Source organism: Bartonella sp. AP1QHHD, from assembly GCF_042196265.1.
Lineage (GTDB): Bacteria > Pseudomonadota > Alphaproteobacteria > Rhizobiales > Rhizobiaceae > Bartonella.
Window position 1 is genome coordinate 173,014 of record NZ_JBHIPW010000089.1, and the last position, 110,913, is coordinate 283,926.

Below are 110,913 nucleotides of genomic sequence, written 5' to 3' on the forward strand. Positions count from 1 at the left end.
TTTCAGAATTAGTTATGCATTTTTGTGTTACACTAATAAAGGTCTCACTTGTTTTATCCATAAATCAATTTTTCAATCCTAATTCTACCATATATTTAAAACAAAGGTTGCGAGCTCTCTAAGCAGTTCAAACTTTTGTATGTTAGATTGAGGCGAAAATATTATGTATATTGGTTTGTGTCATCTTTAAAATGTGAAAAAAGCTTCATTTGAGGAAAATATAAATGCGTAAATGTAAAAACATGTTTCCACGCTCATCTTTATATTCAACTTTACAATTTAAAAAAACGTCTTACGGTGATGTTTTTGAATAATGAGGGTAATGACGCATTATCTTACGCTTTTGTTTCTTGCATTCTCGTGAGGTTGCATCGCTCATTCAAAACAAAACGCCATTGTACTGTTTATTCACGCGCTTTTTTAAGGAGCATCTCTCAATGTTCCCAAACTCATTTTACAACGATGTTTGAATAGTATAACGCAAAATACCCTGTGAATACTACAAGATTTATGTCCCCCATCTTTCCCATCGTGACAATAAAGTGCAAATCAGAATCATCATTTTATTTTTCAGCTCTTAAATGTTGGTGCAACCTTAATGTTGAGAAAACCCTCGGCATTTGAGGGGTGTTTTTACTCTTTTCTTCAATAGTATCTATATACTTTCCAGGTTGTGATACGCAAGGAAATGGTCTTAATATTTTAAGGTACGCGGGATATTTTGATAAAATAAAGTGTACCACTAAAGTATATACAGCTTATTTCTTATATTAAAAAATTAAATCGCTTTTCTCTAAAATTACTTTTTATATATTCATTTTGGAAAATTAACATCAGAAATCTAAGCATTTTCAATGGTTTCAAAAATAGCAAGAATTTTATTTATTAAACGCCAGATATTTTGGTGAAGTGCGTTAGATAATAGTTAAGAAGTGTTGCATCTTAGTTTTGAAAAATGGGGGAGAGATTTTGAAAATAAAAAAATCTATATATGTGAAACATCTTCAATTGCGTTTACAGTACTTTTTATTCAATAATCCATACAATATTTTTATTCGTATTTTATTTGTAGCAGGGGGGGTTCTATTTTCCTCTTACGCAGAAGCTGAAAGGCTGCCTTCTTTTTTTGATTCGCATGAACATTTGGTACAACCTGATACAACGGATATCTTTCGTTTGCGTTTTGTAACAAGTTTTGATTTTCCTCCTTTTAATTTTATTGATCAATCGGGGTATCTTGCAGGTTATAATATCGATTTATTGCGCGCTATTTGCTCAAAATTAAAATTAGAGAAGCTTTGTGAAATAGAAGTGATTCCTTGGAAAGAGCTTGTAGAACATGTTAAAAATGGTGGTGCAGAAGTCATTATTGCGGGTTTAAAAGAAGCAAGTAAAACCCAGCAAGATCTTGTTTTTACAAAGTCATATTTGCGCTTTCCAGCGCGATTTGTTGCTTCTCGACGTTTAAATCTCGATGAGCCAATAAGCGATCAATTGATACATTTAACCAGTGGTGTTTTGTCTAAAAGTGTTCACGAAAAACTCTTTCAACATTATTTTCCTAAAGCCAAATGGCAAGGGTTTAAAAAGAGAGAAGAGCTCTATAAAGCATTACAAGAGCGTAAAATTGACCTTATTTTTGATGATGGATTTGCTTTATCATTATGGTTCAAAAAACAAAAATCTGTTGATTGCTGCCATTTTGTTGGGGGGGCATATATGGCGCCACAGTTATTGGGGCAAGGAATGCAGCTTGCTATTGCAAAAAAGAATGAAAAATTGGTTGATATACTCAATTATGCGCTGAAATCTCTAGAAGAGGATGGTAAACTTACAGAACTTTATTTGCGTTATTTTCCAATAAGTTTTTATTGATGAGTAGTTTTTTAATTAAGGGCTGTTAACCTTTCTGCGCCTAGTCGATAGGAAATAGCTTCTGCGAGATGATAGCGTGAAAGATTATCTGATTCGTCAAGATCAGCAATTGTGCGTGCAACTTTGAGAATGCGATGATAAGCGCGTGCAGAGAGGTGCATTTTTTCACTCACATCTCGTAAGAGTATGGTCGCACTTTTATCAGGAATGGCAATCTGTTCTATAATTTTGGCAGGGCAATCGCCATTGGTACGAATATGATCAAACCCCATTGTTGAAAAACGTTTAGCTTGAATGGTACGGCACCGTGCGACGCGTTTGGCAACGTCGCAGCTTTTTTCTGATTGTTCTGGTTGCATAAGGTCTATAGCCGTCAAAGCAGGGACATCAATCCGTAAATCAATTCGGTCAAGCAGAGGACCAGAAATACGGGACTGATAATCGATTTGACAGCGTATCCCTTTAGGGCAAACATGGTCTTTTTCGCCTGCCATACCACAACGGCAAGGATTCATTGCGGCAATAAGTTGGAAGCGAGCAGGATAGCTAATATGGTGATTAGCGCGGGCGATAACTGACACCCCACTTTCTAAAGGTTGACGAAGAGAATCAAGAACCTGTGGAGAAAATTCAGGCAATTCATCAAGGAATAACACACCATTATGAGCAAGGGAGATCTCTCCTGGTCGTCCTTTAAGCCCTCCACCAATCATTGCGGCCATGGAAGCAGAATGATGTGGGGAACGAAAGGGGCAATGAAGTGAAATGGTATTATGAACCGTTTCTCCTGTAATAGAAGCAATCAGAGAGACATCTAAAAGCTCACGGCTATCAAGAGGTGGCAAAATGGAAGGTAAGCGTTGCGCTAGCATAGATTTTCCAGCACCAGGGGGACCTACAAACAAAAGGTTATGGCGTCCAGCAGCACAAACTTCTAAGGCACGTTTGGCTGTTTTTTGTCCTTTGATTTCGCAAAGATCTGGAAGTCCAGTTTCGATAGTATATTGGCGCGGTTGTGGACGTTTTTGAATTTGGGTTCCTTTGAAATGGTTGACTATAGTGAGCAGAGTCTCTGGGGCAAGAATATTTATTTCTGCATTTGCCCATGCTGCTTCAGGTCCACATTGGAAGGGACAAATCAGTCCTTTATCGAGTGATAAAGCTGTCATGGCAGCTGGTAAAACACCATTAACAGCGGTAAGTGAACCATCCAGTGATAATTCTCCTAAAATGATATAGTCTTGAGCTACTTCGGGAGGGAGGATTCCCATAGCAAGCATTAAGCCTACAGCGATTGGCAAATCGTAATGCGATCCCTCTTTAGGCAAATCAGCTGGTGCAAGATTAATCGTAATTCGTTTAGTAGGCATAGAAAGTCCACAAGCGTGGAGGGCTGCTTGTACACGTTCACGGCTTTCTGCAACTGCCTTATCAGCTAATCCAACAATAGCCATTCCTATTTTACCAGACGAAATCATAACCTGTACATCGACAGGTACTGCTTCTAGACCGCGAAAAGCAACAGTTGTAATACGTGCGATCATTTATTTATTTTCCCCCTTTAGACTTGGTAGAGACAATCATATCTATTTATAAAAATCAAGAAGCATCTCTATAGCTTTTTTTATAGAGAGAACTATATACGTGGGCAGTTTTTTAGCATTCCCATGGAAAGTCATTTGTACAAATTTAACCATGATAGTATGGGACGCAATAAAACATTTATAATAAGCTAAATAAATATGTTAAGAAAAAAAGAATGAGGCTGTTCGTGTTATACAACAGTGCAGAATTTTATGAAAATATAAGGGGAGGATAACGTTATGTATCGCAGAGTGTTATTTGATGTGATAAAACGTGTAAAATGTGCAAAGTAATTATATTTACCTTTCTTATTTTTATATTATTTAAAGCGTAGTAGATGCAAAGTGTATTATAAGGTATCTGATTTTATGGTATACCAGACAAGAATTTTGTTAAAATCAGGGACTGTGCGCTGTGTATTTATAGGCTTGTGTTTTGCTTTTTCTTTTCCACAGCCACTTGCTGCATTTGATTTTTTCGGCATCCCTCTTTTTGGTCAAAAGAAAACAAATTCTTCTTCACATTATGCCAAAAGTACAGAGAAATTTTATAAAGTTGATGTTGTTGCACCGCCAGGTGCACCATTAGAAGGTATAAAAATAGTTAAATCTGTTTCTTCTCTTGTTGCTGATAAAGAGAAAGCATCCGCCAGTTCTTCTGGTTTGCTCGCCAAGGCGCGTTCAGATTATCGAGCAATTCTTTCTGCTCTTTATGCTGATGGACGCTATGGTGGTGTTATTAGTATTAAAATTAATGGCTTAGAAGTCGCTGATTTAAGTCCGGTAACTCAACTTCCAGCACGGTCCAATATTGTTATTACAATTAATGCTGGTCCACAATATGTTTTTAGTATTGCAAATATTGATAAAGTAGCTCCGTTTGAAAAACGTAAAGCGCATAAAATGCCCACAATTGAAGAATTGGGCTATAAAGTTGGGGCTATTGCTAAATCTGAAACCATTTTGAAAGCAGAAAAATGGGCGATAGAAGGATGGCGGCAACAAGGTTATGCTAAAGCTAAAATTATGAAGAGTGAGGTCGTGGCTGACCATGCTGCGTTGCGTGTTGAAGGACGGATTGTTGTTGCTCCTGGACAAAAGGCTTATTATGGTCCTTTAAGTGTGCGTAATATAAGTAAGAAACCACGTGTAGATTCAGCTTATATCGCGTGGATGACCGGATTGAAACCAGGGCAGATATACGATTCTGATGCGTTAGCTAAGGCAAATGAACGTCTTGCGCGCCTTGGTGTTTTTCGTGCTATCAATATACGTGAGGCTGATACTATTAATCTAGATGGTAGTTTACCGCTTGCACTTGTTGTACAAGAACGTAAACCGCGTCGTTTTGGTGTAGGCGGTAGCTATTCAACTTTAGACGGTGCTGGTTTTGAGACTTATTGGATGCATAACAATCTTTTTGGTCATGCAGAGACTCTTAAAATTGAAACAAAAATAAGTGGTGTTGGTAGCAATAAAAAGCAATCATATAATTTTAAAAATTTTGATTATCTTTTCGGTGGCACATTTGTAAAGCCCGGTGTACTCACGCCAGATACAGATTTCAGGTCAGAATTAAAAATACAACAAGATGTTTTAGAAAATTATACGACAAAAGCCATCAAAGGAAAATTAGGTATTACGCATATTTTTAATGGTAATCTATCGGGACAGGCTGCTGTAGAAGTTTCAAATGGTTATTCACGTGATATCTATTTTGGGAGCCGTAATTTTACAACAATCGGTTTCCCTAGCGGTTTGATTTACGATAGTCGTAATAATAAGTTTAATGCAACAAAAGGTTTATATGGTGAAGTTTTCATTGAGCCTTTTTATGAGATGCGTTTTAGCAACTTTGTTGCAAAAGTAACAGCAGAAGGTCGTTCTTATTGGGCGTTGGATGAAGGGGATCGTTTTGTTGTTGCTGCGCGGGCAAAGCTTGGTACAATTCTTGGGAATGATACAGCACAAGTACCCGCAAATACGCTTTTTTTTGCTGGTGGTGGGGGCTCTGTTCGTGGTTATGCTTACCGTAATATTGGTATCAAAACAGAAAATGATGGGGTTGTTGGTGGACGGGCGCTTATTGAGGGGTCAGCAGAATTGCGTGTTTCTTTAAATGATAAAATAGGGTTTGTCAGTTTTCTTGATGGAGGTTTAGTAGGGGAAAAGGCGAATTTTGATTTTTCTCAAAAAATTAAATGGGGAGCCGGTATAGGAGGTCGTTATATGACGGGTCTTGGTCCTTTACGCGTTGATTTAGCCTTTCCTTTAAAGAGAGAGAAGGGTGACCCTCGCATTGGTTTTTATGTAGGTATAGGGCAAGCATTTTAATGAAAAAAGGTGTACGTTTATCAGCTTTCTTCTTTGTATTTTTGTTTTTTTGGATGGGTGGTTTTGTTTTTGCGCAAAGAGGAGACATTCTTCCCTCTAGCGAAATGAAAACAGATGATCGCTCATGGTTTGTTTCTTTAATTGAACGAAAGCTTTCAGCACCTAATCGTCAAGTTCGTTTACACAATATGCAAGGGACACTGTCTTCTCAAACATCAATTGATACTATTACTGTCAGTGATAAAAAAGGGGTTTGGCTTAAAATTACCAATGCTAAAATGGATTGGAATCGTCTAGCGTTGCTGAGAGGGCGGATGGATATTAACCAGCTTTCGGCAGAACAGGTTACATTTTTACGCAAACCGCAAGGCAATTCTTCTTTTGTTTCTTCCCTTGAGACGGGTAAGTTCTCTTTACCAAAATTGCCGCTTGCTCTTTCTATCAATACGCTTACAGCTCAACATGTGACATTTGAACAGAATCTTTTTGGTTTTTCTGCTGATATGTCCTTAAAAGGCAATTTCACCTTGGCTGGTGGTAATTTTGATGTCGATATAGCGGCGCATCGTTTAGATGCACCGGGTTCTTTTTCTGTTCTCACCAAGATATCTGATAGTAATCGTACAGCTCAAATTGATATTTCTGCTAACGAACCACAAAATGGTATTTTGGCGAATATTTTTAACATTGAACAACGTCCAGCATTAAGTCTCGTCGTGAAAGGTGATGGTACTTTTGATGATTTGGTTATCAAACTTTCTTTAGAGTCCGATCATCATTCTATTTTAGATGGTAATGTTATTCTTGCAAGTGTTCCAGAAGGACAGAGTTTTTCTACGAAATTAGAGGGAACACTGAGCCCTTTAATACCTGTTCAATATCGTAGTCTCTTCGAATCTGATATAACATTAAAAGCAAAGGCAAGAAGAACAAAAGAAGGTGTGACACACCTTGATCAGATGGTTATTCAGAACAAAGCAATGAATGTTATAGCCAATGCTGAAATAACCGCCGATGGATTCTTGCGACGGCTTTTTGTTGATGGCAAAATGGCTCTTGATAACGAAAAGGAGTCTGTTCATTTACCTATATCAGAAGTGCCAAAACCTGCGAATACTCTTGCTTTGAACATTGACTATGGTCGCGAAGGTCAACAATCTTGGAATGGGCGGTTGGTTGTAAATCATTTAAGCAATAAAAATATTTATATTCGCGATGCAATTTTTGATATGGGAGGAGTAAGCGAAAATCTTGATAATGCAGCTTCTCGTCATGTTGGTGTTCAGGTTAAAGGGACGCTTCAAGGGGTTAAAAAGATTAAGGGAGCGTTAGTAGAAAATTTAAGCCAAGCGGTTCATGTGCATTTAGATACGGATATTGTTTCGAACAAACCAATTTTGATTCATGATCTGAGTGTTACGGCTCAGAGTTTTTCTTCTTGGTTAAAAGGGACAATGGAGAATTTTGTTTTTAAAGGCGATCTCGGTTTAAAAGCTCAAACATTAACTCCTTTGGAAGTGTTCAGTAAACAATCACTTTCTGGTAGTGCAGATATTAAAGCCAAAGGAACGATCAATTTATTGAGTGGCATTTTTGATCTCCAATTATCAGGAATGGCTGACGATATGAAAATAGGCGTGCAGTCTTTTGATCGTTTATTCAAAGGAAACATCACTCTTTCAGGTGGTGCTACTCGAAATACGAAGGGTTTCATTTTTCGTCATTTTAATTTGAAAAATCAATATACAAACATAAAGGCTAATGGTTATTTTTCAGATGAAAGCGCTAAAATGGATCTATCTGCTGAAATATCTGATTTGTCCAAATTAGATCCAAAGATAAGCGGTGCGCTTACGATTGAAAGTACGGCGAGAGGGCGCAATAGCCATATAAAACTAAATACACGTGCCCATATTGCTGAAGCATTAATCGTAGGGAAGAAACTTCAAAACACAACATTTAACATAGATGTACTTGTAGATAATACAGCACCAGTTACTGCTTTAACGGGGGGGGTAAAAGGTGAAGGAATTTTTGCTAAGAAACCTTTGCATTTATCGGCCTCTTTTAAAGATTCTCATAAAATTCGAAAACTTGAAAATATCGATATTAGAGGGGGAAGTGCAAAAATAACGGGTGATCTTTCTCAACAACTTGGCGGTTTTTTGAAAGGAGCGCTGCATATTGATGCCGATGATATTTCCGTACTTTCAGCGTTATTTTTGCAGGATGGTAGTGGAAAAGTAAAAGGAGATTTTATTTTTGATGAACAAAATGGCAGACAAAAAACCAATGTGAAGGCGCATGTTAACCATTTGAATTTTTCCAAGAATAAAATAAAAAAATTGGCAATAGATGCTGACATATTCGACCCTTTTGGCATGACTCAGTTTGAAGGAGTTATCAATGCAGAACATATTCAAACACCTTTGGTAATGGTCAATCGTTTAAATGCTCACGCCGATAGGAATAATGGACAAACGGTTTTTACTGTCCAAGCGATGTTGCATGATACTCTCAATGCACGGCTTTCTGGTCGTTTAATGGTTGAGGAACTTCCAGAAAGTATAAAACGAGAAGTGCAAATTGAAGCTGTGGACTTAAAACAACACACTTTTCATGCAACATTGCCGAAGCCATCTATAATTTCTTTTGATAAAGATGGAATGACAATCAATGAATTAGGAATTGCAATAAATGGGGGCAACATCATCTTAGCAGGAAATATTCAAGATACCCTGAATTTACAACTTACAATGAATGCCCTTCCTGCTATTTTAGTCAATTTGTGGAAATCCGATCTTGGAGCAGCAGGGAGTGTAACAGGGCAGGTTATGATTCGTGGTCATTTAAAAAAACCTGATATAACTTACGATATAAAAGGTGAGGGACTGACAACCGTTGCTTTTCAAGATAAAAAAATTATGCCTTTTTCTTTTTCTGCTACGGGAAACACTGTAGATCAAAATCTTACTTTGAATGCAAATTTAACAGGAGAAGGAATACAAGCACAAGCTCAGGGGCGTGTATCTCTAGAGAAAAATGCGCTTGATCTTCATATTAATTTGCAAAATTTATCTGCACGTTTGGCGAATGGTTTTATTGCAGGACAAGCGCTTGATGGGACAGTAATAGGTAAAGTTGATATTGATGGAACAATGAAGGATCCATCTGCTCATTTTGAGCTTTCTAGTCAAAATTTAACCGCTATGACGCATAAAGGACCGATGTCAATCAATATAAATGCTCGTGGTTCTTATAAAAAATCGACATTTCATATTGAAAATATGATAGCTACTGGAGATAAAGGATTAGATCTTTCCATCCATGGGCCTGTATCTCTTAATGGTTCAGAGGCAAAATTAAACGTTAAAGGGATAATGCCTCTTGATTTTGTTAATCTCTTATTAGCTAAGCGTGGTGCACATATAACGGGTACAGCAAGAATTGATACAGCTCTTAATGGGTCATTATCAAAGCCACAATTGATAGGAAATATTTCTATAGGCGACGGTAGCTTTTTTGATTCACAAACAAATGTAGGATTGAATAATATAACGATTGAAGGCAAATTGAAAGGTGATCATATCCTTATAGAAAAAGCTTCAGCTTCTTCGTTTGAGGGGGGAGGAATTTCTGCTTCAGGTCGTATCTCTAATGGTCTAGAGACAGATTTGATATTTCATCTTGATAATGCCAATTATAATGATGGTTCTATGATTCTGGCAACATTATCAGGTGAGATGACAATGACAGGTCATTTTTTAAATAGTCTTGTTCTTGGTGGTGATATCATCGTTGAAAAAGCTGAAGTTTTTGTTCCTGATCATTTTAAAAGTGCCAAGTTTCTTGATGTTAGAAATAAGAATTTAACTAAATCGATTCAAACAACACTTGAACGTGCTGATGTTAAGAACACGAACAAAAGCAAAAGCCGTATAGTTACACAAGAATCTTCATCTGTCGTGCTATCAAATATGCGTATTACAGCACGCAATCAATTTTTTGTACGCGGAAAAGGCTTAGATGCTGAACTGGGAGGACGCATTAATCTAGCAGGTCCATTGAATGATGTGCATCCAGTTGGTGAATTTAGAATGATTCGTGGACGTTTTGATATCCTGTCGCAACGTCTTAATTTTGATCAAGGACAAGCGAGTTTTAGTGGTAATCTTAATCCTACGGTTTATTTTGTAACCAACAATAACAGTGGTGATATTCGCGTCACTGTAACTGTAAGTGGGACGGTTGATAATCTTGATATTAATTTTTCATCACAACCAAATTTGCCTCAGGATGAGATTTTGGCGCGTTTGATTTTTAATCGCTCTCTTAATGAATTATCACCATTTCAGATTGCTCAACTTGCAGCAGCAGCGGCTGATCTTGCAGGTAGTTCTAATACATCTTTGTTGAATACTTTACGAACTAAAATTGGACTTGATGATCTTGATGTTATCGTTAATGAGAAGGGGAATACAGGCTTACGTATTGGACGCTACATACACAATAATATTTATTTGGGCTTTGAAGCAGGGTCTGATGGAACGACGAAAGGGACAATTAATTTAGATATTTCGCGTCATCTCAAAGCTAAAGGTGCCATAGGAAATGAACAAAATTCTAGTATAGGTCTCTTTTATGAAAGAGATTATTAAAGATTGAATTTAAAAAAACAATTTCTTCGTTTTTTGTCTCTCATTTCTAAATCTGAGGAAGAAGAGATAGACTAGAAATCCTATAAAAGAAGAAGCTTTTTGTTGAGGCGTGAAGAGATATATCTGAAATATTCGATTTTTTGTTTATGCTATTCTCTAAAGGGAAAAAATCTTCACGAAAGATAGTATGTTATTTTGCTGCTATATATTTATTTTAGAGAAATACCTTACCTTGTTTTCAAGCCCATATCGTGCTGTTGCCTAAAGAATGGAGTGTGTGCAATATATTGATTTATAAAGATAATTTATTGTTATTCAACTTGAATTAGAACTTTGAATATTATATGATTCTCTCATTACTAATCTCTTTCGTATTGAATCAATCAAAACCATTCGGCTTGCATGCTACAAGCGGAGAATCCTGTGTGGATAAAACTATTAAGAAATGACTAAAAATGCCTCTTATGAATCATCTCGAGAACTAAGAGCTGTCGCAACATTAGGGACTGGCAGAATAGTGTGAATGGTGCCGGCTTGTTACTCCATAAGCGTAAAGATAGGGCAGCTTAATGGATTTATCATTATACAATTCACGGACGTTATCGCGAAATGGGCTTGGGGAAGACTTTGAGAGAGGTTTCTTTAAAACAAGCACGTGAATTTGCAACACAATGGCATTCTGTTTTTATGTGAAGGACATGATTCCATTAAAGAACGTGATAAACAAAAGCGTTAAGCGGAGAATTCATAAGATATCGATTTTATTGTCAAACGCATTTAAAGTAATATTTTTTAATAATAAAAATTACCTATTATTTTAGATTTTTGTTTATTGTGTCTTGAATGAGATCACTTTTCTTATAACGAATAGCTCCGCGAACAGAATACTCCAAAATATAACATTATTGTATTGCAAGTTTATGTACTTGTTTTAAAGCAACATTTCTCAGTGTGCGCTTGAGTCTATTTCATAAGATTGCTTGTGAAATGGTATAAAGTACCTCTTATGAATGGTATAAAATCCACACTACCGTTATTAATAAAGGTATAAGTATTTACTAAAGCTATAAGCCGGCATTATCATTCTATTTTTCAGCTTCTCATGTTGCTGACAATCTTTTCACTTGAAAGTGTAGAGGTATTTTTATTGCTTATCTTAAGAGTTTTTATGCATATACCAATATCTCTTATGACGTACAACAAGCGCTTTTGATTGATTCATCATAAATATAAAGAAAATTTGCAATAAGCAAATTACATCTTATCTTTTGTTTAAGATGTAAAATAACAAATTATGATTATAAATCAAAGTATTAAAATGTATATTAAAAGATATTTTTGTAAAAATATTTATCAGAGTTATATGTCGTATTTTTCTATTTTAGCGGTTAAAAGAAAGAGGAATGTCATTTTGCTTTTCATCTGTTTTTTTGCATATTGAAATTATAGCCTTATATAAGCACTAACGTTGTGCATTTATAAACTCTTCAAGCAGTTAAAGTATTGGAGGAATATCATTTTAGTTTCTAAATGTAGAAAAAACAGCAAAGCTTGCTTTAAAGCAAGCTACAACAGTAAAAAAGTTTTATAATAAAACCTCTCTTATTTTTTCAATGTTTTTCTTTTAAACGGAGTGTATCTATAATTTGCAACACAATTTATAATTGTTAGCTTATTCTGTTGTACCATAAAAGACCGACATTTGAGGTGTGGTGATATAAGGTATGTAAGCCTTTTTGACACAGTATTCTGAAAGCACGTGGTGAATATTTAGGGTAAGCCTTGTATAAGTGAATCACATAAGTTGTTATCAAGTGGAATGAGCTCAATAAAAATCTAGATTGTTTACAGATCAGATTGGGTAGAGTCTTTGTCCTTTAAAAGTTGTGTGGAGAAAAGAATTATCAGTGCAGGGATAAACACGGATAAAGGTTGTATTGATCCAGATTCATTATCATCCGCGATAATTTTTTCAAACCTTGATGCTCTCTCTTTCAGGATTCACAACACTTATGAATGTTTCAACACTTATTTGAGGAAGGGAAGGGGTTTTTGAAATTTCATGGTTAAAGTCAATTGCATTCAACAAAATAGCGAGTAAAGTTTTCATTTAAATCCAAGAAGTTTATTTTCAATAAACCATAAATTCTTCGCAAACTTTGATTAAAGTAATGCTTTTTCTTGGTAACAAGTCTTTTTTATAAATGGAGCATTACCTTCTATCCATTTTTTATTTCAAATTTTATTTAAGGATCTAGAAATTAGGAGGTATGTTTTTTGAACTGGATATTATGAAGTTTTTTATAAAACCCATGTTCTTTTGCTAGCAATTCTTTTTGAGTACCTTGTTCAATTAGTTGTCCATTTTGTATGACCACAATTTTATGAGCACGAGCAATCGTTGAAAGGCGATGAGCAATAATGATCGTTGTGCGTCCTTTAGTAAGGTGATGAATAGCTTCATTAATTTGTGCTTCGGTGTGTGAATCGAGCGCACTCGTTGCTTCATCAAGAATCAGAATTTCACTATCGTGAATCATTGCTCTAGCGATAGCGAGTCGTTGTTTTTGCCCCCCTGAAAGATTACAGCCATTATCACCTATCTGTGTATCATAACCATTTGGCAAACTCATAATAAAGTCATGAGCATTTGCTGCTTTTGCTGCTTCGATAATTTCGTCATCACTAGCTCCTTCTTTTCCAAGTCCGATATTATATTTAACAGTTCCTTGAAAGAGAAAAGTATCCTGTCCTACATAGGCCATCAGGTTTCTCAGAGAGCGAAATGTTGTGTAGCGAATGTCTTGATCATTAATCAATATGCGTCCTTTTGTGGGGTCATAGAGGCGCATAATAAGGTTGATAAGGGTTGATTTTCCCGAACCGGATGGTCCCACCAATGCTGTCATTTTTCCGGCTTCTATTTCTAGGTTGATGTCTTTCAATATCATTTTGTTATTAGTGTATGCAAAAGAAACATGTTCGAAACGAATAGTTCCTTGCGTTTTATTCAGATCTTTAGCTTCTTTATGTTCTACAACTGTAAGGGGACAATCGAGTATTTCAAACATCGTACGGATATTGACCAAGCCAGATTCAATTTTAACACGTACATTTGCTAGTCTTTTTGCGGGTTCATAAGCTAAAAGTAAAGCAACAATAAAGGACATAAATTCACCTTGAACACCTGCGCGTTGGGTTGCAAGATAACCGGAAAAACAAATAATACCTGCAATGGCAACACCCGTGAGTGTTTCCATAATTGGATTGGTAATAGCTTCGAGTGTTGCAATACTGTTTGTTTGTTTTTCAACATCACAAATGGCTTTGTCCATCCGTTTTTTCATGACTTCTTCTAGTGAAAAGGCCTTGATGATTCGAATACCAACAGCCGTTTCCTGTACGATTTTGATAATTTCACCAAGTGAAAGGAGCTCTTTTTCCATCAAGCTGCGAACGCGTTTTAAAGCCATTCGAACGCCTAAAAAAGCTAGTGGTCCTACGATTAAAGTAATGGAGATTAACACAAAGTTTTGAATGAACATGACAAGCAACAGACCACTAACGGAAAGCAAATCACGTACAAAAGTTGTGATAATAGTATCAATTATATTACGTACGGCTGTCGCATTATGAGTTACACGAACAAGAAGATCAGATGAAGTGTTATTATGATAAAAAGAGACTCCTTGTTCCATAAGTCGTGCAAAAATTTTACGCTGTTGTTCAGCAATGATACTATTGCCTGCTTTGTTTAGAAAGTAAGTTTGAAAAAAAGTTGCAACTCCTTTGAGAATAAAGATAAAAGCAATGAAGCTAGAAATCAAAACAATCATAGGAAAATTTTGTGCATCAATAATCTGATTAACAACATCCCGCATAATCCATGCACTGGTTGCTGTGGTACAAGAAATGATGATCATTGAGAAGATAGCCGCACTATACCAACGCATATGTTTACGAAAATTTTCTCGCAAAAGGCGGATAATAAGATGTTTGTCAAAAGAGGAAATTTGTTTTTTAGCCATGAAGAGCTTCTATATTCTCTCATTATTTTATGCAAGATTGAAACACTCTTAATTAAGAAGCCCCTTAATCTTTTTTACAAAAATAGCTTTTTCTTTCAAGGTTCATCACATCAATTTCACGACGGTGAGAGTGAAGAATGTAGTGCAAAGTTTCTGTGAAAGGTATAACGAAAATTCGTTGTTCATCATTATTTTTAGTTTTCAATAAAAGGTACCGGCGAGTTTCATTATTGTATTTACCAATTTCCATATTGTGATAGTCTTTGGCACTTGAAATAGTTCACAAAAAACATTTCTGCTTTTTTGATAATTTTTATGTATCATCTCCATTTGTGATGTGTAAGCAAACAATTTTGCCGCATTGCATGATACAGAGAGCTTGAAATAAGAAGACCTTACGATGTTTGAGTTTTCTCATTTAATATGCAAAATAATGAATTCTTCTTATAAATCGATCAAGCATTATTAAACTCTTAAAAGGATTTATACACATTTATAAAACCTTAAAAGCACCACAAAAACTCTATGTGGTGCTTCTAAATAATACTATACACATCATTTTGATGAATTGCATGCGAATATTATTCCAATGCAAAACTATTTAGGTGCTATCACCATCATCATTTGCCGGCCTTCAAGCTTTGGCTCCAATTCGATTTTGGCAATTTCACTTGTATCTTCTTTCACACGCTGAAGAAGCTTTAATCCAAGATCTTGGTGAGCCATCTCACGACCACGAAAACGCAAAGTAATCTTTACTTTATCACCATGATCAATAAAGCGATGAACAGCCTTGAGTTTGACTCCATAATCATGGACATCAACATTTGGGCGCATCTTAATCTCTTTGATTTCGATGACTTTTTGCTTCTTACGTGTTTCAGCAGCTTTTTTTTGGGTTTGATATTTTAATTTTCCCAAATCGATGATTTTACATACAGGTGGCTCCGCATTTGGTACAATTTCAACCAAATCAAGTCCCGCATCTGCAGCCATAGCAAGAGCTTCTTGTATCGAAACAACTCCCTGATGTTGTCCCTCATCATTGATAAGCTGAACATGAGGTACCCGAATATCCTGATTTGAACGTGGTCCGTCTTTTTGGGTAGGTGTCATTTTAAACGGTTTACGAATGGTTTATGCTCCTTAAATTTTGATTCAACTACAGTTAATTTAATATACAATTATGTACCTAAAAACAACTATAATTCGTGTTATTTTCATTATTTGATTTATTACTTTTTGGAATGATTTAGATTATAAAAGTTTTTCTCTTAATTTAAAGAAATTATTTTATGGAGGATAAAGAATCATGGATCAAAATATTCCTTGTCAGTTTTTTTCATTTGAGAACACCGCACTTGCAGTACGCTATCGCAAGGGGCGCCAATCTCCAGGTTTGGTTTGGCTTCCTGGCTATCAATCCGATATGTTAGGAAGTAAGGCAACGTTAGTTGATCAGTTTGCTCAGAAGAATGATTTGTCTTGTTTACGTTTTGATTATTCTGGACATGGAGAATCTGAAGGTGATTTTTTTCAAGGAACAATTTCGCGTTGGGTTAAGGAAAGTTTAGCGACTTTTGAAACCTATTGTGAGGGTCCACAAATTTTGATTGGTTCCTCTATGGGTGGGTGGATTGCGCTAAGGCTTGCTATGATGCTAGCACAGAAAAATAAGAAGCTTGCTGGCATGGTATTGATTGCTCCAGCACCTGATTTTACACAAACATTGGTGGAACCAAAATTAGGCCCAGAAGAATGGAAGATTTTGGAGGAGAAAGGCTATATTGAACGACCTGCTGTTGATGATACAGAGCCAATGCCCTTTACAAAAACATTGATTGAAGATGGACGTGAAAATTGTGTTATGAAAGGATGCATTGATATTGGGTGTCCAGTCCATATTCTACAAGGGATGGAAGATGAAGATATTCCCTATCAGCATACATTGACTTTACTTGATCATTTACCTCTCCATGATGTAACATTAACGCTTGTTCGTGATGCAGATCATCGCTTTTCTCGTCCACAAGATTTAGATTGCCTTGAAACAGTATTGGGATCTTTGATTAATCAGATTAATGCAAAATAAGGGGTGCATTTATTTATTAATGATGAAGATAAAAATATGAGCATTTCTAAACAGCATTTTATTTTTTCTGAGCGCTCTGTACCTGTACGGGTGCGGGAAAATAAGTATGCGCGCCGTCTTACCTTACGTATTGATGCCAGAAGTCAGGAGATTTGTGTAACAACACCACCAGCAATAAATCTCTATGCGGTTGAAAATTTTATTGAAAAGCATCGATCTTGGATTGAGGCACGTCTTGCTCATGTACAAATCTCTCATAAAAATGCTTATCTCAAAGAGGGGGCGACAATTCCCTTATTGGGTGTTTCTCATACCATAAAACATAGAGAGGGACGTGGAGTAACAGAAATCATTACAGCAGATGCGGAGCAAGGGCCTGAAATTATTGTTTATGGTCAATTAGAATATCTTCCAAGACGCATTGCTGACGTTTTAAAAAAACAAGCGGCGCTTATTATAACGCCTTTGGTGGCACATTATGCTCATCAGGTAGAGCGTAAAGTCAAATCCATTTGTTATAAAGATACGAGAAGTCGTTGGGGCTCTTGTTCAATCGATAAGCGTCTTTCTTTTTCTTGGCGCCTTATTATGGCACCAAAAGAAGTTGTGGAATATGTTGTTGCTCATGAGGTTTCTCATCTTGTTGAAATGAATCACGGTCCAAGATTTTGGGCTCTTTGTGAAGAACTATGTCCTGATAGTAAAACGTATCGTGCTTGGTTGAAGGAAAATGCTCATAGATTGCAAGCAATTAATTTTGATTCATATAATTTAGAGGCGTCAAAAACTTTCAAATGAAGGCAATATTTAACGGAACTTTTTCTTGAGTGTTTTGTTGTGTGTGTGCTTGCTCATGCATAATGAGGAAGCCATTGAAGCTCTCAGCACGATTGTTCTCCCCTGCTTGGTTTGCTGAGTGTCTTCAATGTTTTTACTTTATCTTTTTTGTAATTCAGCGTAATAATCCTAAGTTCCGATGACTTATAAAAAAATGGGAAGGTTTTTTATGTCTGTTCTTACAGATCCACTTCAGCTATTACAGGCACTTATTCGTTGTCCTTCTGTTACACCTCATGAAGCAGGGGCGTTATCAACTTTGGAACAATTTTTGAAAAAAATGGGATTTCATGTCGAGCGCCCTATTTTTACGGATAAAAATACAGACAATGTTGAAAATCTTTATGCAAAAATAGGAAGTGAAGGACCCCATCTTATGTTTGCGGGTCATACGGATGTCGTACCGCCAGGTGCATTGGAAGATTGGACTTATCCACCTTTTGAAGCTGTCATAGATCAAGGAAAATTATATGGGCGGGGTGCTGTTGATATGAAGGGTGGAATCGCTTGTTTTATTGCGGCTCTAGCGCGAGTTCTTGAGAAACGACCCATTAAAGGAAGGGTAAGCCTTTTAATTACTGGTGATGAAGAGGGGACTGCTGTTAATGGTACGGTAAAACTTCTCAAATGGGCAGAAAAAAAAGGTGAAAAATGGACAGCGGCTCTTGTGGGGGAACCAACAAGCGTAAAGACTGTTGGTGATATTATCAAAATTGGTCGCCGCGGATCGATTTCTGGTATTATTACCGTGAAGGGTCGCCAAGGTCATGTTGCTTTTCCAGAGCGGGCTGCTAATCCCTTGCCTTTGGCAAGTAAGCTTATTCAAGCATTGACACAAACTGCTTTAGATAAAGGGACAGAGAATTTTCAACCTAGTAATCTAGAGCTAACAAGCATCGATACCGGTAATTTAACAGTCAATATTATCCCAGCGCAGACAACAGTTCGTTTTAATATACGCTACAATGATCTTTGGACAAAAGAAACACTGGTGGAGGAAATTGAAAAGCGTCTTGCTTTGGTGCAATCAAAAAACAATGGTGACCAATATCCCTCTTATCAGCTTGAATGGATTCCAAGTTTAGGGGATGTTTTTTTAACCAAAAATGATAAACTTATTCAAACTTTATCCAATGCTATTAAAAGTGTAACAGGGAATATACCAGAATGTTCCACTTCAGGTGGTAGTTCGGATGCGCGATTTATTAAGGATTATTGCCCAGTGGTTGAATTCGGCTTACCAGGGCAAACGATGCATATGGTAGATGAGTGTGTGGCCCTTGATGCAGTGGAAACTCTTACTACTATTTATGAGCGTTTTATTATTGATTTTTTTTCATAAAGAAAAGATTGCTGGTTCAAAAATACTTTTATCTTGTTGTGCCATAAGATATTACCATTTAAGGTATGGTGATACGAGTTCCGTAAAACTTAATATATTAAGTGGTTTTAGAGTAAGTGATGAATATTCTTAAGTTGGGATTCTTGTCTGTAGAATCTTTAGTTAAGTGAATTACATAATTGGAAAGCCAAAAGAGGACTGCTTGAAGAAGCAGAACTATTTAGACCGTATTGGATTGAAAATATTCGTTCTTTAAGGTGTAGAAAGGCAGTGCAATCATATATGGAAAACAATGAATATTATATCATCATTGTGTAGTGACAGGTTGAAGTCATGAAGACACACAAAAACATGCTGCTATTGTAAAAAGTTCGTACAACATAAATGCGCTCATTCACAGCTCATGTTTTAATATGGTTTCTGAGCTCTCACAAAAGGTACCTCTTATTTCAATTAGACTCTCTTAGAATAAAGACTATAGGAAAAGCGCTTTAAGTTTATTTTATTTCATATATTTTGCTCTGCTTTTTTTGTCCCCAAGAACTTCCGTTGCAATATCATTACGAGATAGAAGGTGAGCTTATTTAATCAGCTTTAATATTGGTTATGATAAAGGTACACAGAAATTCTTTTGTAGCATCACGTTGACTTCTTTAGCCAAGGATTGTCCTAGTATTATTCTCAATTTTTTAATAAAATAACCTTAAAGGACGCGTATAGATACTCATAAGCATGTACGCATACAAGTGAAATTATATGGGATTAATGTCATTTCGCTCGCTAACAAAGCAATCTCGATTCATATTTGGTATATTTGCCATTTGAGTGCATTATTTGTGTAATAAAGCTCATGATGTTGCTGTTATCTATAAATCAACACCAATCATACAGCCGCGTATCTCAAATAAATATTGGTTCAGTATTTTTTGCGACAACAGCTTTTATATGCCAGAATAGGATAAAAGTATTGTGTATATCTATTTTTTATAATCTCTGAAACAGACATACAACCTCATTGAGGGAAAATATAAAAGGTATAAAGGTGAAAATCAGCGTGCTTTTTTACTCTCCTTTTTTTATTCGGTTTTACGGTTTTCAAAAGTAACTAGAGTAATATCTTTTTAAATAATTAGAGATTGATACATGGTTTCATGCTTATTTCTCTGGTTCTTTAAATGGTGCCACGATTTCATAAAGAACAATACATTATCGTATTATGCATTCACGTAATTGTTTTAAAGAAATTTTCTCAATGTTTATCACATTTATGCCACTACGGTGCTTATGAATAGTGTAGTATAAAATTTTCCGTGAAGCGTATAAAGTCTACAGTGCCTCACCATCTTTGCGTTTAATGAAAAAGAAAGTTAGACCACCATACACTTTCTAGCTCAAAATATTGCAATAGCTTTTAGCATTTAAGAGTGTTCATCAGAGGCCTTTTTACTCCTTTTTTATAGTTTTTATCCACATGCTTCTCCCTTTTTAAGGTGTAAGCAAATGGCGGTAACTAACTTGCTATAAATAGTTTTGAAATGAGAGAATCTCATGATATTCTAATCTCACCTTTGCTGTGAAAAATGATAATTATGATTAAAATAAGTATGTTGTTATAAAAACTTTAGTTTGCGAGTTGGCTGATGATGTGATCAAGAACAATACGTCCTTTGGTTGTTGCTTTTAAGCGTTGGTTATCCACCATTTCTATCAATTCTTGGTGTTGTAAATCGATCAGTTTTTCCATTGGAATGCGTTTAGGGCTTAAGGTTTCATAGCGTATAAGTTCTAAGCCTTCGCAAAGGCGTAATCCCATAAGGAGCATTTCATTTGCCTGTTGTTCAGTGGTTAAATGTTCCGTTTCAATACAGCCATGTCCTGTTGTTTCTACCAAATTAAGCCACTGTTCGGGATGCTTTTCATTTATTGTGACATAACGTTCGCGGTTTTCAAGGTGTGATGACAATGTTTTTGAACAGAAAGAGGAATGATTCGGTGTGTGCTCAATGAAACGTCCATGTGCTCCTGGACCAAAGCCTGCATATTGGTGATAACGCCAATAAAGAAGATTGTGTGCTGATTCGGCACCGGGCATTGCATGGTTTGAGATTTCATAGGCAGGAAGTCCATTTAGTGCCGTTATTTCTTGAGTAAGATGATACAGATCTGCTGCTAGCTCTGATGGGGGAAGGATAAGTCTTCCTGCATCATGAAGCCGTTTAAAGGCAGTTCCTTCTTCGATTGTCAATTGATAAAGAGAAAGATGGTCCGCTGCTAAATCAATTGCTTGTACAAGTTCAGATTTCCATTGTTCAAGGGTTTGTTCGGGACGGGCATAAATGAGATCAAAGGATAAACGTGGAAAAATTTTCCGTGCTAAAGTAATGGCGCAAAGAGCTTGTTCCACATTATGGAGTCGGCCAAGTTTGCGCAATGCTTTATCATTGAGCGCTTGTATTCCTAGAGATAAGCGATTAACACCTGCCGCACGGTATCCACGAAAGCGCTCTGCTTCCACACTGGATGGATTGGCTTCTAATGTAATTTCAACTTTATCATCGACTACCCATTTTTTTGCAAGTGCTTGCAATAGGGCATCGACAGTCTGTGGCTCCATAAGAGAAGGGGTTCCTCCACCAATAAAAATACTTGTAATATGGCGTGGGCCTATTTTGTGGTATTGCGTTTCTATTTCGCGCTTAAAGGCGGTGACAAAACGTGGTTGATCAACACCATGGATGCGAACATGCGAATTAAAGTCACAATAAGGACATTTAGCTGCACAAAAGGGCCAATGAATGTAAATGCCGAAAGGTTCATTCATGAGAATGCTAAAAGGTTTTCTGCCAAAAGTTTGAAAGCACGTGCGCGATGCGAAAGAGGGGGAAGATCATTACGTTTCCAGTTGTGTTTTTGCTCTGTTGACATTTCTCCAAAGGTATTTTCATATCCATCGGGTAAAAAAATAGGATCAAAACCAAAGCCTTTGTCTCCCCGTGGAGGCCAAATGAACGTTCCTTCAACGCATCCGCGGAAGTAATCTGCATGAGCATCAGGCCATGCAATGCAAATGATGGATATAAAACGGCATTTCCGTTGACTTTTTTCTCGTGCTCCGACTTTTTGGAGTTCATTTTCTATTTTTTTCATAGCTTTTGGAAAATTACGTGTACCATCGGCTTGAATTGCCCAATCAGCGGTATAAACGCCTGGCGCACCCTCCAATGCATCTACCTCTAAGCCTGAATCATCAGAGAGTGCAGGAAGTCCTGTTTTTTTTGCTGCTGAAAAAGCTTTAATATAAGCATTTTCTTCAAATGTTTTTCCCGTTTCTTTTGGTTCTGGCAAGCCCAGTTCTTTTGCCGATTGTATTATTAAACCGAAAGGCGTAATTAAAGTAGTGATTTCATGCAATTTTCCGGTGTTATGTGTAGCAATGACAAGTTTTTTATCTGCTATGCTTCTCATATAGATTTCTCCAAAAATGAAAGGGGAATTATTTTTGTGCTAAAAACCGGTTTAAATGCTCATACACACACATTCTGCTTGATTTTACATGATATGATTATTTTACACGTTTTATGATATTTTATTCCAATAAAAATTTTTATCTTGCACGAAGATAATCTTGCAAAGATAAGAAAGACATGTCTTTTTTATGATAGCATTTTATGGTAAATTTCCAATTTTCTGCTTGCTCTAAAGGGTAAAATTTTCTATTTACAGCGGTTTTTAATCAATCTAGATTCTCTTGACAAGTCCCTACAGCAGACCACTTTACAGATCAACTCTTAATCTTAAATATTTCTCACACACTCTAACAAAAAATATTTCCCGCGTAATTTATCAAGCATCACTCTGAAAGGTAGCATTTTACAGCTCAATAGGATAATATGTTTTTATACTACTTTAGACTATTTGACCAAACCTTGGCAAAACTTATATAAGAGATGAGGATTTTAAAAGTAGTGAAACAATTGTGATGAAGCACAAAACTATTGATAATGAACTAAAATATCTTGATGAACGTTCGCGTGATATTTTTCGCCATATTGTTGAAGCTTATCTTAATGATGGTGAACCTGTAGGATCACGTAATCTTTCGCGGCTTTTACAACAGACATTATCGCCTGCGACGATTCGCAATGTGATGAGTGATCTTGAACATCTCGGTTTGATTTATGCACCACATGTTTCTGCGGGTCGAATGCCAACACAATCAGGTTTACGCTTTTTTGTTGATGCATTTATGGAAGCGGGTGATTTGCCAAACGAAGAGCGAGAAAATATTGAAATGCAAGTCAAAGAGGCTGGTCATGCACAATCGGTTGAACATTTTCTTGTTCAAGCAAGCCGAGTTCTTTCAGATCTTTCACGTGGGGCAGGGCTTGTTTTAGCAACAAAACAAGAAGGAACATTGAAACATATTGAATTTGTGCGCCTTGATAGGGAGCACGCTCTTGCCGTTTTGGTGACTCAACAAGGTGAAGTTGAAAATCGTATTGTTCATTTACCAGAAGGGGTTACTCATGCACAATTGACGGAAGCAATGAATTTTCTCAATGCCCATATCCAAGGGCGTACATTGAGTGAAGCTAAAGGTGAAATTGCCCGCTTATGCGCAGAAACACGGGCTGCACTTGATGATTTATCGCATCATCTTGTTGAAACGGGATTAGCTCTTTGGGGAGGAGAAGGTGCTGATCATAAAATACACCTCATTGTTCGCGGGCGTAGCAATTTACTTGAAGATGTGAAAGCAGAAGAAGATTTAGAACGATTACGCCATTTGTTTGATGATCTTGAAACGCGTGAGAGTATGGCACAGCTTCTCGATTTAACGGATGAAGGTTCTGGGGTTAGAATTTTTATTGGTTCAGAAAATAAGTTATTTTCACTTTCTGGTTCTTCTTTAGTTGTAGCACCTTATCGTGATTCACAACAAAGAGTCATTGGTGCTTTAGGTGTTATTGGTCCTACACGGCTTAATTATGCAAGGATCGTGCCCATGGTTGATTATACAGCTCAACTTGTGTCACAGTTATTGCGTTAAAACGATGCAAGTAAGTATTTGTACTATAAAAGCTCATTGTATTATATACATCGATACCCCTTGATTTTTGTCTGTAGAATTTCGATATCGAGAATAACGAATCTTATGAAGGAATAAAATTTTTATGTCTGATGAAAAAAACAAATTTACTGACGCTTCATTTGAAAATTGTGATTTAAAAAATCCAGCTGATCGTAATACACTTAAACAGGCAGCCGATGAATTTTTAAAAACACATAAAACAGAGGAACACGAAGTCGTTGAAACAGAAAGCAATGAGATTAGTGATCTTTTAGCGTCTTTGCAGGATGAAAATAAAGAATTGAAAGATCAACTTTTACGTCTTGTTGCAGATATGGAAAATCTTCGACGCCGTACTATGCGAGATGTGGCGGATGCAAAGGCTTATTCCATTGCTAATTTTGCACGGGATATGTTATCGGTTTCTGACAATCTCAATCGTGCTTTGGAAGCTATTCCAGAAGGTGCACGGGAGAGTGATGCTGGTTTGAAATCATTGGCAGAAGGCGTTGAAATGACTGAACGTGCCATGATGGCAGCATTAGAACGTCATGGGGTGCAAAAAATTCATCCAGAGGGGCAAAAATTTGATCCTCACTTTCATCAAGCGATGTTTGAAATTCCCAATGCTGATGTTCCAGATAATACTGTTCAACAAGTGGTTCAGGCAGGTTATATTATCGGGGAAAGGGTGCTGCGTCCAGCTATAGTGGGTGTAGCTAAAGGAGGAGCAAAAGAAGCTTCTGTTGAAGCTGATTCGGCTTAAAACACATCAATAATAAATCTCTAACATAAAATGCAGTATTCCCTGCAATCACACATATATGAAGTCTTTTCTTAAAGGGTTTTTAAAGGGTGTTATAAACACCCTTTTATCTTTGAAGCGCCCAACTTCCTTTTACAATATAGGGAGCCTTATTTAAGGGAGAGGCCGATAACAATAAAACAAAATGATCAACCTCAAAAGGAGGAACAAAAAAATCATCTTGAAAAGATAGATAATAAGAAAGATCTTTAAGATTAATATCAAATATTCGTGCAAGAGTGATATGCGGAATAAATAGTCTTTTATCAGGCTTTAACTCTAATTTATTCCGGATATATTGCGTCTTTTCATGTAAAAGAATAAGCTTTTCACAAGGTTCAATGCGAACCACAAGAGAATGAGGAGCATTTTCTGAACCAAAAACTTCAAAACCTTTTATCTGTAGCGTAAAAGAAGGAAGTTCTATAGTGTTAAAGGTATGCATAATTTCATCTGCTAAGGAGCTTTCAACTTTGCCAAAAAAAGATAAGGTGACATGAAAATTTTGCGGGTTGATCCATTGCGCTTTTGGTAAGCCATTTTGCAATGATACGAGGGCTTTTGTTGTTTGTTGAGGAATCTGAAGAGCACTAAATAGACGACCCATGATATTATCTCCTTATAATGAAAGATGCTATCTCAAGCGCAATATAGATAATAAGGGCGGGGCACGTATCACAGAAAACAAGGCAATAGTATAGAAAAAGAATGTCTAAAAAATGCTTACTATAATTATGAGCGTACAAAGCTTATTCGTTTTAAGAAAATGGTTATGACATTGATAAGAATTGCGTTTTCAGGATCTGTATCACAATGATGTGCAATGGAAGATTACTTGTGTATTATAAAGGCTACAAAGTTAGCAGAAAATAAGAAAAGTTGATAGATTTTTGATGTGCGAAATTATTTTGACGTTTATCTTTAGTCTAAAATAAAGCATACTTTAATACAAGGTGAAGAGTTCTCTTTTCTGTAAAAATTTAATTATATGATTAAGTCGGGGAATAGCCATAATACGCAAAACTATTCAAATTGGTCAAATAATGTTAGGAAAGGAAGAAAAAAACGAGCATAACAAAATTACTATAAGCTTTTACATTTATGATAATTATGCCAATCTATAATGGATATGAATATTGGTATAAAAGCGGGAAGAGAAATTAAAATTCAAAATAATGATGGAAAGTTCCTATTTTCTAAGAATCATCATCCTTGTTTATGATGAAAAAGCACTAGTTTTCCTCTCCAAAGTTGTTATTGATGAGCTTTTCAAGAGCATTAAGAGCATCTGTTGCTTCTGGTCCTGAAACACGAATGGTGAGGTTGCAACCGGATGAAGCCGCTAGCATCATAAGTCCCATAATTGATGATCCGCCAACAATTTTTCCGTCCTTTTCAACTTCAACAGTAACATTAAAATTGTCAACAGTTTGTACAAATTTTGCAGAAGCACGTGCATGCAACCCACGTTTATTACAGATATTGAAATGACGACTTATACATGGGAGGGTATCTTTGGAAAACATTGGTATTTTATTATCCGCTATAAAATTATACTTGGTACATTAATGTATTTACGCCCTGCTTCTTGTGCTATTCTTAACGCGTCTGATAATGAAATATCAGGACATTTGCGAATAGAAATCAGTTTAATAAGCATGGGCAAATTAACACCCGCAATCATTTCAACGCGTCCTTTTTCAATAGCAGGGATAGCTATATTTGATGGTGTTCCACCGAACACATCTGTTAATATGATGACGCCATGATCCGTATCTGTATCGGTTACTGCGGCTATAATATCACCTCGGCGCTGATCTATATCGTCATCGGGATAAACGCATATTGTTGCGAACTTTTCTTGTACTCCAACAACATGTTCCACAGCATGTAAAAATTCGACAGCCAGCTCACCGTGCGTTACAAGCACGAGTCCAATCATTTACGCAAACTCCTGTTAACTAATAAGACCCGACCATAGTTGGTGGGAAAGACATTGTACAAGGCTTTATCTTGCTGCCAAGAAAAATTTGCAAAAAAAAGGCAAAAATTGTGATTTTTTTATCTTTAGAAAAAAATTAGACAGATTTTTGCCATATTTTTCTAAACAAAAATGCTTCAATAGCTTGACAAATGGCTGTACAATCGGCTTCACGAAGAGAGGGAAGTTTTAAAAGAGGAATGTGCAAATTTTCAAATTGAAAAGTTTTATTTGTGGAAAAACGTTCATATTCCGGACCGAGAAAAATAACGCAATCGATAGTTGTGTGCTTTTTAAATTCTATCATATAAAGACCAACGCCACGAATCTCGATGCCGCCCTCTAAATTATCGGGAGTGTATCCGTGAAGCTTTCCATTTTCCGCACGCAACATTGTATAATCATCACTGATAAGCTTCGCTTCACGTTTTGACCACTCAGCGCGGTCAAGCAAAGAAAGGGTGATGGTTGATTTTCCTGATCCCGATGGACCTATAATTAACAGCCCCTTGCCGCCCAGTTGAAGGCAATTTGCGTGGAGTATTTCACATTTTGTTTTCATGCCTTTTACTTTGGATAAAAGATTTATTTAGCAAGCGGAAGCATAATAGTAAAACGTGCACCAGTTTTACACTTCCCAAGTGTAGGATCGATAATATTTTCGGCTGTAATTGTCCCATTATGAGCCTCGATGATTTGCCGACTAATAGAAAGGCCAAGTCCAGAGTTTTGTCCAAAAGCATCTTCATTTGGTCGATCTGTGTAAAAACGTTCAAAAATGCGTTCAATATTTTCTGAACGAATACCTGGGCCATTATCTTCAATGGTTAAAATAAGGGTTGAAGCATGACTTTTCATAGTAATGCAAATTTTGCCACGATTCCGAGGAATAAAAGAACGCGCATTTTCAAGAAGATTTGAAATCACTTGTCCTAAACGAAGTTCATGTCCCAATACAAGATAAGCTTTTCCATGAGGACGTGGGACAATATTAAGGCTTATATCAATAGTTTGCGTATTACGATACACTTCCTGAACAGCATGAACAAGACTTTCCAAAAGCGGCGTCATATCAACAATCTCTGCGGTTTCTCGTGCAAGCTCTGCATCGAGTCGCGATGCATCAGAAATATCTGTAATCAACCGATCAAGGCGGCGCACATCATGTTGAATAATTTCCAGCAATTTCTCTTGTGCTTCTTCATTTTTAGCCAGAGGGAGCGTTTCAACAGCACTGCGTAGAGAGGTGAGAGGATTTTTTAATTCGTGGCTTACATCAGCAGCAAAGCGTTCAATGGCTTCAATACGCATATAAAGGGCATTAGTCATATCACGAATAGAAGTTGAAAGGTGACCAATTTCATCTTCACGCATTGAAAAATCAGGAATTTCTACACGCTGATTATTGCCATTACGCACTCGATTAGCCGAGGCAGATAATTTACTTAATGGATGGGCAATCGTATGGGCCAAAAAGAGAGAAAGAACCAAAAGTACGCTACCTACAACGGCAAAAACTTTAAAGATAACCAGTCTTTCGCCTTTTACAATGTTATCAATATCGGAACCAGTGGTTGAAAGAAGAAGAGCTCCAACCACTGCGCGATAGCGTTGAACAGGAACGGCAACAGAAACAATTAATTGCCCTTGTCTGTTGCGTCTTTTAGCCGTAGCAAGAGATCCGTTTAATGCGCGGTACACTTCTGGATAAGCAATACCACTGGTTTTTGTTTGTTCTCTGTTAAGAGCAATACCTTTGCCATAAAATGCGCTTGAATACCATGAAGTAAGGCGATCCCACATGTTTTGTTCTGTTTTAAGTGGGGGTAAATCATAACTAAAAACTTCTCCACTAGAATAAAGAACGCGCGAATCAAGAAGGAGAGTAGCATCACGATCATAGATACGTGCTCTTGTCGTTTTAGGTGTAATAAGACGCCGTAAAAGAGGGGCAACTTGCTCAGGGTTAATAGGAAAATCCCAAGAATCGGTTGATTGAGGAGCGGGTGTAACGCTTTCACCAGTCTGTAACTCTAAGAGTTTTTGAGGGTCAATGAGGATAGAATTTGTATCTACTGTTGCAGAAGCAGCAATAGCCCCAGCAATAATTTTTCCTTGGGTACATAAACTTTTGATTTTTGCTTCAATTAAACCATCGCGAAATTGGTTAAGGTATAAAATGCCTGTAACTAAAACGGCAAGAGCAGCAATGTTTAATATAACAATGCGACGTGTGAGGCTGGAAAAAAGCAATTGTCTAAAGAGACGTTGTGTTCGAAGATGCAAACGAGCGAACATAAGAAATGGCGTTGAGGATGTACCATTAACGGTTGTTTTTTGTAAAGTTTCCAGTTGAGAATTGTCTGTCATCGATTTGATTGCCATTCAAATTTTTGCGACAAAGTAGTTTTATACCTCGTGGAAACGATAACCTACACCATAAAGTGTTTCAATCATTGCAAAATCATCATCCACTTGTTTAAACTTTTTACGCAGACGTTTAATGTGACTATCAATGGTGCGATCATCTACGTAGACTTGATCACTATAAGCAGCATCCATTAAAGCATCACGACTTTTTACAACTCCTGGTCTTTGTGCTAAGGTTTGCAGAATCAAAAATTCCGTAACGGTTAAAATAACAGGTTTATCTTTCCATGTACAGGTGTGGCGTTCTTGATCCATCACAAGATCTCCGCGTTTGAGAGAAGAGGTGGAAGAAGTTCCTGTAGAAAGCGGTTGGTTACGTGCATTAGAACGGCGTAAAATAGCTTTCACGCGTTCAATAAGAAGACGTTGGGAGAAAGGTTTAGTAATAAAATCATCAGCTCCCATTTTGAGACCAAATAATTCATCAATTTCATCATCTTTAGAGGTAAGAAAAATAACTGGAAGATCAGATTTTTGACGCAAACGACGCAAAAGTTCCATCCCATCCATTCGGGGCATTTTAATATCAAAAATAGCTAAGTGTGGAGGGTGAAGTGTGAGACCCTTGAGTGCAGATGCTCCATCTGTATAGCTTTCAACCCGATATCCTTCTGTCTCAAGCGCAAAAGATAAAGATGTCAAAATATTGCGATCATCATCAACAAGTACAATCGTTTGCGTGATTGTTGGTGTATCTTTCATGGTTTCTTAGACCTTTCTATTGCTGTGGTAGCAAATTACCCACACTTATTTATATGGGAGTTCATATTTTTTTTGCAAAACAAATATGATACAAATTGTAGCAAAGTAAAAAACCTTCTGTCATTACTGTAAAATCTTGTTTTGCTTTCATAATTTATAATGTTTCTACGTCTATTAAGATCCCTTCATTTGAGAGAAAATTTTCATAAAGGCTTTTTTTATCAAGGTTTATTACAAAGTTTATTATTGTATTTGTCTCATAATTGAACAGATGTAGTTTTGATTGTTGAAGTTTAGAAAATCTGCCTATGTGTTTTAAGAGCAAAGAAAAGAATGTGGCAATATATGCACAAAAATTTGTTTCTGCTACACGAAAGGAGGTCGTAATGGGATTTTTTAATTTTATTAAAACTGTAGGGGAAAAATTAGGTATTGGGGACCATGAACCAAAAGAAAAGGATTTTAAGAGAGCATTTGATCATTTTCAACTCGGTACAGAAAAAGTCAATATTCAAGTTGAAGACGGTAAAGCTATTTTAAGCGGTGAAGTTCCAGATAGGGAAACACTTGAAAAAGCACTGCTGGTTGTTGGCAATTCACAAGGTATCTCTTCTGTAGATGTTGATCAATTAAAGGTTATAGATACAACGCCTAGAAAAACTTCTCGCTTTTATGAGGTTAAATCTGGTGATAATCTTTGGAAAATTGCTGAAGAGGTTTATGGAAAAAGGCAAGGTAATAAAAACACATTTATTTTTGAAGCCAATAAGCCAATGCTAAAATCTCCCGATAAAATTTATCCTGGACAAGTTTTACGTATTCCTGAAATTGACCATAGTTAATTCATCAAAGGGGATAATTTTTTACTGATGGCATTAAACAAAAAATAAAGAAGCGTAAAAAATTTCACGCTTCTTCATTTTATAAAGTGTGTATTTATAATAAAAGGAGCTTAATGAACAGGAGAGGATTTAGAAGGTGATGGTACTTTCATAGCGTTTACAGAGAAATCAACATCAATGGTTCCTGCTTTCTCAAATGTTAATTTTGCGCTAATTTTATCACCTAACTTAAATGGTTGTGAAAGCCCCATGAACATAATATGATCACCGCCAGGCTTAAGCGTGATTTCGCCATTTCCCGGAATTTCAATGCCATTGTGCATTTTTTCCATTTTCATAATATCATTAACGACAGCCATAGAGTGTATCTCTGTTGTTTTTACTCCGTTTGTGGAAATAGAAACCAAACGGTCTGGGGTATTACTGTGATTAATAATGTAGAGATAACCGCTACCAACTCTTATACCTCTAAGTGTTTCGCGTGTCCAAGGATTGAGAATTTCTATGTCGCCAAGTTTATATTGCTGAGCACCTGCTGGCAGGGTTATACCAGCAAAGAGAAGAGCACACACGATATTTATGATAACCTTTTTGTATGGATATTGTGTATGTATTATATTCTTAAAGATGAGATTTGTTATTTTCTTAATAATAGATGTCATCATTGATTTACCCTCCTTCATAAGATTCATACTTTGAATATTTTTTATTTTAGCAGAGCTTTTATTTAAAATAAAAGAAAGAAATGCTAAAATAAAATTGATTTGAATATAAAAATCATAGAATTCTTGAAATTTAAAAGAAGACAGTAAGATTTACAATGACAACACACCTCTTAACGCTTCCGTGTTCATCTCATAAATAGTATTTGCAAATGGTATAAAATCTATGATGCACTACTATTTTACTTAATGAAGATATAATACAGAACAATCATCAACCACTTTACCAATTTTTAATATTATGACAGCTCTTGGCATTTTAAAGCGTTTATACAGAGGTATTTTTATATATTTTCAAAGTTCAAAATTATACAGTTAAGAAAAAACGCTTTAGGTGAATTTAAAGCACAGATTTCAAAAGCCGCAAACAATGAGACCGTTAGAAGGAGAATTTTTGAAAGGAGATCGATAGATAATACCTTTACTGATATGAGCATTAGATATGATGACTATTTTAGTCCAAGGAAAATTTATAATATTTGTGATATAAATTATTCGCCTTTTAAAAAGCTTTTACGTGAGTATGATTTTATCAATGACGAGAAGATCAAGAGCGAAAGTGCAATCATTCTTTTATTTTTTAATTTTTATAGAAAGATATATTTTTTAAGAATCGCAAGAAAAATATGTTATACTCTCAAGTCTCTCATAAATATGGTATTTATGGGTCATTAGCGTGCCTATTTTAAAATAAATTTTTTATTTTGGAGATGTTTCTCTCATTATTCTCTTGTAGCAATAAAAGCCTGTTCTTATATACGAGGCAGCAAGGCTTGTTGCGACTTGCAGTTTATTATTATTTATGTTGCTTGAAGCAATATACGGGCTTTAGGTGTTATGAGGAGCTATCTTAAAAAGATGCTTTATGAAGGTTGAGGTAGCTTGCTGAATGGAGATTATAATATGGCAAAAGTAATTGGTATTGATTTGGGGACAACGAACTCTTGTGTGGCTGTTATGGATGGCAAAAACGCAAAAGTTATTGAAAACTCAGAAGGAGCGCGAACAACACCTTCCGTTGTTGCCTTTACTGATGGGGGGGAGCGGCTTGTTGGGCAACCTGCTAAACGGCAGGCGGTGACAAATCCTGAAGGGACAGTTTTTGCAGTTAAACGTTTGATAGGGCGCCGTTTTGATGACCCTATGGTTGAAAAAGATAAAGCGCTTGTTCCTTATAAAATTGTTAAAGGTGACAATGGTGATGCATGGGTTGAAGAGGCGGGAAAGAAATATTCTCCGTCACAAATTTCAGCTATGATTTTGCAAAAGATGAAGGAAACAGCAGAATCTTATCTTGGTGAAAAAGTTGAACAAGCCGTTATTACGGTTCCTGCTTATTTTAATGATGCGCAACGTCAAGCCACGAAAGACGCAGGTAAAATTGCTGGACTTGAAGTTTTACGGATTATTAATGAGCCAACTGCTGCTGCTTTAGCTTATGGTTTGGACAAAAAGGACGGAAAAACAATTGCTGTTTACGACCTTGGTGGTGGTACATTTGATATTTCAGTCCTTGAAATTGGAGATGGGGTTTTTGAGGTTAAGTCAACCAATGGAGATACGTTTTTAGGGGGTGAAGACTTTGACATGCGCTTGGTTGGTTATTTTGCCGATGAATTCAAAAAAGAGCAAGGAATTGATCTGAAGAATGATAAACTCGCTTTACAGCGCTTAAAAGAAGCGGCAGAAAAAGCAAAAATTGAGCTTTCTTCGTCACAGCAAACAGAAATCAATTTACCATTTATCACGGCAGATCAATCAGGTCCCAAGCACTTAACAATGAAATTGACTCGGGCAAAATTTGAATCTCTCGTTGACGATTTAGTGCAGCGTACCATTGAACCTTGTAAAGCTGCGTTGAAAGATGCTGGATTAAAGGCCGGTGAGATTGACGAAGTTGTTTTAGTGGGTGGAATGACACGTATGCCCAAGATTCAGCAAGTTGTGCAGAGCTTCTTTGGTAAAGATCCCCACAAAGGCGTTAATCCTGATGAAGTGGTCGCAATGGGTGCTGCCATCCAAGGAGGTGTATTGCAAGGCGATGTCAAAGATGTGTTGTTGCTAGATGTAACACCTTTATCTTTGGGTATTGAAACCTTGGGTGGGGTTTTCACACGCCTTATTGAGCGCAATACCACTATCCCCACGAAAAAATCGCAAGTTTTTTCGACAGCTGATGATAACCAGAGTGCTGTAACGATTCGTGTTTTCCAAGGTGAACGGGAAATGGCAAGTGATAATAAGTTATTGGCTCAATTTGATCTTGTTGGTATTCCTCCAGCACCACGTGGTATACCTCAAATTGAAGTTACTTTTGATATCGATGCGAATGGTATTGTTAATGTTTCGGCCAAAGATAAGGGAACAGGTAAAGAGCATCAAATTCGTATTCAGGCATCAGGTGGTTTAAGTGATGCTGATATTGAAAAAATGGTAAAGGATGCAGAAGAGCACGCGGCTGAGGATAAAAAACGCCGTGAAGGTGTTGAAGCTAGAAATCAAGCGGAGGCTCTTATTCATTCAACTGAAAAGTCGCTCAATGAATATGGCGATAAAGTATCAGCTGAAGAAAAGGGACAGATTGAAACAGCAATATCTGATTTGAAATCTGCGCTTGAAGGCAGTGATACGGAAGAAGTAACAACAAAGATGCAAAAATTAGCAGAAGTCAGTATGAAACTTGGACAGGCTATGTACGAAGCCTCACAAGCAGCGAGCGCTGACACTGAAACAGAGGCAAAGAATGATGATGTTGTTGATGCTGATTTTGAAGAAGTTAATGATAAGAAGAAATAGTGTCAGCATATGTGTTGATTAATTGATAAACCCGGCCTTTGAAATATAAGGCTGGGCTTTATTATTTGAGATAAGTTGCAACTTTGTTGCTAAAAATATAAATTAAAAGCAATATTATCCATAAAGATGGATGACAGAAAAATTATCAGGAATACATGATGAAGGTTGACTATTATGAAATTCTTGGCGTGACTCGCGAATGTGATGATAAAAAGTTGAAATCTGCTTTTCGTAAGTTGGCAATGCAATATCATCCTGATCGCAACGCGGGGGATAAAGAGGCAGAGCGAAAATTCAAAGAAATTGGCGAAGCCTATGAAGTTCTTAAAGATCCCCAGAAGCGTGCTGCTTATGATCGATTTGGCCATGCGGCCTTTGAAAATAGCGGTGGTCAAGGGGGGGGAGCAAATCCCTTTGGTGGTTTTGCTGCTGGTGGTGGATTTGCGGATATTTTCGAAGACTTTTTTGGTGAGATTATGGGAGGGACACACCGTAAGCGTGGTGATAGTCGCGAACGTGGCGCAGATTTGAGTTATAATATGGAAGTGACTTTAGAAGAGGCATTTTCAGGAAAAACTGCAGAAATTAATATTCCCAGTTCCGTTACGTGTGATGTTTGTGAAGGATCAGGAGCGAGAAAAGGCTCTAAGCCGCAAGTTTGTGGAACATGTCATGGATCTGGTCGTGTGCGTGCTGCACAGGGTTTCTTTTCTATTGAGCGGACATGTCCTACATGTCATGGACGTGGTGAAACTATTACGGATCCATGCCCCAAATGTCAGGGGACACGGCGTATAGAGAAAAAACGTTCATTAAGCGTAAATGTTCCAGCTGGTATTGAAGATGGAACGCGTATTCGCCTTTCTGGTGAGGGTGATGCTGGTATTCGTGGTGGCCCCAATGGTGATCTTTATATTTTCCTTTCCATTAAACCGCATGAGTTTTTTCAGCGAGAAGGAGCAGATCTTCACTGTCGCGTTCCTATTTCAATGGTAACAGCTGCTTTAGGAGGAGAGTTTGAAGTTTCCGACCTTGATGGTGTTAAAGCACGCGTTAAGATTCCAGAAGGGACACAAAATGGACGTCAATTCCGCCTTAGAGGCAAAGGTATGCCCATGTTGCGCCGTCAGCAAGCAAGGGGTGATCTTTACATCCATATCACGATTGAGACACCGCAGAAATTAACGCAAGAACAACGTGAATTGTTGCAAAAATTTGAGAAACTCTCAAATCATGAAAATTCACCGCAATCACATGGTTTTTTTTCACGTATGAAAGAATTTTTTGAAAATATTTCTGGTTAAAATATGTGAATGTTCTCAGAATAATTAGAGAGAACTGTGGGAAAGTTATTTTCATTAAGCTTTCTATTGTCTCATTATCTTTGAAAAGCATTTTTTCTTGAAAAGAAAAGAGAGAGACAGCTAATTTAGGATAAACTCCTGCTGCTGATAGTTTTTATATTTCATGAGTTTTATGGATAAGTCTTATTTTTGAGTGTCTATGACATTTTAAAAAGGGCTTATCCATATAAGAACGCAATTGAGTGATTGATAATAAATATTGCCAGTGTCATGATAACTGCCTTTATGCATTCAGTATTTTTTGTGTTTATTTTTTCACTCAAAATTTCTTTTTAAAGGCTCTATAATAAAACTATAAAATAGGTAGCGGCTTGCCAAGAAACGCTAAATAAGCTGTTAGGCAATCCATCTTTTTCAAATAAAGTATCAACTTCTTATAACCGATTTTATTTTTGGCATTTCTCATAGTTTTAATCACTTCTTCCTTTAAAATAAGGGTTATTTTATTCGGAATAGCTTTTACATGCCTCATCGTAGCTTTTAGCAGTAATCATGTCTTTTTAGATGCGGATTTAGTTTTGTATTTCTGATGTCATAAATAGTTCTTCCAGATAATAAAAAACGCTATAATCAAGTTTATTTTGTTCCAAAGAAATTGTGGGATGAGATAATGTGTGTTGAATGCTAAAGAAGACATAACAAAACACGTTTTGAGGTATTCGATGTATCTCTCTTGTGGGGAAACAGATTCGATGGAATTCACTTAATTGAATTTATTGGCATAATAAAAAGTTGGTGGGAAGATAGAGGAAGTTACCTTTAAAAAGAAAAAATAATACAATAAAAAATAGCACAATATGCTTAGAAAACAGCACGATATATTGTTGAAATTGATTAGTGATATGGAAAGGGAAATTTACGAAATGAATCTTTTTTCATAAAATAACATAATTAAAAGAATTAAAAATTCTAAAAAACATTGAATAATTCAAGCATGTATCGCTATGCAGAAAGAAAAACTTAATGACAGATCATGAAAAATGAGAAGTTTTATAAAATCTTACGAAGAGAGTAATCTAAACAATTAAATGCTTTTACGAAGATGCTTCTGAAGAGTTATCGAAATAAAGTCACAATATATGATAATTTTGCAAAGCCTTTTTTCGATTTTACGATATAAAAAGATAAATTATTATTATAAATCAACTTATTATAATTCTCCACGAGGAGCGTTCAGTTGACATTTCCTCATGTTTAATGATTGAGAAAAAGTCAAATTTTTAAAACAAAAGTTATAGTTTATTGAGATAAGCTATAAAGCGGTTGAGTGATTTCTTATCTTGGGAATATGTTAATTTTATTATGATAAGAAGCTTTATTTTTATCTTACAAAATCAATGGTTGTATATATTCCTATTCATTGTTAAGTATCCATAGTGATAAACTAATGAGTTGAATGTACGGCTTAGCTTCAAAATTTTGCTTTTCAATTTTATATATAAGATCATAAAATAATGACATTTTTTTACGTCTATTTTGTTTAATTTTTCGCTGTCAATTTTTAAAGGAAGTTTTTTGTATTTCATTTCGCTATTCCTTTTTCGTAATTTAGAGGAAAATTGACGATTTTCAGGGGAGGGGGTGGATAGAGTAAAGTTTGGTTTTATTGTTTTCACTTTTCCTAAATTTCATTAAGAGATGGTAAAAAGTGATGAGGAGGCTCTATTGATGGATGATGCTAAAAACGGTGATGTAGATGTTTTGGAAAAACAAGCAGCATTTTTATCGTCTGCTTTACCTTATATGCAAAAATATGAAAATGAAACGGTCGTGGTAAAATATGGCGGCCATGCTATGGGTGATCCTGCTTTGGGGCGAGCATTTGCGCGTGATATTGCTCTATTAAAGCAATCGGGAATTAATCCTGTTGTTGTTCATGGTGGTGGTCCTCAAATTGCTGAAATTTTAATGAAAATGGGGATTGAATCGCGATTTGAAAACGGACTACGGGTAACCGATGAGCGGATCGTTGAAGTGGTTGAAATGGTTTTAGCGGGTTCCATAAATAAAGAAATTGTTGCTCTCATCAATGCTGAGGGTGAATGGGCAATAGGATTATGCGGCAAGGATGGCAATATGGTTTTTGCCGAAAAGGCTTATAAAACTGTCATTGATCCTGATTCGCATATTGAACGTGTTTTAGATTTGGGGTTTGTTGGTGAGCCCGTTGAAGTTGATCGCACATTGCTAGATCTTTTAGCATCTTCTGAAATGATACCAGTTCTTGCTCCTGTAGCTCCAGGACGCGATGGTAAAACTTATAATATCAATGCTGATATTTTTGCTGGAGCTATTGCTGGTGCATTAGAGGCTAAACGCCTTTTATTTCTCACTGATGTTCCTGGTGTTTTGGATAAACAGGGTAAACTTTTAAAAGAATTGACAGTTTCTGAAGCTGAGAAATTTATTAAAAATGGGACAATTTCAGGAGGCATGATTCCAAAAGTAGAGACTTGTATAAAAGCCCTTCAAAATGGTGTGGAAGGTGTTGTCATTTTAAATGGTAAAACTCCTCATTCTGTTTTACTAGAGCTGTTTACCGAACAGGGAGTTGGAACGCTTATTGTTTCATAAATTGTGGGGAAAATTGGAAGAGAAAGTTTTTCATGGTGAATCTAAAACAGTTTAAATATCCTTTATTAAGTAAGCCAGAATTGGCAATATTTACTGCGACAATATTGTGGGGCATTACATTTTTAGTCATTCACATTGCGGTACGCTATAGTGGTCCTCTGTTTTTTGTTGGATTTCGTTTTATTGTTGCATCTCTTATATGTGGGGTAATTTTTTGGCGCTCTATAAAAGGTATAACTGTTTATGAAGTTTTCGCTGGGATGGCGATAGGTTTAGCCATGTTTTTTGGTTATGCTTTTCAAGCAGCTGGACTTCAAACAATTATTAGTAGTCAGTCAGCTTTTATCACAGCGCTTTATGTACCGATGGTTCCAATCTTGCAATGGATTGTTTTTAAAAAACCTCCCCGTTTAGCTTGTTGGATTGGTATTATTTTCGCTTTTATTGGGCTTGTATTTATTTCAGGACAAAAGCCGGGAAATTTTGATTTTTCAAAAGGCGAAATTTTAACTTTGTTAGGCGCTTTAGCGATTGCTGGAGAAGTCATACTCATCGGAATTTTTGCGAACAAGGTTGATAGTCGGCGTGTAACCATTATTCAGTTATTTTTTAGTGGTTTTTTTTCATTTGCTTGTATGCCTTTGATGGGTGAAAGCATTCCTGAATTTTCGTGGGTGTGGTTTAATATTGGTATAGGATTGGCATTAATGAGTGCCATCATTCAATTAGCTATGAATTGGGCACAAAAGTCTATTTCCCCTACGCGTGCGACACTCATTTACGCAGGTGAACCGGTATGGGCTGGTATTGTTGGGCGTTTGGCTGGAGAACATTTATCTCCCTTAGCTTTATTGGGCGGTTTGCTTATTCTGATTGGGATCATTGTGGCTGAATTACAACCTTCACAATGGCGTAAAAAAAATAAAGCAATTAAAAAAATTGATTAGCTATACATTTTTTTATTATGATTTTATTGCATGAGATTTTTTCTTGTAGAGTTTTCATTTTTAAAGCTTTTTTAATATTAAGATGATTAAGAAGTTCTATAAGTTATTCCAGCTTTTGCATGCCAAATTGGAGAAATAGTATGCTTCTATCTGTTTGCCTAACTTCTGAAACGGGCAGACAACCTTTATTAAGCCAAAGCATGAGGTGATATAAAGGTAAAAATTAACGCCCATCTTTAAATTCGGCTTTACAACTTTCAAAAACATCTACGGTAATGTTTTTGAATAATGAAAACTATGCACTGTCGCACGTTATTTCTTTTGTCCTTTAATAGAGTTACGCTTCTCACGCAAAATAGAACGTCCAAAGTACCCCATAACGTTGTACATTAAATCGTTTTTTAAAAGATAATTTTCTCAATATACATCATATTCATTGACGGTCCACATGAAGTATAGAAAAACCACAGAGCATCATTATAAATCAATGCGTTATCCAATGAATCAAAGAGGATTGGTGTGTTTTATCTTTAATAGAGGAAAGAAGGAGTTATATAAAAAGTATATAAAAACATCACTCAATAGAGCATATTTCTAAAGTTTTAAAAATTGAGAAGAAACTCCCTCGATATTCATGTTATCTTATATAAGATTGCTAAAAAAGAAGATTATTGCATACAAATAAAAAAGCATTTCTTGCGAATTTATTGCAAGCCTAAATGATATACACGCCCATCATATAAATATGATAATACATTGATTTATAATTATAATATATCATTATTCACATTGAGTTAGAACCCTGAATACTGTAAAACTTTCTCACTTCAAATCATTTTCATGTTAAATCAATCCAAATCACTTGCTTACACATCACAAGTGGGTGGGGGGCATGTGGGTAAAGACTGTACAAGAAAGGCATATCTCTTATAAACTTTTTCAAGTGTAAAGGATCGTCGTAATATTGGAGGTTGGCAAAGTGTGTGATGGTGCCAGCTTACTACAGCATATGAGTTATCAAATAAGATGTGAAAGGATCATTTTAGCACCCTTGGATTTAATTTAGCAAACAAAAGCCTCATTTTTTAGGCTATAAAAAGTTGTGTTTTGAGAAGCTTTTTAGGTTTATATTCTTTTGATAGAAGCCGGAGCATAATTGGTCTTTGCGTTTTGTATTATTCTTTGCTAAATCGCATTATATGACAATAGATCGTAATTATATTCGTAATTTTTCCATCGTGGCGCATATTGATCACGGCAAATCCACTTTAGCTGATCGTTTGATTCAAATAACAGGTGGGCTTGATACACGTGAGATGAAAGAACAAGTACTCGATTCCATGGATATTGAGCGTGAACGTGGAATTACTATTAAAGCACAGACGGTACGTTTACACTATAAAGCAAAGAATGGTGAAACCTATATTTTAAATCTTATGGATACACCTGGTCATGTGGATTTTGCTTATGAGGTTTCGCGTTCATTGGCAGCTTGTGAAGGTTCTCTGTTGGTGGTGGATGCAAGCCAAGGCGTAGAGGCGCAGACGTTAGCAAATGTTTATCAAGCCATTGATAATTCCCATGAGTTGGTTGTTGTTCTCAATAAAGTTGATCTTCCAGCAGCAGAACCTGAGCGTGTTAAAGAACAAATTGAAGATGTGATAGGCATTGATACATCTCAAGCAGTAGAAATATCAGCAAAAACAGGTTTGGGAGTTCCTGATGTTCTGGAGGCAATTGTTGCACAATTACCACCTCCACATACAGGCGATGTTGCAAATCCCTTGAAAGCAATGTTGGTTGATAGCTGGTATGACGCATATCTTGGTGTCATTGTTTTGGTACGGGTGATAGATGGTATTTTAAAAAAAGGCCAAACCATTCGTATGATGGGTACAGGAGCAAAATATCCAGTTGAGCGCGTTGGGGTTTTTACACCTAAAATGGTACAGGTTGATGAGTTAGGACCGGGCGAGATTGGTTTTATCACTGCTTCTATCAAAGAGGTAGCAGATACACGGGTTGGGGATACGATTACTGAAGAGCGTCGTCCTTGTGAAAATGCTTTGCCTGGTTTTAAGCCGGCGCAACCTGTTGTCTTTTGTGGACTTTTTCCAATTGATGCTGCCGATTTTGATGATTTGCGTGCAGCCATGGGCAAATTACGCTTAAATGATGCGAGTTTTTCTTTTGAAATGGAAACGTCTGCGGCTTTGGGGTTTGGTTTTCGCTGTGGTTTTTTGGGACTTCTGCATCTTGAAATTATTCAAGAGCGATTAGAGCGTGAGTTTAATTTGGATTTAATTGCGACAGCACCTTCAGTTGTTTATCGCATGAATATGAATGATGGTTCTGTTAAAGAGTTGCACAATCCAGCGGATATGCCTGATGTGGTTAAAATTTCTTCCATAGAAGAACCATGGATTCGAGCGACAATCATGACTCCTGATAATTATCTTGGGTCAATTTTAGAGCTATGCCAAGAGCGGCGTGGGGTACAGGTTGGTTTGTCCTATGTTGGAACCCGTGCTATGGTAACGTATGATTTACCACTGAATGAAGTTGTTTTTGATTTTTATGATCGGCTAAAATCGATTTCAAAGGGTTATGCTTCTTTTGATTATCAAATGACAGATTATGCAGAAGGTGATTTAGTTAAAATGTCTATTTTGGTGAATGGAGAGCCTATTGATGCATTATCGATGCTTGTTCACCGCACGATTGCAGAAAAGCGCGGGCGTTCAATGTGTGAAAAACTGAAAGATCTTATTCCTCAGCATATGTTTCAGATTCCAGTTCAAGCGGCTATTGGTGGTAAAGTTATAGCGCGCGAAACGATTCGTGCTTTGCGTAAAGATGTAACAGCGAAATGTTACGGGGGTGATGTTACACGTAAGCGCAAACTTTTGGAAAAGCAAAAAGAAGGCAAAAAGCGGATGCGCCAATTTGGAAAAGTAGAAATTCCACAATCGGCATTTATTCAAGCGCTCAAAATGAACAAATAATGAAAAAAGGGGTATTTTCTCTCATTGATTGCGCTTTTGCTTTTGTCGATTGGTTCAGGTGTTTAAAGGATACTTTAAATAGAATTGCGCCGTGCTTCATGTTTTTGTGTATTGCGTAATGGTGTCACTTTCTCACGTAAAACAGAATGCTTTAAACAAAATACATTTATGTTGCATATTGGCGTGCTCGTTTTCGTAAATCATCACTCAATACATCAAACTCCATTTCACAACGGGGGCTATGAAAAATATAACGTAAAATACACTGTGAATGATATAAAATCCATTTGGCATTACCGCTTTTACGCGTCAGAAAGGTGCAAAGCGCACCCATCATACTCTTTTTCAGCTCAAAATATTATGACAGCCCTTATCACTTGAGAGAATTCATTAAAAGTATTTCACTCTTTTCTTAAAGTGTTTCTTACCCACACACCAACTGCGTTTGTAACGTGTAAGGAAATGATAGTGATTGATTCACTATGAAAGGATTTGAAATGAGAGAATCCTTGTATTCGAGGTTATTATTCAAGTTAAAAAACGATGAAATATTATTATGCATTAATCTTGTGTCTAAGAACGTAAAAGATCATTAATGGATGTTTTTTCTCGTGTTTTTTGATCAACGCGTTTTACAATAACAGCACAATAAAGGCTAGGTCCTGCTTCACCATTTGGTAAAGGTTTTCCAGGGAGAGAACCTGGTACAACCACTGAATAGGCTGGTACTTCACCAATAAAAATTTCACCTGTTGTACGATCAATAATCTTTGTTGATTTTCCAATAAAGACTCCCATTCCCAAAACAGCACCTTCACGGATAATACAGCCTTCAACAATTTCAGAGCGAGCACCGATAAAGCAATGATCTTCAATGATTGTTGGATTTGCTTGCAGTGGTTCTAAAACACCTCCAATACCAACACCGCCAGAAAGATGGACATGTTTACCAATTTGTGCACAAGAACCAACGGTGGTCCATGTATCAACCATTGTGCCCTCATCGATAAAAGCACCAAGATTGACAAAGGATGGCATCAATATAACATTGGGTGCAATGTAAGCAGAATGACGTACAATGGCTCCAGGAACGGAACGGAAATCAGCACTTTTAAAATCTGCCTCTTGCCAACCAGAGAATTTTGAAGGAACTTTATCCCACCAATGTGTCCCATTGATTCCACCAGTAATAATTTGCATAGGATTAAGCCGAAAAGAGAGCAAAACCGCTTTTTTCAACCATTGATGAACATGCCATTGTCCATTTTTTTGTCGTTCTGCAACACGGATTTCACCTTTATCAAGAAGGTTCAATGCATGTTCAACACTCTCACGTATTTCGCCTTTTGTGGTAGTATCGATGGAATCGCGATCGTCAAAAGCTTGTTCGATAATAATTTCAAGTTGTGTGATATGGGTCATGACGAGAGTTCCGTTAAACAAGTTGAAAGCTTCAAGATTTATTCTCTATGAACTACGCGAAGAAATGTGTTCAGTCAATAAAACGATGAGGAAGTAGGACAGGTGCATGAAAAAAGGCTGTAAAGAAAAAAGAAAAAGGGAGCAAGAAAACTGGACACCACTTCTCCATACGAAGGATGCTCTACAACAGATCCATAAAGTCTCTAATTCAGCACAGGTGCGTTCGTCTACTTATCGTTTAGCCTATATCGATCAAGATTTTATGATGCGTCCAGAGCTGCGCTCACAACGTATTAGTCTTGAATTTTTAAAGCCGGAAATAACCCTTAAAGAATATGATATTCAATCAACAGTTGTTTTGTTTGGTGGTGCGCGTATTCCTGAACCTGGGCAAGCAGCGTGGGCTGCAAAGAATGAAATACAAAAGAAAAATTTGCATGCTATGTCACATTATTACGATGAAGCAAGAGAGTTTGCACGTTTGTGCTCACTTTATTCTGCTACGACACAATATCGTGAATTTGTGGTTGTTACGGGGGGCGGACCAGGAATCATGGAGGCGGGAAATCGTGGTGCTTGTGATGTTGGTGCTCCAACGATTGGCTTGAATATTATTTTACCACATGAGCAAGAGCCTAATTCGTATGTGTCGCCGCATTTATGTTTCAATTTTCATTATTTGGGGATGCGCAAAATGCATTTTTTAGTACGAGCGAAAGCCCTAGCCATTTTCCCTGGAGGATTTGGGACTCTGGATGAACTGTTTGAGACATTAACTTTAGTACAGACGGGGCGTATGAAACAGGTACCAATTTTATTGTTTGGCAAAGAATTTTGGAGCAATACTGTCAATTTTGAGTATCTGTCTGCACAAGGTACAATTTCTCCTACTGATATTAATTTTGTAAAATTTGTTAATACAGCAGCAGAAGCTTTTGAAGAAATTCGTTCTTTTTATAAACTGCTTTAACGACTTTTGAGATGTTCACTCTTGAAGGATCATTAATACTCTACTTTGGTTAAATAAAGTCCTGAGGGGGGGGCAACAACACCACAACGTTTACGATCTTTAGCATGAAGAGCTGTTTCGAGATCTTGAGCTGTCCAACGTCCAATACCCACTTCCATGAGGCTTCCTGCGAATGAACGGATTTGATGATGAAGAAAAGAACGAGCTTGTGCATAAAGGAAAATTTCTTCACCTTCTCTTTGAATATCGAGGCGTTCAAGGGTGCGAATAGGGCTTTTGGCTTGGCAGTGTGCTGAACGGAAAGTTGTAAAATCATGTTGTCCTACAAGCTTTTGCGCTGCTTCATGCATGGCGTCAGCATTAAGAGGCTTTGGCAACCACCACACGCGTTTGGCATTTAAGGCTGGTGGAGAGCGACGATTAAGTATTTTAAAAAGATAATGGCGTTTTATAGCGGAAAATCGTGCATCAAAGTCATCAGGGACATTTTCTACGTTTAGGATTGAAATTACTTCTCCCTGTTTTCGTAAAAGAGCATTGAGCGCATCACGTACAGTATGGGGATGCCAGTTTTTTTCAAAATCAACATGCGCAACTTGTCCCGTAGCATGTACTCCTGCATCCGTTCGTCCTGCTGTTGTTATGGTCAATTGTTGTCCACTAAAGGAAAAGAGTGCTTGTTCAAGAGCTCCTTGTATAGTGTGAAGTTTTGCTTGACGCTGCCAACCAGCATAATTTGAACCATCATATTCAAGAGTGAGTTTAAAACGTGGCATCTTAAAAAACAGCAGAAATATGAGCACCTCGCAAAAATGTTGCGCACTCAAGAATTTTACCGCCAGATCTTTGGAGAGAGGTTATTTCTATCCGTCCTTGCCCACAATGGATAATCAAAGAATCTGGTTCTATCCGTCCAATTTCAAGAGAAGGACCTGTTGTTAAGCGACTATCAAGAATTTTTACACGTTCTTCTCGTCCACCGATATTCATGTTGCACCAGCAACTAGGAGAGGGAGAGAGCGCGCGAATATGCCTATGAATAAACTCTGCAGGTTTTGTCCAATCAATGCGGGTCTCTTCTTTTCTAATTTTGGCCGCATAGGTAATGCCTTCCTCTGATTGTGGGGTCAGTTTAAGTTGTCCTTTTTCAAGAGTTGATAAAGTCTCTACCATAAGTTCTGCGCCAATATGTGAAAGTCTGTTTGAAAGCTCAGCAGTGGTGGTGTTATCAGTAATGGGGATGGAGCGAGAAAGAGCGATAGGCCCCGTATCAAGCCCTTCATCCATTTTCATGATCATGATACCTGTTTCTTTATCACCAGCCATAATTGCTCGTTGAATAGGCGCAGCACCACGCCAACGTGGTAAGAGTGAAGCGTGGGCATTAAAACAACCAAAACGCGGCGTTTCGAGAATAGCTTTAGGTAAAAGGAGTCCATAAGCCACGACAATAGCAGCATCAACAGAAAGTGCTGCAAATTGCTCCTGTTGTTCGGCTGTTTTAAGTGTTTGAGGCGTGAAGACAGGAATGGATTTCTTTTTTGCTACATTGTGAACAGGTGAGGGGATTAATTTAAGCCCTCGACGTCCTGCTGGGCGAGGGGGTTGACTATAAACAGCAACAACATCATGACCTGCATCCAGTAAAGCATGTAAAATAGGAACAGAAAAATCTGGTGTTCCCATAAAACTTAATCGTAAAGCCATTACAAAACTGCTTCCTGCATGTTTTTTTCTTTTGCGCGTTTTTTAAATTTTCGTATCACCATATCGCGTTTGATCTTTGAAATGTAATCAATAAAAAGGCGCCCATCTAAATGATCAATTTCATGCTGCAAGCAAGTTGCTAAGAGATCGTCTGCTTCAATTTCTGTTTGTTTTCCTTCACGGTTCTGATAGCGAACACGAAGGCGTTTAGGACGTTCAACCTCTGCAAAATAATCAGGAATAGAAAGACAACCTTCTTTGTAAATATTACGCTCATCTGAAAGCCATAAAATTTCAGGGTTGATAATAACAAGTGGTTTTTTCTGCTCATCTTCAGAATTTCCAGAGACATCTATAACCAACATACGTAGCGGTATACCAATTTGAATAGCAGCAAGACCAACGCCCTTAGCATTATACATGGTTTCCAACATGTCATCCGCAAGTTTTTGGAGAGCTGAATCGACCTGCTCAACAGGTTTGGACACTTCCCGTAAAATCGGATCAGGTAAAGTAACTAAAGATCTCATTGGCATAAGTAGAGATTAATCAATGGTTTGTTATTGGTCAATATTGAATAACGGATTCTTGCGTTTTTTTACAATAAGAGCGTTATATTACAATTTATGTTTGATTCGTTTTTTTCCATACTCGCTGGTGATTTTTTTTCTAAACTAATGCTTTTGCTTTTATTTATACTTGTCTGTTTGGCATTTTTTATGTTGATACATTCTCATCGAAAAAAAGCATTTTTGGAAAATGAAATTGCTGAACGCGCACGTGAGGCACAAATGCAGATGGCTACTTTGCTGAAAACACAAGCTGAAATGCAAGGACGAATGCAAACGATGGCGGAAATTTTTGGTCAACGGCAAGCTGAATTGAATAAATCACTCAGTGAGCAACTCAATGGGATGACAACAAGCTTAGGCCAAACACTTCAGGTACAGACCAAATCCACTTATGAAAATTTGAATCGTTTGCAAGAACGTTTAGCAGTGATTGATGCAGCACAAAATAATATTCAATCGCTTACGGGACAAGTTGTTCAGTTGCAGTCCATTTTAAGCAATAAGCAGACGCGTGGTACTTTCGGTCAAGGGCGGATGGAAGCAATTATTGCCGATGCCTTACCAACAAACGCTTATGCTTTTCAGGCTGTTCTTTCCAATGGAAAGCGCCCAGATTGTCTCATTCATATGCCCAATAAAGCTCCTTCTCTTGTTGTTGATGCTAAATTTCCTCTGGAAGCTTGGAATGCTATGCGTAAGGCAGAATCAGCGCAAGAGCGTCAAGAGGCAGAACGCCAATTTCGTACCGATATGGAAGTTCATATTCGTGATATTGCACAAAAATATTTGATTCCTGGAGAAACCCATGACACTGCTTTCCTTTTTGTGCCATCTGAATCGATTTTCGCAACAATTTATGAGGACTTTGAGGCATTGGTACAAAAATCCAATAGAGCCCATGTGATTATTGTTTCACCATCTTTGTTGATGCTCTCTGTCCAAGTGGTACAAACCATTATGAAAGATGCGCGGATGCGTGAACAAGCGCATTTAATTCAATCAGAAGTAGCAAAATTGATGGAAGATTTTGGACGAATGGATACGCGTGTTCGCGCACTACAGAAGCACTTTCATAAAGCAGGTGAAGATATAGAGGGAATTTTGATATCGTCCTCCAAAATCATGAAACGGGCAAATCGCATTGAAACTGTCGAATTAAAAGAAAATTACTCTGAACCAACAAAAATGACAACATTGGCTCAGTCGCAAACATTGCGTTTTGCTGATGAGGAATAAAGCAAAGCAAGCTTCTTAAATATTACAAGTTAGATCATGTTCTTTATTGATTGGTAATCATTTTTTAGTATCTCTATCTTGTTTTATTTCTTAAACGAGAGGAATAGGAATATGCGACACCTTTTGTTTTTAGGGGCACTGGTGTTTTTGCTAGAGGGATGTACAACAACCACTCCCATCCACACAAATAATGCTTGTGCTATTTTAGCACAAAAAAATGGTTTTTTTGACAATTGGGGTAAGGTGTCTCAAAGAGCGGAAATGCGCTATGGAATTCCTATGCCTATTATTCTTGCAACCATTAAGATGGAATCGAGCTTTCGTCACAATGCACGTCCTCCACGCAAAAAACTACTTGGTTTTATTCCATGGAAGCGTCGGTCGACAGCTTATGGTTATGCTCAAGCGCTTGATAGTACATGGGCAATGTATCTTCGCTCTACAGGAAAGTCTTTTGCATGGCGTACGAATTTCGCAGATGCTGCTGATTTTGTTGCTTGGTATCATAGCCAAAGTGTTCAACGCAATGGGGTGAGGTTTGATGATGCATATAGCCTTTATTTAAATTATCATATGGGGCATGGTGCTTATGCACGTAGTGGTGGGCATGTCAGTGCTGCGCTTTCACAGACAGCACAGCGCATGGCAAGGATATCGAGGCTCTATGAACAGCAATTAAAAAGATGTGGATGGCATTAGGGAAGATTTTTGAAAATCTCAGTCAGGGAATTGATGGGATAAAATTATTCAAAAGCAAAATTCCGCATAATATGATAAAATAGTGTCGTTTTTCCGATCGTTCAATGAAATAAATTGTTATTTTTTAGAATAAACTCAAGCGACAGAAAGCTTTTGCAATACACAATATATTTGAAGATACTCTCGACATTTTTACTTCCTTTGTTAAAAAAATTTATAATAGAAACCATCTTCTATTTAGTGTTGGCATTTCGCATTGGGCTAAGTACTAGAGGTTATTGAAGAAAAATTTTAAAATATAATATCATTTTTTATTTTCATTATGCGTATTACTGGCTGATTATTATATGAATATTTTCTTTGTTAAGCGTATAAAATAGCAATTAAAACAAATGCAATTCGGGCATCATAAAAAGGGTAAAATATTCAATATAAAAAAACGAGAAATGCATTAAACGAAAAAACGTTGTTTTGTATAAAGAGGGCGCTACAGTCTTCAAAAAAACTAAGTGTATTTAGTATTGTATGAAATAAAACATACTCGTCCATCCAGTTCATCTTAATTGAAAGAAGTTATCTTATTGTATTGTAAAAACACTTCCGTTTATAGGATGATAAGGTATATGCAACTTTACACACAATGAATATTCAGGGTAGGGCATATTCAGAGAAAGATTTGTAACGCCTATGAAGTAACAAGTCAGTCTCCAATGTTGTGATAGCTTTTGCATTTGAGAATATTTATGAGAAGCATTTTTATTCTTTTTCTTAAATGGTTTAAGATGTTGATTTATAAAGATAATATATCGTTATTCATATTAAAGTAAGAATCTCGAATGGCGTAGGGTTTTATCGTTTCAGATTTCTTGAGGCTGAATCAATAAAACCATTGGCTTGCACATAACAAGCACAATGGGTATGTGGATAAAAACTGTGAAAGAAAAGACTAAAAATGTTTTTTTATGAACATACATTCTCAAATGTAAGAATTATCCGTAACATTGGGAATTAGCACATATAATGATGGCACCACTTTGCTCTTACACCTCGACCTTGTTTATGACGTGCAAGGAAAAAATTAATTGATTCAATATATTATTTAAGTGTTAATATACCTTAGTATTGAGCAGGTATACGCTACTCAAGGTGGATAATTTTTAATTGGCAGAACATCTGATCAGGCTAAAAATACTCGAAAAAAGTTCTGATTCGCAATAATTGAGAAGTATATTTTAATATTTTATTCTCTACTCTTTGTTTAAGTACTTCATATCTTTTAAAAATATACCGGTAACCAACATATTATGATATTTGTGGAAATATTGTGGTAAAGGAAATTCAAATTTTGTCCTTTAAGACAAGGCGTAAGTTAAACAGCTCATTTTCTATTTCTGTGCAAAGCATAAAAAAATTATCTACTTTCACGGTTGCGACAGTAAATTTTATAATCCAACAAATGATTAAAAATGTATTATAATATCATTAAAATGCAAGGAACAGGCGCTATTGGAATGATAATTAAATAGCACATAAACCTTTTAAATTGATGCACACATCTTTTATTATAATTGATTCCCTTGATAGAACAGTTGGTCTTTTTGGTGGAGCTAAGCGGGATCGAACCGCTGACCTCTTGCATGCCATGCAAGCGCTCTCCCAGCTGAGCTATAGCCCCTATAAAAACAAATTGTCCCAAAAAGACAGTATACAATTCCAGCTTTTCTAGAACGATCAAAATTGAAGATCAAGAAGAATTTACATTCAATGGAAAAGATGTCCTCTTTTACTTCTTTTAAGCATCGTCATCATTAGAAACACCGCCTCCGAGAATATCAGTAACGTCATCATCTTCATCGTCACCATCATGAGACAAAAATGTATCATCATCATCACCAAGATCTACATCACTATCTTCTAAATCAGGAAGATCGTCATCTTTAGAATCCACATCATCATCTTCAAGAAGCATAAAAGCAGATTTTTCAAGTGCTGTATCAAGCTCTTCAGTATCAACTTCTTCTTCATTATTTGCTTCAGCTGCTGCAACTTCAAAGTAAGAACGCGGATAAGAAATTCCTGTATAGGGCGACACAATAGGATCGCGATTTAGATCGTAAAATTTTTTTCCTGTTTCTGGATCAACACGTTTAGTTCCAAGTTCTTGTTTTGCCATAAACCGTGCCTCTTTGATTAACTATTATTCCATTAAAAGATAAATTTTATGGTGCTTAATCGAAAAATAATACCTTTGTCAAAGATAAATACACTGTTCCACAGTGATTTTTTCATGACGTCTTTTAAAGCATGTGCTAAAGGATGCACAATTTCATAAAAGTTAGATAGAATTAAATAGAATTTCCATGCAAAAAGCAATCCCTATAACCACCTATAAATCGAGTAGTCTCTCTGGAAAAATTCAAATACCAGGAGATAAATCAATCTCTCATCGCTCTCTTATATTGGGAGGATTAGCAAGTGGTGAGACATATATTCATGGATTACTTGAAAGCGCTGATGTACTCAATACAGCTGCTGCTATGCAAGCTATGGGTGCCTGTATTATTAAAAAAGAAGACTTCTGGATCATACGAGGAACAGGGAATGGTTGCCTTTTAGCTGCACAAAAACCTTTAGACTTTGGAAACGCTGGAACAGGTGCTCGTTTGGTTATGGGAATGGTTGGTCCGTATCATATGAAAACAACCTTTATTGGTGATGCTTCTCTCTCTAAACGTCCAATGGGACGTATCCTTGATCCACTGCGTCTCATGGGGGTTGAAATTGAGGCAACGCGCGACGATCACCTTCCTTTAACGCTTTATGGTCCGAAAATGGCTAATCCGATTCGTTATCGTGTTCCAATAGCTTCCTCCCAAATTAAATCAGCAATCCTGCTTGCTGGACTCAATACCGCCGGCACTACAACTGTTATTGAACCAGTTCTGACACGAGATCATACGGAAAAAATGTTAAAAGCATTCGGTGCGCAACTTGAAATAGAAAAAGATAACGAAGGTGCGCGTTTGATTCATCTTAATGGTCAACCCCATCTTACTGGACAAACGATTCATATTCCGGGTGATCCTTCTTCTGCTGCTTTTCCAATTATCGCAGCCCTTCTTATAGAAGACTCTGATATCACCATTGAAAATGTTTTGATAAATAACTCTCGAATAGGACTTATCGAAACATTGTGGGAAATGGGTGCTCAAATTGAATTTTTGAACCGACGTCAAACAGGTGGAGAGGATGTTGCTGATCTACGGATAAAATCATCGGTCCTTAGAGGCGTTACGGTGCCCAAAGAACGTGCTTCATCGATGATAGATGAATATCCTGCTTTGGCAGTAGCAGCAGCCTTTGCAGAAGGCAAAACAGTTATGCTAGGAATTGAAGAATTGCGTGTAAAAGAATCAGATCGATTGTCTGCTGTTGCTCAAGGATTAAAAATTAATTGTGTAGACTGTGAAGAAGGTCAAGATTTTCTTATTGTTTATGGAAAAGGTTCTGCCAAAGGTTTGGGGGGTGGGTATGTTGCCACACATCTTGATCATCGAATTGCTATGTGTTTTCTCATTTTTGGGCTTGTATCAGAAAAACCTGTTACCATTGATGATAAACGAATGATCGCTACGAGCTTTCCAGAATTTATTCCTTTTATAAAACAACTTGGGGGAAAAATCGCGTGAAGCCTTTTGTTATCGCCATTGATGGACCTGCTGCCTCAGGCAAAGGAACCTTAGCACGCAAAATTGCTGCACATTATCGCCTTCGTCATCTCGATACTGGTCTTACTTATCGTAGTGTTGCTCATACGCTTTTACAGCAAAATTTAGCTCTTAATGATGAAAAAAATGCTATTATTTATGCTAAAGGACTTGATTTTAACACCTTAAATCCTGCTCTTCTTTCTTCTCATGAACTTGGTGAAGCGGCTTCAAAAATAGCAATTAACCCTGCTGTACGCAAAATTCTTGTCGAAAAACAACGCAACTTTGCTAAAGTTTTGCCCGGCTGTGTGCTTGATGGGCGTGATATCGGAACGATTGTTTGTCCTGATGCCGATATCAAGTTTTATATTCTAGCCAATGTTCAAACACGCGCCAAACGCCGCTACCAAGAGATTTTAAAAAAAGGTGTTCAAGCAAATTATCATGAAATCCTAGCTCAACTTGAACAGCGCGACAGTCGCGATATAACGCGCAAACAAAGTCCACTAAAACCAGCAAAAAACGCCCACTTGCTTGATACGTCAGAATTGAGTATAGAAGCAACATTTGAAATTGCATGCAGCTTTATTGATCCAATCATAAAAATGCATATAATTGGATAAATTCGTTAAGGTAACTTCCAGCCTAGCGCTAACTTTTTTTCCTTTATTCAAGGAAAAAGGCTAGGGAGTTATTTATGTTAACACTAACCTAGCGCTCATACCTTATAATACAAGGTATATATTAGGAGTTCCTATGTCACAATACAATCCCACAACAGCGGATTTTGAAGCCCTTTTAACAGAATCTTTTCAAACTAATGATCTTAATGAAGGATCTGTTGTTAAAGGTCGTGTTATTGCAATCGAAAAAGACATGGCCATTATTGATGCTGGTCTTAAAGTCGAAGGACGTATTCCTCTCAAAGAATTTGGAGCTAAAGCAAAAGATGGTTCTTTGCAAGTTGGCGATGAAGTTGAGGTTTACATTGAACGCATTGAAAATGCGATGGGTGAAGCTGTTTTATCGCGTGAAAAAGCACGGCGCGAAGAAAGTTGGGTCCGTTTGGAGGAAAAATTCAATGCTGGTGCACGTGTTGATGGAGTGATCTTTAGCCAAGTAAAAGGTGGTTTTACAGTCGATCTTGATGGTGCAGTTGCTTTCTTGCCTCGCAGCCAAGTTGATATTCGTCCCATTCGTGATGTTTCACCTCTCATGCATAATTCACAGTCCTTTGAAATTTTGAAGATGGATCGTCGTCGTGGCAATATTGTGGTCTCACGCCGCACTGTTTTAGAAGAAAGTCGCGCTGAGCAACGTTCAGAAATCGTACAAAATCTTGAGGAAAACCAAATCGTTGAAGGTGTGGTGAAAAATATTACAGATTATGGTGCCTTTGTTGATCTTGGTGGGATTGATGGTCTCTTGCACGTTACAGATATGGCATGGCGGCGTGTTAATCACCCATCTGAAGTGCTCACAATTGGCCAAACGATTAAAGTGCAGATTATTCGCATTAATCAAGATACGCACCGTATTTCTCTTGGAATGAAACAGCTTGAAAGTGATCCTTGGGAAAGCATCAGTGTCCGGTATCCGATTGGTAAAAAAATTACGGGTGCTGTTACCAACATTACTGATTACGGTGGTTTTGTTGAAATTGAACCAGGAATTGAAGGGCTGATCCATGTTTCTGAAATGAGCTGGACAAAGAAAAATGTTCATCCTGGAAAAATTCTGTCTACATCACAAGAAGTAGAAGTGGTTGTTCTTGAGATTGATCCTTCTAAACGGCGTATTTCTCTTGGCTTAAAGCAAACATTTGAAAATCCATGGGAAGCTTTTGCCAATAAATTTCCTGTCAATTCGCAAATTGAAGGAGAGGTCAAAAATAAAACAGAATTTGGTCTGTTTATTGGGCTTGAAGGCGATGTTGACGGTATGGTTCATTTGTCTGATCTTGATTGGAACCGTCCTGGTGAACAAGTTATTGATACTTACAATAAAGGAGATATCGTTAAAGCTGTGGTCCTTGATGTTGATATTGAAAAAGAGCGCATTTCTCTTGGAATTAAGCAGCTTTCCAGTGATAAAGTTGGAGAAGCAGCTGCTTCTGGCGAATTGCGAAAAGGTGCAGTTGTAACATGCGAAGTGATTGCTGTTAACGACAATGACATTGGTGTGAAATTGATTGACCACAACCTTGAGACAACCATTCGGCGTGCTGATCTTGCGCGTGATCGTGATGAGCAACGTCCTGAGCGTTTCGCAATTGGGCAAAAGGTTGATGCTCGCATCACAGCATTTGATAAAAAAACACGTAAAATTTCAGTATCGATTAAAGCTTTAGAAATTGCAGAAGAAAAAGAAGCTGTTGCACAATATGGTTCTACAGATTCAGGTGCTTCTCTTGGTGATATTTTGGGTGCAGCTTTGAAAAAACAAGAACAAGATTAATCATCAATCATTAAAGTTGGTTTTATTATTAAGGTCACTCATTAGGAGTGACCTTTTTATTTTCTAAAAAAATTGTCTGCTTATTTTTAAATTATTTAAACAAAAATTATAAATGCTTGCAAATAAAAACAAAAAGTTTGTTTTTTGTCTAACAACGGTTCACTATTCAGATAAAATGCTTAAAATTTAAATAAAAAACGATGTAATTGAATAACAATGGGACACTATGACGTGCATAATACCTTTCATAAAGTGCTTTTTTTCTCAAAAAGAGAAAAAAGATCATTTTATTAATACGGATTTTCCTCTTCGTGCAATTTATAAGGTACAGGAAGATCTTTATAACTTAGGGCATGATATAGCTTCTGGTAAAGAAATTTTACTCCCTGAATATGAAGGAGTAGGAGATTTTCGCAAGAGATTGAATGAAAATGCTAAACTTATTCTTCATGCCTTTCATACCAGTGATTTTGCTGCTCGAAATGATGAAACCATCGCACCATCTGCTCAATGGCTCATTGATAATCATTACACCATTGATAAAACCATACAAAAGCTACGTTGTAATCTACCCAAGTCCTTCATAAAGCAACTTCCTCTTTCTACACACAAAGCCGGAATACCACGAATTTTTGCTTTAACTTGGCTTTATATTGCGCATACCGATAGCAGCTTTTCACAAGAAACACTCACTGCTATGACCAACGGATTTCAAGAAGTTTGTGCGCTCACAATTGGTGAATTGTGGGCTCTTCCTTCAGTTATGCAAATGCTGCTCATTGAAAATGTCCGTCGTCTTTCAGTACGTATCGAAAAAGCGCGACATATGCGCTATCTTGCTAGTCAAGTGGCAGATAAAATTTCTCTTGTAAAAAATAAAACAAATCTACACTCTCTTTTTACGCAGTATAAATCATTTATTGTTGATCCAACTTTTTCAGCACATTTATTCTATCGCCTGCGCAGTGCATCTGTCGATTCAACCGTAGCATTAACTTGGCTTGAAAAGCAATTGAAAAGCCAAGGCAGTAGCTTAGAGATTGCAACAGCCGATGAACATACCCGACAAGCAGCAGATGGTGTGACCATGGGTAATATTATCCGTGCTCTTAAAGCTATAGATGATGTTGATTGGACAGCATGGTTTGAAACAGTGAGTTGTGTCGATTCTATTTTGCGTAAAAATAGTGATTTTTCTGAAATTGATGCTCACTCACGCAATATTTATCGACAAGTCATTGAAAAAGTTTCTCGCTTTTCGCCTCTTAGTGAACTGGAAGTTGCACATAAAGTTGTAGAAATGGCAAATTCCACTTCTAAAGATATGCCTTATCATTCTTGTGTGGGGTGGTACCTTGTTGATGATGGTTGTGGTATATTTGAAAAGGCTTGTGGATATATTCCGCCCTTTCTCATAAAATGGACACGCGCTTCCTGTTGCTCAAAATTGAGAGTCATCGCCATTCCTGTCTCTTTTCTGACGCTTGCTCTTTTGCTTGTAATTTACGCCCTTTTACAGCTATCTGGCATGACACAATGGATGTCTTTTTGCTTTACTGTATTGGCGCTTTTTCCTGCTATCGATGCTGCTTTTGCTTTATTTAATACTGTTGTTTCGTGGTTTGTCCCATCAAAACAACTCATTGGTTATGAATATAAAGAAGGTATTCCAAAACATGCACGGACAATGGTTGTTGTACCTACTTTGATGACATCACGCGATGATATTGATGAACAAGTGCGCAATCTTGAAGTGCACTATCTTTCCAATCCTAAAGGTGCCATTCATTTCGCACTCATTACAGATTGGGTGGATGCTCCATTGAGAGAAACGCAAGATGATCTTGATTTATTGCACTATGCGCAAAAGAATATTGATAAACTCAATAATCGTTATCATCGTGATGAACTTCCGCTTTTTTTCCTTTTACATCGCCGACGCCTTTATAATACAAGCGAAAAATGTTGGATGGGATGGGAACGAAAGCGAGGAAAACTTCATGAACTTAATCGACTCTTAAGAGGCGATAAAAATACAAGCTTTTATCCTCCCAATCCACATCTTCCTATGGATTGCCGTTTTGTTATGACACTGGATTGTGATACACGTCTTACTCCAGAGAGCGTCGCGAAACTTGTTGGAAAGCTTAACCATCCACTCAATCATCCCGTTTTTGATCTACAAAGTGGAAAGGTTGTAAAGGGCTATAGCATTTTACAACCACGCATTATTCCTTCTCTTACAACAGGAAAAAAAACATCAATTCTCCAACGGGTTTTTTCTATAAACCGTGGCATTGATCCTTATGTTTTTGCTGTTTCTGATACTTATCAAGATCTTTTAGGAGAAGGCACCTTTATCGGTAAAGGTCTTTATAATATTGATGCATTTGAACAAGCGCTTGATGGCAAAATTAAAGAAAATACTACTCTTAGTCATGATCTCTTAGAAGGAGGTTATGCTCGTACTGCTCTGGTAAGTAGCATAGAAGTCATTGAAGACTATCCAACCGCTTACAATATTGATGTTATGCGTTATCATCGTTGGGTCCGCGGTGATTGGCAGCTTTTGCCTTATCTTTTTTCCCACCGTCAAATAAGTTCCGTGACGCGTTGGAAAATGCAGGATAATTTACGTCGTTCTCTCACTCCACTTATGTGGTTAATCGCAGCATTTGCAGGATGGGCTTTTTTGTCTTTAAAGAGTGCAATCGTCTGGCAACTATTCTTGTTGTTTAGCTCCTTCATTTCACCCATTCTATGTGTATTAAAAACGCTTGTCTCATCCAATATAGATCATTCTTTGCGTGGACATTTTCAATTAATTTGGAACAAAATTGCTCTTACAAGCGCTGATATATTTCTTAAAACGACGTTTCTTGCTCATTCGGCATATTTTATGACCGATGCGATTATTCGTACACTCTATCGTATGACGATTTCAAAACAGCATCTTCTTGAATGGAAAACTTCTGCCGCAACAAAATCAATGCCCAATAGTTTGCGTGTCTATGTTTTTACAATGGCACCAGCATCGCTTATTGGTATTCTTACTATAGCACTCCCTCTTTTTTCTGATAGTTTTGCAAGCTTGGTTGCTTTGCCTTTTGGGATAGCATGGTTTTTTTCACCCTTTATTGCTTGGATTGTGAGTCAACCTTCAACCTTTCAAGATAGCCTTGATCTTTCTTCAAAAGATGAAAAAAAACTTCGCTCTATTGCACGGCGGACATGGCTTTATTATACAACCTTTGTCAATGCACAAAACAACCATCTTCCTCCCGATAATTTTCAAGAAGATCCTGAACCTCTTGTTGCTCAACGTACATCGCCTACGAATATTGGCGTTTATCTCCTTTCTATTATTGCAGCACGTGATTTTGGCTGGATTGGTTTTGAAGAGACCATCACCCGTATTGAATGTACATTACGCTCTCTTACAAAAATGGAAAAGTTTCGTGGTCATCTCTATAATTGGTATGAAACGGAGACACTCAGGCCTCTTTTGCCTACTTATGTATCAACCGTTGATTCAGGAAATCTTGCCGGTCATTTGGTAACACTCTCTTCTGCTTTAAGTGAATGGGCTGAAAAACCGCCTCTTTTTTTCCAAAGTGATCGAGAAGGCTTATCGGATGTTCTTGCTATTCTTGAAGAAACTGTCAGAGAAATTCCAGATCATCAACCCAGTTTACGCTCTTTACGCCAAAAAATCGAAGAAAACATCACTCGTTTTCATGACTCTGTCTTCACTTTTTTAGAACAAGAAAATACGGTCCCTTCTCACATCATAGATCTTTCACTTGCAGCCCACGATATTGTGCACTTAGTCGGTGAACTTGACCACAAAATTCAAACGATAGAATCTGCTCGTGCGCTTTCTTGGGCTAAATGCCTTATCGACACCTGTAACGCTCATCATCATGATGCGACTGCTCATTGTGATACTGAAAAATTACGTAAAAACCTAAACAGGCTGGCTATAATGGCACGGCAAATAGCCTTTGATATGAAATTTGACTTTTTAGAACAGCCTAAACGGCATCTCTTATCCATTGGATATCGTGTTCAAGCAAACAAACTCGATGAAAATTGTTATGACCTACTTGCTTCAGAAGCACGTCTTGCAAGCTTTTTTGCCATCGCAAAAGGAGATATAAAACTTAAACATTGGTTTCGTCTTGGTCGACTTCTCGTACCCATAGGTGGGAAAGGTGCACTCCTATCATGGTCTGGATCAATGTTCGAATATCTTATGCCATCTCTCGTAATGCATGAACCTTTAGGGTCTCTCTTAGATCAAACAAATCGATTGATTATTCGTTGTCAAATACAATATGCCCATAAACGGGAATTGCCATGGGGTATTTCAGAAGCCGCATTTAATGCTCGCGATCATTTAATGAATTACCAATACGCTCATTTTGGTGTTCCAAACCTCGGACTCCAACGTGGTCTTTCACGCAATGCTGTCATTGCTCCCTATGCCAGCCTTCTAGCGGCACAATATGCTCCTGCTTGCGCTGTCGCTAATTTAAAACGACTCCGTGATCTTGGAGCTTTAGGAACATATGGTTATTATGACTCTGTTGATTTTACTCCAACACGCGTGAAAACAGGAGAAAAATACGCCATTGTACGCAATTATTATGCGCACCATCATGGCATGTCTATTCTTGCTCTTAACAATGTTATTTTTCAAGGGCGAATGCGTGATCGTTTTCACCGTGATCCCGTTATTGAAGCAACACAATTGCTCTTACAGGAAAGAGCGCCTCATCTCATTCCTATTATTCATACCAAAGCTGTTAATCGTATGCGCAATAAGTCTCAAGCATTTGACGCAGCCCCTTTGCGCATTATTACAAACCCGTTACTCAAACCACGAGCAACTTTACTTTTGTCTAATGGCTTTTATTCTACCATGTTAACAGCGAATGGTTCTGGTTACAGCCGTTGGCACGATTATGCGATTACGCGCTTTATTCCTGATGCAACAGAAGATCAACAAGGTACTTTATTCTTCTTACGTGATACGCATAGTGGACGGTGGTGGTCTGTTACTGGTGAGCCAACACGTGTTATTGAAGAAGAAGCTGTCAGCATTTTTACAGATGAAAAGGCTGAATATACAAAAATGGTTGATGGTATTAAATCAACACTTGAATGTCTTATTACATCTGAAGGATGTGGCGAAGGGAGACGTATTCAATTGATGAATACGACAAATAAAGACCGACTCATTGAAGTGACTTCTTATGGTGAATTAGCGCTTGCAACGATGGATACAGACCAAGTTCATCCTGTTTTTTCCCGTATGTTTATAGAGACAGAAATTACTGAAGAAGGTAAAACAATTTTTGCCAAAAGGCGCAAACGCTCGCCTAGTGATCCTGAAATCTATGTTGCCCATTTTGTTTCTAGTACAACAGATATTCTCCAAGAGACAGAAGCTGAAACAGATCGCTCTCTGTTTATTGGTCGGGGGCGATCCATTCATCGGCCCACTGCATTTGACCAAAATGCTCGTTTCAGTAATAGTCAAGGTTGTGTTCTTGACCCTGTTATGTCATTGCGATGCCGTATAAAAATTTCAGCCCATGAAAAAGCAGAACTTATTTTTTGGACTTTTGCTGCTCATACAAAAGAAGCGCTAAATAATCATATTAAACATTATCGACAACCTGATATGTTTCAAAAAGAACTTTCAATGGCATGGACGCGCTCACAAGTCGCACTGTATCAGAGCGGAACCCAGCTTAAAGAAGCTATTATCTATCAAAAATATGCAACACCGCTTATTTATCCAGAAAGAACGTGGCGTCTTCCTTCTGAAATATTAGCAAAAACGATAGGAAAACAGTCTAATCTTTGGCCTATGTCTATCTCAGGAGACAATCCACTCTGTCTTCTTAGATTAAATAACGAGGGAAATATAACTGTACTGCGCGAGCTCCTTAAAGCACATGAATATTGGCGTATGCGCGGACTCATTGTTGATTTGGTCATTCTTAATGAACAAACATTTTCCTACATACAAAATACACAACGCGCTCTTGAGTGGGTCTGTGAATCTTATTATCACCACACGCAAAAAGCAGATGAACGCCAACATATTTTCATGCTTCGACGCGATCAAATGAGTGAAAATAGTTTTAAAACGCTTCTTGCATCAGCGCGTATCGTTCTTGATGCCCAAAATGGCTCTTTATCTGAACAACTTAAACGACTTGATGAGAATGATTTTAATCTCACAGTTCGTAAAAATTATCAAGAATCTTATGATCAATTAGACTTGCCAAGATATAACGAAGGACAGCAATTTACAACACAAACTGAACAAAATCTTTTTTCTTCCATTGGTCTTATTAGCCAACAAAAACCATCCTCTTTTCTCCCAAATGGAGAAGATCTAAGATATTGGAATGGTTACGGTGGTTTTAATCAGCACAATCATTATGTAATACGTCTTCATGGACGTACCACTACACCGCATCCGTGGATTAATGTCATTGCTAATCACAGATTTGGTTTTCATGTCTCTGCTGAAGGTGCAATTTTTACTTGGGCTAACAATAGCCGCGATTATCAACTAACTCCTTGGGCGAATGATCCAACGTCTAACCGACCAGGAGAAGCTCTTTATCTGGTTGATCGCCAGTCTTTAAAACGTTTCTCACCCGTTTCTACTGTTGAATGTGACGAAAATATTGTCTATGAGGCTTGTCATGGGTTTGGATTCTCAACTTTTAAATCAACACATTCAGAAATCGCATTAGAACTGACTCATACACTTGATCCCGAAAAACCTATTCGCTTTTCACGTCTTATCCTTACGAATGAAGGGAAAAAACCACGCAGTTTACGCCTTTATAATTATGTTGAATGGGTTTTGGGAAATGTCCGTACAAAATATGCCCCCTTTATTGTTTCCTCTTATGAGGACAGATGGGGTGCACATTTTATTCAAAATCCCTATCACATCGAGAAATCTCAACAAGTTACATTTTTATCAGCATCCGAAATGCCAACCAGCACTACGACCAATCGCGCTGAATTTATTGGTGCAACGGGAACCGTAACACGTCCAAATGCGATCCGTAAAGCCGGTGCTCTTTCGAATACCATTGAAGCAGGATGTGATCCTTGTTCAGCATTCGCTTATGATATTGATCTTCAACCAGGGCAAACAAAAGAAATCATATTCTATCTTGGTAGTGCTGAAAATAGGCAAGAAGCTGAAAAATTACTCAATCAAGTACGTGCAAGTGATTTTGAAATTCAGCTCACAAAACAAAAACAGCAATGGAGTGATTTTGTTTCTCCTTTCCAAGTCAAAACACCTGATGCTTCTTTTAATCTTATGGTCAACCATTGGCTTCCTTATCAAATCTACGCATGCCGCATCATGGCACGCGCAGGCTTTTACCAAGCGAGTGGTGCATTTGGTTTTCGTGACCAGTTACAAGATAGCTTGTCTTTGTTATTGCTGGAACCACAATTAGCACGTGAACAATTGTTAAATGCAGCAGCGCACCAATTTCTTGAAGGTGATGTGCAACATTGGTGGTTGCCTGACACAAATGCTGGTGTTCGTACATACATTTCTGATGATATCGTTTGGCTTGCATATGCAACAGCTCTTTATGTCACTACCACTGGTGATGACGCTTTTCTTGATACGCTCATTCCTTTTATTGAAGGTGATGTTCTCAAAAGTGGGCAACAGGATGCTTATTTTCAACCCACCCAATCCTCAAAGGTTGCAACAGTTTATGAACATTGTGCTTTAGCTTTAGACCTTGCCATTAAACGCTGCGGACCACATGGTCTCCCTCTTATTTTAGGTGGGGATTGGAATGATGGTATGAATTTGGTTGGTGTGGAAGGAAAAGGCGAAAGCATTTGGTTAGGATGGTTTCTTGGGTACACATTACAAGCATTTATCTCTTTAGCCCAAAAACGTGGTGATAATAGCCATATGCAAATATGGAGTACATACCTTGAACATTTAACAAAATCCCTAGAGAAAAACGGTTGGGATGGTGCTTGGTATCGACGTGGTTATTTTGATGATGGAACACCTCTTGGCTCTAAAATCAATGATGAATGTCAAATTGATACCATTGCTCAATCTTGGGCTGTCATTTCTCAAATGGCATCGCCTGAACGTCAAAAACAAGCGATGAAATCAATGTTGGAACAGCTCTATGATAAAAAAGGCGGACTCATTCGCCTTTTTTGGCCGCCTTTTGATAAAAGTACGCTCGAGCCTGGTTATATAAAAGGTTATCCTCCAGGAATTCGAGAAAATGGTGGTCAATACACGCATGGTGCCATTTGGAGTATTTTTGCGTTGGCTGAAATGGAACAAAACGATAAAGCTTATGCTTTATTTTCTATGATAAACCCAATTACCCATGGACAAGATCCTGAAATTTATCGTGTTGAACCTTATGTGATGGCCGCAGATATTTATGCTGTTGAACCACGATGTGGTCAAGGCGGTTGGACTTGGTATACAGGTTCAGCCGGTTGGTTTTATCGCGCCGCAACACAAGCTATTCTTGGAATACAGCGTCAGGGAGACCTATTGTTTTTGCAGCCACATTTACCCTCTATTTGGCCAAAATATGAAGCAACAATGAAGTTTTATGATGCCGTTTATCGCATTAAAGTAAAATGGGGACCTAAAAATATGCTCTATGTTAATAGCAAAGAATATACCGAAGTTCATATAGGGATAAAGTTACAAAAAACAGGTCAGCATGAAATTATGCGTATTGTCAAATCTTAAAGATGAAAAAAGAGAGCAGGCTTTTTATTCTTGCCCAAAACTGTAGAGTTGTTATATTGCACCGTCTATATTAGCCGTGTTGGTGCATAATATTTTAGATTTTATGAAAATGAAAGAAAAAGGTTATGAATCATCCGGATATTGCTAGACGTGTTTACAATCACACTTGGAAGCTTGATCCCATTATTCGGTCACTTCTTGATACGGATTTTTATAAGCTTCTTATGGTGCAGATGATTTGGGGGTTATACCCTAATGTTAATGTTACTTTTTCCCTCATAAATCGCTCTAAAACAATACGTCTTGCCGATGATATTGATGAGAGTGAATTACGTGCTCAACTTGATCATGCTCTTAGTTTGCGCTTTACAAAAAAAGAAATGATCTGGCTTGCTGGTAATACATTTTATGGACGCAAACAAATTTTTGAACCGGATTTTCTTCAGTGGCTTGAGAATTTTCAACTCCCAGAATATGAACTCACCCGCAAAGATGGCCAATATATCCTTCATTTTCATGGACCCTGGGCCCATAGTTCCATGTGGGAAATTCCTGCCCTTGCTATTATTAGTGAATTACGTTCACGTGCTGCTCTCAAAAAACTAGATCGTTTTGCTCTTGATGTACTTTATGCGCGTGCTAAAGCAAAAATGTGGAGTAAAGTTGAACGTCTCAAAAAATTGCCTGATATTAAAATATCTGACTTTGGGACAAGGCGCCGCCATTCTTTTTTATGGCAGCGCTGGTGTGTGGAAGCATTAAAAGAAGGCATTGGTCATTCTTTTACTGGAACTTCTAATGTTCTTCTTGCCATGGATACGGATTTAGAAGCTCTTGGAACCAATGCACACGAATTGCCTATGGTTATTGCGGCTCTCAGCAACAACGATGATGAATTACGCAGAGCTCCGTATCAAGTCTTGCAAGATTGGAATCGTTATTATGGTGGAAATCTTCTCATTGTTTTACCTGATACCTTTGGTACAGAAGAATTTTTACGCAATGCACCAGATTGGGTTGCTGATTGGACGGGTTTCAGACCCGATAGTGCGCCCCCTATTGAAGGTGGCGAACGTATTATTCAATGGTGGAAAGAAAAAGGAAAAGATCCACGCAAAAAACTTTTAATTTTTTCTGATGCTCTTGATGTCAATACAATTGAAAAAACCTATCATCATTTCCATGGTAGAGTGCGCATGAGTTTTGGATGGGGCACGGATCTTACCAATGATTTTACAGGCTGTGCACCTCAGGAAATCAAAACTCTTGATGCTCTTTCCCTTGTTTGTAAGGTGACCTATGCCAATGGTCGACCAGCTGTAAAACTTTCAGATAATCCTGAAAAAACGATTGGTGATTCAAAAGAAGTACAACGTTATCTCAATTTTTTTGGTAATAAAAAGCGAATTGCTAGACCTATAAAGACATAGTTTCCGGTTCTTTAAAACAAGTATATTGACTCATCATATTGTTTATAAGATTGATTTTTGTTCTACCCTAAGGATGAGGATTCTTAACCTTTGCTGGTCTGTAAACAGTTCGGCTGTTTTTGAGCAGATTCTACTTGGCCTACCACGCATACGCTTCACTTACATAAGGCGCCGATAGATAAGACTTAAAAGTATTTACGACGCATTAAAAAAACACTTAACGTGCCAAGGAAGTTTAGCCAAGGAGATTTTCTCATTTTAACCCTGTTAAATCAAGCACACTCATCTCCTTGCATGTATGAAGGTTTTCAAGTTCTAAGGGTTATTGTTGTAGTTTGACAGTAGGTTTTATACTAAGTAGGAAGAGGTTGGATTAAGTAGGAATACGTGGTAATTTGTTGTTTTTATGTACAATTTTGACCATTAAATGCGCGTTTTATCAAAATAGATTTTGACACCTAAAATTGCAAAAATTACCGAAAATCAGAAAAAAGTGCGTTTCCATAAGTAAAAATGAGAAAAGGCTTTCAAAACCCTTTGAGAACATCTTTAAACTCTTTGAAAAAAATAAATTGGTACAAAATTTAGTGTCAAAATATACAAAACCAGATGACAAGCTATAATTGTAGCATTAGGAATTACTAAGGCAACATTGGAGGATGACAAATAGCATGGTGACTGTCGGTGTGTATTTTGCAAGGCAAGGATGATGGTGCTCAAATAGATTTTATACATGTTACAGGAGATTTTACTTTATCCATGTATAGTCTGCTATTATGAAATGAGTAAAGCGTTGAGAAATGTTTCATTAAAAATAAATGTGTAAATAACATGATTTGGGAGACCTTTTGTTTTACTTGAGGGGCATGACTTCATTAAAAAACAAAGAATGCAATAATATTTTTATTTCGAATAAGCTTTATACAAAGACAGAAAAATTATTTATTCGCATATTATAATAAGAATGCGTGTATATATAAAACCATTTGAAAAACTCTGTTGTTTCTTATGAATTATTCTTAAGTTAATAACAGATGTAACATTAAAGATTGATATAATAGACCGGCTTCTTAACTGTATAAGTATAAAAATGATGGTGTTTAGTAAGCTTTGTATTATATCCTCATTAAGAAATATGAAAAAAAAACGAAATGTCTTTTAGAAAGAAATGACTATCATATCAATGACTTTTTAATGATGTATATGTAGAGATTCATACAAACATGCTTTACAGAAATAAAGACTCTCTTCCATGAATGTGATTTATCATTGTTTACCAAGAGAGAACATTTTGAGTGTTCATAAACAATTTTCTTTGTTCATAAAAATTATTTCACAAACATATTATTAATTAATTGCGTTCAAAAAGCTTGCTATTTCATATGCATTTTGGAAATGGAGAGCTTATATTCAAAACTTAAAAGTTCTCATAGTTTTTACAAATAAGCCGAAGCTAAAAAGAGTATCCCATAAAGCCTTTTTTATCATTAGGAAGATGGACGTGTTACAATATAAATGGCAATCAGCAATAATATAACCGCAACAAGTAAAGAAATCCACAAAGGAGGGTGTAGCATTACAAAAAAGGATAAAAATCCTCCTGTCATACTCATCATTGCAAAAACTTTAACAAATGGAGAGATTGCTTTTTTTTCTTCCCATCGCTTAATAGGGGGACCCAAAATACGATGATTATTCAACCATTGATGAAAACGTGGAGAAGAACGCGTAAAACACCATGAGGCAACCAATAAAAAAGGCACAGTTGGCATAATAGGTAATACGACACCGATAATACCTAATATAACCATCGCCCACCCTGCTATATAATAGCAGATACGTAAAGGGTGCGATATCTTCAAATCTTTTTTCATTTTCTCGTACTATTTTCCTCTACGCAAAACCCTATACAAAAACATTGTATCTGTTTTTTTCTGTTTACATGTCTGAGTGCACAATTACGCTCTACCCCTTCATGTGTAAGTGTCTTTGCTGTTATAAGTTCCTTGAAAATACCGAATAGCTTACACAATATTATAATCATTTTAAATGATTTCAAGAAAAGAGGAGAGATTTTAGAAAAACAAAAAAATAAAAAGGCTGCAGAAGAAATCAATGCAGCCTCTTAATTAAGAATGCAGTTTTGGGGGGGAGAAAATTTACTGCATTCACCTGCTAGATATTAGGAGGAAAAATAACCTAGCACCCCGGACTCTAATTAAAATAAAAATGAGAAACAATATATAAAAATGCATGGCTGATATGCATGAATTTTAACACTTTCAAGTCTCTTGAACTGTGTTTCGACGAAAGAAAATCATCATGAAAATAGCCATAAAAATCAACGTCAAGATCAACACAATTGTGGAAGCAGAATCAGAGCCGATAAATAAGCTGAGATAAATCCCTAAAAAACCAGAAAAAGCTGCAACAAGTATCGCGATCATTAACATAAAAGAAAACCGCTTTGTGACAAGATAGGCAATTGCTCCTGGTGCTATCAGTAAAGAAATAACGAGTACGATACCTACAGCTTTCAAAGCTGCAACAATTGTAAGAGAAATCATCGTTAGCAGGGTATAGTGGAGTAGAGATATTGGTAACCCCATTGCACGTCCTTGAACTGTGTCAAAAATATACAGCATAAAGTCGCGCCATTTTGCTGCTAAAATAAAAGTGACAACAGCGGAAATGATTGCCGTCTGCGTTATATCAAGCCAGTTAACACCCAAGAGATTACCAAATAGAATATGATTCAAATCTAAGCTACTATAAATAGACGTGGCTAAAACAAGCCCCAAACCAAACATTGAAGAAAAGACCACACCCATCACCGTGTCCTGTTTGATACGGCTATTGCTCCCTAAAAAACCCGTTAATAGTGCACACACCATTCCTGCAACAAAAGCACCGCAAGTAATCAAAGTCATTGTAATATTCTCTGGACGCATATGCTGAAACCAAGCAAATGGCAAAGAAGTTAAAAATGCGATTACCCATGGTGTTGTCATATAACCAACAACAACACCTGGAAAAACTGCATGAGAAATGGCATCGCCTAACAGCGCCCATCCTTTCAAAATAAGAAAACAGGAAAGCATCGCCATGGGAATAGAAAGAATCATGACAATAAGCATACCCTTAAGCATAAAAGAAAACTGAAACGGAAGCAGTAATTGATCAATCATGATAATATTACACCCTTTTTTGCCGCATTTATGCGTAAGCGCGCAGCAATAAACCCATGTTTAGGAGCAAAAATAAAAGCCAAAACAAATAAAGATGCTTGAAAAAGCACTACAACCCCCCCTGTTTGTGCATTCAAAAAATAACTCACATAAACACCCAAGACACTTGTGAAGGTTCCAATTACAACTGCAATAACCAAGATGTTCACGAAACGATCACTTAAAAGATAGGCCGTTGCTCCAGGTGTCACAACAAGACAAATGACTAAGAATGCTCCAACGGTTTGCATCGCAGCAACAGTACAAGCGGCAAGCAATGTGAAAAAGAGAATCTTTAAAAATTTTACGTTTAATCCAATGGCATGCGCATGCGTTTCATCAAATAATGACACAAGAAGATCTTTCCATTTCAAAAGCAATATAAGCAACGAAACAAAGCCGATAAAAGCCAATTGTAGAATATCTGTTGAACTCACTGCTAAAATATTTCCCAAAACAATCGTATCAATATTAACAGCCATTGGTTTTAATGATTTGAGAAACAACCCAAAGGCAAAAAAGGAAGAAAAAATGAGCCCAATAATGGTATCTTCTTTAAGCTTTGTCCGGTGGTTAAAAAAGAGCATTGCTGCTGCTGCAAGACCACCAGAAAAAAAAGCGCCGAGTGAAAAAGGTAACCCTAAAAGGTAAGCTCCTGCTACACCAGGAACAATCGAATGGGAAAGTGCATCACCAATCAATGACCAACCTTTTAACATCAAAAAAGCTGAAAGAAAGGCACAAACACACCCAACTAACCCAGAAACCCACATTGCATTCACCATATATTGATAGCTCAGTGGCTCAAGCAACCAAGAAATCATGCAACGTGCTCCACTCTTTCAATATCTTCACAAACTGCAGACTGCTTTCTTCCCATGAAAACATCATTTTTTTTGTGGTTTGAAGATCAAAAATATGGTGGTGCAAAGACCCTCCAAAAGTTTTCTCCAGATTTTCCTTTGTAAAGATTTTTTCTGTTAACCCAGAAGCTAAAACAGTACCTTTTATTAAAACTGTATGATCACAAAATTCGCGAACAGAACCCAAATTGTGAGTTGAAACCAAGATCACTGCTCCTTCTTTACGGAGATCTTGTAACAAAGCAATGATTTTATCTTCTGTTGTAACGTCAACCCCTGTAAACGGCTCATCTAATAAAATAGCTTTTGCTTTCTGTGCAAGAGCGCGCGCTAGAAAAACACGCTTTTTCTGTCCACCAGAAAGTTCTCCAATTTGGCGCTTGGCAAAAGCCAACATATCAACGCGTTCTAAGGCAATACGAACGGCTTCATAATCTTGTGTACGGGCATAGCGAAAGAAATTCATATGACCGTACCGCCCCATCAATACAACATCTTCAACCAAGACAGGAAAATTCCAATCAACATCTTCACTTTGAGGAACATAAGCAATAAGATTTTTTTTCAAAGCTATATCAACGGGCAAATCAAACATACGAATTTTTCCCTTTGAGGGGCGTACAAACCCCATAATCGCTTTAAATAACGTTGACTTACCGGATCCATTAACACCAACCAATGCCGTAATAGAACCCTTTGGACTTTCAAAATTCACTTCGCGTAAAGCTGTATGTCCATTACGATATGTTACCGTTACTCCTTGGGCAAAAATTCCACATTCCGTCATTGGTTTTTTACTCCCTCTACTAAAGCATTGCTAATACGTCCACTCGTGACACGTAATAAATCAATATAAGTGGGTACCTCACCATTTTTCTCACTTAAAGAATCAACATAAAGAACACCACCGTATTTAGCCCCTGTTTCTCTGGCAACCTGCTTGGCAGGCGCAGGGGAAATAGTGCTTTCAGAAAAAACTGCATGAATATTGTATTTGCGAACCATATCGATAACATGCTTGACCTGCTGTGGTGTTCCTTGTTGGTCAGCATTGATGGGCCATAAATAAAGTTCTTTTAGATCAAAATCACGCGCCAAATAGCTAAAAGCCCCCTCACTGGTCACAAGCCAACGTTTATCTTGCGGTACAGCTTCTAATTCAGCCCTAATTGGATCAATCGTTGCACGAATTTTCTGTTTATAAATTTCAGCATTCTGTTTATAAATTTCAGCATGTTCAGGATCATATTTTACAAAAGCATCGCGAATATTATCAACGTAAATCAAAGCAGAGGTCGGTGACATCCACGCATGAGGATTGGGTTTACCGCTAAAGGGTCCCTCACCAATTTTAATGGGTATAATACCTTTTGAAACAACAACACTTGGAACATCCTTGATATTTTGAAAAAACTTTTCAAACCAAAGCTCTAACTCTAAACCATTCCACAATACAAGGTTAGCTCCCTGAGCACGCATAAGATCGCGTGGGGTGGGTTGGTATTCATGAATTTCCGCACCTGGTTTTGTAATGGATTCAACATCAGCGGCATCACCTGCTACATTGCGTGCCATATCAGCAATGATAGTGAATGTCGTAACAGCTTTAAATTTACCAGCACACAAAGCAAAATTGGGTGTAAAAAAAATAACACTTCCAAAAACTATGGTGAAAAACGTTCTTACGTTCATTGATTCTCTCTTTCCTTTATATGCCTTCTTTTTATTGCAAATAATTTGCATTATCATTTAGCAATAGCAGTTATCTTTTACATTTGCAATGAAGGATTAAGAGAAAAAATAACTTTTCAAGATGTTTAAAAACAGTTTTTTCATATTGAAAAAATTGATGATTTAAGCAGCTTGTTTTGGTAAGGAGGTTCCCTTTCAAGAAGGTCTATAGCTCTTGAATGCCAAACAAAAAGGGAGCACTCAAAAATGCTCCCACTTCATGTAAAATATCTCATAAAAAATGAGAATACTCAGTAGCGTAAATATGCACCTGTCATTTTGGTAACATTATCCACGATCTTTGAGGCAAGCTTTTCTAAATCTTCATCTGTTAGAGTCCGTTCTATGGGCTGAATAGTTACTTCAATTGCAACAGATTTTTTATCTTCACCAAAGCTTAAATCTTCAAAAATATCAAAAACCTGCACTGAATGAATAAGTTTTTTATCGGCTCCACTTGCCGCCCGAATAATAAGAGAAGAGGCAACAGTTTTATCCGCTATAAAGGCAAAATCACGCCGCACCATTTGAAAAGGTGAGAGTTTCAAAGGAGGGCGGCTTTTGGTCGTTTTTTTCTTTGATTCTGGAATTCGGTCTAGAAAAATTTCAAAGCCGCATAAAGGTCCACTGACATCTAACTTTTCTAATGTAGCAGGATGAAAAACACCAAAAAAACCAAGAATAATCTTTGATCCAAGTTTTATGACACCTGAACGACCAGGGTGATACCAATCAGGTGCTCCAACTTCAATCTGCACTTTCCCAACATCCATATCGCATGCTTCTAAAATAGCTAAAGCATCTGCTTTGGCATCAAAAACATCAACGACGGTTGCATTTCCATTCCAAAAACGCCCAGCCCCTTTAAATTGCTCTGTTCCGCGACGAATTCCACTAACAACACGGTGTTGTTTATCAGGGGTGTCGCCCTCATAAATACTTGAAACTTCAAACAAAGCAAGATCGGAAAAACCACGATCAGCATTTCTTTGTGCCGCTATAATCAAACCAGGTAAAAGGGAAGGACGCATCATTGACATATCAGCAGCAATAGGATTAACTAATTTAAGCTCTTCTTGACCTCCTCCAAAAGCAAGAGCTTGATTTTCAGAAATAAAAGACCATGTTACCGCTTCTTTCATACCACGTTGCACTAGAGCCAAACGTGTAGCACGTGAACGAATTTGTGCGCATGTTAAAATTTGATCTTTTCCTTCTGCAAAGTTTTCCAAAGGAATAGGTTTAATTTTATCTAACCCATAAATTCTCATAACCTCTTCCACCAAATCGGCTTTACTCATAATATCAGGGCGCCATGATGGTACTTTTACCGTAATAACATCTCCTTTTCCTTCAACAAAAAATCCAAGTTTTGTTAAAATAGAGATGACTTTTTCAGGCTCTATTTCCAAATTTGTTAAACGTTTAATTTCAGAAAAAGGAAAAGCGATCTGTTTGATTTCTTGTTGCTGATAGCCAACGATCCTCTTTTTAGATACTTCACCACCACAAAGACGTAAGACCAATTCTGTTGCAATCTCAAGTCCTGTTTCTATAAAAGCCGGGTCAACACCTCGTTCAAATCGATAACGTGCATCACTGATAAGACCTAATGCTCTTCCTGTTTGTGCAATGCTTCGCGCATCCCAAAGCGCCGATTCAATAATAACGCGATGTGTTGTTTCATCACAACTCGTTCTTTCACCGCCCATGATACCGGCAATCGAAACAACCCCCTCATCATCTGCAATGACACAATTCTTAGCGCCCAGATGATAGATTTTTCCGTTCAGTGCTTGAAGCTGCTCTCCCTCACGCGCGCAACGTACACACAAATTACCTTTAATTTTATCTGCATCAAAAACATGGAGTGGACGACCAAGGTCAAAACTGATGTAATTGGTCATATCAACAAGCGCATTAATCGGTCTCAAACCAATTGCATTCAAACGCTGTTGCATCCACTGTGGTGATTCGCCATTTTGAACATTGCGTACTTCACGCCAAGCGAAACCTAAACATAATGATGAACCTTGCGAAAAATCTAATGAAACATCGAGAGGTGTTTCAAAAGAAGGCTCAAATTTTGACAAAGATAATTCTTTTAATTTTCCCATTCCAGCGGCAGAAAGATCACGAGCAATACCGCGAACACCTGTACAATCGGAACGATTGGGGGTCAAACCAATATCAATGATCGGATCATCTAAACCAGCATAAGCTGCAAATGAATCTCCAATAGGTGCATCTTCTGGAAGTTCGATAATTCCCTCATGTTCATTTGATAATTCAAGCTCCGCTTGCGAACACATCATCCCAAAACTTTCAACCCCGCGGATTTTTCCTACAGATAATGTCACATCAAGTCCTGGGATATAAGTGCCTGGTAGTGCCAGAACACCTACAAGACCTGCTCGTGCATTTGGTGCTCCACAGACAACTTGAACAGGTGTAGCAGTTCCTGTATCGACTGATAAAATTTGAAGTTTATCGGCATCAGGATGTTTTATTGCTATTAAAACTTTTGCAATCACAAAACCTTTTAAAGAAGACCGATCATCAACGTGATCAACCTCAAGACCGATAGCGGTTAATTTTTCACAAATTTCATTCAAAGATGCATTTGTTTCTAAGTGATCTTTTAACCACGACAATGTAAACTTCATTTTAAAACCTCACATGAAAGCGATGACTAAGATCACACATTTTTATTAGGAAAAAAAGCAGGCATATCAAAGCAACGAAAGCCATAATGGTCTAACCAACGCAGGTCAGCATCAAAAAAAGCCCGCAAATCAGGCATACCGTATTTCAACATGGCAATACGATCAATGCCCATGCCCCATGCAAAACCTTGATATTCATCGGGATCTAAACCAACATTTTTCAACACCTGGGGATGCACCATTCCGCATCCTAAAATTTCCAACCAATCCTGTCCTTCTCCGAACTTTACTTCTGAACCAGAACGATCACATTGAATATCCACTTCCATAGATGGTTCGGTAAAAGGGAAAAAAGAGGGACGAAAACGCATTTTTACAGAGGGAACTTCAAAAAATTCTTTACAAAAGGTTTCATGTAGCCACATCATATGGGCAATGGTGGAGGTTTTATCGATGACAAGACCTTCTACCTGATGGAACATGGGAGAATGTGTTGCATCCGAATCCATGCGGTAAGTTTTTCCAGGAATAATGATTCGTATCGGTGCTTTTTGTTTTTCTAGTGTACGAATTTGTACGGGTGATGTATGGGTTCGCAATAATTTTCGTTCTCCCATTTTATCAACATCAAAAAAGAAGGTATCATGCATTTCACGCGCTGGATGCCCTTCAGGAAAATTCAATGCCGTAAAATTATAATAATCTGTTTCAATATCAGGTCCCTCTGCAAGAGAAAAACCCAACTTTGTATAAATGGCAATAATTTCCTCAATCACTTGTGAAATAGGATGAATGCGTCCCCGTTCTATAGGTGAAGAGCGAACAGGCAAGGTAACATCAACTGTTTCACGAGAAAGACGGGCATCCATTGCCTGTCTTTTCAAAAGATCACGCTTTTGTGCCCATAATTCTAAAATGCGATTTTTTAATCCATTAAGAACTGGTCCAACTTTATGGCGCTCGCCAGCATCCATTTTTCCTAATTCTTTTAATTTTTCAGAGATACTACTTTTTTTACCCAATGCTGCAATACGCACTTCTTCAAGTGCTTGTTCATCACCTGCTGCCTCTAAGGCTAAACAAATTTCTTGTTCCAGATGCTCAATATCATTCATATTTTTGCCTATTTTTTAATAAAGAAAAACCCGCACTCGCAATAGCCAGCACGGGACCTCGAATAAATGAATGCTTTAAGAGAACACGACTGGCTTATTTGACAGCGCCTTCGAAAGCATTAGGTGTCGTATCTTTTAAATATTCTAAAGCTTTTTTTGCCGAAGCTACTAAAGCAGAAAATGCTTCTGCCTCATGGATTGCTATATCTGAAAGAACCTTACGATCAACCTCAATACCGGCTTTTGATAAGCCATCAATAAAACGTCCATAAGTTAAACCTTCTGCGCGAACAGCCGCATTAATTCTCTGAATCCACAAAGCACGGAAAGTACGTTTCCTATTTTTGCGATCACGATAAGCGTATTGCTTTGAACGATCAACCGCTGCTTTAGCTGCACGAATGGTATTTTTACGACGACCGTAAAAACCTTCAGCCTGTTTAAGAACTTTTTTGTGCTTAGCGTGTGCTGTCACACCTCTTTTCACACGAGCCATATTATAATCTCCTCAAAATCAAAAGCGTAAGGTTTAAATACCATTCGGCAAATAATGCTGAATGACTTTTTTAGCATCTTGTTCACACAAAACCATTGTTCCACGTGCATCGCGAATAAATTTATTCGAACGCTTAATCATGCCGTGGCGCTTACCGGCAGCTGCTACTTTAATTTTGCCTGACGCAGTGATTTTAAACCGCTTTTTAGCGGATGATTTGGTCTTCATCTTGGGCATTTTGCTACTCCGTACATTAATTTATTCAATCAAACATTTTATTCACTCAAGCGGACCAACGCTTGAACAAGCATTTAAACAGCCACGGCATGCCCTGCCGGGCGGCTCTTAAAGACGTTTTCATAAGCTAGTATACACAAAATAGCAAGACCGTATTACAAAAAAATCGGCGCTCCATTGCCTTGAAGCTCAACCAAAGGTGCTGGAATTGCATTTGTTTTGATGGCTGCTTTACATAAATCGGCAATAATGCATTGCGTACATTGTGGTTTACGGGCTTGACAAATATAGCGACCATGTAAAATCAGCCAATGATGCGCATGGTGAATATAATGAACCGGTATAATCTTTAATAATTTTTTCTCAACAATTTCTGGTGTTTTGCCAGGCGCCAAACCAAGACGATTGCTTAAGCGAAAAATATGTGTATCTACTGCCAATGTAGGCTGACCAAAAGCAACATTCAAGACCACATTAGCCGTTTTGCGCCCCACTCCAGGAAGGGCCATGAGTGCTTCACGCGTATCGGGTACTTGACCGCCATAATAATCAATTAAACAGTTGCAAAGCGCATAAACATTACGTGCTTTTGCACGCCAAAGGCCAATTGAACGGATATGATTTGCTATTTCTTCTTCCCCTAATGCAACCATTTTTTCCGGTTGATCAGCAAGGCAAAATAATTCTTTTGTCGCTTTATTAACGCTTACATCTGTCGCTTGAGCCGAAAGCACAACGGCAACTAAAAGTGTAAAAGTATTTATATAGTTAAGATCACTCTTAGGTGTTGGGCGTTGCACAGAAAAACGGCGAAATATTTCCGCAATTTCATCTTTATTATACAATATACTAGATAAATTTCGCACCTTTGATAATTTTATGTTACTTTGAGGCATTGAACTCTCTTAAATCTTCTCTCTTGAAGTTATCATTCACGCTCGCCATATGAGAGGAGTGCAGCGAACACTTTTATAGAGTTTGGTCAAGTAAAGCCGTTTTAAAGAGGATACTCATGAATGACACATGTGACGCCTTTCTCCAATCCTTTTCTTTTAGGGTTTGAAACCGTAGAAAAAATATTGCAACGTATCGGTAAAGCTGATGAGGCTTACCCAGCTTATAATATTGAACGTTTGCATAAAAGTGATGATGCAAATCATATCCGGATAACTTTGGCTGTTGCTGGATTTAAGATTAACCATCTTAATATTTTACTCGATGATAATCAATTGGTTATTCATGGTAAACAAACAGACAACCAAAATCATCAATATTTATATCGCGGTATAGCTGCGCGACAATTCCAGCGAACCTTTGTTCTCGCGGAAGGGATGCATGTTACAAATGCAGAGTTGAAAAATGGTCTTTTATCAATTAATCTGTATCAACCAAAATTAAAAAAAGAAATAAAACAGATTCCAATTAAAGTCAGTAGTGGTGAGTCATAAAAGTTAAGGCGTAAAGGAACAGTGAAATGGGAGAACACAAACAAAACTTGTCGTTTCAGAACACATCCTACTCTGATGCGGGACAGATTGCCTATTTAAAAAAAGTTTGTACAGATGATCTGGCTAAAAACTTTCCAGATCTTCCACCGATGACCCCAGGCATTACGATATGGGCTCTCTTTGGTGAAACAGGTTATCCTATCATTTTATCCGATGAGCGTTCTATCGCCCTTGCTGGAGCCAATGAGCATGAACTACAAATTGTAACTCTGCACTAGATTACCTTACGAGAAAACGCTGTACTCTTTGTAAATTCTATCTGTTTTTTCGTAAAGGGTGTAATGTGAGTTATAATGAGATAAGTATTGGTTTATATTCATAATTAATTTTTTACAACTGGAATGAGAGTCCCGAATATCATAAGGTTCTCTCATTTTAGATCCTCTTGTATTAAAACAATTAAAGTCACTTGCTTGTATGTCACACGCAGGGAAGGCCGTGTAGATAAAAACGCTTGAAGGAAGGAATAAAAATATCTCTTGTTAATTGTCTTAATTACCAAGGATGTTCGCAATATTGGGGATGAGAAAAATGTATGATGGTGTCAGTTATCTTCTTCATAAGTGTGAAGATGTCCCTTATAGATTTATATTATTCACGGGGGCTGTTATACCATTCATAGGCGCTATCGTGAAATGGGCTCGAGTGCATTGAAAGATGTCTCTTTAAAATGAGTACATAAAGGCTATACAAGTGTATTTTGTTTGGTGTGTTTTGTTCTTCCTGAGGGGAGTAGCTCTATTGAAGAGTGTAAAAACAAAAGCATGAGATAATGCGTCATCATTATTTAAAAGATATTTTTATGAATGCTTTTGAAAGGTGTAAAGCTGAATTGTAAGGAGATAATAGATTTTTACCACGATTTCTTTATATTCTTTCCAATTCCAGAGATTACGCAAACAGATAGATGCAATATACTAACCAAATCTGGCATACAAAAATCTGGAACTGTTCATGTCACACTGAAGCGTTTTGATATTTGTCTCAAACGTGGACTTGCACAAGGATTAGATGTTGATTAACAGGTAATAAAAAACAAAGGCTTTATGAAAAAGTTTATGCAGAGCTTTTAATTTTGTGCTTCAAATGCCGCAGTACAAGGTATTTTTCTCTTTTGAATATTAAAGCTCTTGTTTTTATAATGAAGTTACAGCACAAAAAGCAAAATGGAATTATTTGAGGGGAAAAAAATAATGCCTTCTTACCGTTCAAGAATATCAACCCACGGGCGTAATATGGCAGGAGCCCGCGGACTTTGGCGTGCAACAGGGATGAAAGATACTGATTTTGGTAAACCCATTATTGCGATTGCGAATTCTTTTACACAATTTGTACCAGGGCATGTTCATTTAAAAGATCTTGGGCAATTAGTCGCACAACAGATAGCAGTTGCCGGTGGTGTTGCGAAAGAATTTAATACCATTGCTGTAGATGATGGAATTGCGATGGGGCACGATGGAATGCTCTATTCGTTGCCCTCACGTGAAATCATTGCTGATTCTGTAGAGTATATGGTTAATGCACATTGTGCAGATGCACTTGTCTGTATTTCTAATTGTGACAAAATTACGCCTGGTATGTTAATGGCTGCTTTACGGTTGAATATTCCGACAATCTTTGTTTCAGGCGGTCCTATGGAAGCAGGTAAGATTAAATGGAAGGATCAAGATCTAACGGTTGATTTGGTCGATGCCATGGTTGCAGCAGCTTCAGAACAGAATTCAGAAGAAGAAGTGGCTGAAATGGAGCGTGCTGCTTGTCCTACATGTGGTTCTTGTTCAGGAATGTTTACAGCCAACTCCATGAATTGCTTAACGGAAGCATTGGGGCTTTCGCTTCCCGGAAATGGATCAATGTTAGCAACACATGCAGATCGACGGATGCTTTTTGAAGAAGCTGGAAAACAGATTGTTGCATTGGTTAAACGTTATTATGAAAAAGATGATGAAACAGTCTTGCCGCGCTCTATTGCTTCACGCAAGGCTTTTGAAAATGCAATGACCGTTGATATTGCTATGGGGGGATCAACCAATACAGTACTGCATCTTTTAGCCGCGGCGCAAGAAGGTGAGGTGGATTTTACCATGACGGATATTGATCATCTTTCACGTCGTGTTCCTGTTTTATGTAAGGTTGCTCCTGCTGTCGCGAATGTACATATGGAAGATGTTCATCGCGCTGGTGGTATTATGGGGCTTTTAGGTGAACTGGATGCGGCGGGACTCATTGATACGTCAACTTATACGGTTCACGCAAAAACAATGAAAGAAGCTCTTTACCGTTGGGATGTGAAACAAACTAATGAACCAACAGTTCGTACATTTTATCGTGCTGCTCCTGGTGGTATTCCAACACAGACAGCTTTTAGCCAATCTTGTCGCTATGAGAGCCTTGATCTTGATCGTGAAAAAGGTGTGATTCGCGATAGGGAACATGCATATTCACAAGATGGAGGATTGGCAGTTCTTTATGGAAATCTTGCAAAAGATGGCTGCATTGTAAAAACAGCAGGCGTTGATCAATCAATTTTAACTTTTAAAGGTCCGGCAAGAATTTTTGAAAGCCAAGATTCAGCTGTTTCAGCTATATTAACTGATAAGATTAAAATAGGTGAAATTGTTTTAATCCGTTATGAAGGTCCACGTGGTGGACCTGGAATGCAAGAAATGCTTTATCCAACAAGTTATCTCAAATCTAAAGGATTGGGCAAGGTTTGTGCACTTGTTACGGATGGACGTTTTTCAGGGGGAAGTTCAGGGCTCTCGATAGGACATATTTCACCAGAAGCTGCTGAAGGAGGAGAAATTGCGTTGGTGGAGGAGGGGGATATCATAGAAATTGATATTCCAAATCGTAAAATTCATATGTTGGTGGATGACGTTGAGATGAAGCAGCGCCGTGCTAAGATGGAAGCAAAAGGAAAAGGTGCTTGGCAACCGATAGAGAAGCGTCAGCGTAAAGTTTCAAAGGCTCTCAAAGCCTATGCAGCGATGACCACATCTGCTGCAAAGGGTGCAGTACGTAATATTTGATGAGATGAATGACGCGTCTTATAAAAGAGAGATAGTATTCTGATTTTTTGCATCTTTTACACGATATTCTAAGCTAATTATTTTATGAGCTTATCAGAATATTTCGAGTCATGATCAGTATGATTAAAAAGCTATCAATACAACTAAAAGCTGCTGCGGATTGCTTATTTTAGCAGCTATGTAAGACAGATAAAGATAGATATGGTATGATTACGTTTCATATCATATTTCAATTTTATACGAAATTACGATTTCCTGTTCTTATATTTATGAAAGATATTTATTGTACTGGTGGCATTATCTTGTTGTACCGTAAAAACACTGTCATTTAGAGCTGTGATATACGGCATCCTACTTAATATATTTAGTGTGTGGTGAATATTCTTAGACTTGTTTATCAAACTTTGAGTTTAAGTGAATTACATGACTAGGAAGTCAAGGTAAATCCCTTAGAATCTGGACTGTTTGCAGACTTGATTCGAATGAAAATCCTTATCCTTTGAGGTGCGGGAAGGAGTTCAAAGATGTTTATGAAAATAAAGTACTGCTGTGATATATCTGATTATATGTTTCATATGAAAACAGTAAAAGAGCTCTTTATAACTTAAAATGTGAAGAAAATGCGAGATCCATTATCCATGAATTTATTATGAAAAATGGGGAGGCATCCCAACACCGACAGCTTTAAACTAAAACTGTTGCTATGATAACAATAATATTGATTGTGAAAAAGCATAATTCATTAAATGTTGCGTATTTGCAAGGTGGAGGAGATTTCATGACAATCTTTGCAAAAAACGACTATCTTGTAAAAATAGTCGATATTGACCAATTTTTTGTATACGGGCCAATGTTGATCTAAGGAAATATGAAATATAATGCATAGGATTTTGCCTCTATATGCATTACACTTATCAAAATATATTGTGTAGAAAAGAGATGGGAATACGGTAAACAACAGTTTGTGCTGTGGCATATCAAAAAGGGATACTTTATCTCCTATTAAGAAAGCTTTTTAATAAAAAATAACATCCGTTTTCTATAAAGGGTTACTCTTTTCAAGCTGTTTGAGGTGGTAAATTGCTTCTAAAGCTTGTTTAGGGGAGAGTTCATCGGGATGGATATTTTTTAAAGCTTCGTGAAGTACACAATGTTTGTTTCTTGCTTCATTGACGGGAGATGTTGCTTTAAGAGAAAAGAGTGGTAAATCATCAATGAGTTTAGGTCCTTTTCCAGCCATTTCACCTTGTTCTAATTGATGGAGTACATCTGTTGCTCGTGTAATAACGGCTGGGGGAAGTCCAGCAAGCTTTGCGACTTGTACACCATAGGAACGGTCAGCAGCTCCTGGTGTGACCTCATGAAGAAAAACTACATCACCATCCCAATTTTTGACTTTCATGGTTACATTATGCAGTCTGTCAAGTTTTTCGGTAAGTGCGGTCATTTCATGAAAATGGGTAGCGAGAATAGCACGACAATGGTTAACCTCATGGAGATATTCAACGGCAGCCCAAGCAATAGAAAGTCCATCAAAAGTTGATGTCCCACGCCCTATTTCATCAAGAATAACAAGGGAATGGTGGCTAGCATGATTGAGAATCGTTGCTGTTTCAACCATTTCCATCATAAAGGTTGAGCGCCCCCGTGCAAGATCATCGGAAGCCCCGACACGACTAAACAGGCGATCAACGACACCAATATGTGCTGAAGTCGCTGGAACGAAGGACCCCATTTGCGCCATAATAGCAATGAGAGCATTTTGCCGCAAAAAAGTTGATTTTCCTCCCATATTAGGCCCTGTCAACAGCCAGATTGCTGCATATTGCTGATTTTCTTGCACAGAGAGATCACAATTATTGGCAATAAAAGGTTCTGCTGCTTGTTTGCGGAGTGCTTGCTCGACGACAGGATGGCGTCCTGCTGTGATATGAAAGGTAAGTGAAAGATCAATTTTAGGTCGGCAATAGCCTTGTTCTTCAGCAAGATATGCTAAGGCGACAGAGACATCTAAAATAGCAAGTGCTTCAGAGGCTTTACGAATAAAATCAACTTGTTCGGTAATTTCCTGAACGAGAATATCAAAAATCTCTAGTTCAAGTGTCAATGCGTGATTGGCAGCATGGGCAATACGGCTTTCAAGGTCAGCAAGCTCTGTTGTCGTAAAACGCATAGCGTTTGCCATTGTTTGCCGATGAATAAAATGTGCTTTAGCTTGTGGATTATTTGTAAGGGCAGATGCTTGTGTACTGGTTACTTCAATGAAATAACCTAGAATATTATTATGCTTTATTTTAAGAGTCTTAATATCTGTTTCTTTGGCATATTGCGCTTGAAGTTCAGCAATGACACGGCGCGATTCATCACGTAAAGCACGCATTTCATCGAGCTCTTTATGATAATTTGAACGAATAAAACCACCATCACGTTTAAGGAGTGGGAGATCATCAGCTAATGTTTGTTCTAAATGAAAGTACAACGCTGTGGGTAAGTTTGAGAACACCTGTTGTACATCACTTATTTCTTGAGGCAGAAGCTCATTATCAAGAAGTTGATGCAATTCACGAATGATTTCAAAGCCGCGCTGGATTGTCGCCATATCACGGGGACCTCCTCGTCCAAGAGCCAAACGTGAAACGGCGCGGGGCATATCTGGTCCCCCCTTTAAAATAAGTTTTATCGCTTCCGCAAGAGAAGGATTATGTAGAAAAAAATCGATAGAATCCAAACGCGTATCAATAGCTGAAGGAGTTGTGAGGGGAGCAATAAGGCGGTCAATAAGAAGGCGTGATCCTCCTCCTGTTACAGTGCGATCAATAGCTTTTAATAAACTTCCATCCCGTTGACCTGATGTCGTTCGAATAAGTTCAAGGCTTAGTCTGGTTGCAGCATCAATAAAAAGAGTTGCACTTTCATTTTGGCGCTCAGGCTGCATGAGGGGAGGGCGATGCGTGATTTGTGTTTTTTCGATATAACGAATAGCAGCTACAATTGCAGAGAGTTCACAGCGTGAATAATCGGCAACGCCTTCAAGAGTTGAGAGTTTAAAATAATTGCAAATATCGCGTTCAGCGGTGAGTGCATCAAAGAGACAAGCAGGTTGAGGTGAAACGATACGATCAAGAACACTAAAAAGTGACTTATGAGATTTATCATGAAAAAATGAATCAGAAACAATGATTTCTTGTGGATCCACACGCATAATATCTGCCAAAAGTTTTTCTTGGCGGCTTTCTGTTACACGAAATATGCCTGTTGAGATATCAATCCAAGAAAGAGCAAATTCCTCTCCATCACTGGTTTTTATACGGGAAAGTGTCATCAAATAATTTGCGCGTGTTGGATCAAGAAGTTTTTCTTCTGTTATTGTTCCAGGTGTTACAAGACGAACAACATCACGCCGAACAACAGATTTTGAGCCACGTTTTTTTGCTTCAGCAGGATCTTCTATTTGTTCACAAACAGCAACGCGGTAACCACAAGCAATCAGTTTTTGTAAATAATCATCTGCAGCATGAACGGGAACACCACACATAGGAATATCTTGTCCTAAATGTTTTCCGCGTGCTGTGAGTGTGATTCCTAAAGCCTGAGCAGCTTCAATCGCATCATTAAAAAATAATTCATAAAAATCCCCCATTCGGTAAAAGAGAAGGGAATCATGATGGACGGCTTTGATTTCTATGTACTGCTCCATCATAGGTGTAAGACGTTCTTGAGAGGAAGCAGATGGGGAAGAAGGCTGTGGAATTAAATTATTTTTATGATTGTTTTTTTTATCCATTTGTACGAGGCCTGTTTCCTTTAAGTGAAGTTTTTACTCTTTTTTGTTTACTTCAATATCTATTTATCTCTAAATTGCAACGCATCATCAGATTTGCTAAGGCAAGAATAGCGATTTCTAATATATGAATCAAATTTAATGACTATACGCATTATCAAGCAAAATTTACACTGTTTTTGGAGAAAATAAAGTGAGATGAAAAAGAGCGAGCAGGATCAGAAAATGTCTCAAACTGTTTACAGTGCGAGCGAAAGAGAAGCTCTAGATTTTCATAGTCGTGGTCGACCAGGAAAGCTTGAGATTATTGCAACAAAGTCTATGGCAACACAGCATGATTTAGCACTTGCTTATTCACCAGGTGTTGCAGTTCCAGTTAAGGCAATTGCTCAAAATCCAGCGCTAGCTTATGATTATACAGCAAAAGGTAATCTTGTTGCTGTTATTTCAAATGGAACCGCTATTTTAGGGTTAGGCAACTTAGGGGCACTTGCCTCTAAGCCGGTCATGGAAGGCAAAGCAGTGTTGTTTAAGCGTTTTGCGGATATTGATTCCATTGATTTAGAAATTGATATAAACGATACAGAAAATTTTATCAATTTGGTGCGCCATTTAGAACCTTCTTTTGGTGGAATTAATCTTGAAGACATTAAGGCGCCAGAGTGCTTTATGATTGAAAGCCGCCTACGCGAGATGATGAATATACCTGTTTTTCACGATGATCAACACGGTACAGCGATTATTGTTGCTGCGGGTGTTCTCAATGCTTTGACTTTAACAGGGCGCGATATGCAAAATACGCGGTTAGTCTGTAATGGTGCTGGTTCTGCAGGGATTGCTTGTATTGAATTGATTAAAGCGATGGGCTTTCGTTCCGAAAATATCATATTATGTGACACAAAGGGTGTGGTCTATGAAGGCCGCAAAGAGGGAATGAATCAGTGGAAATCTGCGCATGCTATTCAAACAGATAAACGTACGCTTATGGAAGCAATGGAAGGTGCAGATATATTTTTTGGGGTTTCTGCTAAAGGTGCTCTTACTCCTGAAATGGTAAGATCCATGGCACCCCAGCCGATCATTTTTGCTATGGCTAATCCCGATCCAGAAATTACGCCGGAAGAGGTTATGCAAGTGCGTCATGATGCCATTGTCGCAACAGGACGTTCCGATTATCCAAATCAGATTAATAATGTTCTTTGTTTTCCTTATATATTTCGTGGTGCGCTTGATGTGCGTGCAAGAGTTATTAATGAAGACATGAAGATTGCTGCGGCAAAGGCTCTTGCTAATTTAGCACATGAAGAAGTGCCTGACAGCGTTGCAGAAGCTTATCATGGAAAGCGATTAAAGTTTGGTCCTAACTATATCATCCCTGTTCCTTTTGATCCGCGTTTATTTACGGTTGTTTCAATAGCGGTAGCAAAAGCAGCAATGGAAAGCGGTGTTGCGCAAAAGAACATAGATGATTTAGAGGCCTATGAGCGCGATTTGAATGCGAGACGTGATCCTACTTCCTCGATGATGCGTGGGGTTTATAACCATGTTCGTCAAGCACCAAAACAAATTGTCTTTGCAGAAGGTGAAGAAGAGCAAGTTATGCGGGCAGCCGTTTCCTATGTTCATCAAAAATTAGGACAAGCGATTTTGGTTGGTCGTGAAGAGCAAGTAAGAGAAACAGCTGTTATTGCTGGAATTGATCTGGAGCGTGAAGGTATTTCTATTATGAATGCTAAGCTTTCTTGCCGTACAGATGCTTATGCGAATTATCTTTATAAAAAGATGCAGCGTCAAGGTTGGCTGTTGCGTGATTGTCATCGTCGTATCAATAATGATCGCAATTATTTTGCTGCGTGTATGGTGGCACTAGGAGATGCTGATGCAATGGTTACAGGGGTGACACGCAATTATGAAACAGCGCTGATCGACATACGTCGTGCAATTGATGAAAAACCAAAAGAACGATTGATTGGTATCTCAATGGCCATTTGCCGAGGACGAACTGTGTTTATTACGGATACAGCTGTTTATGAAAATCCTAATGCTGAAGAACTTGCGGATATAGCGGAACAAACCGCTTCATTTGTACGTGGATTTGGATATCAACCACGGGTAGCATTTTTAGCATTTTCTACGTTTGGTTATATGAAAGGGCAAATCACACAGCAAATTCAGGATGCGATTAATATTTTGCATGAACGCAAGGTTGATTTTGAGTTTGACGGAGAAATGAGCGCCGATGTAGCACTCAATTCCAAATTGATGCAGCAATATCCATTTATGGGATTAACAGAGCCCGCTAACATTTTGGTTATGCCTGGATATCACGCGTCTTCCATTGCAAGCAAAATGTTACAAGAACTTGGTGGAGCAACCATCATTGGTCCTATTTTAATTGGATTGGAAAAATCTGTCCAAATTGTACCGTTTAGTGGAAACGATACAGATGTTGTCAATATCGCAATGCTTGCGGCTTATCATGCCGCAAAAGTCGTCTAAAGGAAAAAAGCCCCTAATATACTAATAATATATCAAGGGGCTTTATGATAGCAAAAGAATAAATTTTTTAAGAGGGCTGTATTTGATTGTCTTTTTGTTCTTCAGCGAGACGCTTTTGGAAGAGGGCTGCAAAATCAATAGGATCAATCCATAAAGGTGGAAAACCACCATTTTGAGTAGCATCAGATATAATTTGGCGGGCAAATGGAAATAAAAGACGGGGACATTCAATAAAGACCAATGGCATAACATGTTCTTGTGGAATGTTTTCAAGGTGGAAAACACCACCGTAAATCAGTTCTACATGAAACAAGGTTTCAGTATTATCATTGGCTTTGACGGAGAGAGACAAAACGACATCATAATTGTCATCACCAATTGGGTTAGCATTGACGTTAATATTGATATCAATTTGTGGTGATTTTTCACGTGTACGCAATGAACGAGGAGCACCTGGGTTTTCGAATGATAAATCTTTTAAATACTGAGTTAATACAGCAAAAACCGGCTCTCCACCACTGTTATTCATTTCATCTTCGGCCATACGACGAACCTCTCTCATTATAATATGTATATTTATTTTAGATCTAAAGACAAAATTGGTTATCACGCCTTGCAAAAGGTTGCAAGAAATGCGCTCTTTATCTTGAATATTTTTTTAGTTTGTTACAGATTTTTTAGGCATTTCAATGGTTATCATCATTTTTGCGCCATGGAGATTCTGTCGTATCATAAGTTGTGTAATCTTCTGCATTAAGATCAATTATTTTTTCAGCATCATTTTTTCTTTTAGTATTGAGATTCATTTTGTTTTGTAATGATGTAAAGAAATGCCAAACAACAGAGCGAATTGGTTTAATAAGAAGTAATATTCCCAAGAGATCACTTACAAAGCCAGGAAGAATAAGTAAAATTGCACTAAACATAATGAAAACATCATTAATAATATTATTCTCTAATGTGCGTCCTTGGATAAGTTCAGTTTGTATGTTTTTTAAAAGGCTAAACCCTTGAACTCGCAATAAAACAACCCCAACTATGGTTGTGAGAATAACCAAACTCAAAGTTGCCAAAATACCAATTTCTTGACCAACAAAGATAAAACCAGCGATCTCGATTAAAAGAATGCAAAGAAAGATAACAACAAAAAAACGAGGATTTGTAGAATAAAGTTTTATCACATGCAAATTTCCTTCTGAATGAGGTGGGGAGAAATTCTTAAGAGCACTCCATTTAATATAAAATCTATAAAAATATTTGAATGATAAGATTCCTTATTTTACATATTTATTGATAAATGGTATTGACTGCAATGTTTATTAGAGATTTAAGCTTTGGAGATTGATAGCGCCCATGGAATTTGACGTTATACTTGTCATAGCTCTTGTTGTTATGGTTGTTATTTTTGTGCAACTCCGTAATGTATTAGGGAAACGAATCGGGTTTGAAAAGCCCCCCTTTGATCCTTATTCGCGTCGTTCTAAAAAACAGGTTGAAGCAGAAACGGCTGATAATATTGTTTCGTTCCCTCATCAGAAAAATTCACAAAAAGACGACTTTAGTGAAATTGATAAAATTTCACCGGAGGGGAGTATTTTGAATAAAAATTTGCGGGAATTGCATAAAATTGATCCTCAATTTTCTCCTCAATTTTTTATAAAAGGTGCACAAATTGCTTATGAAATGATTGTAACAGCTTTTGCCAAAGGTGATCGCAATCAACTTAAAAGCTTGCTTTGTCAGGATGTTTTTGAGAGCTTTTGTACGGCTATTGAGCAACGAGAAAAAAATAAAGAGAGAATAGAGTTCACTTTTGTTGGAATTAATAAGATCGAATTTGTTGCGGCGGCAATACAAGAAAAGGATGAACTTTTAACGATACGTATTGTCAGTGAGATGATTTCTGTTACTTATAATGAACAGGGTGAGCGTATAGACGGTGATCCTGATGCTATTGTAGAAATCAGGGATATTTGGACTTTCGTTCGCAATAGTTTATCGTCAGATCCAAACTGGAAGCTTTTTGCTACAGAAAATGAAAATTAAAATACTTTTTGTTTTTCTTCCATAAGTATTCAATGATTTATGAGAAATTAAAATGTCCTCAAGTAAATGGAGACAAAAAAGAGATTTATTGGCTTCACAGGATCGCCTTTTATGGGATATGGTTTGTCGTACGATAACACCGCTTCACGGTAAGATGCTCTCTTCTGCTTCAGAAACTATTGCAAATATTAATGATAAAAAACAGCCTGTAACTCAAATCTCCTCATTGTCTCAGGAAAATCAACAATCCTCGACATTTATTAAAAAAGAAAAGAGGGCAGTTACACAAGTACAAAAGATTCATTTCTTTGATCATGTTGCACATCGTAAAATTTCCCAAGGTCGTTATCCTCTTGAGGCGCGCCTTGATCTCCACGGTTATATGCAGGAAGAAGCTTATTTTTTCTTAAAAAAATTTCTACAATCCTCTCAGCAGAGAGGATTGCGTTATGTCCTTGTGATTACAGGAAAAGGACGATCTGTTGGGAGCGATGGAGCTTTGTATAGATTTGTTCCGTATTGGTTATCAACACCAGCTTTTCGATATTATGTCCATGCGTTTGAGCAAGCAGCGCGTCAGCATGGCGGAGAAGGTGCACTTTATGTTTGGTTGCGCCGTTTCGTGTCGGGAAAAGGAAAGTGATGTTATTGTGGTCGTTCTAAGTTTAATATTTATTTATACGTAATAATTCATAGTTTTCGTATATTTCGTAAGAGCCTTGAATACAATATCCCCTTATTTATAATTTTTTATAAAAAATTATAAATATATCATTTTACATTCTACGTATTGCTTCACGCTTTTGTTTATCGCATTCTTTAATGGGGCACATCCCTCACGCAAAACAGAATGAGATTGGATTGCATATATGCGCAGGCTTTTTTTAAAGAAACATTTCTCAACGCACCCAAGCCTATATTGCGACGGCATCCGTGAAGGGTATAACGATAAATCCATTAAGACTCCTATCTTTATGCTTAATAAAAGAGCAAGCTGGCATCATCACACACTTTGCTAGCTCCCAATGTTGCAACAACTCTTGAAGCCCTTGGCACTTGAAAGCATTTGTAGAAGGCATGCTTTTCTTTAAGTGTTTTTACTCTCCCCAGTTCTCATCTCGCTCGTGACGCCCAAACGAAAGATTTTGATTGATTCAATATAATAGGACTTAAAATGAGAGAGATATAGATGGATCTCATTCAAGTTGCAAAGCGATAAATTATTTTTATAAACCACAGCATTACTCTATTAAATACACGAAGAATAAAAACATGAGAAATTGAGAAACGATCTTATTCAAAAGATGTCGCTATGGATAGTGTTAAAAGCAGTACAACTAAATTAAAGAGAATCTTGGAAATAAGCAGGAATATAACTTTACAACACATAATTGTGCAACAGCACAAAAGATACAGTTTCGTTGAATAGTTTCATGAAGAAATTTTTTCACTCATTAAAAGCTCTATTAAATTTCTTTCTCATAATAATTCGATAATTAAAATTTCATAACGAAGCGCAGAAGGTGTAGAATATGAGATTCAATCGAGGATATTACACTCTTATCCGACGTCTTTCAGATATTGGTTGAAATGCTAGCTTAGCATGAAAGGCACAATAGGGGCTATTTTCATCAGAATCTGCACCACAAAAATGAAAATCTGCTGATAATGGATCGCCAACCGGCCATCTACATGTATTTTCACTCAATTGTAAAAGATTAAGTTGACGTGATATAGGCACAACTACATTGGATTTTGTGGACATATCAACTTCTTTTATATCTTCCGCTACAAATTCTGTCTTTAAAGCTGTTTCTTCAATACTTACAGATGATGTGTTCATTGGCGATACCGTGGATGTGTTGCGACGCACACGTGGAGATGATGGGCTGCTTCCCACGGGGGTTTTTTGCGTACGCGCACTTCCTTGTGCTGTTTTACCGCGTCCTGGCAACTTTAATCGGTGTACTTTGCCGATGACTGCGTTTCTGCTGACCCCACCTAATTGAGCAGCAATTTGACTTGCACTTAACCCTTCACTCCAAAGCTTTTTAAGAAGCTCAACGCGTTCACATGTCCAACCCATACCAGCACTCCATTCCGATTACGTCACTAAGATGCTCTCCCCCGTTGCATCTTCAAATGTTTAAATAATGTTTCATTACGCTGAATGAAAGAACTTTACACTCTACGTGAGCATAAAAAAATCATCCAACCTGTGGATTTACAAATCAAAACACATCATCTTGCTTATTATATTGTAAATTACAATATGCACTCACTCTATGACAAGAGTCTTTACCTCTTGAAGAGTTTATTTAGAATGTTTTCCCCAACTTGCAAATCAATCATAGGTTAAACTTTCACTTTTGTTTAAGGCTTTTTCCCAAAATGCTTATTTGTAGAACCCTCATTGACTTTTTTTCAATTGGTGTAATGATCTATTCCATAGGTGTAATCACTAATCGTAATGAAATGTTGAAAGCACCGTAACGAAATATACCATGCTGTTTTATTTGTAGTGTTGCTTTGTATATATATTGAAAAGACTAAAATATAAAGGGAATTATGATGGATGTCGTCTCTATACAACCACTTTATGAATGCTTCGCACGACGAAATTTGCATTTTGAACAAGGGCATGGTGTATGGCTTATTTCCGATAAAGGAGAACATTATCTTGATTTCACATCTGGTATTGCTGTTAACGCATTAGGGTATTCACATCCAAAATTAGTTGATACGCTCAAAATACAAGCTGAAAAACTTTGGCATGTTTCTAATATTTTTCAATCTCCTGAACAAGCATCTTTTGCCACGCGGCTTTGTGCAAATAGTTTTGCGGATAAGGTTTTTTTCTGCAATTCAGGTACTGAAGCATTGGAGTGCGCATTCAAAACTGCACGCCATTATTACTATGCTGCTGGTCATTCAGAACGCATTGAAATAATTACTTTTGAAGGGGCATTTCATGGACGTACACTTGCTGCACTTGCTGCGACTGGGTATGAAAAATATCTTGAAGGCTTTGGACCTAAAGCTGGTGGATTTATTCAAGTACCTTTTTGTGATGAAGTCGCTTTGCGTAACGCTATTAATAAAAATACCGCCGCTATTCTTATTGAACCTATTCAAGGAGAAGGAGGAATACGAACGGTCCCTCATGAATATTTAAGATTTTTGCGCAAAATATGCGATGATAATGGTCTGTTATTGATTTTAGATGAAGTCCAAACGGGTATAGGACGAACAGGAAAGCTTTTTGCTTATGAATGGAGTGATATCACGCCTGATATTCTTACCCTCGCAAAAGGATTAGGAGGAGGATTTCCATTAGGTGCTTGCCTTGCAACGGATAAAGTTGCAAAAAGCATGACACTTGGGACCCATGGTTCAACCTTTGGAGGAAATCTTCTTGGAATGGCTGTAGGAAATAGTGTTCTTGATATTTTGTTAGAGCCAAATTTTCTCAACCATGTTCAGCGTATGGGAAATAAACTAAGAAGTGGACTTTTGCACATTCTCAATATCTATCCTGATATTATCTGCGCAGTTCAGGGGATGGGCCTAATGGTGGGTATTCAGTGTGTTGTGTCTTCTAATCTTGTCGTTAATGCTTTAGAAAATGAATATCTCTTAAGTGTTGCTGCCAACAACAATGTTGTGCGCTTATTGCCTCCTCTTATCATTAGGGAAGAAGAAATAGATGAAAGTTTGCATCGTATTGAAAAAGCAATAGCGTATCTTTCGCAAGTAAACAAAGAAAGACAAATATTACACACATGACAAATGCTCTTCGTCATTTCACGGACTTATCCATTTTAACGCCATCAATAGCACGCGCACTGATCGATTATGCAAAAATCCTTAAAGCATCTTTTAAAGCAGGGAAAGGTTCAAAACCTTTTATAGGTAAAACACTTGCGATGATTTTTGAAAAACCATCCACACGAACCCGTATTTCATTCGATATCAGTATGCGCCAGCTTGGCGGAGATACAATCATGCTCACGGGTTCAGAGATGCAACTTGGTCATAGTGAAACCATAGCTGATACGGCGCGCGTTTTATCCCGTTTTGTGGATATAGTGATATTACGAACAACGAAACACCAACGTATGCTCGAATTGGCACAATATGCACAAATTCCTGTCATTAATGCTCTTACAGATGATACACATCCTTGCCAAATTCTAGCAGATATCTTAACCTATGAGGAACATAGAGGGCCAATTGCTGGCAAAATATTTGCGTGGATGGGGGATGGTAATAATGTGCTCCATTCCTTAATTGAAGCCGCAGCTCTTTTTGATTTTCATTTGCGTATTGCTACTCCAAAGGGCAGTGAACCACAGGAGAAATTTATACATTGGGCACGTGAACGAGGAGCGCATCTTACACTAACCCATGATCCCCAAAAAGCGGCTCAAGATGCTGATTGTATTATGACCGATACATGGGTCTCCATGGGACAAGAATTTCGTGCTCGCAGTCATTCTATTTTTCAGCCTTATCAAGTCAATGAATCTCTCATGAAATTAGCAAAATCTGATGCTCTTTTTATGCATTGTCTTCCTGCTCATCGTGGTGAAGAAGTGGTTGATTCTGTGATTGATGGACCGCACTCCGTTGTTTTCGATGAGGCTGAAAATCGTCTTCATGCTCAAAAAGCAATTCTTTCTTGGTGTTTACAAGATGCGTTTTTCTCTCCACAATAGCCTCCCTACAATAAATTATATAAAAAAGGCAAAGCTATGAGTGAACAAGCTAAAGATGAAGCCTCTCTCAACAACAACTTCTTGCATGAAGATGATAGTGTTATTCCCTTTCAAGTTGAAGAACTTGATATCCGTGGACGGACCGTACAACTTGGGGAAACTTTAAATTCTATTCTCACAAGACATCAATACCCTGAACCGGTTTCTTATCTTCTAGCAGAAGCTTTACTTTTAACGGTTCTGCTTGGAACTTCTCTAAAACTTACGGGAAAATTTATTTTACAAACTCATTCCGATGGACCAGTTAATATGTTGGTGTGCGATTTTTTGCCTCCTTCCAGTTTACGTGGATACGCTCGTTTTGATAAAGAACAGCTTAAACAAGCCATAAACAATGGTCAAACCTCTTCAGAAACACTTTTAGGAAAAGGCACTTTAGCTTTCACAATTGATCAAGGTCCCCATATGCAACCCTATCAAGGGATAGTTGCATTAGATGGATCAAATTTACAAGAAGCTTCTCGTATTTATTTTGATCAATCAGAACAAATTCCTACCGATATCCGTCTGGCTGTTGCTATATTAATTAATCGTGACCAACAAGGAAAACAGCAGAAAAGCTGGCGAGCTGGAGGTATTTTGATCCAACTTTTACCCCAAGAATCGTCTCATCATAAAATAGATGCCCCTCATCAAAAGCAGGAAGAAACGAAAACTCATACCCAATTGGATAACCAATGGCAGGAAGCTAAAATACTCATGGCAACGATTGAAAGTTCAGAATTAACAGATCCCCAAGTCGGTAGTAAACAGCTCTTGTTCCGTCTTTTTCATGAACAAGGTATTAGAGTTTTTAACCCTTTTTCTCTTGTCGATCAATGTTCTTGTTCACACGAAAAAATTAAAGGAATCCTAGAAGGCTTTTCTATTGATGAACGCAATAAAATGGTTAAAAATAAATATATTTCAGTCACATGTGAATTTTGCTCAAAAACATATTGTTTTACACCGCAAGAATTTTTAGAAGAAAAAACATAATCAAATATTTTTCATAAAAAATGATGATTGCAACAAAAGCCTATTTTATTTGCGTCATAAAAGTTTACGCATAATCTCATATGAACTTCTAGAATATTTCTTGTCTTAGAGTTTTTTTAATGTATACGAGTGATCGTTCTGTTGAGATCAGTAATTACGTCATAGAGTGCTTAAAAAAGAGTTCTCTGTAAAATATATTTTCTCCTCTCGAAAAAGCTTCTTTTGTACTTTTTACATCTCAAAAGTTTATTTCTTACAATGAATTCTTTTATAATGTTCATTGATAAATTGATTATGCACTCATAACTTATCTTCTCTGTTAAATGAGACTTTTTGATTGTAGTCATATTTTCTTACTCGAATTTATCTTATTAAGACTCAATAAAGCTTATTAGTTATAATCATAAGGGAAATTATCGAAAGAATAAGAATGTATAGATTCAATATAGACTTTATGGAGTCTATTACGAACAGATAAGTGTAATGGGAATAAATATAAAAATGACGCTGCAAAAGAGCAGATTTATTATTTTATAAAGATGAGAATAGTGGTGAAGCCCCCTCATAACAATGTGTATTTCAGATAAAAAAGCGGAGAAAAAATACTATATGATTTTGAAAACAATAGTTGGTTGCTGTCACTAAGCTAACGATGGTTCTATAGCAATATTGTTTTGTCAAAATAATCAAAAATAAAGCTCCCAAACAGATATTTAATCGCTAAAGAAAAATGAAAACTACTTAAAATTTTTGTCATATTTTGGAAGTTTGTTCTACAGATATTTCTTTACACATGTTTTTGAATCAACAATGATAATACTCTTGTCAAATCTTTCCAAGAAGAATAAGTGGCCGTATAAATAAAATAGCATACATAGCATGATAAAACGTTATGTTTTTACAAACCTGCATTATTTTTCTTCTATCATAATCACTTGTTCAATTTTTGGTAGAATTTTTTTTTGATAAATTTGCCATGTTAAGGGACCAACATGTTTGGCAATAATGATGCTCTCTTTATTCAAGAGAAAGGTTTCTGGGGGTCCATATATTCCCCAATCAATGGCTGTATATCCTGAAATATCAAAGCCAATAAATTTAAAAGGATTACCAAAACTGTTTAAAAAGCGCAGGGCGTTTGTTTTATTATCTTTATAATTAATACCAATCAGATCAAAACGTTTATCTTGTGCAATTTGCATAAGAATAGGATGCTCTTCGCGACAGGGCAAACACCAAGAGCCCCAAAAATTAACCAATGTAACCCGTCCTTTAAACTGTTTTGAATTGAGATAACTTTCTTTATCAAGAAGAGGAAGATGAATATTGGGAGCAGGTTTTTCAGCCAATGCGTTTGGGAGAAGAGAAGAATCTTGAAGGTGTTTTTTATCCATAAAGTTGAAAAAAAACATCATGAGAAGAAGAAAAAGCACAAATGGTCCAAAAAAAACAAGCAGAACAGGTAAAGATATATTTTTTTTAAGTTTTGGAGGGATGTTTTTCATTATACTTTTCTTTTTGTGACAGCTCTTTTTTGTTTAGCTGTTGGAGAATTTTTTTTTGGTATAGGGCTTTGCAAAGAATATATCCAATAAGACATAAGAGGGATATTGCAGAAAGCACATAGCTTAAAACAACAATTTGCTCGTGTTTAAGGGTGCTCAGGAAAAAATCAATTTTCTGAGATAGATTTCCTAAAAGTCCGCCGTGGATGCCATTTAGGTCGAGCATGATGAAGCGTCCTGTTGTTGTACACGACGGGATTTTTTAATCTGAAGTATTCGGATATAATGACTATTGATTTCATTTCGCATAGCCATCAAATAAAGAGCAATAAACATAAAGATAAAACAAAAGAGCATTGTTATAAGGGGCCATAACATAGCATTGTCGATTGTTGATCCTCCAGCACGTAACAATGATGCTGGTTGATGCAATGTATTCCACCAATTAACGGAAAATTTAATAACAGGGATATTAACAAATCCAACAAGTGTAAGAATTGCAGTAGCGCGAGCGGCTTTTACTTGGTTGTCAAAAGCACGCCCAAGCAGGATAATGGAGAGATAGATAAAAAGCAGAATTAAAACTGATGTTAATCGTGCATCCCAGACCCACCATGTTCCCCATGTAGGTCGCCCCCAAAGCGCTCCTGTCATGAGAGCCAAGGCGGTAAAAATTGCCCCAATAGGCGCTCCACATTTAAGTGCTACATCAGCAAGATGATATTTCCAAATCAGATTTCCTAATGCCGCTGCACTCATCGTTACATAGCAGAATGTAGACAACCACGCAAAGGGTACATGAAGGTACATAATCTTAACAGTAATGCCTTGTTGATAGTCATCAGGGGAATGCATCACTAGAATAAGCCCTAAGATAAGGAAACACAATGTTATGCCGGTCAACCAAGGTAAGACGACTCTGCTTATTTTCATGAAAAGGGTGAAACTTGCAGGGAGTAACCTGATTTTATATGTACGAGATAGTTTATTCATAAAATTCATAATAGGCAGAGTTTTGCTATGCGGCAATCATCTTTTATTATTCTGATAAAAGTTTAAGCGTTATCGCAGCAACAAAAGAGCTAAAGAGACTCAAAAGAAGTGAAAAAGCGCTGAGAAGAGCTAGAGAAGTGAGAAAAGAGGTATTTGGGTTTATTGGGGCTGTAGCAGCGGAAACACCAAAAATCATAATTGGAATGATCCACGGCAAGATAATGATAAAAATAAGCAAAGTACTGTGCAACAATGAGGTTGCGAGTGCAGCGCCTATAGCACCAATAAAAATAATAGCTGGTGTTCCGCATAAAAGGGTAAGTATTGTTGTAAAAGTTATTGTTATATCTAAATGGAGCATGAGGGCTAAAATAGGTGTGGCAAAAATAAGAGGAAGCATTGTTCCTACCCAATGGGCAAGACATTTTGTAAAGATAATTAGTGTAAAACTTTGTCTTTTTCCTGAAAGGATAAATTGGTCGAGATTACCATCATCACGATCGATTTGGAAAAGTTTGTTCAGATTGAGGAGTCCTGCAAGAAGGGCTCCAAACCACAATATACCTGGTCCTATTTGTGCAAGAATTTTGGGATCTGGTCCAATGGCAAAGGGGGTTATGACAACAACAGCGATAAAAAACAATAATCCTGTTAGTGAAGTGGCTTGTAGCGCTAATAATAGTTTAAGATCACGCCAGAACAGTGCTTTCATTTTATTCTCTCCTAGAGAGGTAAAAATTTTTCCAGAGCGATGTTATGGTTTTCTGGAATGCCTATGGAATTATGAGTTGCAGCGATAATCATACCACCTTGATTGAGATGACGTTGGAAAATACGGGCAAGGAGTTTTTGGGCATGGTTATCAAGCCCAGATATTGGTTCATCTAAAATCCAAAGAGGACGATAGGAGAGCAAAAGGCGAGCAATAGCTACGCGTCTTTGTTGTCCAGTTGATAGAGCGTTAAAGGGTAAATGTTCAAGGTTAGAAAGACCAATATCGGCAAGAGCTTCATGCGCAAAACGTAAATGTTGACCGTAAAAATCTGCCCAAAATTGCAAATTATCAATGACAGATAAGAGAGGTTTCATAGCATTTTGAGGACCAAGATAATGACACGCAGTTGCAACAGGGTATATTTGATCATGGTCTTTAAGTATTATATGACCTTCAGCAGCTTCAAGAAGACCGACAATGATTCGGAGTAATGTAGACTTTCCGATACCATTAGGACCGGTGATTGTCATAAGTTGCTGTGAAAATAAACAAAAAGAAAGACCTTTAAACAGAATTTCCTCGTTTCTGTAAGCGGCTAAATCTTTGCCTGATAACACCATGTGATTGCCTATTTTGTTTTTATTTTCATATTCTTTATTGCATTATAGAATAAAAAACACATTTTTTATGCAATTGTACCTAGAATAGTTCTAGAAATAGTTCTATAAAGGATACCTTACATCAATATCTGGTGTAAAATGGTTTCTGGCGCTGATTTCCGCATTATGCCTAGAGGGTGGAGGGGAAATGGATGGCGGAGGTAATTGCGTCTGCGCTCAAGCTGCGACCTTGACTCGTAGTTTGTGTTGTTCATTCCTGGAAATTGGGTGGTTATAGTATGAGGGTGGACAGTCATGACTCAAATTGATAGCTTTAATTGTCGTAGAGTATTAAATGTTGATGGCAAAGAATATACTTATTATAGCTTGATTGAAGCGGAGAAGAACGGACTTGAAGGTGTTTCTCGTTTACCGTTTTCGATGAAAGTTATTCTCGAAAATTTATTGCGATTCGAAGATGGTCGCACAGTTAAAAAAGAGGATATCTTCAATGTTGCTAAGTGGTTAAACGACAAAGGGAGCGCTGGGGCAGAAATTGCTTACCGTCCTGCACGTGTTCTTATGCAGGATTTTACAGGTGTTCCAGCAGTTGTTGATCTTTCTGCAATGCGTGATGCTATGGTTAAACTTGGCGGTAACGCTGAAAAAATCAATCCTCTCATTCCCGTTGATCTCATCATTGATCACTCAGTTATTGTTGATGCTTTTGGCAATTCCATGGCTTTTAAGGAAAACGTTGAGCATGAATATGAACGCAATGGTGAACGCTATCGTTTCCTTAAATGGGGGCAACAAGCCTTTCAAAATTTTCGCGTTGTTCCTCCAGGAACAGGGATTTGTCATCAGGTTAACTTAGAATATTTAGCACAATGTGTATGGATGAAGAATGAAGAGGGCTGTGAGACGATTTATCCTGACACCTGTGTGGGAACTGATTCGCATACGACTATGGTAAATGGTTTAGGGGTTTTAGGTTGGGGTGTTGGTGGTATTGAAGCAGAAGCAGCAATGTTAGGCCAACCTGTTTCTATGTTGTTACCTGAAGTGATTGGTTTTCGTCTAACAGGTAAACTTAAGGAAGGTGTAACAGCCACCGATCTCGTATTAACGGTGACCCAAATGCTACGTCGGAAGGGTGTTGTCGGTAAATTTGTTGAGTTTTTTGGTCCTGGTTTGGAGCATATGACGCTTGCTGATCGGGCAACGATTGGAAATATGGCACCTGAATATGGAGCAACGTGTGGTTTTTTCCCAATTGATAAGGAGACAGTGCGTTATCTCAATATGACAGGGCGTGATGAAAGTCGGATTGCCTTAGTGGAGGCTTATACCAAAGCACAAGGGATGTGGCATGATGAAATGGTGGCTCATCCCATTTTTAGTGATACAATTGAATTAGATATGGGAACCGTTGTCCCTTCTATGGCTGGTCCTAAACGTCCTGAAGGACGTATTGCGTTGGAAAATGTTGGGCAGGGTTTTGAGAAGGCATTGGTCGAAGACTATAAGAAGACTTCTGGACAAGATAAGCGTTATCAGGTTGAGGGTGAAGAATATACGCTTGGTCACGGTGATGTGGTGATCGCTGCGATTACGTCGTGTACGAATACATCGAATCCAAGTGTTCTTATTGCAGCGGGTCTTTTGGCACGAAATGCTGTGGCAAAGGGTCTTAAGAGTAAACCATGGGTAAAAACTTCTCTTGCACCTGGTTCACAAGTCGTTGAAGCTTACCTTCAAAATTCGGGTCTGCAAAAAGATTTAGATGCATTAGGATTTAACTTAGTAGGATTTGGGTGCACAACATGTATTGGGAATTCTGGTCCTTTGCATCCAGCTATTTCCAAAACGATTAATGACAATGGTATAATTGCATCTGCGGTTCTTTCAGGAAATCGTAATTTTGAAGGGCGTGTTTCCCCTGATGTGCAAGCGAATTATTTAGCTTCACCACCGTTAGTTGTTGCACATGCGCTTATCGGGACGGTGTGTAAAGATTTAACCAAGGAGCCTCTAGGTGAAGATTCAAATGGCCACCCCATTTATTTGAGAGATATTTGGCCAACTTCTCAAGAAATACAGGAGTTTATTGAAGAAAATGTCACGCGGAAGGTTTTTGCCGAAAAGTATGCAGATGTTTTTAAGGGAGATGAAAATTGGCAAAAAGTTCAGATTCCTACGGGTTCTACCTATTCTTGGGATGAGCAATCCACCTATGTACGCAATCCACCTTATTTCGATGATATGCAGAAAACACCTGATATCTTACCAGATATTAAAGATGCACGGATTTTAGGTTTATTTGGTGATAAAATCACGACGGATCATATTTCTCCTGCTGGTTCTATTAAAGCAGCTTCTCCTGCCGGAAAATATTTAATGGATCATGGTGTTAAAGTGGCTGATTTTAATCAGTATGGAACGCGTCGTGGGAATCATGAAGTTATGGTGCGTGGGACCTTTGCCAATATTCGCATTCGTAATTTCATGTTAGGGGAAAATGGTCGAGAAGGAGGTTATACGGTTCATTATCCGTCAGCGGTAGAACAAACCATTTACGATGCAGCAATGGCGTATAAACAAGAAGGTATTCCACTCGTTGTTTTTGCAGGTATTGAATATGGTAATGGATCATCTCGCGATTGGGCTGCCAAGGGGACCAATCTTCTTGGTGTCAAAGCAGTGATTGTGCAGTCTTTTGAAAGGATTCATCGCTCTAATCTTGTTGGTATGGGCATTGTCCCTTTTGTCTTTGAGGAGGGGCTAAGTTGGAAATCTTTAGGCTTAAAGGGAGATGAAAAGGTGACAATTGAAGAGATTCATAACTTGAAACCTCGTCAAAAGACTGTAGCGAAAATTACTTTTTCTGATGGTACGGTAAAAACCGTTCCATTATTATGCCGTGTTGATACTGAAGATGAGCTAGATTATTTGCATCATGGTGGAATTTTGCAATATGTCTTGCGTAAGTTAGCCGTTTAAATTCTTTTGTTTGTTAAGGAATATCTATTATTAAGCTATAAAGTTGCGGATCAAAGAGTTTGGCTTCGTTTTTTTATGGCTATCTTTGAAAATCTAATTGACGTTAGCTTTAGGATTGCGCTATAAACCACACAGTTATAGGCAGCTTTATAGTTTTGCTTGGGTTGGATTTATTTATATTGGTAGAGTTGTTATTGAGACTCATTTTACCAAGGTGTTGAAAGAGAGATTATATTTATGGCGAATACACCTTCTGCTCGAAAAGCGGTGCGCAAGGTTGCGGCGCGCACACAGGTTAATAAGGCCCGCCGTTCACGCGTTCGTACTTTTATACGTAAGTTTGATGATGCTTTAGCGGGTGGCGATAAGGCATCTGCAGAGATTGCATTTAAGAATTTTGAGCCTGAAATTATGCGTGCAGTTTCTAAAGGGGTTTTTCATAAAAATGCTGCTGCGAGGAAAGTATCGCGTTTAGCTAAACGTTTGAAGGCTCTCAGCGTTTAAGCTTTTCTCCTTTAATTGAGAACAAAGCCAGTATCCATGAGGATGCTGGCTTTTTGTTTATTATTTCAAAAAGTTTCTATTGAAAATAAGAATCGATAATGATTCTCCACTTGAAAAAGGAGAGAAAGTTTATAGGGGGAGGTATGGTTATCCACAAGCTTTGTGGATTTGTACAGAGTCTTTTTTGTCAAGCATTTTATTTTTTTTTTTTAAATCTGAAGAGATTCTTTAATTATTGGTAAATTTAGAGAAAAAAAATGAATTGAATCAATATTTTTTTCAGTCCTCATTAATATAAGCATTTTTTTCGGGTTTTTTGATTTTATTTTGACCTCTTGCATTTTACCTCTGCTGTTTTGTATGGTTCTTATGAAGACTAAGAAGCATGAAGGGGTCACATCAGCGCATTATTCTGTATTTTGTTGAATACAAGATGTTTTGATTTAGGCTTTTCGAAACTTTTGTGTTGGAGAGGTTTTCTGACGGTTTTTTAGTTTTCTTAATGGATATGTTTACCATTTTAGAAGGGTGGGTCATATCATGAGTGCAAGTAAATCTTATTGGTCATCTTTGTTAGTGGGGTTGTGATGAGGCTATCCTAGGGGAGGGTGAGTAATCTTATTTGGGGTAGGGCGTTTTGCCTTCGCTAGATTTATTTTAGTTGTTTGGCAGGACAAAATTTTATTTTTATCAGGATGGAAGATGGTGGATAAATTGAACTCTAAAGCTAGTTCCTTTAAAAGGGTTTCGGTAAATATCCTGTCGGCAGAGAACATAATAAAGAATAGGATGACGGAAAGTGATGAGAACGTTTGTAGAAATGCTTCTATAGGGCATTCTATTGTTTCAGAGGAGGAAAGTGCGGCGGCTTTTATACGTGTTATGGCGCAATTAAAGGTGCAGGTTGGTGTTGAGGCTTATACCAGTTGGTTTGGACGTGTGAAGCTTGCTGAATATAGTCATACTCTTGTAAAGCTTTCTGTTCCTACTGCTTTTTTACGTTCATGGATTAATAATCACTATGGTTCTCTTCTGACACATTTATGGAAACAAGAGAATTCAGCAATTCTTCGTGTTGAAGTTATTGTTCGTGGTATGGAACGCGTTTCAAGAGATGTCGTTTGTAAAAGAAGTGTTCCTCCTGTTGTGCTAGAGGAGCAGGCGACTTCATCTTTTGTTGAAAGTTGCGCAGAGCATTCAGTTAAGAATTCTCAAACGGGAGTTTTTGGATCTCCACTTGATTCTCGCTATACTTTTGAAAGTTTTGTTGAGGGGGCTTCTAATCGTGTTGCTTTAGCAGCAGCGCGTTCCATTGCAGAAGGGCATAAAAGTGCCTTACGTTTTAATCCTCTTTTTATTCACGCATCTGTTGGCTTAGGAAAAACACATTTGCTTCAAGCGATTGCTGCTTCTGCATTGAAGCGTTTAACGTCTGCGCGCGTTATTTATTTAACTGCTGAATATTTTATGTGGCGTTTTGCAACAGCTATTCGTGATAATGATGCTCTTTCTTTTAAAGAACAGCTTCGTGATATCGACCTTTTGATTATTGATGATATGCAGTTTTTGCAGGGTAAGTCGATACAACATGAGTTTTGCCATTTGCTTAATATGTTGCTTGATAGTGCAAAACAGGTTGTTGTCGCTGCAGATCGTCCACCAGCAGAATTAGAATCGCTTGATCTTCGCGTTCGCTCTCGTCTTCAGGGAGGGGTCGCTCTTGAAATTGAAGCACCAGATTATGAAATGCGTTTGCAAATGTTGCGCCAGCGGTTGAAGGTGGCACAACAAGATGATGGCATGGTATCAATTTCTGATGATATCTTGGAATATATTGCGAAAACGGTTTTAGGGTCTGGGCGTGATATTGAAGGTGCATTTAATCAGCTCTTGTTTCGTCAATCTTTTGAGTCTGATTTATCTTTAGAGCGGATTGATGAGTTATTAGGTCACTTGACACGTCCTGGTGAACCTAAGCGTATTCGGATTGAAGAAATTCAGCGTACGGTAGCACGCCATTATAATGTTTCTAAACAGGACTTGTTATCTAATCGTCGAACACGTACGGTTGTGAAGCCACGGCAAGTTGCAATGTATTTAGCAAAAGTATTAACTCCTCGCTCATTGCCAGAAATTGGGCGCCGTTTTGGTGGGCGTGATCATACAACAGTTTTACACGCTGTGCGTAAAATTGAAGATTTGGTTTGTGGTGATCAGACCTTGGCTAAGGAACTTGAGTTGCTTAAGCGGTTGATTGGAGAACAGGCTGTATAGTGTTTATCGTTTCTTTCTTTGGAGAGACTTTAAAGAATTTAATGAAAAGATTTATTTTTTCTTATGCAGGAGTGACTTGCCATTTTAAGAGAGGTTTAATAAACTCTAGCAGGCGATTCTCTAAAGGGATCTATTCTTTAATTCTAAGGAATTCTTATAGTTTTTAGTAAATCATACGGGGCTTTTATGCGTATTACAGTTGATCGCAGTCAATTTCTCAAGTCTCTTGGTCGGGTTCACCGTGTGGTAGAGCGCCGTAATACTGTTCCTATTTTATCGAATGTGTTGATTGATGCAGAAAATGGCCGTGTACAGTTAAAAGCAACAGACCTTGATTTAGAGGTTATGGAATCTTTTGCAGTTAATGTTAAACAAGCTGGAGCAACAACTGTTCCGGCACATTTGCTCTATGATATCATTCGAAAACTTCCTGATAGCAATGAAGTTGTATTATCCCTCGATGAGAATCAAGCAGGTACAATGTCCGTTGTTTCGGGTTGTGCACATTTTCAGCTTCAATGTCTTCCGAAGGCAGACTTTCCAGAGTCGCTTCCTGGGCAATTTGGTTATCGTTTTTCTCTATCGGCATCAGGCTTAAAACATTTACTTGATTGTACACAATTTGCTATTTCTACTGAAGAAACCCGTTATTATCTTAATGGTATTTATTTCCATATTATTAATGATGGTGTTTTGAAATTGCGTTTGGTTGCAACTGATGGTCATCGTTTGGCACAAGTTGAGATGGAAGCTCCTTCGGGAGTTGAGGGAATGCCTGGTGTTATTGTTCCCCGTAAAGCTGTAGGAGAATTGCAAAAACTTCTTTCAGAAGAAAATGATAGCGATGTATGTATAGAGCTTTCGGAGACAAAAATTCGTTTTTCTATAGGCTCTGTGATTTTTACATCAAAATTAATTGATGGAACATTTCCAGATTATCAACGTGTTATCCCTCTTGGAAATGATAAAGAATTAATTGTTAATAGGCAGGACTTTTCTTCTGCAGTTGATCGTGTTTCAACGATTTCAAGTGATCGGGGGCGTGCAGTTAAATTAACGATTGAGCATGGACAGTTAAGGCTTGTTGTTAATAGCCCAGATTCGGGCAGTGCAGAAGATCAATTATCAGTAACTTATGCATCTGAACCGCTTGAGATAGGATTTAATTCACGTTATCTTTTGGATATTGCTGGGCAGCTTTCAAGTGATGAGATGGTTTTTATGTTGGCTGAGGCTGGAGCACCAGCTCTGATTCGTGATAATGATGATGCAGATGTGCTCTATGTACTGATGCCTATTCGCGTTTAGGGGCAGTTGTTTTGCAATGCATGGCCAGTCATGTGCACAAAGTGGCAGTGAGGCAGCTGAAGCTTTTACGTTATCGCAATTATTCTTTTTTCAATATTCATTTTTCTGGTCAGCATGTGGTTTTTACTGGCCATAATGGTGCTGGTAAGACGAATCTTTTAGAGGCGTTATCTTTTCTTTCTCCTGGTCGTGGTTTGCGGCGTGCTGTTTATTCTGACGTTAGCTTTGTAGATGGTGGTGGTGGAGGATTTGTTGTATTTGCGCGTCTTGAATGCGCTCTTTATGGTGAAGTAAAGATTGGTACAGCTTTTGAGGTTAGCGATAACAGTCGAAAGGTCCATATTAATGGTGTGAATGAGTCGAGTGATTGCCTAACAGATTATTGTCATATTAGTGTCCTAACACCGTCTATGGATGGTCTTTTTACAGGTCCTTCACTTGAGCGCCGTAATTTTTTGGACCGTATGGTTTTGGCGATTGATCCCTTGCATAGGCGCCGCATAGCCGATTATGATAGAGCTATGCGCGCACGAAATCGTTTGTTTTTAGATGGAAATGAAGATTGTGCTTGGTTTGATGCTTTAGAAAAGCAAATGGCAGAATTGGCGACAGCTATTTCTGCGGCGCGTGTTGATGTCATTCGTCTTTTAAATGACATGTTTACACAAATGCCCTCACATATACCTTTTCCACGAGCTTTTTTGCAAATTGATGGTTTTTTAGAAACAGCTCTTAGTGAAATATCAGCAACTGAAGTTGAAGAACAATTTTGTGATCGATTACGGCATAATCGCGCAATGGATCGTGCTGCTGGTCGGACGTTAGAAGGACCACATCGTGCAGATTTGCAGGTTTTTTATGCTGATAAAAATAGAGCAGCAACATCTTGTTCAACAGGTGAACAAAAAGCGCTGCTAACAGGTTTAGTTTTGTGTCATGCACGTCTAACAGGTATGATGTCGGAAAGATCTCCCATTCTTCTTCTTGATGAAATGGCTGCCCATCTTGATTCGCATCGACGTGCTGCTCTATTTGATATTCTTGATGATTTAGCTGTACAAACATTTATGACAGGAACAGATCGTCTTTTATTTGATGATTTAAAAGGACGCGCAGAATTCTTTGAGATTAAGGATGGAGCTTTATTGCCGTAAAAACATGCTAAATATTTTTTTAATAAGTGATAGGTCTGAAAGAAAAGGCTTGCTATGTCAGAGATAATAACGATTTTAAATGGTCCTAATTTAAATTTTCTAGGTCAACGTGAGCCAGAAATTTATGGAACTGAAACTCTAGAAGATATTGAAAAAAGATGCAGAGAATGGGCAAAAAAAAATGATATCATAATAAATTTTTATCAAAGTAATTGTGAAGGGCAATTAGTAGCATGGATACAAGAAGCAATAGAGGCAAGTTCTGGATTGATCATTAACCCAGCGGCTTACAGTCATACATCTGTTGCACTTCTTGATGCCCTAAAAATGTTTTCAGGGCCGAAAGTAGAAGTTCATTTATCTCATATTTATCAGCGTGAAGCTTTTCGTCACCATTCTTATACATCTGCAGGTGTAGACGCTATCATAACTGGGTGTGGAGGTGATGGATATCGGTTTGCACTTGAGTATATTGCAAAACAATTAAGCAAAACAATTAAATTGTGATAGGTAAAGAGTAAGCGTTTAATAAGAGTAATATAGGCATTTAATTCTCTTGATAATTATTTTCAAATCTGTACAATGTGAGGTATATATTTATGACAGTTTTTAGTGCGTATGACGGGGGTAAATAGAGATGAAAAGCTTTGTTAGACAATTAGAAATGCTTGTGATTTTAGGGGGAGCACTGCTTTTGTCTGGTTGTAAAATTGATGTTATGCAGCCATCAGGTTATGTTGCACGTCAACAGCTCATTTTGATCGTTGTTTGTGTGGTGGTGATGCTTTGTATTGTTATCCCAGTTATGGTGAGTGTGGTATTTTTAGCTATAAAATATCGTGCATCGAATATGAAAGCGGACTATTCTCCTGATTGGGCACATTCAAATAAAATTGAAGCATTTATGTGGGGTATTCCAGTTGTAATTGTAATGGTTTTAGGTTCATTAACAGCTTATTATACCTATAAGCTTGAACCTACAAATCCTCTTCCAGTGGAAGTTGTAGGTGAAGGAAAGCCATTACAGATTGATGCTGTTGCTCTTGATTGGAAATGGCTTTTTATTTATCCTGAATACGGTGTTGCATCGATTAATGAGATTTATGCACCTGAAGGACGTCAAGTTTTATTGCAATTGACGTCAGAGAATTCTGTCAATGCTTTTTGGGTTCCCAAATTGGGTACAGTTCTTTACGCTATGCCGCAGATGAATGCTAAGTTGCATTTGGTCGCTGAAGAGCAAGGAGTATTCAAAGGAGCCTCAGCAAATTATAGTGGTGATGGTTTTTCGGGTATGCGGTTTAAGTGGCATTCTGTGTCTTTGCAGGATTTTGAGGATTGGATTGTAAAAGCTCGGGCTAATGGTCGAGTACTTGATCGTTCATCTTATCGTCAACTTTCTATTGCGCCTCGTATGGGTGATATTGCTGCGAAGGAAAAAGATGCTGAAGTTCGTTATTTTGCACCTGTTGAGAAGCGGCTTTACTATCGTGTTGTTAATCGATGTGTCGATGAAAAGACGGTATGTAATGAAGATTTAATGAAACGTGCTGCTGCTCAGACGCTATGGGGTGCACTATGTTCAGTATTTGATCCTGATGTTATTTAACAGAGTCAATAAAGTAAAGAGCCCTTTTAACAAAGGTTTCTTTTAAACTTGAATTTCATTTGAAATGGGTTGAGAAATGTTTGGAAGACTTACAGATCCTACGGCAGGTGCTTTTCATGCGCTTGCACATGAACCGATCGTTTTGTATACATGTATTGCGATTGTTTTGGTTGGTTTAATTGCTGTTATTGCTCTAACAGTACTTGGGTGGTGGGGGATTCTATGGCGAAATTGGATTACAACGGTTGACCATAAACGCATAGGTATTATGTACATCGTTCTTGGAATTATTATGCTTGTTCGCGGTTTTGCGGACGCACTTATGATGCGAACGCATCAAGCTTTAGCTCTTGGGAGTGAAACAGCAGGTTATTTGCCCCCTGAGCATTTTGATCAAATTTTTTCGGCGCATGGTACGATCATGATTTTTTTCATGGCCACGCCTATTTTATTTGGTCTTTTTAATTATCTTATACCGCTTCAAATTGGTGCGCGTGATGTTGCTTTTCCCTTTGCAAATAATCTAGGTTTTTGGATTACGGCTGCAGGGGCGATATTGATTAACATATCCCTAGGTGTTGGGAATTTTGGTCGTGGTGGTTGGTTGATGTATCCACCTTTTACAGAATTGCAAACGAGTCCAGATACAGGGGTAGATTATTATTTATGGTCACTTCAGCTTTCTGGTATTGCAACAACAATGGGATCAGTGAATTTCATTGCAACGATGATTAAAATGCGTGCTCCTGGAATGACAATGATGAGAATGCCTATTTTTTGTTGGAGTGCTTTTGTCAGCAATGTTCTTATTGTAGTCATTTATCCTGTTTTGGCTGTAGCATTTGCACTCTTGGCATGTGATCGTTATTTGAACATGAATTTCTTTACCAATGTTGGTGGCGGAAATCCGATGGTATGGATTAACTATGTTTGGGTTTTTGGTCATCCTGAGGTTTATGTTTTGGTTGTTCCTGCTTTTGGAATTGTTTCTGAAGTTGTATCAACTTTTTCTTCAAAACGCCTCTTTGGTTATACTTCAATGATATGGGCCATGTTGGTTATTTTGATTCTTTCGCTTCTTGTTTGGGGACATCATTTCTTCACAATGGGTGGGGGTGAAGCTGTAAATACCTTCTTTAGTATTGCTACGATGATTATTGCAGTTCCAACCGGTGTAAAAGTTTTTAATTGGCTGCTTACGATGTATAGAGGTCGGATTCGCTTTGAGCCTCCTATGCTTTGGTGCATGGGTATGATCTTTACATTTGTTGGTGGTGGATTAACAGGTGTTTTATTATCTATTGTTCCTGCTGATTGGCAGTTTCATAATTCGCTCTTTTTGATAGCACATTTCCATCATACAATTATTGGAGGTGTGGTTTTTGCGTACTTAGCGGGGATTGCATTTTGGTTTCCAAAAGTTTTTGGTTATAAACCAAATCGCATACTAGGTATTACATCTTTTTGGTGTTGGTTTATTGGTTTTTACCTTGCCTTTTTCCCCGTTTATGCGCTTGGTTTAATGGGGGCGACGCGTCGTCTTCAGCATTACATGGAACCTAGTTGGCAGCCGATGTTTATTATTGCTGCATTGGGTGCTTGTATTATCTTACTTGGTATCCTTTGTTTCGTGCTACAGGTTGTTTTGGCGATTTGGTACGGTATTAAGCATAAAGGGCACTTACCGGTAACATTAAATGATTCTTGGGGTGATGCACGTACACTTGAATGGTTTACCTCTTCACCGCCTCCTTCCTATAATTTTGCCCTCCTTCCAAAGATACAGTCTGATGATGCTTATTGGAATATGAAGAAAAGTGGTTATCAACGGCCGACAAGTGGATTTACAAAAATTCATATGCCATCGAATACATCGGCTGGAATTATTGCTGGCTTCTTCTCATTAGTTGTTGGTTTTGCGCTTGTTTGGCATATTTGGTGGCTTGTTGCGGTTGGACTGGTTGGTTTTATCGCAACGCTTGTGTGTCATTCATTAACAGGTGATCATCATGGTTACTATATTCCAGCTGAAGAAGTGCAAAAAACTGAAGATGCCTTTACGGCTGTTCTTAAAGAACGAGGAGTAATAGTATGAGTGCTGTAACAATGAATAACGCGAGCACTATAGATGAACTTCACCACGATAGTAGCTCGGTAATGACGTTTGGTTTTTGGGTCTATATTCTTTCAGACTTAATCCTGTTTTCGACACTGTTTTCAAGTTTTGCTGTATTTTCTGCTTCTTATGGTGGTGGTAAAGCGGGCAGTGAGTTTATAGATTTAAAGTTTGTTTTGGTTGAGACTGCTTTCTTGTTGTTTTCATCCGTCACTTATGGCTTTGCAATGGTACAAGCACATAAAAATAACATCAGTGGTGTGCGTTTATGGATGGCTATTACCTTTGTATTGGGGTGTTGCTTCATTGGTATGGAACTTTACGAATTTCATGAACTTTTGAGTGAGGTTTTTTATTTCGATCCAAATGCTTATGCGGGTATTGATCCTGCAACAGGTTTACAGCTTTTTGGACGGGAAATTCTCTCTGCTTATTGGTCAGCATTTTTTGCTTTGGTTGGCACCCATGGACTTCACGTAAGTGTTGGCCTTCTTTGGATGGTTGTGATGTTTTTTCATCTTCGTCGTAATGGCTTGGATCAGAACAATAAGACACGTTTAGCATGCCTTTCCATTTTTTGGCATTTACTTGATATTGTATGGATTGGTGTTTTCACCATGGTTTATCTATTAGGAGCGTTGTGATGAGCGTGCAAAATGAAACACATGGTCCCAGTACTGGTTCCTATTTGGTTGGTTTTATTCTGGCTGTATTTTTCACTTTGGGTTCTTTTATTCCTGTGATGTATGGAATGATGGAAAGTTGGGCAGTTAGTACAAAGGTTGCGTATCTTATTGGGATGGCGATTATTCAGATTATAGTACAAATTGTTTTCTTTTTGCACTTGAATTCTGGTCCAGACGCCAAGTGGAATTTAAGCGCGTTGTGGTTTGCTGCTATTTGCGTTTTTGTTATTATTGGGGGAACTTGGTGGGCTATTTCTCATTTGAATTATAATATGATGGGTGGTTCAGGACGTGTTATTGAACCGGAAATATCAAGTAGAGATGATTCTTCAGTGCCTGAGCAGTTATCAACCAAAGATATATCCGTAAGAAAACAGCCAGAAAAGATACAGGGCTCAGAGGTTTCGATGGAGCAAGGTGCAAGTACGCAAACTCCTGTAGATCAAGCACCTGGTTCAGAAATGCCCATGGGGCAGGGTCTAAGTACGCAAACTCCTGTAGA

General features: G+C 37.7%; 76 protein-coding genes, 1 tRNA gene and 3 pseudogenes. 42 read left to right on the top strand and 38 right to left on the bottom strand.

Annotation, left to right across the window (positions count from 1 at the left end; translation table 11 throughout):
- Positions 1 to 969 precede the first annotated feature (969 nt).
- Positions 970 to 1,875: a transporter substrate-binding domain-containing protein gene (locus tag ACFIME_RS08160; RefSeq protein WP_375661988.1), complete on the top strand. Its 906-nt coding sequence runs from the start codon at positions 970 to 972 to the stop codon at positions 1,873 to 1,875.
- Positions 1,876 to 1,886: 11 nt separating this feature from the next.
- Here the strand turns inward: ACFIME_RS08160 and ACFIME_RS08165 are convergent, their stop codons facing one another.
- A complete protein-coding gene (locus ACFIME_RS08165) occupies positions 1,887 to 3,419 on the bottom strand; it encodes a YifB family Mg chelatase-like AAA ATPase (RefSeq protein WP_375684778.1) in 1,533 nt (510 codons plus the stop codon).
- A 408-nt stretch (positions 3,420 to 3,827) separates the two neighbouring features.
- Here ACFIME_RS08165 and ACFIME_RS08170 point away from each other — a divergent pair, with 408 nt between their 5' ends.
- From ACFIME_RS08170 to ACFIME_RS08180, 3 genes and pseudogenes are all read left to right on the top strand, one after another.
- Complete coding sequence (locus tag ACFIME_RS08170) at positions 3,828 to 5,792, top strand: autotransporter assembly complex family protein (protein ID WP_375654769.1); 1,965 nt, start codon at positions 3,828 to 3,830, stop codon at positions 5,790 to 5,792.
- A complete protein-coding gene (locus ACFIME_RS08175; protein WP_375684779.1) occupies positions 5,792 to 10,450 on the top strand; it encodes a translocation/assembly module TamB domain-containing protein in 4,659 nt (1,552 codons plus the stop codon). Before ACFIME_RS08170 ends, ACFIME_RS08175 begins: the two co-directional genes overlap by 1 nt.
- Before the next feature lie 455 nt (positions 10,451 to 10,905).
- Positions 10,906 to 11,183, top strand: a pseudogene (locus tag ACFIME_RS08180) (Arm DNA-binding domain-containing protein); the annotation flags it as partial.
- A 1,528-nt stretch (positions 11,184 to 12,711) separates the two neighbouring features.
- On the opposite strand, the gene ACFIME_RS08185 reads toward ACFIME_RS08180, so the two are convergent.
- Together ACFIME_RS08185 and infC are read right to left on the bottom strand one after the other, a co-directional pair.
- Positions 12,712 to 14,478 (bottom strand): ABC transporter ATP-binding protein, encoded by a 1,767-nt coding sequence (locus tag ACFIME_RS08185; RefSeq protein ID WP_375620868.1) that lies wholly within the window; start codon positions 14,476 to 14,478, stop codon positions 12,712 to 12,714.
- A 597-nt stretch (positions 14,479 to 15,075) separates the two neighbouring features.
- Positions 15,076 to 15,594, bottom strand: coding sequence for a translation initiation factor IF-3 (infC, locus tag ACFIME_RS08190; RefSeq protein WP_375617486.1), 519 nt, complete (start codon positions 15,592 to 15,594; stop codon positions 15,076 to 15,078).
- Between the two features lie 196 nt (positions 15,595 to 15,790).
- On the opposite strand from infC, the gene ACFIME_RS08195 reads away from it, so the two are divergent.
- The 3 genes from ACFIME_RS08195 to dapE all read left to right on the top strand — a co-directional run bounded on the left by ACFIME_RS08195 (position 15,791) and on the right by dapE (position 18,749).
- Positions 15,791 to 16,570 (top strand): alpha/beta hydrolase, encoded by a 780-nt coding sequence (locus ACFIME_RS08195; protein WP_375684780.1) that lies wholly within the window; start codon positions 15,791 to 15,793, stop codon positions 16,568 to 16,570.
- Positions 16,571 to 16,606: 36 nt separating this feature from the next.
- Positions 16,607 to 17,368: a M48 family metallopeptidase gene (locus tag ACFIME_RS08200; protein ID WP_375684781.1), complete on the top strand. Its 762-nt coding sequence runs from the start codon at positions 16,607 to 16,609 to the stop codon at positions 17,366 to 17,368.
- 208 nt (positions 17,369 to 17,576) lie between these two features.
- Positions 17,577 to 18,749, top strand: a complete 1,173-nt coding sequence (gene dapE, locus ACFIME_RS08205; protein ID WP_375684782.1) for a succinyl-diaminopimelate desuccinylase — start codon at positions 17,577 to 17,579, stop codon at positions 18,747 to 18,749.
- Between the two features lie 1,621 nt (positions 18,750 to 20,370).
- On the opposite strand, the gene hemW is transcribed toward dapE, so the two are convergent.
- Together hemW and rdgB are read right to left on the bottom strand one after the other, a co-directional pair.
- Positions 20,371 to 21,570: a radical SAM family heme chaperone HemW gene (gene hemW, locus ACFIME_RS08210; protein ID WP_375661981.1), complete on the bottom strand. Its 1,200-nt coding sequence runs from the start codon at positions 21,568 to 21,570 to the stop codon at positions 20,371 to 20,373.
- A complete protein-coding gene (rdgB, locus tag ACFIME_RS08215) occupies positions 21,567 to 22,214 on the bottom strand; it encodes an RdgB/HAM1 family non-canonical purine NTP pyrophosphatase (protein WP_375617491.1) in 648 nt (215 codons plus the stop codon). The genes hemW and rdgB overlap by 4 nt, the downstream gene beginning before the upstream one ends.
- Positions 22,215 to 22,728: 514 nt before the next feature.
- Here rdgB and hrcA point away from each other — a divergent pair.
- Complete coding sequence (hrcA, locus tag ACFIME_RS08220; protein ID WP_375633672.1) at positions 22,729 to 23,799, top strand: heat-inducible transcriptional repressor HrcA; 1,071 nt, start codon at positions 22,729 to 22,731, stop codon at positions 23,797 to 23,799.
- Between the two features lie 124 nt (positions 23,800 to 23,923).
- The gene (gene grpE, locus ACFIME_RS08225) at positions 23,924 to 24,586 is read left to right on the top strand and encodes a nucleotide exchange factor GrpE (RefSeq protein ID WP_375661980.1); all 663 of its coding nucleotides are present in this window, start codon (positions 23,924 to 23,926) and stop codon (positions 24,584 to 24,586) included.
- Between the two features lie 106 nt (positions 24,587 to 24,692).
- Here grpE and thpR read toward each other — a convergent pair whose 3' ends face one another.
- The 6 genes from thpR to ACFIME_RS08255 all read right to left on the bottom strand — a co-directional run bounded on the left by thpR (position 24,693) and on the right by ACFIME_RS08255 (position 29,738).
- The gene (thpR, locus tag ACFIME_RS08230; RefSeq protein ID WP_375684783.1) at positions 24,693 to 25,232 is read right to left on the bottom strand and encodes an RNA 2',3'-cyclic phosphodiesterase; all 540 of its coding nucleotides are present in this window, start codon (positions 25,230 to 25,232) and stop codon (positions 24,693 to 24,695) included.
- A 625-nt stretch (positions 25,233 to 25,857) separates the two neighbouring features.
- Positions 25,858 to 26,151 carry an HPr family phosphocarrier protein gene (locus tag ACFIME_RS08235; RefSeq protein ID WP_012754483.1) on the bottom strand — a complete coding sequence of 98 codons (294 nt, stop codon included), beginning with the start codon at positions 26,149 to 26,151 and terminating at the stop codon, positions 25,858 to 25,860.
- Between the two features lie 17 nt (positions 26,152 to 26,168).
- On the bottom strand, positions 26,169 to 26,567 hold the full coding sequence (locus ACFIME_RS08240) for a PTS sugar transporter subunit IIA (RefSeq protein WP_375606142.1): 399 nt from the start codon (positions 26,565 to 26,567) through the stop codon (positions 26,169 to 26,171).
- Between the two features lie 136 nt (positions 26,568 to 26,703).
- Positions 26,704 to 27,168: an HPr kinase/phosphatase C-terminal domain-containing protein gene (locus ACFIME_RS08245; protein ID WP_375612806.1), complete on the bottom strand. Its 465-nt coding sequence runs from the start codon at positions 27,166 to 27,168 to the stop codon at positions 26,704 to 26,706.
- 23 nt (positions 27,169 to 27,191) lie between these two features.
- A complete protein-coding gene (locus ACFIME_RS08250) occupies positions 27,192 to 28,976 on the bottom strand; it encodes a stimulus-sensing domain-containing protein (RefSeq protein ID WP_375684784.1) in 1,785 nt (594 codons plus the stop codon).
- A 39-nt stretch (positions 28,977 to 29,015) separates the two neighbouring features.
- Positions 29,016 to 29,738, bottom strand: coding sequence for a response regulator transcription factor (locus tag ACFIME_RS08255; protein WP_005774392.1), 723 nt, complete (start codon positions 29,736 to 29,738; stop codon positions 29,016 to 29,018).
- A 386-nt stretch (positions 29,739 to 30,124) separates the two neighbouring features.
- On the opposite strand from ACFIME_RS08255, the gene lysM reads away from it, so the two are divergent.
- Complete coding sequence (lysM, locus tag ACFIME_RS08260; protein WP_375684785.1) at positions 30,125 to 30,580, top strand: peptidoglycan-binding protein LysM; 456 nt, start codon at positions 30,125 to 30,127, stop codon at positions 30,578 to 30,580.
- Between the two features lie 110 nt (positions 30,581 to 30,690).
- Here the strand turns inward: lysM and ACFIME_RS08265 are convergent, their stop codons facing one another.
- Entirely contained in the window at positions 30,691 to 31,245 is a 555-nt protein-coding gene (locus tag ACFIME_RS08265; protein WP_375633676.1) for a copper chaperone PCu(A)C, read from the bottom strand.
- Positions 31,246 to 32,205: 960 nt separating this feature from the next.
- On the opposite strand from ACFIME_RS08265, the gene dnaK reads away from it, so the two are divergent.
- The 5 genes from dnaK (at position 32,206) to lepA (ending at position 41,988) form a co-directional block, all read left to right on the top strand.
- On the top strand, positions 32,206 to 34,098 hold the full coding sequence (dnaK, locus tag ACFIME_RS08270) for a molecular chaperone DnaK (RefSeq protein WP_273790233.1): 1,893 nt from the start codon (positions 32,206 to 32,208) through the stop codon (positions 34,096 to 34,098).
- Positions 34,099 to 34,256: 158 nt separating this feature from the next.
- Positions 34,257 to 35,402, top strand: a complete 1,146-nt coding sequence (gene dnaJ / locus ACFIME_RS08275; protein WP_375662049.1) for a molecular chaperone DnaJ — start codon at positions 34,257 to 34,259, stop codon at positions 35,400 to 35,402.
- Between the two features lie 1,728 nt (positions 35,403 to 37,130).
- Positions 37,131 to 38,036: an acetylglutamate kinase gene (argB, locus tag ACFIME_RS08280; protein WP_375611391.1), complete on the top strand. Its 906-nt coding sequence runs from the start codon at positions 37,131 to 37,133 to the stop codon at positions 38,034 to 38,036.
- Between the two features lie 32 nt (positions 38,037 to 38,068).
- On the top strand, positions 38,069 to 38,983 hold the full coding sequence (locus tag ACFIME_RS08285) for a DMT family transporter (protein WP_375611392.1): 915 nt from the start codon (positions 38,069 to 38,071) through the stop codon (positions 38,981 to 38,983).
- 1,199 nt (positions 38,984 to 40,182) lie between these two features.
- Positions 40,183 to 41,988, top strand: a complete 1,806-nt coding sequence (gene lepA / locus ACFIME_RS08290; protein WP_375611467.1) for a translation elongation factor 4 — start codon at positions 40,183 to 40,185, stop codon at positions 41,986 to 41,988.
- A 573-nt stretch (positions 41,989 to 42,561) separates the two neighbouring features.
- On the opposite strand, the gene dapD is transcribed toward lepA, so the two are convergent.
- Positions 42,562 to 43,410, bottom strand: a complete 849-nt coding sequence (gene dapD / locus ACFIME_RS08295) for a 2,3,4,5-tetrahydropyridine-2,6-dicarboxylate N-succinyltransferase (RefSeq protein WP_375654759.1) — start codon at positions 43,408 to 43,410, stop codon at positions 42,562 to 42,564.
- 106 nt (positions 43,411 to 43,516) lie between these two features.
- Between dapD and ACFIME_RS08300 the strand changes: the two genes are divergently transcribed.
- Positions 43,517 to 44,380 carry an LOG family protein gene (locus ACFIME_RS08300; RefSeq protein ID WP_375654757.1) on the top strand — a complete coding sequence of 288 codons (864 nt, stop codon included), beginning with the start codon at positions 43,517 to 43,519 and terminating at the stop codon, positions 44,378 to 44,380.
- 32 nt (positions 44,381 to 44,412) lie between these two features.
- On the opposite strand, the gene truA is transcribed toward ACFIME_RS08300, so the two are convergent.
- The 3 genes from truA to def are packed head-to-tail and all read right to left on the bottom strand — an operon-like array spanning position 44,413 to position 46,623.
- Positions 44,413 to 45,156 (bottom strand): tRNA pseudouridine(38-40) synthase TruA, encoded by a 744-nt coding sequence (truA, locus tag ACFIME_RS08305; RefSeq protein ID WP_375661978.1) that lies wholly within the window; start codon positions 45,154 to 45,156, stop codon positions 44,413 to 44,415.
- 1 nt (position 45,157) lies between these two features.
- Entirely contained in the window at positions 45,158 to 46,087 is a 930-nt protein-coding gene (gene fmt / locus ACFIME_RS08310; protein WP_375633681.1) for a methionyl-tRNA formyltransferase, read from the bottom strand.
- Positions 46,087 to 46,623, bottom strand: a complete 537-nt coding sequence (def, locus tag ACFIME_RS08315; RefSeq protein ID WP_375620854.1) for a peptide deformylase — start codon at positions 46,621 to 46,623, stop codon at positions 46,087 to 46,089. Before def ends, fmt begins: the two co-directional genes overlap by 1 nt.
- Before the next feature lie 90 nt (positions 46,624 to 46,713).
- Between def and ACFIME_RS08320 the strand changes: the two genes are divergently transcribed.
- Together ACFIME_RS08320 and ACFIME_RS08325 are read left to right on the top strand one after the other, a co-directional pair.
- Positions 46,714 to 47,895, top strand: a complete 1,182-nt coding sequence (locus tag ACFIME_RS08320; RefSeq protein ID WP_375612812.1) for a DNA recombination protein RmuC — start codon at positions 46,714 to 46,716, stop codon at positions 47,893 to 47,895.
- A 111-nt stretch (positions 47,896 to 48,006) separates the two neighbouring features.
- A complete protein-coding gene (locus ACFIME_RS08325; protein WP_375661977.1) occupies positions 48,007 to 48,594 on the top strand; it encodes a hypothetical protein in 588 nt (195 codons plus the stop codon).
- Positions 48,595 to 50,193: 1,599 nt separating this feature from the next.
- On the opposite strand, the gene ACFIME_RS08330 is transcribed toward ACFIME_RS08325, so the two are convergent.
- Both ACFIME_RS08330 and ACFIME_RS08335 read right to left on the bottom strand, forming a co-directional pair.
- Positions 50,194 to 50,269: transfer RNA gene (locus ACFIME_RS08330), tRNA-Ala, on the bottom strand.
- A gap of 117 nt (positions 50,270 to 50,386) precedes the next feature.
- On the bottom strand, positions 50,387 to 50,767 hold the full coding sequence (locus ACFIME_RS08335; RefSeq protein WP_375611400.1) for a TIGR02300 family protein: 381 nt from the start codon (positions 50,765 to 50,767) through the stop codon (positions 50,387 to 50,389).
- Positions 50,768 to 50,954: 187 nt separating this feature from the next.
- On the opposite strand from ACFIME_RS08335, the gene aroA reads away from it, so the two are divergent.
- The 5 genes from aroA to pncB all read left to right on the top strand — a co-directional run bounded on the left by aroA (position 50,955) and on the right by pncB (position 64,988).
- Positions 50,955 to 52,283 (top strand): 3-phosphoshikimate 1-carboxyvinyltransferase, encoded by a 1,329-nt coding sequence (gene aroA / locus ACFIME_RS08340; RefSeq protein WP_375633682.1) that lies wholly within the window; start codon positions 50,955 to 50,957, stop codon positions 52,281 to 52,283.
- Positions 52,280 to 52,927 carry a (d)CMP kinase gene (gene cmk, locus ACFIME_RS08345; protein ID WP_375661976.1) on the top strand — a complete coding sequence of 216 codons (648 nt, stop codon included), beginning with the start codon at positions 52,280 to 52,282 and terminating at the stop codon, positions 52,925 to 52,927. Before aroA ends, cmk begins: the two co-directional genes overlap by 4 nt.
- Before the next feature lie 133 nt (positions 52,928 to 53,060).
- A complete protein-coding gene (gene rpsA, locus ACFIME_RS08350; RefSeq protein WP_026500132.1) occupies positions 53,061 to 54,761 on the top strand; it encodes a 30S ribosomal protein S1 in 1,701 nt (566 codons plus the stop codon).
- Positions 54,762 to 54,987: 226 nt separating this feature from the next.
- A complete protein-coding gene (locus ACFIME_RS08355) occupies positions 54,988 to 63,558 on the top strand; it encodes a GH36-type glycosyl hydrolase domain-containing protein (protein WP_375684786.1) in 8,571 nt (2,856 codons plus the stop codon).
- A 125-nt stretch (positions 63,559 to 63,683) separates the two neighbouring features.
- Positions 63,684 to 64,988, top strand: a complete 1,305-nt coding sequence (pncB, locus tag ACFIME_RS08360) for a nicotinate phosphoribosyltransferase (protein WP_375636355.1) — start codon at positions 63,684 to 63,686, stop codon at positions 64,986 to 64,988.
- Between the two features lie 1,487 nt (positions 64,989 to 66,475).
- On the opposite strand, the gene ACFIME_RS08365 is transcribed toward pncB, so the two are convergent.
- The 10 genes and pseudogenes from ACFIME_RS08365 to nth form a co-directional block, all read right to left on the bottom strand.
- Positions 66,476 to 66,862 (bottom strand): YbaN family protein, encoded by a 387-nt coding sequence (locus tag ACFIME_RS08365; RefSeq protein WP_375633686.1) that lies wholly within the window; start codon positions 66,860 to 66,862, stop codon positions 66,476 to 66,478.
- Between the two features lie 408 nt (positions 66,863 to 67,270).
- Entirely contained in the window at positions 67,271 to 68,176 is a 906-nt protein-coding gene (locus ACFIME_RS08370; RefSeq protein ID WP_273790250.1) for a metal ABC transporter permease, read from the bottom strand.
- Entirely contained in the window at positions 68,173 to 69,039 is an 867-nt protein-coding gene (locus ACFIME_RS08375) for a metal ABC transporter permease (RefSeq protein ID WP_375611406.1), read from the bottom strand. The genes ACFIME_RS08370 and ACFIME_RS08375 overlap by 4 nt, the downstream gene beginning before the upstream one ends.
- Positions 69,036 to 69,865: pseudogene (locus ACFIME_RS08380) on the bottom strand (manganese/iron ABC transporter ATP-binding protein). The gene ACFIME_RS08375 and the pseudogene ACFIME_RS08380 overlap by 4 nt, the downstream one beginning before the upstream one ends.
- Positions 69,862 to 70,770 (bottom strand): metal ABC transporter substrate-binding protein, encoded by a 909-nt coding sequence (locus ACFIME_RS08385; RefSeq protein ID WP_375620851.1) that lies wholly within the window; start codon positions 70,768 to 70,770, stop codon positions 69,862 to 69,864. Before ACFIME_RS08385 ends, ACFIME_RS08380 begins: the two are co-directional and overlap by 4 nt.
- A gap of 290 nt (positions 70,771 to 71,060) precedes the next feature.
- Complete coding sequence (gene pheT, locus ACFIME_RS08390; protein WP_375684787.1) at positions 71,061 to 73,475, bottom strand: phenylalanine--tRNA ligase subunit beta; 2,415 nt, start codon at positions 73,473 to 73,475, stop codon at positions 71,061 to 71,063.
- A 32-nt stretch (positions 73,476 to 73,507) separates the two neighbouring features.
- Positions 73,508 to 74,590 (bottom strand): phenylalanine--tRNA ligase subunit alpha, encoded by a 1,083-nt coding sequence (gene pheS, locus ACFIME_RS08395; protein ID WP_375684788.1) that lies wholly within the window; start codon positions 74,588 to 74,590, stop codon positions 73,508 to 73,510.
- Between the two features lie 94 nt (positions 74,591 to 74,684).
- The gene (gene rplT, locus ACFIME_RS08400; protein WP_012754515.1) at positions 74,685 to 75,086 is read right to left on the bottom strand and encodes a 50S ribosomal protein L20; all 402 of its coding nucleotides are present in this window, start codon (positions 75,084 to 75,086) and stop codon (positions 74,685 to 74,687) included.
- A gap of 33 nt (positions 75,087 to 75,119) precedes the next feature.
- Positions 75,120 to 75,323: a 50S ribosomal protein L35 gene (gene rpmI, locus ACFIME_RS08405; protein ID WP_183193590.1), complete on the bottom strand. Its 204-nt coding sequence runs from the start codon at positions 75,321 to 75,323 to the stop codon at positions 75,120 to 75,122.
- Between the two features lie 155 nt (positions 75,324 to 75,478).
- Entirely contained in the window at positions 75,479 to 76,219 is a 741-nt protein-coding gene (gene nth / locus ACFIME_RS08410; protein ID WP_375684789.1) for an endonuclease III, read from the bottom strand.
- 120 nt (positions 76,220 to 76,339) lie between these two features.
- On the opposite strand from nth, the gene ACFIME_RS08415 reads away from it, so the two are divergent.
- From ACFIME_RS08415 to ilvD, 3 genes are all read left to right on the top strand, one after another.
- Positions 76,340 to 76,771: an Hsp20 family protein gene (locus ACFIME_RS08415; protein ID WP_375612819.1), complete on the top strand. Its 432-nt coding sequence runs from the start codon at positions 76,340 to 76,342 to the stop codon at positions 76,769 to 76,771.
- A 26-nt stretch (positions 76,772 to 76,797) separates the two neighbouring features.
- Complete coding sequence (locus ACFIME_RS08420) at positions 76,798 to 77,049, top strand: DUF1150 domain-containing protein (protein ID WP_012754519.1); 252 nt, start codon at positions 76,798 to 76,800, stop codon at positions 77,047 to 77,049.
- 975 nt (positions 77,050 to 78,024) lie between these two features.
- Complete coding sequence (ilvD, locus tag ACFIME_RS08425; RefSeq protein WP_375661972.1) at positions 78,025 to 79,863, top strand: dihydroxy-acid dehydratase; 1,839 nt, start codon at positions 78,025 to 78,027, stop codon at positions 79,861 to 79,863.
- Positions 79,864 to 80,902: 1,039 nt separating this feature from the next.
- Here the strand turns inward: ilvD and mutS are convergent.
- Positions 80,903 to 83,647, bottom strand: coding sequence for a DNA mismatch repair protein MutS (gene mutS, locus ACFIME_RS08430; RefSeq protein ID WP_375661971.1), 2,745 nt, complete (start codon positions 83,645 to 83,647; stop codon positions 80,903 to 80,905).
- 195 nt (positions 83,648 to 83,842) lie between these two features.
- On the opposite strand from mutS, the gene ACFIME_RS08435 reads away from it, so the two are divergent.
- Positions 83,843 to 86,143, top strand: a complete 2,301-nt coding sequence (locus ACFIME_RS08435) for an NADP-dependent malic enzyme (RefSeq protein WP_375661970.1) — start codon at positions 83,843 to 83,845, stop codon at positions 86,141 to 86,143.
- Between the two features lie 67 nt (positions 86,144 to 86,210).
- Here ACFIME_RS08435 and secB read toward each other — a convergent pair whose 3' ends face one another.
- Positions 86,211 to 86,687: a protein-export chaperone SecB gene (secB, locus tag ACFIME_RS08440; RefSeq protein WP_375661969.1), complete on the bottom strand. Its 477-nt coding sequence runs from the start codon at positions 86,685 to 86,687 to the stop codon at positions 86,211 to 86,213.
- A 142-nt stretch (positions 86,688 to 86,829) separates the two neighbouring features.
- Positions 86,830 to 87,324, bottom strand: coding sequence for an FxsA family protein (locus tag ACFIME_RS08445; RefSeq protein WP_375627955.1), 495 nt, complete (start codon positions 87,322 to 87,324; stop codon positions 86,830 to 86,832).
- A 172-nt stretch (positions 87,325 to 87,496) separates the two neighbouring features.
- On the opposite strand from ACFIME_RS08445, the gene ACFIME_RS08450 reads away from it, so the two are divergent.
- Entirely contained in the window at positions 87,497 to 88,189 is a 693-nt protein-coding gene (locus tag ACFIME_RS08450; RefSeq protein WP_012754525.1) for a Tim44/TimA family putative adaptor protein, read from the top strand.
- A gap of 52 nt (positions 88,190 to 88,241) precedes the next feature.
- On the top strand, positions 88,242 to 88,832 hold the full coding sequence (locus ACFIME_RS08455) for a Smr/MutS family protein (protein ID WP_375661968.1): 591 nt from the start codon (positions 88,242 to 88,244) through the stop codon (positions 88,830 to 88,832).
- A 136-nt stretch (positions 88,833 to 88,968) separates the two neighbouring features.
- Here the strand turns inward: ACFIME_RS08455 and ACFIME_RS08460 are convergent.
- Positions 88,969 to 89,245, bottom strand: a pseudogene (locus ACFIME_RS08460) (integrase arm-type DNA-binding domain-containing protein); the annotation flags it as partial.
- 496 nt (positions 89,246 to 89,741) lie between these two features.
- Positions 89,742 to 90,275 carry a GcrA family cell cycle regulator gene (locus ACFIME_RS08465; protein ID WP_273787476.1) on the bottom strand — a complete coding sequence of 178 codons (534 nt, stop codon included), beginning with the start codon at positions 90,273 to 90,275 and terminating at the stop codon, positions 89,742 to 89,744.
- 485 nt (positions 90,276 to 90,760) lie between these two features.
- Here ACFIME_RS08465 and ACFIME_RS08470 point away from each other — a divergent pair, with 485 nt between their 5' ends.
- Genes ACFIME_RS08470 through ACFIME_RS08480 form a run of 3 tightly spaced genes read left to right on the top strand, consistent with a single transcriptional unit; the run spans position 90,761 to position 93,945 of the window.
- Positions 90,761 to 91,975, top strand: a complete 1,215-nt coding sequence (locus ACFIME_RS08470) for an aspartate aminotransferase family protein (RefSeq protein WP_375684796.1) — start codon at positions 90,761 to 90,763, stop codon at positions 91,973 to 91,975.
- Positions 91,972 to 92,907: an ornithine carbamoyltransferase gene (gene argF, locus ACFIME_RS08475; RefSeq protein WP_375684790.1), complete on the top strand. Its 936-nt coding sequence runs from the start codon at positions 91,972 to 91,974 to the stop codon at positions 92,905 to 92,907. Before ACFIME_RS08470 ends, argF begins: the two co-directional genes overlap by 4 nt.
- Before the next feature lie 36 nt (positions 92,908 to 92,943).
- Entirely contained in the window at positions 92,944 to 93,945 is a 1,002-nt protein-coding gene (locus ACFIME_RS08480; RefSeq protein WP_375633696.1) for an Hsp33 family molecular chaperone, read from the top strand.
- Positions 93,946 to 94,856: 911 nt separating this feature from the next.
- Here the strand turns inward: ACFIME_RS08480 and ACFIME_RS08485 are convergent.
- The 5 genes from ACFIME_RS08485 to ccmA are packed head-to-tail and all read right to left on the bottom strand — an operon-like array spanning position 94,857 to position 97,778.
- Positions 94,857 to 95,450, bottom strand: coding sequence for a DsbE family thiol:disulfide interchange protein (locus tag ACFIME_RS08485; RefSeq protein WP_375684791.1), 594 nt, complete (start codon positions 95,448 to 95,450; stop codon positions 94,857 to 94,859).
- Entirely contained in the window at positions 95,425 to 95,676 is a 252-nt protein-coding gene (locus ACFIME_RS08490) for a hypothetical protein (protein ID WP_375612828.1), read from the bottom strand. The genes ACFIME_RS08485 and ACFIME_RS08490 overlap by 26 nt, the downstream gene beginning before the upstream one ends.
- On the bottom strand, positions 95,664 to 96,443 hold the full coding sequence (locus ACFIME_RS08495; protein WP_375661965.1) for a heme ABC transporter permease: 780 nt from the start codon (positions 96,441 to 96,443) through the stop codon (positions 95,664 to 95,666). The genes ACFIME_RS08490 and ACFIME_RS08495 overlap by 13 nt, the downstream gene beginning before the upstream one ends.
- Before the next feature lie 46 nt (positions 96,444 to 96,489).
- Entirely contained in the window at positions 96,490 to 97,155 is a 666-nt protein-coding gene (gene ccmB / locus ACFIME_RS08500; RefSeq protein WP_375661964.1) for a heme exporter protein CcmB, read from the bottom strand.
- Between the two features lie 11 nt (positions 97,156 to 97,166).
- Positions 97,167 to 97,778, bottom strand: coding sequence for a heme ABC exporter ATP-binding protein CcmA (ccmA, locus tag ACFIME_RS08505; RefSeq protein ID WP_375617535.1), 612 nt, complete (start codon positions 97,776 to 97,778; stop codon positions 97,167 to 97,169).
- A 294-nt stretch (positions 97,779 to 98,072) separates the two neighbouring features.
- On the opposite strand from ccmA, the gene acnA reads away from it, so the two are divergent.
- The 10 genes from acnA to cyoD all read left to right on the top strand — a co-directional run.
- Entirely contained in the window at positions 98,073 to 100,760 is a 2,688-nt protein-coding gene (acnA, locus tag ACFIME_RS08510) for an aconitate hydratase AcnA (RefSeq protein ID WP_375661963.1), read from the top strand.
- Between the two features lie 237 nt (positions 100,761 to 100,997).
- Positions 100,998 to 101,264 (top strand): 30S ribosomal protein S20, encoded by a 267-nt coding sequence (gene rpsT / locus ACFIME_RS08515; protein ID WP_273790272.1) that lies wholly within the window; start codon positions 100,998 to 101,000, stop codon positions 101,262 to 101,264.
- A gap of 702 nt (positions 101,265 to 101,966) precedes the next feature.
- Entirely contained in the window at positions 101,967 to 103,538 is a 1,572-nt protein-coding gene (dnaA, locus tag ACFIME_RS08520; RefSeq protein WP_375611430.1) for a chromosomal replication initiator protein DnaA, read from the top strand.
- 186 nt (positions 103,539 to 103,724) lie between these two features.
- Positions 103,725 to 104,846 (top strand): DNA polymerase III subunit beta, encoded by a 1,122-nt coding sequence (gene dnaN, locus ACFIME_RS08525; RefSeq protein ID WP_375606188.1) that lies wholly within the window; start codon positions 103,725 to 103,727, stop codon positions 104,844 to 104,846.
- A gap of 20 nt (positions 104,847 to 104,866) precedes the next feature.
- Positions 104,867 to 106,000, top strand: coding sequence for a DNA replication/repair protein RecF (recF, locus tag ACFIME_RS08530; RefSeq protein ID WP_375684792.1), 1,134 nt, complete (start codon positions 104,867 to 104,869; stop codon positions 105,998 to 106,000).
- 54 nt (positions 106,001 to 106,054) lie between these two features.
- A complete protein-coding gene (aroQ, locus tag ACFIME_RS08535) occupies positions 106,055 to 106,507 on the top strand; it encodes a type II 3-dehydroquinate dehydratase (protein ID WP_375632160.1) in 453 nt (150 codons plus the stop codon).
- A 130-nt stretch (positions 106,508 to 106,637) separates the two neighbouring features.
- Positions 106,638 to 107,609 (top strand): ubiquinol oxidase subunit II, encoded by a 972-nt coding sequence (gene cyoA, locus ACFIME_RS08540; RefSeq protein ID WP_375684793.1) that lies wholly within the window; start codon positions 106,638 to 106,640, stop codon positions 107,607 to 107,609.
- Between the two features lie 76 nt (positions 107,610 to 107,685).
- Complete coding sequence (gene cyoB / locus ACFIME_RS08545) at positions 107,686 to 109,704, top strand: cytochrome o ubiquinol oxidase subunit I (protein ID WP_375617542.1); 2,019 nt, start codon at positions 107,686 to 107,688, stop codon at positions 109,702 to 109,704.
- Entirely contained in the window at positions 109,701 to 110,369 is a 669-nt protein-coding gene (locus ACFIME_RS08550) for a cytochrome (ubi)quinol oxidase subunit III (protein ID WP_375617543.1), read from the top strand. Before cyoB ends, ACFIME_RS08550 begins: the two co-directional genes overlap by 4 nt.
- A partial coding sequence (gene cyoD / locus ACFIME_RS08555; protein ID WP_375684794.1) for a cytochrome o ubiquinol oxidase subunit IV occupies positions 110,369 to 110,913 on the top strand: 545 nt, incomplete at its 3' end. The genes ACFIME_RS08550 and cyoD, both read left to right, overlap by 1 nt.

What these genes read in the sequence shown, in the direction of transcription:
- ACFIME_RS08165 (WP_375684778.1), bottom strand. Translation starts at nt 3,419, where the DNA reads ATGATCGCACGTATTACAACTGTTGCTTTTCGCGGTCTAGAAGCAGTA.
- ACFIME_RS08170 (WP_375654769.1), top strand. Translation starts at nt 3,828, where the DNA reads ATGGTATACCAGACAAGAATTTTGTTAAAATCAGGGACTGTGCGCTGT.
- ACFIME_RS08175 (WP_375684779.1), top strand. Translation starts at nt 5,792, where the DNA reads ATGAAAAAAGGTGTACGTTTATCAGCTTTCTTCTTTGTATTTTTGTTT.
- ACFIME_RS08185 (WP_375620868.1), bottom strand. Translation starts at nt 14,478, where the DNA reads ATGGCTAAAAAACAAATTTCCTCTTTTGACAAACATCTTATTATCCGC.
- infC (WP_375617486.1), bottom strand. Translation starts at nt 15,594, where the DNA reads ATGACACCTACCCAAAAAGACGGACCACGTTCAAATCAGGATATTCGG.
- ACFIME_RS08195 (WP_375684780.1), top strand. Translation starts at nt 15,791, where the DNA reads ATGGATCAAAATATTCCTTGTCAGTTTTTTTCATTTGAGAACACCGCA.
- ACFIME_RS08200 (WP_375684781.1), top strand. Translation starts at nt 16,607, where the DNA reads ATGAGCATTTCTAAACAGCATTTTATTTTTTCTGAGCGCTCTGTACCT.
- dapE (WP_375684782.1), top strand. Translation starts at nt 17,577, where the DNA reads ATGTCTGTTCTTACAGATCCACTTCAGCTATTACAGGCACTTATTCGT.
- hemW (WP_375661981.1), bottom strand. Translation starts at nt 21,570, where the DNA reads ATGAATGAACCTTTCGGCATTTACATTCATTGGCCCTTTTGTGCAGCT.
- rdgB (WP_375617491.1), bottom strand. Translation starts at nt 22,214, where the DNA reads ATGAGAAGCATAGCAGATAAAAAACTTGTCATTGCTACACATAACACC.
- hrcA (WP_375633672.1), top strand. Translation starts at nt 22,729, where the DNA reads ATGAAGCACAAAACTATTGATAATGAACTAAAATATCTTGATGAACGT.
- grpE (WP_375661980.1), top strand. Translation starts at nt 23,924, where the DNA reads ATGTCTGATGAAAAAAACAAATTTACTGACGCTTCATTTGAAAATTGT.
- thpR (WP_375684783.1), bottom strand. Translation starts at nt 25,232, where the DNA reads ATGGGTCGTCTATTTAGTGCTCTTCAGATTCCTCAACAAACAACAAAA.
- ACFIME_RS08235 (WP_012754483.1), bottom strand. Translation starts at nt 26,151, where the DNA reads ATGTTTTCCAAAGATACCCTCCCATGTATAAGTCGTCATTTCAATATC.
- ACFIME_RS08240 (WP_375606142.1), bottom strand. Translation starts at nt 26,567, where the DNA reads ATGATTGGACTCGTGCTTGTAACGCACGGTGAGCTGGCTGTCGAATTT.
- ACFIME_RS08245 (WP_375612806.1), bottom strand. Translation starts at nt 27,168, where the DNA reads ATGAAAACAAAATGTGAAATACTCCACGCAAATTGCCTTCAACTGGGC.
- ACFIME_RS08250 (WP_375684784.1), bottom strand. Translation starts at nt 28,976, where the DNA reads ATGACAGACAATTCTCAACTGGAAACTTTACAAAAAACAACCGTTAAT.
- ACFIME_RS08255 (WP_005774392.1), bottom strand. Translation starts at nt 29,738, where the DNA reads ATGAAAGATACACCAACAATCACGCAAACGATTGTACTTGTTGATGAT.
- lysM (WP_375684785.1), top strand. Translation starts at nt 30,125, where the DNA reads ATGGGATTTTTTAATTTTATTAAAACTGTAGGGGAAAAATTAGGTATT.
- ACFIME_RS08265 (WP_375633676.1), bottom strand. Translation starts at nt 31,245, where the DNA reads ATGATGACATCTATTATTAAGAAAATAACAAATCTCATCTTTAAGAAT.
- dnaK (WP_273790233.1), top strand. Translation starts at nt 32,206, where the DNA reads ATGGCAAAAGTAATTGGTATTGATTTGGGGACAACGAACTCTTGTGTG.
- dnaJ (WP_375662049.1), top strand. Translation starts at nt 34,257, where the DNA reads ATGAAGGTTGACTATTATGAAATTCTTGGCGTGACTCGCGAATGTGAT.
- argB (WP_375611391.1), top strand. Translation starts at nt 37,131, where the DNA reads ATGGATGATGCTAAAAACGGTGATGTAGATGTTTTGGAAAAACAAGCA.
- ACFIME_RS08285 (WP_375611392.1), top strand. Translation starts at nt 38,069, where the DNA reads ATGGTGAATCTAAAACAGTTTAAATATCCTTTATTAAGTAAGCCAGAA.
- lepA (WP_375611467.1), top strand. Translation starts at nt 40,183, where the DNA reads ATGACAATAGATCGTAATTATATTCGTAATTTTTCCATCGTGGCGCAT.
- dapD (WP_375654759.1), bottom strand. Translation starts at nt 43,410, where the DNA reads ATGACCCATATCACACAACTTGAAATTATTATCGAACAAGCTTTTGAC.
- ACFIME_RS08300 (WP_375654757.1), top strand. Translation starts at nt 43,517, where the DNA reads ATGAAAAAAGGCTGTAAAGAAAAAAGAAAAAGGGAGCAAGAAAACTGG.
- truA (WP_375661978.1), bottom strand. Translation starts at nt 45,156, where the DNA reads ATGCCACGTTTTAAACTCACTCTTGAATATGATGGTTCAAATTATGCT.
- fmt (WP_375633681.1), bottom strand. Translation starts at nt 46,087, where the DNA reads ATGGCTTTACGATTAAGTTTTATGGGAACACCAGATTTTTCTGTTCCT.
- def (WP_375620854.1), bottom strand. Translation starts at nt 46,623, where the DNA reads ATGCCAATGAGATCTTTAGTTACTTTACCTGATCCGATTTTACGGGAA.
- ACFIME_RS08320 (WP_375612812.1), top strand. Translation starts at nt 46,714, where the DNA reads ATGTTTGATTCGTTTTTTTCCATACTCGCTGGTGATTTTTTTTCTAAA.
- ACFIME_RS08325 (WP_375661977.1), top strand. Translation starts at nt 48,007, where the DNA reads ATGCGACACCTTTTGTTTTTAGGGGCACTGGTGTTTTTGCTAGAGGGA.
- ACFIME_RS08335 (WP_375611400.1), bottom strand. Translation starts at nt 50,767, where the DNA reads ATGGCAAAACAAGAACTTGGAACTAAACGTGTTGATCCAGAAACAGGA.
- aroA (WP_375633682.1), top strand. Translation starts at nt 50,955, where the DNA reads ATGCAAAAAGCAATCCCTATAACCACCTATAAATCGAGTAGTCTCTCT.
- rpsA (WP_026500132.1), top strand. Translation starts at nt 53,061, where the DNA reads ATGTCACAATACAATCCCACAACAGCGGATTTTGAAGCCCTTTTAACA.
- ACFIME_RS08355 (WP_375684786.1), top strand. Translation starts at nt 54,988, where the DNA reads ATGACGTGCATAATACCTTTCATAAAGTGCTTTTTTTCTCAAAAAGAG.
- pncB (WP_375636355.1), top strand. Translation starts at nt 63,684, where the DNA reads ATGAATCATCCGGATATTGCTAGACGTGTTTACAATCACACTTGGAAG.
- ACFIME_RS08365 (WP_375633686.1), bottom strand. Translation starts at nt 66,862, where the DNA reads ATGAAAAAAGATTTGAAGATATCGCACCCTTTACGTATCTGCTATTAT.
- ACFIME_RS08370 (WP_273790250.1), bottom strand. Translation starts at nt 68,176, where the DNA reads ATGATTGATCAATTACTGCTTCCGTTTCAGTTTTCTTTTATGCTTAAG.
- ACFIME_RS08375 (WP_375611406.1), bottom strand. Translation starts at nt 69,039, where the DNA reads ATGATTTCTTGGTTGCTTGAGCCACTGAGCTATCAATATATGGTGAAT.
- ACFIME_RS08385 (WP_375620851.1), bottom strand. Translation starts at nt 70,770, where the DNA reads ATGAACGTAAGAACGTTTTTCACCATAGTTTTTGGAAGTGTTATTTTT.
- pheT (WP_375684787.1), bottom strand. Translation starts at nt 73,475, where the DNA reads ATGAAGTTTACATTGTCGTGGTTAAAAGATCACTTAGAAACAAATGCA.
- pheS (WP_375684788.1), bottom strand. Translation starts at nt 74,590, where the DNA reads ATGAATGATATTGAGCATCTGGAACAAGAAATTTGTTTAGCCTTAGAG.
- rplT (WP_012754515.1), bottom strand. Translation starts at nt 75,086, where the DNA reads ATGGCTCGTGTGAAAAGAGGTGTGACAGCACACGCTAAGCACAAAAAA.
- rpmI (WP_183193590.1), bottom strand. Translation starts at nt 75,323, where the DNA reads ATGCCCAAGATGAAGACCAAATCATCCGCTAAAAAGCGGTTTAAAATC.
- nth (WP_375684789.1), bottom strand. Translation starts at nt 76,219, where the DNA reads ATGCCTCAAAGTAACATAAAATTATCAAAGGTGCGAAATTTATCTAGT.
- ACFIME_RS08415 (WP_375612819.1), top strand. Translation starts at nt 76,340, where the DNA reads ATGACACATGTGACGCCTTTCTCCAATCCTTTTCTTTTAGGGTTTGAA.
- ACFIME_RS08420 (WP_012754519.1), top strand. Translation starts at nt 76,798, where the DNA reads ATGGGAGAACACAAACAAAACTTGTCGTTTCAGAACACATCCTACTCT.
- ilvD (WP_375661972.1), top strand. Translation starts at nt 78,025, where the DNA reads ATGCCTTCTTACCGTTCAAGAATATCAACCCACGGGCGTAATATGGCA.
- mutS (WP_375661971.1), bottom strand. Translation starts at nt 83,647, where the DNA reads ATGGATAAAAAAAACAATCATAAAAATAATTTAATTCCACAGCCTTCT.
- ACFIME_RS08435 (WP_375661970.1), top strand. Translation starts at nt 83,843, where the DNA reads ATGAAAAAGAGCGAGCAGGATCAGAAAATGTCTCAAACTGTTTACAGT.
- secB (WP_375661969.1), bottom strand. Translation starts at nt 86,687, where the DNA reads ATGGCCGAAGATGAAATGAATAACAGTGGTGGAGAGCCGGTTTTTGCT.
- ACFIME_RS08450 (WP_012754525.1), top strand. Translation starts at nt 87,497, where the DNA reads ATGGAATTTGACGTTATACTTGTCATAGCTCTTGTTGTTATGGTTGTT.
- ACFIME_RS08455 (WP_375661968.1), top strand. Translation starts at nt 88,242, where the DNA reads ATGTCCTCAAGTAAATGGAGACAAAAAAGAGATTTATTGGCTTCACAG.
- ACFIME_RS08465 (WP_273787476.1), bottom strand. Translation starts at nt 90,275, where the DNA reads ATGGGTTGGACATGTGAACGCGTTGAGCTTCTTAAAAAGCTTTGGAGT.
- ACFIME_RS08470 (WP_375684796.1), top strand. Translation starts at nt 90,761, where the DNA reads ATGGATGTCGTCTCTATACAACCACTTTATGAATGCTTCGCACGACGA.
- argF (WP_375684790.1), top strand. Translation starts at nt 91,972, where the DNA reads ATGACAAATGCTCTTCGTCATTTCACGGACTTATCCATTTTAACGCCA.
- ACFIME_RS08480 (WP_375633696.1), top strand. Translation starts at nt 92,944, where the DNA reads ATGAGTGAACAAGCTAAAGATGAAGCCTCTCTCAACAACAACTTCTTG.
- ACFIME_RS08485 (WP_375684791.1), bottom strand. Translation starts at nt 95,450, where the DNA reads ATGAAAAACATCCCTCCAAAACTTAAAAAAAATATATCTTTACCTGTT.
- ACFIME_RS08490 (WP_375612828.1), bottom strand. Translation starts at nt 95,676, where the DNA reads ATGCTCGACCTAAATGGCATCCACGGCGGACTTTTAGGAAATCTATCT.
- ACFIME_RS08495 (WP_375661965.1), bottom strand. Translation starts at nt 96,443, where the DNA reads ATGAATAAACTATCTCGTACATATAAAATCAGGTTACTCCCTGCAAGT.
- ccmB (WP_375661964.1), bottom strand. Translation starts at nt 97,155, where the DNA reads ATGAAAGCACTGTTCTGGCGTGATCTTAAACTATTATTAGCGCTACAA.
- ccmA (WP_375617535.1), bottom strand. Translation starts at nt 97,778, where the DNA reads ATGGTGTTATCAGGCAAAGATTTAGCCGCTTACAGAAACGAGGAAATT.
- acnA (WP_375661963.1), top strand. Translation starts at nt 98,073, where the DNA reads ATGACTCAAATTGATAGCTTTAATTGTCGTAGAGTATTAAATGTTGAT.
- rpsT (WP_273790272.1), top strand. Translation starts at nt 100,998, where the DNA reads ATGGCGAATACACCTTCTGCTCGAAAAGCGGTGCGCAAGGTTGCGGCG.
- dnaA (WP_375611430.1), top strand. Translation starts at nt 101,967, where the DNA reads ATGGTGGATAAATTGAACTCTAAAGCTAGTTCCTTTAAAAGGGTTTCG.
- dnaN (WP_375606188.1), top strand. Translation starts at nt 103,725, where the DNA reads ATGCGTATTACAGTTGATCGCAGTCAATTTCTCAAGTCTCTTGGTCGG.
- recF (WP_375684792.1), top strand. Translation starts at nt 104,867, where the DNA reads ATGGCCAGTCATGTGCACAAAGTGGCAGTGAGGCAGCTGAAGCTTTTA.
- aroQ (WP_375632160.1), top strand. Translation starts at nt 106,055, where the DNA reads ATGTCAGAGATAATAACGATTTTAAATGGTCCTAATTTAAATTTTCTA.
- cyoA (WP_375684793.1), top strand. Translation starts at nt 106,638, where the DNA reads ATGAAAAGCTTTGTTAGACAATTAGAAATGCTTGTGATTTTAGGGGGA.
- cyoB (WP_375617542.1), top strand. Translation starts at nt 107,686, where the DNA reads ATGTTTGGAAGACTTACAGATCCTACGGCAGGTGCTTTTCATGCGCTT.
- ACFIME_RS08550 (WP_375617543.1), top strand. Translation starts at nt 109,701, where the DNA reads ATGAGTGCTGTAACAATGAATAACGCGAGCACTATAGATGAACTTCAC.